The 114,180-nt window shown below is 73.0% G+C and carries 103 protein-coding genes and 1 pseudogene (1 of these 104 only partly in view); 46 read left to right on the top strand and 58 right to left on the bottom strand.

The window, feature by feature from the left end; all coding sequences use genetic code 11:
* Window positions 1-457: the 3' portion of an oxygenase MpaB family protein gene (locus tag RF640_RS12775; RefSeq protein WP_368828097.1), read on the top strand. It extends 434 nt beyond the left edge of the window; only the last 457 of its 891 coding nucleotides appear in the window; the start codon falls outside the window, past its left edge; its stop codon occupies window positions 455-457.
* 13 nt (window positions 458-470) lie between these two features.
* Here the strand turns inward: RF640_RS12775 and RF640_RS12770 are convergent, their stop codons facing one another.
* The 11 genes from RF640_RS12770 to RF640_RS12720 form a co-directional block, all read right to left on the bottom strand.
* Window positions 471-2,240: a glycosyltransferase family 4 protein gene (locus RF640_RS12770; RefSeq protein WP_368828063.1), complete on the bottom strand. Its 1,770-nt coding sequence runs from the start codon at window positions 2,238-2,240 to the stop codon at window positions 471-473.
* Between the two features lie 101 nt (window positions 2,241-2,341).
* Window positions 2,342-3,394, bottom strand: coding sequence for an LCP family protein (locus RF640_RS12765; RefSeq protein ID WP_017834339.1), 1,053 nt, complete (start codon window positions 3,392-3,394; stop codon window positions 2,342-2,344).
* Window positions 3,395-3,537: 143 nt separating this feature from the next.
* Complete coding sequence (locus tag RF640_RS12760) at window positions 3,538-4,602, bottom strand: biotin/lipoate A/B protein ligase family protein (RefSeq protein ID WP_368828061.1); 1,065 nt, start codon at window positions 4,600-4,602, stop codon at window positions 3,538-3,540.
* A gap of 133 nt (window positions 4,603-4,735) precedes the next feature.
* A complete protein-coding gene (locus tag RF640_RS12755) occupies window positions 4,736-4,996 on the bottom strand; it encodes a type B 50S ribosomal protein L31 (RefSeq protein WP_017834341.1) in 261 nt (86 codons plus the stop codon).
* Window positions 4,997-5,223: 227 nt separating this feature from the next.
* Window positions 5,224-5,778 (bottom strand): hypothetical protein, encoded by a 555-nt coding sequence (locus RF640_RS12750; RefSeq protein ID WP_167508885.1) that lies wholly within the window; start codon window positions 5,776-5,778, stop codon window positions 5,224-5,226.
* Between the two features lie 127 nt (window positions 5,779-5,905).
* On the bottom strand, window positions 5,906-6,709 hold the full coding sequence (locus RF640_RS12745; RefSeq protein ID WP_109268975.1) for an RNA methyltransferase: 804 nt from the start codon (window positions 6,707-6,709) through the stop codon (window positions 5,906-5,908).
* A gap of 119 nt (window positions 6,710-6,828) precedes the next feature.
* Complete coding sequence (locus tag RF640_RS12740) at window positions 6,829-7,698, bottom strand: sulfite exporter TauE/SafE family protein (RefSeq protein WP_051063812.1); 870 nt, start codon at window positions 7,696-7,698, stop codon at window positions 6,829-6,831.
* A 9-nt stretch (window positions 7,699-7,707) separates the two neighbouring features.
* Window positions 7,708-8,493: an ABC transporter ATP-binding protein gene (locus RF640_RS12735; protein ID WP_031283465.1), complete on the bottom strand. Its 786-nt coding sequence runs from the start codon at window positions 8,491-8,493 to the stop codon at window positions 7,708-7,710.
* Between the two features lie 60 nt (window positions 8,494-8,553).
* Window positions 8,554-9,477 carry an enoyl-CoA hydratase/isomerase family protein gene (locus tag RF640_RS12730; protein ID WP_052132714.1) on the bottom strand — a complete coding sequence of 308 codons (924 nt, stop codon included), beginning with the start codon at window positions 9,475-9,477 and terminating at the stop codon, window positions 8,554-8,556.
* Window positions 9,474-10,766, bottom strand: coding sequence for a CoA transferase (locus tag RF640_RS12725; RefSeq protein ID WP_229586553.1), 1,293 nt, complete (start codon window positions 10,764-10,766; stop codon window positions 9,474-9,476). The genes RF640_RS12730 and RF640_RS12725 overlap by 4 nt, the downstream gene beginning before the upstream one ends.
* A gap of 53 nt (window positions 10,767-10,819) precedes the next feature.
* Window positions 10,820-12,202 (bottom strand): SLC13 family permease, encoded by a 1,383-nt coding sequence (locus RF640_RS12720; protein ID WP_368828056.1) that lies wholly within the window; start codon window positions 12,200-12,202, stop codon window positions 10,820-10,822.
* 206 nt (window positions 12,203-12,408) lie between these two features.
* Between RF640_RS12720 and RF640_RS12715 the strand changes: the two genes are divergently transcribed.
* The 5 genes from RF640_RS12715 to RF640_RS12695 all read left to right on the top strand — a co-directional run bounded on the left by RF640_RS12715 (window position 12,409) and on the right by RF640_RS12695 (window position 16,973).
* A complete protein-coding gene (locus RF640_RS12715) occupies window positions 12,409-13,107 on the top strand; it encodes a FadR/GntR family transcriptional regulator (RefSeq protein WP_017834350.1) in 699 nt (232 codons plus the stop codon).
* A 46-nt stretch (window positions 13,108-13,153) separates the two neighbouring features.
* A complete protein-coding gene (serB, locus tag RF640_RS12710) occupies window positions 13,154-14,083 on the top strand; it encodes a phosphoserine phosphatase SerB (RefSeq protein ID WP_017834351.1) in 930 nt (309 codons plus the stop codon).
* Between the two features lie 111 nt (window positions 14,084-14,194).
* Complete coding sequence (locus tag RF640_RS12705; RefSeq protein ID WP_052132715.1) at window positions 14,195-15,994, top strand: sensor histidine kinase; 1,800 nt, start codon at window positions 14,195-14,197, stop codon at window positions 15,992-15,994.
* Entirely contained in the window at window positions 15,991-16,656 is a 666-nt protein-coding gene (locus tag RF640_RS12700) for a response regulator (protein WP_017834353.1), read from the top strand. Before RF640_RS12705 ends, RF640_RS12700 begins: the two co-directional genes overlap by 4 nt.
* 41 nt (window positions 16,657-16,697) lie before the next feature.
* Window positions 16,698-16,973, top strand: a complete 276-nt coding sequence (locus RF640_RS12695; protein ID WP_095651514.1) for a helix-turn-helix transcriptional regulator — start codon at window positions 16,698-16,700, stop codon at window positions 16,971-16,973.
* 54 nt (window positions 16,974-17,027) lie between these two features.
* On the opposite strand, the gene RF640_RS12690 is transcribed toward RF640_RS12695, so the two are convergent.
* Window positions 17,028-17,438 carry a hypothetical protein gene (locus RF640_RS12690; protein WP_368828053.1) on the bottom strand — a complete coding sequence of 137 codons (411 nt, stop codon included), beginning with the start codon at window positions 17,436-17,438 and terminating at the stop codon, window positions 17,028-17,030.
* A 111-nt stretch (window positions 17,439-17,549) separates the two neighbouring features.
* Here RF640_RS12690 and RF640_RS12685 point away from each other — a divergent pair, with 111 nt between their 5' ends.
* A complete protein-coding gene (locus tag RF640_RS12685) occupies window positions 17,550-18,350 on the top strand; it encodes an amidohydrolase (protein ID WP_368828051.1) in 801 nt (266 codons plus the stop codon).
* On the opposite strand, the gene RF640_RS12680 is transcribed toward RF640_RS12685, so the two are convergent.
* Window positions 18,308-18,862 carry a dihydrofolate reductase family protein gene (locus RF640_RS12680; RefSeq protein WP_176337718.1) on the bottom strand — a complete coding sequence of 185 codons (555 nt, stop codon included), beginning with the start codon at window positions 18,860-18,862 and terminating at the stop codon, window positions 18,308-18,310. The genes RF640_RS12685 and RF640_RS12680 overlap by 43 nt on opposite strands.
* Before the next feature lie 107 nt (window positions 18,863-18,969).
* On the opposite strand from RF640_RS12680, the gene RF640_RS12675 reads away from it, so the two are divergent.
* Together RF640_RS12675 and RF640_RS12670 are read left to right on the top strand one after the other, a co-directional pair.
* Window positions 18,970-19,386 carry a VOC family protein gene (locus tag RF640_RS12675; protein WP_035923955.1) on the top strand — a complete coding sequence of 139 codons (417 nt, stop codon included), beginning with the start codon at window positions 18,970-18,972 and terminating at the stop codon, window positions 19,384-19,386.
* A gap of 37 nt (window positions 19,387-19,423) precedes the next feature.
* A complete protein-coding gene (locus RF640_RS12670; RefSeq protein ID WP_017834359.1) occupies window positions 19,424-19,816 on the top strand; it encodes a VOC family protein in 393 nt (130 codons plus the stop codon).
* Between the two features lie 17 nt (window positions 19,817-19,833).
* On the opposite strand, the gene RF640_RS12665 is transcribed toward RF640_RS12670, so the two are convergent.
* The 3 genes from RF640_RS12665 to RF640_RS12655 form a co-directional block, all read right to left on the bottom strand.
* A complete protein-coding gene (locus RF640_RS12665) occupies window positions 19,834-20,343 on the bottom strand; it encodes an SRPBCC family protein (RefSeq protein ID WP_109244224.1) in 510 nt (169 codons plus the stop codon).
* Window positions 20,344-20,559: 216 nt separating this feature from the next.
* Window positions 20,560-21,318 carry an SDR family oxidoreductase gene (locus tag RF640_RS12660; RefSeq protein WP_035923957.1) on the bottom strand — a complete coding sequence of 253 codons (759 nt, stop codon included), beginning with the start codon at window positions 21,316-21,318 and terminating at the stop codon, window positions 20,560-20,562.
* A 45-nt stretch (window positions 21,319-21,363) separates the two neighbouring features.
* Entirely contained in the window at window positions 21,364-22,092 is a 729-nt protein-coding gene (locus RF640_RS12655) for a beta-ketoacyl-ACP reductase (protein WP_017834285.1), read from the bottom strand.
* A 176-nt stretch (window positions 22,093-22,268) separates the two neighbouring features.
* Here RF640_RS12655 and RF640_RS12650 point away from each other — a divergent pair, with 176 nt between their 5' ends.
* From RF640_RS12650 to RF640_RS12640, 3 genes are read left to right on the top strand one after another with little or no spacing between them, the layout of a single operon-like run.
* Complete coding sequence (locus tag RF640_RS12650; protein ID WP_052132716.1) at window positions 22,269-22,763, top strand: DUF3099 domain-containing protein; 495 nt, start codon at window positions 22,269-22,271, stop codon at window positions 22,761-22,763.
* 54 nt (window positions 22,764-22,817) lie between these two features.
* Entirely contained in the window at window positions 22,818-23,096 is a 279-nt protein-coding gene (locus RF640_RS12645; RefSeq protein ID WP_095651523.1) for a hypothetical protein, read from the top strand.
* Window positions 23,093-24,079, top strand: coding sequence for an SURF1 family protein (locus tag RF640_RS12640; RefSeq protein ID WP_035923958.1), 987 nt, complete (start codon window positions 23,093-23,095; stop codon window positions 24,077-24,079). Before RF640_RS12645 ends, RF640_RS12640 begins: the two co-directional genes overlap by 4 nt.
* 21 nt (window positions 24,080-24,100) lie before the next feature.
* On the opposite strand, the gene abc-f is transcribed toward RF640_RS12640, so the two are convergent.
* On the bottom strand, window positions 24,101-25,699 hold the full coding sequence (gene abc-f, locus RF640_RS12635) for a ribosomal protection-like ABC-F family protein (protein ID WP_368828045.1): 1,599 nt from the start codon (window positions 25,697-25,699) through the stop codon (window positions 24,101-24,103).
* 308 nt (window positions 25,700-26,007) lie between these two features.
* Between abc-f and RF640_RS12630 the strand changes: the two genes are divergently transcribed.
* From RF640_RS12630 to RF640_RS12590, 9 genes are all read left to right on the top strand, one after another.
* Window positions 26,008-26,976: a glucosyl-3-phosphoglycerate synthase gene (locus tag RF640_RS12630; protein WP_017834290.1), complete on the top strand. Its 969-nt coding sequence runs from the start codon at window positions 26,008-26,010 to the stop codon at window positions 26,974-26,976.
* Window positions 26,973-28,112, top strand: coding sequence for a glycosyltransferase (locus RF640_RS12625; RefSeq protein WP_368828043.1), 1,140 nt, complete (start codon window positions 26,973-26,975; stop codon window positions 28,110-28,112). The genes RF640_RS12630 and RF640_RS12625 overlap by 4 nt, the downstream gene beginning before the upstream one ends.
* A complete protein-coding gene (locus RF640_RS12620; protein WP_368828041.1) occupies window positions 28,109-29,140 on the top strand; it encodes a Gfo/Idh/MocA family protein in 1,032 nt (343 codons plus the stop codon). The genes RF640_RS12625 and RF640_RS12620 overlap by 4 nt, the downstream gene beginning before the upstream one ends.
* Window positions 29,137-30,231: a zinc-binding alcohol dehydrogenase gene (locus tag RF640_RS12615; protein ID WP_095651525.1), complete on the top strand. Its 1,095-nt coding sequence runs from the start codon at window positions 29,137-29,139 to the stop codon at window positions 30,229-30,231. The genes RF640_RS12620 and RF640_RS12615 overlap by 4 nt, the downstream gene beginning before the upstream one ends.
* Window positions 30,232-30,361: 130 nt before the next feature.
* Entirely contained in the window at window positions 30,362-31,810 is a 1,449-nt protein-coding gene (locus RF640_RS12610; protein WP_368828038.1) for an AI-2E family transporter, read from the top strand.
* Window positions 31,811-31,820: 10 nt separating this feature from the next.
* Window positions 31,821-32,444 (top strand): biotin transporter BioY, encoded by a 624-nt coding sequence (locus RF640_RS12605; protein ID WP_017834295.1) that lies wholly within the window; start codon window positions 31,821-31,823, stop codon window positions 32,442-32,444.
* Window positions 32,445-32,447: 3 nt separating this feature from the next.
* A complete protein-coding gene (locus tag RF640_RS12600) occupies window positions 32,448-33,185 on the top strand; it encodes an energy-coupling factor ABC transporter ATP-binding protein (protein WP_368828036.1) in 738 nt (245 codons plus the stop codon).
* Window positions 33,182-33,793, top strand: coding sequence for an energy-coupling factor transporter transmembrane protein EcfT (locus RF640_RS12595; protein WP_017834297.1), 612 nt, complete (start codon window positions 33,182-33,184; stop codon window positions 33,791-33,793). The genes RF640_RS12600 and RF640_RS12595 overlap by 4 nt, the downstream gene beginning before the upstream one ends.
* 43 nt (window positions 33,794-33,836) lie before the next feature.
* Entirely contained in the window at window positions 33,837-34,745 is a 909-nt protein-coding gene (locus RF640_RS12590; protein WP_031283431.1) for a neutral zinc metallopeptidase, read from the top strand.
* A gap of 312 nt (window positions 34,746-35,057) precedes the next feature.
* Here the strand turns inward: RF640_RS12590 and RF640_RS12585 are convergent, their stop codons facing one another.
* The 8 genes from RF640_RS12585 to RF640_RS12550 form a co-directional block, all read right to left on the bottom strand.
* Complete coding sequence (locus RF640_RS12585; RefSeq protein WP_368828033.1) at window positions 35,058-35,747, bottom strand: hypothetical protein; 690 nt, start codon at window positions 35,745-35,747, stop codon at window positions 35,058-35,060.
* A gap of 685 nt (window positions 35,748-36,432) precedes the next feature.
* Window positions 36,433-37,155 carry an NYN domain-containing protein gene (locus tag RF640_RS12580; RefSeq protein WP_017834300.1) on the bottom strand — a complete coding sequence of 241 codons (723 nt, stop codon included), beginning with the start codon at window positions 37,153-37,155 and terminating at the stop codon, window positions 36,433-36,435.
* Window positions 37,156-37,236: 81 nt separating this feature from the next.
* Complete coding sequence (locus tag RF640_RS12575) at window positions 37,237-38,028, bottom strand: ZIP family metal transporter (protein ID WP_368828031.1); 792 nt, start codon at window positions 38,026-38,028, stop codon at window positions 37,237-37,239.
* A gap of 136 nt (window positions 38,029-38,164) precedes the next feature.
* Entirely contained in the window at window positions 38,165-38,521 is a 357-nt protein-coding gene (locus RF640_RS12570) for a metal-sulfur cluster assembly factor (protein ID WP_035923963.1), read from the bottom strand.
* A 39-nt stretch (window positions 38,522-38,560) separates the two neighbouring features.
* Window positions 38,561-39,322, bottom strand: a complete 762-nt coding sequence (gene sufC, locus RF640_RS12565; protein ID WP_017834303.1) for a Fe-S cluster assembly ATPase SufC — start codon at window positions 39,320-39,322, stop codon at window positions 38,561-38,563.
* 61 nt (window positions 39,323-39,383) lie between these two features.
* A complete protein-coding gene (sufD, locus tag RF640_RS12560; RefSeq protein ID WP_368828094.1) occupies window positions 39,384-40,583 on the bottom strand; it encodes a Fe-S cluster assembly protein SufD in 1,200 nt (399 codons plus the stop codon).
* Window positions 40,584-40,749: 166 nt separating this feature from the next.
* Window positions 40,750-42,204 (bottom strand): Fe-S cluster assembly protein SufB, encoded by a 1,455-nt coding sequence (sufB, locus tag RF640_RS12555; protein WP_035923965.1) that lies wholly within the window; start codon window positions 42,202-42,204, stop codon window positions 40,750-40,752.
* A complete protein-coding gene (locus tag RF640_RS12550; protein WP_017832790.1) occupies window positions 42,197-42,994 on the bottom strand; it encodes a metalloregulator ArsR/SmtB family transcription factor in 798 nt (265 codons plus the stop codon). Before RF640_RS12550 ends, sufB begins: the two co-directional genes overlap by 8 nt.
* A 232-nt stretch (window positions 42,995-43,226) precedes the next feature.
* Between RF640_RS12550 and RF640_RS12545 the strand changes: the two genes are divergently transcribed.
* The 3 genes from RF640_RS12545 to RF640_RS12535 all read left to right on the top strand — a co-directional run bounded on the left by RF640_RS12545 (window position 43,227) and on the right by RF640_RS12535 (window position 46,164).
* Window positions 43,227-44,234, top strand: a complete 1,008-nt coding sequence (locus RF640_RS12545) for an ABC transporter ATP-binding protein (protein WP_031282652.1) — start codon at window positions 43,227-43,229, stop codon at window positions 44,232-44,234.
* Window positions 44,231-45,019: an ABC transporter permease gene (locus RF640_RS12540; RefSeq protein WP_035923967.1), complete on the top strand. Its 789-nt coding sequence runs from the start codon at window positions 44,231-44,233 to the stop codon at window positions 45,017-45,019. Before RF640_RS12545 ends, RF640_RS12540 begins: the two co-directional genes overlap by 4 nt.
* Before the next feature lie 119 nt (window positions 45,020-45,138).
* Window positions 45,139-46,164, top strand: coding sequence for a heme A synthase (locus RF640_RS12535; RefSeq protein WP_035923968.1), 1,026 nt, complete (start codon window positions 45,139-45,141; stop codon window positions 46,162-46,164).
* A gap of 5 nt (window positions 46,165-46,169) precedes the next feature.
* Here RF640_RS12535 and RF640_RS12530 read toward each other — a convergent pair whose 3' ends face one another.
* On the bottom strand, window positions 46,170-47,087 hold the full coding sequence (locus tag RF640_RS12530) for a dihydrodipicolinate synthase family protein (protein WP_176337710.1): 918 nt from the start codon (window positions 47,085-47,087) through the stop codon (window positions 46,170-46,172).
* Window positions 47,088-47,158: 71 nt separating this feature from the next.
* Entirely contained in the window at window positions 47,159-48,055 is an 897-nt protein-coding gene (locus tag RF640_RS12525; protein ID WP_017832795.1) for a heme o synthase, read from the bottom strand.
* A 408-nt stretch (window positions 48,056-48,463) separates the two neighbouring features.
* On the opposite strand from RF640_RS12525, the gene tkt reads away from it, so the two are divergent.
* The 8 genes from tkt to RF640_RS12485 all read left to right on the top strand — a co-directional run bounded on the left by tkt (window position 48,464) and on the right by RF640_RS12485 (window position 59,105).
* Complete coding sequence (tkt, locus tag RF640_RS12520) at window positions 48,464-50,599, top strand: transketolase (RefSeq protein ID WP_035923969.1); 2,136 nt, start codon at window positions 48,464-48,466, stop codon at window positions 50,597-50,599.
* 55 nt (window positions 50,600-50,654) lie between these two features.
* Window positions 50,655-51,761: a transaldolase gene (gene tal / locus RF640_RS12515; protein ID WP_035923970.1), complete on the top strand. Its 1,107-nt coding sequence runs from the start codon at window positions 50,655-50,657 to the stop codon at window positions 51,759-51,761.
* A gap of 56 nt (window positions 51,762-51,817) precedes the next feature.
* On the top strand, window positions 51,818-53,434 hold the full coding sequence (locus tag RF640_RS12510; protein WP_109268940.1) for a glucose-6-phosphate isomerase: 1,617 nt from the start codon (window positions 51,818-51,820) through the stop codon (window positions 53,432-53,434).
* A 160-nt stretch (window positions 53,435-53,594) separates the two neighbouring features.
* Window positions 53,595-55,106 carry a glucose-6-phosphate dehydrogenase gene (gene zwf, locus RF640_RS12505; RefSeq protein ID WP_368828092.1) on the top strand — a complete coding sequence of 504 codons (1,512 nt, stop codon included), beginning with the start codon at window positions 53,595-53,597 and terminating at the stop codon, window positions 55,104-55,106.
* Complete coding sequence (locus RF640_RS12500) at window positions 55,103-56,236, top strand: glucose-6-phosphate dehydrogenase assembly protein OpcA (RefSeq protein ID WP_368828025.1); 1,134 nt, start codon at window positions 55,103-55,105, stop codon at window positions 56,234-56,236. Before zwf ends, RF640_RS12500 begins: the two co-directional genes overlap by 4 nt.
* Window positions 56,233-56,982 carry a 6-phosphogluconolactonase gene (pgl, locus tag RF640_RS12495; protein ID WP_017832801.1) on the top strand — a complete coding sequence of 250 codons (750 nt, stop codon included), beginning with the start codon at window positions 56,233-56,235 and terminating at the stop codon, window positions 56,980-56,982. Before RF640_RS12500 ends, pgl begins: the two co-directional genes overlap by 4 nt.
* Window positions 56,983-57,172: 190 nt before the next feature.
* Entirely contained in the window at window positions 57,173-58,207 is a 1,035-nt protein-coding gene (locus tag RF640_RS12490) for a hypothetical protein (protein WP_368828023.1), read from the top strand.
* A gap of 34 nt (window positions 58,208-58,241) precedes the next feature.
* On the top strand, window positions 58,242-59,105 hold the full coding sequence (locus RF640_RS12485) for a hypothetical protein (RefSeq protein WP_368828021.1): 864 nt from the start codon (window positions 58,242-58,244) through the stop codon (window positions 59,103-59,105).
* 135 nt (window positions 59,106-59,240) lie between these two features.
* Here the strand turns inward: RF640_RS12485 and secG are convergent, their stop codons facing one another.
* From secG to RF640_RS12425, 12 genes are all read right to left on the bottom strand, one after another.
* Entirely contained in the window at window positions 59,241-59,495 is a 255-nt protein-coding gene (gene secG, locus RF640_RS12480; protein WP_035923973.1) for a preprotein translocase subunit SecG, read from the bottom strand.
* A gap of 70 nt (window positions 59,496-59,565) precedes the next feature.
* Window positions 59,566-60,381: a triose-phosphate isomerase gene (gene tpiA / locus RF640_RS12475; RefSeq protein ID WP_095651535.1), complete on the bottom strand. Its 816-nt coding sequence runs from the start codon at window positions 60,379-60,381 to the stop codon at window positions 59,566-59,568.
* A 127-nt stretch (window positions 60,382-60,508) separates the two neighbouring features.
* The gene (pgk, locus tag RF640_RS12470) at window positions 60,509-61,732 is read right to left on the bottom strand and encodes a phosphoglycerate kinase (RefSeq protein ID WP_017832805.1); all 1,224 of its coding nucleotides are present in this window, start codon (window positions 61,730-61,732) and stop codon (window positions 60,509-60,511) included.
* 40 nt (window positions 61,733-61,772) lie between these two features.
* Window positions 61,773-62,777, bottom strand: a complete 1,005-nt coding sequence (gap, locus tag RF640_RS12465; RefSeq protein WP_031282661.1) for a type I glyceraldehyde-3-phosphate dehydrogenase — start codon at window positions 62,775-62,777, stop codon at window positions 61,773-61,775.
* Window positions 62,778-63,007: 230 nt separating this feature from the next.
* Window positions 63,008-63,988 (bottom strand): DNA-binding protein WhiA, encoded by a 981-nt coding sequence (gene whiA, locus RF640_RS12460; RefSeq protein ID WP_031282663.1) that lies wholly within the window; start codon window positions 63,986-63,988, stop codon window positions 63,008-63,010.
* A gap of 50 nt (window positions 63,989-64,038) precedes the next feature.
* Window positions 64,039-65,118, bottom strand: a complete 1,080-nt coding sequence (gene yvcK, locus RF640_RS12455; protein ID WP_109222858.1) for a uridine diphosphate-N-acetylglucosamine-binding protein YvcK — start codon at window positions 65,116-65,118, stop codon at window positions 64,039-64,041.
* A 31-nt stretch (window positions 65,119-65,149) separates the two neighbouring features.
* Window positions 65,150-66,076 carry an RNase adapter RapZ gene (gene rapZ, locus RF640_RS12450; protein ID WP_368828017.1) on the bottom strand — a complete coding sequence of 309 codons (927 nt, stop codon included), beginning with the start codon at window positions 66,074-66,076 and terminating at the stop codon, window positions 65,150-65,152.
* 101 nt (window positions 66,077-66,177) lie between these two features.
* Window positions 66,178-68,226 carry an excinuclease ABC subunit UvrC gene (uvrC, locus tag RF640_RS12445; RefSeq protein ID WP_368828015.1) on the bottom strand — a complete coding sequence of 683 codons (2,049 nt, stop codon included), beginning with the start codon at window positions 68,224-68,226 and terminating at the stop codon, window positions 66,178-66,180.
* A gap of 13 nt (window positions 68,227-68,239) precedes the next feature.
* Window positions 68,240-68,935, bottom strand: a complete 696-nt coding sequence (locus RF640_RS12440; protein WP_258299889.1) for an HAD hydrolase-like protein — start codon at window positions 68,933-68,935, stop codon at window positions 68,240-68,242.
* Window positions 68,932-71,937, bottom strand: a complete 3,006-nt coding sequence (gene uvrA / locus RF640_RS12435) for an excinuclease ABC subunit UvrA (protein ID WP_368828089.1) — start codon at window positions 71,935-71,937, stop codon at window positions 68,932-68,934. Before uvrA ends, RF640_RS12440 begins: the two co-directional genes overlap by 4 nt.
* Window positions 71,938-71,981: 44 nt before the next feature.
* Window positions 71,982-73,718 (bottom strand): MDR family MFS transporter, encoded by a 1,737-nt coding sequence (locus RF640_RS12430; protein ID WP_368828013.1) that lies wholly within the window; start codon window positions 73,716-73,718, stop codon window positions 71,982-71,984.
* Entirely contained in the window at window positions 73,715-74,251 is a 537-nt protein-coding gene (locus RF640_RS12425; RefSeq protein ID WP_272026867.1) for a MarR family winged helix-turn-helix transcriptional regulator, read from the bottom strand. The genes RF640_RS12430 and RF640_RS12425 overlap by 4 nt, the downstream gene beginning before the upstream one ends.
* Window positions 74,252-74,517: 266 nt before the next feature.
* Here RF640_RS12425 and RF640_RS12420 point away from each other — a divergent pair, with 266 nt between their 5' ends.
* From RF640_RS12420 to RF640_RS12400, 5 genes are read left to right on the top strand one after another with little or no spacing between them, the layout of a single operon-like run.
* The gene (locus RF640_RS12420; RefSeq protein WP_109222855.1) at window positions 74,518-75,177 is read left to right on the top strand and encodes an MBL fold metallo-hydrolase; all 660 of its coding nucleotides are present in this window, start codon (window positions 74,518-74,520) and stop codon (window positions 75,175-75,177) included.
* Window positions 75,171-76,154 carry a bile acid:sodium symporter family protein gene (locus RF640_RS12415; RefSeq protein WP_249033835.1) on the top strand — a complete coding sequence of 328 codons (984 nt, stop codon included), beginning with the start codon at window positions 75,171-75,173 and terminating at the stop codon, window positions 76,152-76,154. Before RF640_RS12420 ends, RF640_RS12415 begins: the two co-directional genes overlap by 7 nt.
* Window positions 76,155-76,207: 53 nt before the next feature.
* Window positions 76,208-78,400, top strand: a complete 2,193-nt coding sequence (locus RF640_RS12410; protein WP_109222853.1) for a glycosyltransferase — start codon at window positions 76,208-76,210, stop codon at window positions 78,398-78,400.
* The gene (locus RF640_RS12405) at window positions 78,397-79,695 is read left to right on the top strand and encodes a glycosyltransferase (protein WP_109222852.1); all 1,299 of its coding nucleotides are present in this window, start codon (window positions 78,397-78,399) and stop codon (window positions 79,693-79,695) included. Before RF640_RS12410 ends, RF640_RS12405 begins: the two co-directional genes overlap by 4 nt.
* The gene (locus tag RF640_RS12400) at window positions 79,685-83,215 is read left to right on the top strand and encodes a DUF3376 domain-containing protein (protein WP_109222851.1); all 3,531 of its coding nucleotides are present in this window, start codon (window positions 79,685-79,687) and stop codon (window positions 83,213-83,215) included. The genes RF640_RS12405 and RF640_RS12400 overlap by 11 nt, the downstream gene beginning before the upstream one ends.
* Window positions 83,216-83,311: 96 nt before the next feature.
* Here the strand turns inward: RF640_RS12400 and RF640_RS12395 are convergent, their stop codons facing one another.
* Window positions 83,312-85,048 carry a formate--tetrahydrofolate ligase gene (locus tag RF640_RS12395; RefSeq protein ID WP_109222850.1) on the bottom strand — a complete coding sequence of 579 codons (1,737 nt, stop codon included), beginning with the start codon at window positions 85,046-85,048 and terminating at the stop codon, window positions 83,312-83,314.
* Window positions 85,049-85,165: 117 nt separating this feature from the next.
* Here RF640_RS12395 and RF640_RS12390 point away from each other — a divergent pair, with 117 nt between their 5' ends.
* Window positions 85,166-87,778 (top strand): RNA helicase, encoded by a 2,613-nt coding sequence (locus RF640_RS12390; RefSeq protein WP_109222849.1) that lies wholly within the window; start codon window positions 85,166-85,168, stop codon window positions 87,776-87,778.
* A 112-nt stretch (window positions 87,779-87,890) separates the two neighbouring features.
* Here RF640_RS12390 and RF640_RS12385 read toward each other — a convergent pair whose 3' ends face one another.
* The 3 genes and pseudogenes from RF640_RS12385 to uvrB all read right to left on the bottom strand — a co-directional run bounded on the left by RF640_RS12385 (window position 87,891) and on the right by uvrB (window position 93,124).
* Window positions 87,891-89,219, bottom strand: a complete 1,329-nt coding sequence (locus tag RF640_RS12385) for a TerC family protein (RefSeq protein WP_035923982.1) — start codon at window positions 89,217-89,219, stop codon at window positions 87,891-87,893.
* Window positions 89,220-89,759: 540 nt separating this feature from the next.
* Window positions 89,760-90,719 (bottom strand): annotated as a pseudogene (locus RF640_RS12380) (TerC family protein); the annotation flags it as partial.
* Window positions 90,720-91,003: 284 nt separating this feature from the next.
* On the bottom strand, window positions 91,004-93,124 hold the full coding sequence (uvrB, locus tag RF640_RS12375) for an excinuclease ABC subunit UvrB (RefSeq protein WP_035923984.1): 2,121 nt from the start codon (window positions 93,122-93,124) through the stop codon (window positions 91,004-91,006).
* Window positions 93,125-93,314: 190 nt separating this feature from the next.
* Here uvrB and RF640_RS12370 point away from each other — a divergent pair, with 190 nt between their 5' ends.
* The gene (locus tag RF640_RS12370; RefSeq protein WP_095651022.1) at window positions 93,315-94,169 is read left to right on the top strand and encodes an SDR family oxidoreductase; all 855 of its coding nucleotides are present in this window, start codon (window positions 93,315-93,317) and stop codon (window positions 94,167-94,169) included.
* Window positions 94,170-94,194: 25 nt separating this feature from the next.
* Here RF640_RS12370 and RF640_RS12365 read toward each other — a convergent pair whose 3' ends face one another.
* The 9 genes from RF640_RS12365 to RF640_RS12325 all read right to left on the bottom strand — a co-directional run bounded on the left by RF640_RS12365 (window position 94,195) and on the right by RF640_RS12325 (window position 103,570).
* Window positions 94,195-94,467 (bottom strand): hypothetical protein, encoded by a 273-nt coding sequence (locus RF640_RS12365; RefSeq protein ID WP_017832827.1) that lies wholly within the window; start codon window positions 94,465-94,467, stop codon window positions 94,195-94,197.
* 130 nt (window positions 94,468-94,597) lie between these two features.
* Entirely contained in the window at window positions 94,598-95,425 is an 828-nt protein-coding gene (locus RF640_RS12360; protein ID WP_368828005.1) for a DUF1206 domain-containing protein, read from the bottom strand.
* A gap of 122 nt (window positions 95,426-95,547) precedes the next feature.
* A complete protein-coding gene (locus RF640_RS12355) occupies window positions 95,548-96,549 on the bottom strand; it encodes a sugar phosphate isomerase/epimerase family protein (protein ID WP_368828003.1) in 1,002 nt (333 codons plus the stop codon).
* Between the two features lie 46 nt (window positions 96,550-96,595).
* Complete coding sequence (locus RF640_RS12350; RefSeq protein WP_368828001.1) at window positions 96,596-97,765, bottom strand: Gfo/Idh/MocA family protein; 1,170 nt, start codon at window positions 97,763-97,765, stop codon at window positions 96,596-96,598.
* The gene (locus RF640_RS12345; RefSeq protein ID WP_368827999.1) at window positions 97,762-98,631 is read right to left on the bottom strand and encodes a sugar phosphate isomerase/epimerase family protein; all 870 of its coding nucleotides are present in this window, start codon (window positions 98,629-98,631) and stop codon (window positions 97,762-97,764) included. Before RF640_RS12345 ends, RF640_RS12350 begins: the two co-directional genes overlap by 4 nt.
* A 100-nt stretch (window positions 98,632-98,731) precedes the next feature.
* On the bottom strand, window positions 98,732-99,964 hold the full coding sequence (locus tag RF640_RS12340; protein WP_035924109.1) for a substrate-binding domain-containing protein: 1,233 nt from the start codon (window positions 99,962-99,964) through the stop codon (window positions 98,732-98,734).
* Complete coding sequence (locus tag RF640_RS12335; RefSeq protein WP_017832833.1) at window positions 99,964-101,061, bottom strand: ABC transporter permease; 1,098 nt, start codon at window positions 101,059-101,061, stop codon at window positions 99,964-99,966. The genes RF640_RS12340 and RF640_RS12335 overlap by 1 nt, the downstream gene beginning before the upstream one ends.
* The gene (locus RF640_RS12330; protein ID WP_368827997.1) at window positions 101,058-102,065 is read right to left on the bottom strand and encodes an ABC transporter permease; all 1,008 of its coding nucleotides are present in this window, start codon (window positions 102,063-102,065) and stop codon (window positions 101,058-101,060) included. The genes RF640_RS12335 and RF640_RS12330 overlap by 4 nt, the downstream gene beginning before the upstream one ends.
* A complete protein-coding gene (locus RF640_RS12325; protein ID WP_368827995.1) occupies window positions 102,062-103,570 on the bottom strand; it encodes a sugar ABC transporter ATP-binding protein in 1,509 nt (502 codons plus the stop codon). Before RF640_RS12325 ends, RF640_RS12330 begins: the two co-directional genes overlap by 4 nt.
* A 115-nt stretch (window positions 103,571-103,685) precedes the next feature.
* On the opposite strand from RF640_RS12325, the gene RF640_RS12320 reads away from it, so the two are divergent.
* Window positions 103,686-104,906: an ROK family protein gene (locus RF640_RS12320; RefSeq protein WP_368827993.1), complete on the top strand. Its 1,221-nt coding sequence runs from the start codon at window positions 103,686-103,688 to the stop codon at window positions 104,904-104,906.
* A gap of 84 nt (window positions 104,907-104,990) precedes the next feature.
* Here the strand turns inward: RF640_RS12320 and RF640_RS12315 are convergent, their stop codons facing one another.
* The gene (locus RF640_RS12315; protein WP_368827991.1) at window positions 104,991-106,337 is read right to left on the bottom strand and encodes a VWA domain-containing protein; all 1,347 of its coding nucleotides are present in this window, start codon (window positions 106,335-106,337) and stop codon (window positions 104,991-104,993) included.
* Window positions 106,338-106,683: 346 nt separating this feature from the next.
* Window positions 106,684-107,178: a hypothetical protein gene (locus RF640_RS12310; RefSeq protein WP_141246804.1), complete on the bottom strand. Its 495-nt coding sequence runs from the start codon at window positions 107,176-107,178 to the stop codon at window positions 106,684-106,686.
* 212 nt (window positions 107,179-107,390) lie between these two features.
* On the opposite strand from RF640_RS12310, the gene RF640_RS12305 reads away from it, so the two are divergent.
* From RF640_RS12305 to RF640_RS12290, 4 genes are all read left to right on the top strand, one after another.
* Complete coding sequence (locus RF640_RS12305) at window positions 107,391-107,672, top strand: hypothetical protein (protein ID WP_017832839.1); 282 nt, start codon at window positions 107,391-107,393, stop codon at window positions 107,670-107,672.
* A gap of 49 nt (window positions 107,673-107,721) precedes the next feature.
* Window positions 107,722-107,928: a hypothetical protein gene (locus RF640_RS12300; protein ID WP_035923991.1), complete on the top strand. Its 207-nt coding sequence runs from the start codon at window positions 107,722-107,724 to the stop codon at window positions 107,926-107,928.
* Window positions 107,929-108,063: 135 nt separating this feature from the next.
* Entirely contained in the window at window positions 108,064-108,486 is a 423-nt protein-coding gene (locus RF640_RS12295) for a CBS domain-containing protein (RefSeq protein WP_368827988.1), read from the top strand.
* Window positions 108,487-108,608: 122 nt separating this feature from the next.
* Window positions 108,609-108,797 carry a CsbD family protein gene (locus RF640_RS12290; RefSeq protein WP_035923993.1) on the top strand — a complete coding sequence of 63 codons (189 nt, stop codon included), beginning with the start codon at window positions 108,609-108,611 and terminating at the stop codon, window positions 108,795-108,797.
* Between the two features lie 86 nt (window positions 108,798-108,883).
* Here RF640_RS12290 and RF640_RS12285 read toward each other — a convergent pair whose 3' ends face one another.
* Window positions 108,884-109,723, bottom strand: a complete 840-nt coding sequence (locus RF640_RS12285) for an SDR family oxidoreductase (RefSeq protein ID WP_368796270.1) — start codon at window positions 109,721-109,723, stop codon at window positions 108,884-108,886.
* Window positions 109,724-109,999: 276 nt separating this feature from the next.
* On the opposite strand from RF640_RS12285, the gene RF640_RS12280 reads away from it, so the two are divergent.
* Both RF640_RS12280 and RF640_RS12275 read left to right on the top strand, forming a co-directional pair.
* Window positions 110,000-110,365, top strand: a complete 366-nt coding sequence (locus tag RF640_RS12280; RefSeq protein WP_272026886.1) for a hypothetical protein — start codon at window positions 110,000-110,002, stop codon at window positions 110,363-110,365.
* A 130-nt stretch (window positions 110,366-110,495) separates the two neighbouring features.
* Window positions 110,496-111,377 (top strand): manganese catalase family protein, encoded by an 882-nt coding sequence (locus tag RF640_RS12275; RefSeq protein WP_031282674.1) that lies wholly within the window; start codon window positions 110,496-110,498, stop codon window positions 111,375-111,377.
* 151 nt (window positions 111,378-111,528) lie between these two features.
* Here RF640_RS12275 and RF640_RS12270 read toward each other — a convergent pair whose 3' ends face one another.
* From RF640_RS12270 to RF640_RS12260, 3 genes are all read right to left on the bottom strand, one after another.
* On the bottom strand, window positions 111,529-112,443 hold the full coding sequence (locus RF640_RS12270; protein WP_368827985.1) for an FRG domain-containing protein: 915 nt from the start codon (window positions 112,441-112,443) through the stop codon (window positions 111,529-111,531).
* A complete protein-coding gene (locus RF640_RS12265) occupies window positions 112,440-113,459 on the bottom strand; it encodes a glycosyltransferase family 2 protein (RefSeq protein WP_368827983.1) in 1,020 nt (339 codons plus the stop codon). The genes RF640_RS12270 and RF640_RS12265 overlap by 4 nt, the downstream gene beginning before the upstream one ends.
* A 469-nt stretch (window positions 113,460-113,928) precedes the next feature.
* A partial coding sequence (locus RF640_RS12260; RefSeq protein ID WP_368827981.1) for an MFS transporter occupies window positions 113,929-114,180 on the bottom strand: 252 nt, incomplete at its 5' end.

Below are 114,180 nucleotides of genomic sequence, written 5' to 3'. Positions count from 1 at the left end.
GTTCACGGACGCGTTCCTGCGCTCCCACCAGCGGTGGGGCGGGACGATCCCGGGCGGGCCGGACGCCTACGTGCGGGAGTGGGCCGTGGCGGGCCGGCTGATGGGCGTGGAGCGGCCGCCGCGCTCCGAGGCCGAGCTGGACGAGCGCCTCCGGTCCTTCGGCCCCCGCCTCGCCGGAGGCCCGCGGGTGGACGACGTCGTGGCGTTCCTGCGCCGCCCGCCCCTGGACCCCGTGCTGCTGCCGGGCTACCGGGCCCTGTTCGCCGCCGTCGTGGACTCGCTGCCCGGGGACCGGCTGGACCTGCTCGGTCTCGAGCGTCCGCGGCTGGGCCCCGTGCCGCTGCCCACGCGCAGCGCCGCCGGGCTCACCCTGGCGGTGGTCGGCCGCGCCCTCGGGGAGACGGGGCCGAGCGAGGCGGCCGCGCGCCGCCGCCTCGCTCGCCTCGGCCTGCTCTGAGGGCGCCCCGCGCTCAGGCCGAGGCCTCCTCGGTCCCGGCGCGCCCGGTGACGTGGTCGTAGGCCTCCGCGGCCGCCGCGGCCACGCCGTGCCACGTCCGTCCCGGCACGACCCGGCGCCGGCCCTCGCCGCCGAGGCAGCGGCGCACGGCGGGGCACTCGAGCATCATCCGCAGGACCGTGGCGAGGGTCTCGGGCTCCTCCGGCGGGGTGAGCATCCCGGTGATGCCGTCGGCCACGGTCTCGGCGAGCACCGGCAGCCGCGAGGCGACCACGGGGGTCCCGGTGGCCAGGGCCTCGACGGACTCGGTCGGGGCCGCGGCCCGGGTGACCGGGCGGTCCTTGCGGGCGACCACGAACACGTCGAACGCCTGGTGGTACTGCACGACCTGCTCGTCCGGGACCCGCCCCGTGAAGCGGACCCGGTCGCCCAGGCCGAGCTCCGCGGCCAGGCGCTCGAGCTCCCGCCGCGCCGGGCCCGCGCCCACGACCACCACGAGCAGCTCCGGCACGTCGGCGCGCACGAGGGCCGCGGCGCGCAGGAGGTCGTCGAGGCCCTCGTGCTCCACCAGGTCCGCGACCGCGCCCACCACCCGAGCCGTCTCCGGCAGACCGAGCACCCGGCGCGCCTCCCGCAGGGGGCGGGGATCCGCCAGGTAGGGGCCGTCCACGGCGGGAGGCGCCACGCGGACCGGGACCGGGCCGGCCGGCAGGGCCCGCGTCAGCGCCCGCACCCGCTCGCCCATCGCACGGCTCGTGGTCACCACGTCGGCCGCGGCGGCCAGGACCTCGGCCTCCCGGGCGCAGTCGAGCCGGTGGCGCTCGCTCGTGGCGGCCTCGGCGGGACGGGAGGCCGCCCACCGGTCGGCCGGCAGCTCGCGCACCTCGTAGACCCACGGGATGCCCAGGGCCTCGGCCACCGCGCGGGTCACGAGGCCGTTGCCGGGACGGCTCGTCGTGTGCAGCACGGCGGGCCGGGCGCGCAGGGCCAGATCGAGCAGGGCCTGCGCCTCCTGCTGCAGTCGTGCCGTGGGCAGCAGCGCGCGGCGGGCGGGCAGGATCCGGTGGTAGGAGACGCCGTCGAGCACCTCGGGCGCCGGCCCGTGCGACCGGCCGTCGGCGGGCACGGGACCGGGGCGGGTCACGGCGGTCACGGTCCAGCCCTGGGCCACGGTTGCGGACAGCAGGGAGTGGTGGCGCGGGGCGCGGCGGCCCCGGGCGCGCGGCGGGGCCTCGGCCAGCACGTGCAGCACGGAGGCGGCCTCAGGCCGGTAGCCGACCACCGGGGTGAGCGCGGGACGCCAGCCGGAGAGCAGCCGCAGGTCGTCCTCGTAGTGGAGCAGCCGGCGGCGCTCCCCCGGCGTGGCTCGCCCGGCGCCCACGGCGCGCCGGAGCTCGACCACGGCCTCCGAGATCCGGCCGACGTGGCGGTGGCGGCGGGCCCGCGTGCCGGCGAGGTCGCTGGTGCCGGGCGGCACCAGCGCGAGGAACCGGTCCGCCTCGGCCACGCGGCCCGCGGACAGGGCGGCCTCGGCGAGGCGCCGGGCCGCGCCCGGCGCGGGACGCCGGCGGCGGGCCCGGCCGAGCCGGTGCTCGAGCTGCCGCTCCGCGCGCGGGTCCGGGCCCAGGGCGCGGACCACGGCGGCCCCGGCCTCGGGCCAGGGACTGCGCAGCAGGGCGCGGGCGGCGGGTCGCGCCGCGGCGGCGGGGAGAAGCCGGGCCGCGGGCAGCCAGAAGGCCTCGGGCTCGTCGTCCGGACTGAAGGGGCGGGGAGTGTGCGGCATGGCCTTCTCGCGGGGGGTCAAGAGGGGCCGTCCCGGTCGATCACGGGGCGTGCTGCGGGCGGGGGAAGACGTTTCTCGCCGGGTCGGGGGCCGGTGGGGAACTACTGATCGTCAGGGTTCAGCGTAGCAAGATATGGGCCCAGATCGTCCGCCGCGACGGCCGTGCCGATGCCCGCCATCGCCTCGAGGTCGGGCAGGACCACGGACTGCCCGTCCGGGGACACGCCGAGGCCCTGATCGGGGGCCGTGGTCATCCGCAGGTCCCCGGCGGAGAGACCGGCCAGGTCGGGGGCGAGCCCGGCGATCCACGCCGCGTCGAGCCCCTCGCTCACCGTCAGGTAGGGCGAGAAGTCGCTGACCACGGTGTGCAGCCGGACCGGGTTGAGCAGCGTCTGCGGGCCGAGCAGCCGCTCGAGAGCGGACTGGACGTAGTTGCGCTGGTTCTCCACCCGCTGGAAGTCCCCGTCCTCGAAGGCCTTGCGCTCCCGGACGAACTCGAGCGCCCGTTCCCCGTCCATGTGCTCGGGGCCCTGCTCGAAGGTCATGCCCTCGTTGGACACGAAGTCCTGGGGCACGTCGACGGTCACGCCGCCGAGGGCGTCGGTGAGGGCCTGGAAGCCGGCGAAGTCCACCTCGGCGACCTGGTCGACCCGGGTGCCGAAGAGGTCCTCGACCGTCCCGACCATCAGCGGGACGCCGCCGAGGTCGAGGGCGGCGTTGATCTTCGCCTCCCCCACCCCGGGGATCGGCACCCACGTGTCCCGCAGCACGGAGATGACGTAGGCCTCGCCGCCGTCCTCGGGAAGGTGCACCAGCATGATGGTGTCCGCCCGCACCCCCTCGACGCCCACGTCCGCCCGCCCGCCGGGCTGGCTGTCGGCGCCGAGCAGCAGCACGGTGGTGCCCCGGTCCTGGGCGGAGCCCGCCGCGGGGCGCCCGCTCTCGGCGGGGAACGCGTCGTCCACGACCTGCTTGCGGGCGTCGAAGGTCCGTCCCAGGTTCCAGACGAACGCGGCGGCCACCAGGGCGAGGACCAGCACGAGACCCAGGAGCACCAGCAGCACGCGCCGCACCGGGCGGCGGCGCGGCGCGGCCGCCGCGCGCTCGGCACCACGGTCGGCGTCGCGGGCGGATTCGCGGTCGTGGACGGTCATTCAGAGGCTCCCCGTTCGGTGGGTCGGGCGGACGCCGGTCGCGGCACCTGTCCCGGCCGGTGCGCCCATGCTAGGCCGCCGCTGCTCGGAGGTCGCCCGGAGGTCGCTGGGAGAGCCGGGGGCGGAGAAGGGCCACGGGCGGGTCAGGGCACCCGGCCGATCCACTCCGGGGTGGCGAACTTGGTGCGCACGAGCTCGCGGGCGGCGGCGATCTCGGTGTCCCGGACGATGCCCTCCGCGGCGCCGTAGCGGCCCGCGAAGACCTCCACGAGCTTGCCCACGACGTCGGCGCGGGCCATGCCGGTCTGCCGGCGCAGCGGGTCCACGCGCTTCTTGGCCGAGCGGTGCCCCTTGTCGGAGAGCTTCTCCTTGCCGATCCGCAGGACCTCGGTCATCTTCTGCGCGTCGATGTCGTAGCTCATGGTCACGTGGTGGACCATCCCGCCGCCCGCGAAGCGCTTCTGCGCCGCTCCGCCGATCTTGCCGTGCTCGGTGGCGATGTCGTTGAGCGGGACGTAGAACGCCTCCAGGCCCATCTCCTGGAACGCCTGCATGACCCACTGGTCGAGGAACGGGTAGGACTCCGAGAAGCTGAGCCCGTCCACGAGCGTCTGCGGCAGGTACAGCGAGTAGGTGATGCAGTTGCCCGCCTCCATGAACATGGCCCCGCCCCCGGAGACGCGGCGCACCACGGAGACGCCGTGCCGCCGGGCGCCCTCGGCGTCCACCTCGTTGCGCAGGGACTGGAAGGACCCGATCACCACGGACGGCTCCTCCCAGTCCCACAGGCGCAGGGCGGGCGGGCGCCGGCCCGCGCCCACCTCGCGGGCGAGGACCTCGTCGAGCGCGAGGTTCTCCAGGGTGGGGCGGACGGTGGGCGGGATGACCTCCCACGCGTGGTCGTCCCACGTCGTGGCGTGGGCCAGGGCCCGGCGGACCGCGGTGGCGATCGCCTGCGGGGAGAAGCCGAACAGCACGACGTCGGGCGCGAGGGCCGCCTCGACCGCCGCGACGATCTCCTGCGGGGAGGCCTGCTCGCTGAGCCCGGTGAGCGCCGCGTTGATGTCCTCGAGGGCCTCGTCGGGCTCGAGGAAGAAGTCCCCGTTCACGGAGACGTCGGCCAGCCGCCCGTCGACCACGTCCAGGTCCGCGACCACGAGCTTGCCGCCCAGCACCTTGTACTCCCCGTGCCGTCGCTCCTGCGCCATCCGTGTCCTTCCCTCGTCCGTGCCGGTGGTCCCGGGTCAGCCTACGCCGGGGACCGCGGGCACGGCGCAGGCCCGGACCGGTGCGGTCCGGGCCTGCGGGCGATCGTGCGGGGCCCCGCGAGCGGGACGGAGATCAGCTGCTGGACTTGCCGAAGTTCTTGAAGCGGGCGTTGAAGCGCTCCACGCGGCCGGCGGAGTCCATGATGCGCTGCTTGCCGGTGTAGAACGGGTGGGACTCCGAGGAGATCTCGACCTCGATGATCGGGTATTCGTTGCCGTCCTCCCACGTCTCGGTCTTCTTCGAGGTGGCGGTGGAACGGGTCAGGATCGTCTTGCCGGAGGCCAGGTCGCGGAAGAGTACCGGGTGGTAGTCCGGGTGGATGTCAGTCTTCATGGGGTTCAAACCTTTGTCGTCGGTGCCTGGATTTTGCCAGCCACGGTTTCGCTCGGTGGGCGGTGCGCCGTCGTCGTCCGTCCGCGCGGTCCGGGAAGGGCGGGGGCATCGGGCACCAGCGGTCCAGCGTACCGGATCGCCGGTGGAAATTCACCCGCCGTCCCGCGGCGCGGGGGGGCCCGGTGCTTGCCGTTCCCCCCCCGCGCCGCTGCCCCGGCCGCGGCGCCTCACCACCGGTGGGCGACGTCCACGACGAGCCGCGACCCCCGGCCCGGCCCGTCGAGGACGAACACCCGGAACGGCAGCCGCGCGCGCACGCCGAGGCCGACCGATGTCCGGGCCTCGTAGCTGCCGCCCCACGCGACCTGGCGGAACGTGCGGTAGCCGGCGACGTCCACGAGCTCCCGCCGGTCGTCGAACTCGTAGGTGGGCCTGCCCCTGCCGTCGTAGGCGGGGGCGTTGGCCGTGATCACCAGATCGGTCCCCCGCAGGGGGATGGGGTCGCCGGAGCCGATGCCCGTGAACCGGGCGTAGCGCACGTCGTAGCCCCGCAGCCTGCCGTCGAGGTCGATCACCATCCGGTCGAAGCAGCGGTGCTGCCCCGCCCGGACGTCCGTGACGTGGGGGTAGCGGGGCGTGGTCGCCTCACCGCTGCGGGCCTTGGCCCCCGATCCCCACGTGATGCCGCAGTACGGGGCCGCGGCGTTCGCGCTGCCGGGGACGATGAGCCCCAGCCCCATGGCCAGCACGAGTGCCGCCAGCCATGAGATGACTTTCTTCATGATGCACCTTCTCCAAGACCCCTCGGGCCCCGGTGGGCTCGAGCGGGTGCTCCCATGATCCGCCTTTCCGAATGCTAAGTCTCCAGGTGAGGGTGAACTGGGTCAGCAATCGTTATGGGGCGGGGCGTCAGCGGCAGGGCCGGGTCTCCCAGAAGGCCACGGCCGAGGCGGCGGCGACGTTGAGGGAGTCCACGCCGTGGGACATCGGGATCCGCACGGTGAGGTCCGCGTGGTGGACGGCGGCGGCGCTCAGCCCGTCCCCCTCGGTGCCGAGGACCAGGGCCAGGCGCTCGTCGCGGCGCGCCGACAGCTCCTGGAGGGTGATCGAGTCGTCGCTCAGGGCGAGCGCCGCAGTGGTGAAGCCCGCGTCCTTGATCCGCTGCAGGTCGGCCGTCCAGTGCTGCAGCCGGGTCCACGGGACCTGGAACACGGTGCCCATGGAGACCCGGATGGAGCGCCGGTACAGGGGATCGGCGCAGCGCGGGGTGACGAGCACGGCGTCGACGTCCAACGCGGCGGCCGAACGGAAGATCGCCCCCACGTTGGTGTGGTCGACGATGTCCTCGAGGACCGCCACCCGGTGCGACGACGCCAGGAGCCGCTCCAGCTCCACCGGCTCCGGGCGCTGCATGGCCGCGATCGCCCCGCGGTGCAGGTGGAAGCCGGTGATCTGCTCGAGCACCTCGTCCGGGCCGACGTACAGGGGCACGTCCGGGTGCTCGGCGAGGACGTCCGCGAGGTCCTCCAGCCACTTCTCCGCCATGAAGAAGGACCGGGGGGTGTGCCCGGCCGCGAGCGCCCGGCGGAGCACCTTGGAGGACTCGGCGATGTACATGCCGCGCTCGGGCTCGAGCTTGCGCCGCAGCCGGACGTCGGTCAGGCGGGCGTAGTCGGCCACCCGGGGGTCGTCGGCGCTGTCGAGGCGGATCATCTGGGGGAGGTCGGTCACGGGGGTCTCTTCGGGGTCGGGGTTCGAGGCGGGCGGGGTCGGGGCCGCGGAGGGGGTCCGCCCCGAATGGTAGCCGGAGCCCGTCCGGGGCCCGGCCGGTCTCAGAGCAGCTGGGACACGAGGCTCACGAGGGCCACGACGCCGAGCACCACGATCACGGTGCGCAGCAGGACCGGGGAGAGCCGGCGGCCGATCTTGGCCCCCGCCCAGGCGCCCACCGTGGAGCTGAGGGCGATGAGCAGCACCACCCACCAGTTGATCCGGTCGAACGCGAAGAGGATGTAGGACACGGCGGCGACGATGTTCACCGCCGCCACCAGCACCACCTTGACGGCGTTGGCGGCCTGCAGCGAGGCGAGCAGGAAGACGCCCAGGATGCCGAGCAGCAGCACGCCCTGGGCGGCCACGAAGTACCCGCCGTAGATCCCGGCCAGGAACACCAGGACGTACAGGGACGCGGGCTGCGGGGCCCGGTCCGGGTCGAGGGTGCGGGGGGTCTCCCCCCGGGCCCGGGCCGCCGCGGCGGCGGCCTCGGCCTGCTCGTCCTTGCGCCGGCGCACCAGAGCCTGGAGCCGCGGCTGGAAGACCACGAACAGGAGGGCGACGACGATCAGCCCCGGCGCGGCGTAGCCGAAGACCTCCTCGGGCAGGTGCAGCAGCAGCCACGCGCCGATCACCCCGCCGAGCGCGGAGCAGGGGATGAGCTTGAGCAGGGTCCGTTCCACGCCCGCGAGCTCGTGGCGGTAGTTCCAGGCGCCGGTGAGGTTGCCGGCGATCAGGCCCATCGCGTTGGACATGGACGCGGTCACGGGCGGGACGCCCATGGTCACGAGCACGGGGAAGGTGACGAGGGTGCCCGAGCCGACGATGGTGTTGATCAGTCCGGCGGCGACGCCGGCGAGCAGGATGAGGGCGGCCTGCCACCACTCGAACGGGAAGTCCGCGGCGAGGGCTGCGAGCGTGTCGGGCACCACGTCGGGTCAGGACCGGCCGAACGCGGCGAAGCGGTTGCCGACCTTCACCAGCTTCAGCGGGAGGCCGAAGGTCTCGGAGAGGTTCTTCTGCGTCATGACGGTGCGGACGGGGCCCGCGGCCACCACCCGGCCCTCGCGCAGCAGCAGTGCGTGGGTGAAGGCGTCGGGCACCTCTTCGAGGTGGTGGGTGACCATGACGATCGCCGGGGACGCCCCGTCGCGGGCCAGCTCGTCCAGCCGGGCCACCAGGTCCTCCCGCCCGCCCACGTCCAGGCCGGCGGCGGGCTCGTCGAGCAGCAGCAGCTCGGGGTCGGTCATCAGGGCGCGGGCGATCAGGACGCGCTTTCGCTCCCCCTCCGAGAGCGAGCCGAAGCGGCGCTCCGCCAGGTGCTCGATCCCCCACGCGGCCATGAGCTCCTGCGCCTGGGCCTCGTCGGCGTCGTCGTAGCTCTCGATCCACCGCCCCGTCACCCCGTACGCGGCGGTGACCACGCAGTTGCGCACGGACTCGGCGTCGGGGATCTGGGTGGCGAGCACGGCGGAGGTCAGCCCGATGCGGGGGCGCAGCTCGAACACGTCCACCGCGCCGAGGATCTCGTCCAGGATGTCGACCATGCCCCGGGAGGGGTGCAGGCGGGCGGCCGCGATGGACAGCAGGGTGGTCTTGCCGGCGCCGTTGGGGCCGAGGATGACCCAGCGCTCGCCCTCGTTGACGACCCAGTCCACGGAATCCAGCAGGGTCTTCTGTCCGCGGACCACGCTGACGTCCACCATCTCCACCACAGCACTCATACCCGCCACTCTAGGACACGCGGAGCGCCGCACCGGCGTGCCGGTGCGGCACGCACCCCGTCAGGGACGGGCGGAGCGGCGCGGCCACCGCCCACGGATGATCGACGCGCGGTGCTCCCTGCCCCTCCCGGCGGCGCCGGAGCGGGCGGCCCAGAAGTCCTCCCCGGCCCAGCGGAAGCGGGGCGTCTCCTTGGCCAGGAACGCCCGCTGCCCGATGCGGGCGTCGGGTCCGTCGAGGACTTCCCGGAACAGGGCCTCGGAGATCTCGTCGGCGCCGAACCCGGCCGCCTCGCCCTCGTCCGGGGAGGCGAGCGCGATCAGGTGCTTGTGGGCCTGCACGGAGAGCTGGGACCGCCCCGCCAGGTCCGTGACCACCTGCTCCAGGGCCGACTCGAAGCCGGCGTCCTCCACCACGCGGGTGAGCATGCCCCACCGCTCGGCGTCGGCGGCGGTGACGGTGTCGCCGGTGAGCAGCAGGTAGGAGGCCGTGCCGGGGCCCACCAGGCGGACCAGACGCTGGATCCCGGAGGCCGGGAACACGATGCCGATCCGGGCCGGGGTCAGTCCGATGCGCAGGGAGGCCGTGGCGATGCGCAGGTCGCAGGCGCCGGCCAGCATCCAGGCCCCGCCCATGCAGTACCCCTCCAGGGCCGCCACGGTGGGCTTGTGCACCGCGGCCAGGGCCGCCTCGGCCTCGGTGAGCAGCCCGCCGCGGGGCAGCCCGGTGCCGGGCTCGCCCAGGCACTCGAACACCTCGGCGATGTCGGCCCCGGCGGAGAACACCCCGCCCGCCCCGCGCAGCCCGATCACCCGCACGCCGGGGTCGGCGTCCAGCTTCTCCAGCACGCCGGGCAGGGCCGCCCACATCGCCGGGGACAGCGCGTTGCGCCGGTCGGGGCGGTCGAGGACCACCCAGGCCACGGGTCCTTCCCGCCGGACCTCCAGGGCGCCGGTGGACATCTCGGGGAGGGGCTGAGCGGTCATCGGAGGGCCTCCGTCTTCGGGTCGGTGGTGTTCCCGGTGGGGCCGGCCCCGGTCGCGGTGCCCGCGAGCCAGTCGCGGACGGAGGCACCGTGCTGGTCGAGCACGGGCGGGGCGGCGTGGTCCCGCCGTGTCGTCTCGTCCGTGTCGCCGGGGGCGAAGAACCGCACCGCGGGTCCGGGCAGCTCGACGGGACCGAGGACCTCGTGGTCGACGCCCACGACCAGCCCCTGCGAGCGCACCTGTTCCCAGGCGTAGACCTCGTCCAGGGTCCGGACCTTCCCGGCCGGGATGCCGATCCCGGCCAGCAGCTCCAGCAGCTCCTCGGGACCGTGCGCGGCGAAGGCCTCCTCGACGGCGGCGATCACGGCCGGGCGGTTGCGGACGCGGTCGGCGTTGGTCGCGAACTCCGGCCGGTCGGGGTCGATCCCGAAGGCCCCGGCGAAGGTGCGCCACAGCTTCTCGCTGCCCACGCTGATCTGCACCTTCCCGCCGCGGCAGGCGAACAGGCCGTAGGGCGCGATGGAGGGGTGGTGGTTGCCCTGGGCCCGCGGCACCTCGTGGGCCACGGTGGCGCGGGTGCCCTGGAAGGCGTGCACCCCGACCACCGAGGACAGCAGGGAGGTGCGCACGACCTTCCCGGCCCCGGTGCGCTCGCGCTCGTAGAGGGCGGCCAGCACGCCGTAGGCGCCGTTCATCCCGGCCAGCAGGTCGGCGATGGGCACGCCCACCCGCTGGGGGTCGTCCGGGCCGGAACCGGTGAGCGACATGAGCCCGGCCTCGCCCTGGACGATCTGGTCGTAGCCGGAGCGCCGGGACTCCGGTCCGTCGTGGCCGAAGCCGGTGATGGAGAGCACCACCAGGCGGGGGTTCAGGCGGTGCAGCTCCTCGACGGAGAAGCCGAGCCGGTCCAGCACCCCGGGCCGGAAGTTCTCCACCAGGACGTCGGCGCGCTCCACGAGCGCCCGGAGCACCTGACCGCCGTCCTCGGACTTGAGGTCCAGGGCCACGGACTCCTTGTTGCGGTTGCAGGACAGGAAGTACGTGGCCTGCGGGTCGTCCTCGGGTCCCACGAAGGGCGGGCCCCACCCGCGGGTGTCGTCACCCGTGCCGGGGCTCTCGATCTTGACGACCCGCGCGCCCAGGTCGGCGAGCATCATGGCCGCGTGCGGGCCGGCGAGGGCACGGGACAGGTCCACGACGAGGGTGCCGGCCAGGGGGCCGCCGGACGGCGAGGGCTCCTGGGGGTCGGTGCGGGGCGGGGTGCCGGTGGCGGGCTGGATGTCGGTCATGGCGGGTTCCTCCGTGATCGGGTCGGTGGGCATCGGCGGGGCGGGGCTGCGGGCTACAGCCAGCCGGGGGCGACCATCACGGCCCAGACCAGCAGCGGGCCGATGACGACCACGCCGGTGGCGTAGACGAGGATCTTCTTGTAGAAGACGTCGCGGTCCACGTCGGCGGGGGCGTTGGCCAGCACGAGCGCGCCGTTGGTGGAGAACGGGGAGACGTCGACGATGGTCGAGGCCACGGCCAGGGCGCAGATCAGCCCGGTGGCCCCGACCTCGCCCGCGAGCAGGAAGGGCACGGCCAGGGGGATGAGCGCGGCGAGGATGGCGGTCGAAGAGGCGAAGGCGGAGACGACGGCGCCGATGTAGCAGATCAGCAGCGCCGCCAGCAGCGGCATCCCCAGGCCGGCCACGCCGTTGGAGACGTACTCGATGGTGCCCGCCTCCTGCAGCACGCCGACGAAGGTGAGCATGCCGCCGAGCAGGAGCACGGTGGACCAGTCGATCTTGTTGACCGCGCCCTTCTGAGCCTTCGGGGAGACCAGGGCCAGGACGACGGCGACGGTGACGGCCACAAAGCCCACGTCCACGCCGAAGCCCAGGGCGACGACGGCCAGTACGACCAGGCCCAGGATGGTGGCGGCCTGCGGGAGCAGTCCGTCCCTGCCCTCGCGCCGGACCGGGGGCTCGGAGGATCCGGCCGGGTCGCGGGGACCGTACATGCCCGAGCCGAAGCCCTTGAAGTCCACGTCCCGGTCCCCGGCGTGCCCGGCGGCGACCCGGCTGCGGGACAGGCGGGCCTCGGAGGCCCGCTCCACGAAGTCCTCCGCGCGGGCCGAGACGAGGCCGCGCCCGCCGAGGGTCACGAACAGGCCCACGGCGATCAGCAGGTTGAAGACCAGGCTGGAGAGGAACACCGCGGTGGGGCTGACGTCCAGGCCGGCCCCGGCGACGATGCCGTTGACGGTCACTCCGTAGACGGAGATCGGCGAGAAGCCGCCGCCCTGGGCGCCGTGGATGACCATCATGCCCATCATCAGGGGATTGATCTTGTACTTGGCGGCGAAGCTCAGCGCGATCGGGGCGATGATCGCCACGGCGGCCGGGGACAGGGCGCCCACGGCGGTGATCACGGCAGTGATGAAGAACATGATCCACGGGATCAGCGCGACCCGGCTGCCCACCAGTTTCACCGCCGCCTGCACGAGCAGGTCCACGGTGCCGTTCTTCTGGGCGATGGCGAACAGATAGGTCACCCCCACGATGGTGAGGAACAGCCCGCCGGGGAACGCCTCGAGGATCTGGTCGGTGTCCATCCCGAGGACGAACACCCCCAGCACGAACGCGCCCACGAAGGCCAGCGCCCCCATGTTGACGGGCAGGACGGTGGCCACGACGAACATCGCGGCCAGGATGATGATGGAGAGCACTTCTGGGCCCATGGGTCTTCCTTCGGACGAGGACGGTCCCGCCGGTGAGGGTGGAGCTCCTGCGGGAACAGTGGTGTGGATCACACCGCCAGTTTTGGACTAGCCAATAGGACACTAGGGGTCCTTGTCAATCGTTGGGCTAGCATAGGGGCCGGACGCCACTGGGTGGTGCCGCGCCGCCGGGACGCTCCGGCGCCGTGCGACCGGGGAGGACGGACATGGCAGGGCCCAACAGGATCGACCGGGTGGAACGCCCTCGGCTCTACGAGCAGGTGGTGGAGCGGCTGCTGGACCACGTCATCCAGGACCGGCTCGAGACCGGCGACCGGCTCCCCCCGGAGCGGGACCTCGCCGACAGCCTGGGCGTCTCCCGCGCCACCGTCGCCCAGGCCCTGGTGGCCCTGGAGGTGCTCGGGGTGATCGACGTGCAGCACGGCAGCGGGGCGGTGCTGCGCTACCGGCCCTCCAGCGCCGTGGTGCTGCGGGGACTGCGCGAGCACGCCGATCGGCTGCCGGACATCGTCGACGCCCGCAGCGCCGTGGAGACCAAGATCGCCGCCCTGGCCGCGGCCCGGCGCACCCCCGAGGACCTGTCCGCCATCGAGCACGCCCTGGCGCTCATGGCGCAGGACATCGCCGGCGGCGGCCGCGGACTGGAGGGCGACGAGCTGTTCCACGCCGCGGTCACCGCCGCCGCCCACTCCTCGGTCCTGGCCCGGATGATGACCGAGATCTCCGGACTCGTGCGGGAGACCCGCATCGAGTCCCTGAGCCAGCAGGGCCGCCCCGAACGGTCCCTGGAGTCCCACCGGACGATCGTGGACGCCATCCGCGACCGGGAGCCCGAGCGGGCGGCCCGCGCGATGGCCGAGCACATCGAACTCGTCTCCGACGTCGCGGTGCTCCGCCCCGAGTGAGGGCCCCGGTCGGCCGTTGCCCGCGCCTGCCGATAAGCTGGCGCACATGACCACCGACCTCGCCGTCATCGCGTTTGCCCAGAATCCGGACCCTGAGGCCCGTGAGCGCATCCTCACCCTCGTGCAGGACGCCGGCGCCGAGGTCGAGCGCTTCTCCACGGTGCGGGTCACCGGCCCCGGTTCGGCCGGGCCGGACTCGGAGGTCCCCGGCTACAACGCCTTCACCGCGCTCGTGCACGGCTCCGACGCGACCGCCCTGCTCGCCGCCCTGCGCCCCGACCCGCTGACCCAGATGCTGCCGGGCGTGGACGTCAACGTGGTGCCGACCACCCTCTTCGACCCCGGGCGCAAGAAGCTGCTCATCATGGACGTCGACTCCACGCTCATCCAGCAGGAGGTGGTGGACATGCTCGCCGCCCACGCGGGGCGCGAGGCCGAGGTCGCCGCCGTGACCCGGGCGGCCATGCTCGGGGAGCTGGACTTCGCCGAGTCCCTGCTCGCGCGCGTCGAGACCCTCGCCGGGCTGCCCGCGTCCGTGCTCGACGAGGTCCTGGCCGCGGTCCGGCTCTCCCCCGGCGCGGACGTGCTCGTCAAGGCCTTCCTGCGGGAGGGGCACGCCGTGGCGGCGGTCTCCGGCGGCTTCCTGGGCGTCCTCACCCCGCTCGCCGAGCAGCTGCGGCTCACCCGGCACGCGGCCAACACCCTCGAGGTCGTCGACGGCACGCTCACCGGCAGGGTGCTCGGCGAGGTCGTGGACCGCACCGTCAAGGAGCGGTGCCTGCGGACCTGGGCCGAGGAGCTCGACGTCGCCCCCGAGGACGTCATCGCCGTGGGCGACGGCGCCAACGACCTCGACATGCTCACGGCCGCCGGGCTCGGCGTGGCCTACAACGCCAAGCCCGCCCTGCGCGCGGCCGCCGACGCCCAGGTCAACCTGCCGAACCTCGACGCGGTCCGGTTCTTCGCCGACCTCTGATCCCCCGCCCCCGCCGGGACCCCGCTCCCGGCGGCCGACCCGGGTCGTAGAGTGGGATGCAGCACGCGCGGCCCTCGAGCACGAGACCGCGCCCGGCCCCGAGGAGAGACAGTGACGGCACCCGGTGCGCCCCGGCAGCGCCCCGGCTTCCTGGCCCGGATGATGCTGCTGCACCTCGCCGTGGTGACCCTCGTCGTCGCCCTGTGCGGGGGCGTCTACGCCTGGCTGACCTACGAGCGGCTGGGCCGCGACGCCGAGGGCCAGGCGCTGTCCATCGCCCGGTCGGTCGCCGCCGACGACGACGTCCGCGCGGGCGTGGCGGACCTGCTCGACGCCGGTCCCGCGGACCTCGACCCGGAGGTGCTGTCCGGGGGCGCCCTGCAGACCGCCGCGGAGGAGGTCCGCGACCGCACGGACTCCCTCTTCGTGGTGATCACCGACGACACCGGGCTGCGGCTCTCCCACCCCAATCCCGAGCAGCTGGGCCGGCCCGTCAGCACGGACCCCACCGAGGCCCTGGCCGGGCGGGAGGTCACGAGCCAGGAGCGCGGCACCCTGGGGCGCTCCGCCCGGGCCAAGGTCCCGGTGTACGCCCCGGGTACGGACGCCGCCGTGGTGGGCGCCGTCAGCGTGGGGATCTCCCGCACGGACATGCTCGCCACCCTGCGGGAGGACATCACCCCCGTGGCCGCCACCGCCGTGGGCGCCCTCGGCCTCGGCGCGGCCGCCTCCGCGGCGATCGCGCGCCGGCTCAAGCGCCTCACCCTCGGCCTGGAGCCCGAGGAGATCGCCACGCTCGCCCAGGACCAGGAGGCGGTGCTGCGCGGGGTCGACGAAGGCGTCATCGGCATCTCCCCCGAGCACCGCATCACCGTGGTCAACGCCGAGGCGGGACGGCTGCTGGGTGTGGCGGAGCCCGCCCGGCTCGTGGGGACCCCGCTGGCCGAGGCGGGCCTGCCGGCGTCCTTCGCGGCGCTGCTCGCCGCGGCGACCCCCGCGTCCCCGGCCGTGGAGCAGGTCGTCGGCCGGCACGTGCTGATCCTCTCCGCCCGCGCCGTCCGGCCCGACCGCCCGGGCCTGCCCCCGCTGGGCTGGGTGGTCCTGATCCGGGACCGCACCGAGCTGCAGTCCCTGACCCGCCAGCTCGACGCCGTCGGCGCCCTCAGCACCGCCCTGCGCGCCCAGCGCCACGAGTTCGCCAACCGCCTGCACACCATCGCGGGGCTGCTCGCGATCGGCGACGCCGAGGAGGCCCGCCGGTACGTGGCCGAGGTCACCGAGACCGGCCCCCTCAGCTACCCCGCCGAGGGGGCCCAGCTGCTGCGCGACCCCTACCTGCAGGCGTTCCTGGGGGCCAAGAGCGTCGAGGCCGCCGAGCGCGGCGTGAGCCTGCGCATCGGCGCCGACACCCTCGTCCGCGGCCGCATCACGGACCCGCAGGACGTCACCACCGTGATCGGCAGCCTCGTGGACAACGCCGTCCGCGCCGCCGTCCAGGGCGCGGCGGGAGACCGCTGGGTCGAGGTCGAGCTGCTCGACGACTGGACCGGCGGGGAGGGCACCCTGCACCTCGTCGTGGCCGACTCCGGCGACGGGCTCCCCGTGGCGGACCCCGAGCCGATCTTCGCCCAGGGCTGGTCCACCGCCGTTCCCGCCGGCGGATCCGGGGACGAGGGCGCAGCGCCGTTCGCCGTGCTGCCCGACGTCCACGGCCAGGGCTTCGGCCTGTCCCTGAGCCGGGAGCTGGCCCGCCGGCGCGGCGGAGAGGTGTGGGTGGCCGATCCCGGACGCCCCGGCGGGCCGGGAGCCGTCTTCTGCGCCCGCCTGCCCGGTACCGTGGTCCGCGACCCCGGGCCCGGGGCCGACGTCGGCGGCGAACGGTCCGCCGGCAGATCAGGAGGTGCAGGATGAGCGACGACCTGGTGGTCCTCGTGGTCGACGACGACTTCCACGTGGGACGGCTGCACGCCGGCTTCGTCAACGCCGTGCCGGGCTTCACGGCGCTGACCCCCGTGGGCACCGCCGAGCAGGCGATGCGCACCGTCCACGCCCACCAGCCCGACCTCGTGCTGCTGGACGTCTACCTGCCCGACGCGCTCGGCCTGGACCTGCTGCGGGCCCTCGACGTGGACGTCATCATGCTCACCGCGGCGGCCGACCCGGCCTCCGTGCGGACCGCCGTCCGCCGCGGCGCGCTCGCCTACCTCATCAAGCCGTTCCCGAACGAGCGGCTGGCGCGCACCCTGCGGGCCTACGCCCGGTACCGCCGGCTGCTCACCGACCGGGACGCGCTGACGCAGGAGACCGTGGACCGCGCCCTGCACGCCCTGCACCCGGGCGAGACCGCCTCCCCCGGCGAGCGCACCCGGTCCGCGACGGAGGGCTCGGTCCTGGCGGCCCTGGAGGCCGGGGTGCCCCTCTCGGCCGCGGAGATCGCCCGGAAGGTCGGCATCTCCCGGGCCACCGCCCAGCGCTACCTCTCCGCACTGGCCGAGGACGGGTCGGTCGAGATCCAGCTCCGCTACGGGAGCACGGGCCGCCCGGAGCACCGCTACGGGCCCGCGGCCTCCTGATCCCAGGTTCATGCTCAGGGCCGGTCCCTAGACTGCCCGCCATGGCGAGCAGGGTGCGACCGGAACCACAGGACCAGTGTCTCTCCTGGCCGGACGAGATCTGCGGCGACCCGGTGGCGGAGCGGGCGAGGCTGTTCGCGCTGAATTTACGGGCGGCCGCGGGGTCCCGGACGCTGCGGGAGCTCGGGGCGCTCACCGGTGTCGACCACACGGCGCTGTCCCGGATCCTGGACGGGCACGTCTGGCCGGACGGGTACACGATCGCCCGCCTCGAGGTGCGGCTGGGGGTCAGCCTGTGGCCCCCCTACGAGGAGTGATCCGCACCGCCCGGGCACGGTCGCCGCGCCCGGCCGGGACGGTCCCGGGGCCGGTCAGGGCGCGGTCAGGTCCAGCCAGTAGGTGTCGCTCTGCTCGTCGTGGTGCAGCAGCCGCTCCAGCGGTCCGGCGTAGGCGTCCAGGGCGCGGCCCACGAGCTCGCGCACGTCCCGCGCGGCGACCGTGACGGTGCCGCCGAGCTCGTCGTCGGCCGTCTCGCGCACCACCACGACCCAGCCCGGGTCGCCCCAGACGTAGTCGCCCGCGGCGTCGCGCAGGGCGTCGACGAAGAACTCCTGGTCACCGTCGTGACCGAGCACGTCCAGGCGCACCGCGTCGGGGTGGCGGCGCGCCAGCTCGGCGGCCACCAGGCGCAGCAGCTTCCGGGCGTAGCTGCGCCGGGCCCGGTCGAGGGCCTCCTCGGCGGCCTGGAGCACGTGGTCGGGGGTCAGGACAGTGGTGGTCACAGGCATGCAGTGTATGTGTGCGGAAGCAACGAGGGTGGGCGCCACCCCGGTCGCGCCGCCGGACCGGCCCGCCCCCGCGCACCGCCCCACGGTCTCGGGCAGAATGACCGCATGATCGACGCCCACCTGCACGTGGTCGACCCGCGGTTCCCGCTGGTACCCAACCAGGGGTACCTGCCGCCGACCTTCACGGTCGGGGACTACCGGCGCAGGGTCCGGGAACTGGGCGTGGCGGGCGGGGCCGTGGTCAGCGGCTCCTTCCAGGGCCACGCCCAGGAGTGGCTGCACTCGGCGCTGGCGGAGCTCGGCCCCGGATTCGTCGGCGTGACCCAGCTGCCGCCCGCCGTCCCGGACGAGCAGGTGCGCGAGCTCCACGGGGCCGGGGTGCGGGCGGTGCGCTTCACCCTCCGCCGCGGCGCCGACGCGGACCCTGCCGGCATCGAGCGGCTCGCCCGGCGGGTGCACGACCTCGCCGGGTGGCACGCCGAGTTCTACGCGGACGCCGCCGCGCTGGAGCACCTCGCCCCCGTGCTGCGGCGCCTGCCGCGGGCCGGCGTCGACCACCTCGGCATGAGCGCGGCGGGGCTGCCGCGGCTGCTCGAGCTCGTCGAGCGGGGCGTGAAGGTCAAGGCCACGGGGTTCGGGCGCGTCGACCTCGACGTGCCGGACGCGCTGCGCCGGATCCACGCCGTGGACCCGACCGCCCTGCTCTTCGGCACCGATCTGCCGAGCACCCGGGCGGAGCGCCCGTTCCGGGACGCGGACGTCGCGCTGGTCGCCGAGACCCTGGGCGCCGGCGCCGCGGCGGCCGTGCTGCACGACAACGCCGCGGCCTGGTACGGGCTGCCGCGCGCGGCGGCGGAGAGCGGCTACTCCGGCCACACCTGCCGGTCCGGGCCCTCCAGGACGTAGCGCAGCTCCACGGCGCCGCCCTCGAAGTGGGTGGTGCGCTGGAGCCGCAGGTCGCGCGCCGCTGCGGTCGGCAGGACGGGATGTCCTCCGCCCAGCACGATCGGCATGTAGGTCAGCCACAGCTCGTCGAGCAGACCGGCGTCCGCGAACTGGGCCGCGAGCTTCCCGCCGCCCACCACCCACAGGTTCCGCTCGCCCGCGGCGGCGACCAGGGCCTCGGCGTGCATCGTGACCGGTCCGCTGACGAAGGTCGGCTCCGCCCCCGCCGGCCGCGGCAGCTCGCGGTGGGTGAAGACCCAGACCGGCAGGTCCCCGTAGGCCCAGTCCCCCTGGTCGAGGACGAACTCGTACGTGCTCGCGCCCATCGCGAGCGCGCCGACGTCGCCCAGGAACGCGTCGTAGTGCTCCTGGTAGGCCTCGAAGCCGTACTGCAGCAGCCAGTCGAGGTGGTTCTCCCGGTCGGCGATGTACCCGTCGGCGCTGGCCGCCACGTAGTACTGCGTTCTGCTCATGCGCACCAGGTTACGCACCCCTCCGGCGGCTTCCCAGGGTTGCTTCCCCCGCGCCGCGGACGGCGTCATGATGGGAGCATCGACCGATCGACGCGGAAGGCCCGGCCATGCCCATGCTGCTCAATCCCTACTTCTCGTTCCGGGACACGGCAGAGGAGGCGATGACCTTCTACCGCTCGGTGTTCGGCGGGGAGCTGTCGGTCAGCCGGTTCAGCGAGTACGGGGCCAGCGACGACCCCGCGGAGCAGGACAAGGTGATGCACTCGATGCTCACCACCGGGACCGGCATGGTCCTGATGGCCGCCGACACCCCGAACAGCATGGACCTGGCCGTCGGCGAGAACGTCTCGGTCTCCGTGAGCGGGGACGACGAGTCCGTGATGCGCGGCTGGTGGGAGGCACTGGGCGCGGGCGGGACCGTCACGATGCCGCTCGAGGAGGCCCCCTGGGGCGGTCTGTTCGGAATGTGCACCGACCGGTTCGGCATCCACTGGATGTTCAGCGTGGGCGACGCCGGCTCCTGACGCGCCCCGCGCCGCCCGACCCGAGAAGGAGCGTCCCATGCGCATCACCCACACCAGCGTCTTCGTCGACGACCAGCAGCAGGCGCTGCTGTTCTACACCGGCAAGCTCGGCTTCATGGTCAAGCACGACGTCCCCGCCGGCGGCGCCCGCTGGCTCACCCTGGTCTCGCCCCAGGCGCCCGAGGGCGTCGAGCTGGTGCTCGAGCCCTCCGAGCACCCCGCCGTGGGGCCGTTCAAGGCCGCGCTCGTGGCCGACGGCATCCCTTTCACGAGCTTCGGGGTCAAGGACGTGCGGGCGGAGTACGAGCGGCTGCGCGAGCGCGGCGTGCACTTCGTCCAGGAGCCCACGGTCTCGGGCCCGTACACCACCGCGGTGCTCGACGACACCTGCGGCAACCTCATCCAGATCGCGAGCCCCCACCCCGGGTGAGACCCGTCCGGCGGGGATCAGTCCCGGGCCCGGAGCTGCTCGGCGAGCGGCCGGTAGTGCCCGGACATCGCGGGGTGGTAGTCCCGGGCGAAGTCGACGGCGTCCGGGTCCCCGCCGGTCTCGGCGGCCACGAGCCGGTCCAGGTAGTACTCCCAGCCGGGCCCGACCGACTCCACCTCGTCGGGGTCCGGGTACCGGTGGGTGAGCCGCAGGACGGTGGTGCCGTCCTCGTCCTGGAGGTCGAGGTCCACGCGCCAGGCGTCGGCCGCCGTGCCCAGGGTGAGCGCCAGGTGCCGGGGCGGGTCGCAGCGGCGGATCAGCAGGGGCTCGGGCTCGTCCAGGTCCTCGACCGTCAGCAGCACCTCGACGCGCCCGGTGGCCGGGTCACCGCTCCACGTCCCGTACCACCGGGCCAGCCGGGCGGGGTCCGTCACCGCGGCCCAGACCTCCTCGACGGGGGCGCGGAACGTGCGGGTGAGGACGAGGTGACCGCCGGGGTCGAGGCGTCCGGTGGGCTGTGGGGTCATGGTGGCTCCTCGCTCGGCTCCGCACCGCGCGGAGGTGCTCCTGGCCGAGGCGCGATCGGCCTCGTGCCGTGGAGTCCATGATTAGCACCCCCGGAGGGCGGACGGCGTCACATTGCGGACGGTTTCACGCCGCCGCGGGCTCCGGTGGCGGCAGGGACGGCGGCGGGGCGGTCACCCGGGAGGGCGCCCGCCCCGCCGTCGTCGGGGGCCGTGGGCCTAGCGGCGACCGGCCTTCGCCAGGAAGTCGTCGGCGCCGCCGACGAGCTCGACGTGCCCGGTGGGGACGTCCGCGGTGACCATGCGGGCGATCTCCTCGGCGAACTCCTGCACGGAGTAGAGCTTGCCGGCGGCCTCGCGGCGCTCCTCGAGCGCCCCCGGACGGGCCCGGTTGAGCAGGGTCGCGGTCACGGTGCCCTCGATCATGTCGCCGGAGACCACCACGAACGTGATGCCCTTCCCGGTCAGCTCCGGGATGCGGGCGGTGAGGGCGTCCTCACCCGCGCGCTTGGACTTGGCGACCTCCACGTACTCCGGCATGGTCTCGACGTCGTTGATGAAGTGCGCCTGGTGGCTGGTCACGAAGACCACGCGCCCGCCCTCGGGCAGGTGCTCCAGCGCGGCGCTGAGGGTGTCGTTCTGCGCGTCCCGGTTGAGCTTGAGCGCGTAGTCCTCACCGAGGTCCGTCTCCATGCCGCCGGAGGCGTTGAGCACGAGCACGTCCACCCCGCCGAAGGCCTCCACGGCGCGGGCGAACAGGTTGCGGACGTCCTCGGGCTCGGTCATGTCCGCCTGGACGGCGATGGCCTTCCCGCCGGCCGCCTCGATCTCCTTGACGACCTTGTTGGCGCGGGGCGCCTTCTGCCGGTAGTTGACGACCACGTTGGCGCCCTCCCCGGCCAGCAGCTTCGCGGTGTCGGCGCCGACGCCGCGCGAGGACCCGGTGACGACGGCGGTCTTGCCTGCAAGTGAACTCATGGTGCTCCTTCGGTGGAACGTGCGGGGATCAGGGGGCGGCGGGGCTCAGTGGCCCATGCCGAGGCCGCCGTCCACGGGGATGACGGCGCCGGAGATGTACTTCGCCTCGTCGGAGGCGATCCAGCGCACGACGGCGGCGACCTCCTCCGGCTCGGCGAACCGGCCGGCCGGGATCGAGGCGAGGTAGTTCTTCTGGGTGTCCTCCGGCAGCGCCGCCGTCATCTCCGTGTTGATGAACCCGGGGGCGACGACGTTGGCGGTCACGTTGCGCCCGCCCAGCTCCCGGGTGATCGACCGGGCGATGCCGACCAGACCGGCCTTGGACGCGGCGTAGTTGACCTGCCCGGGCGAGCCGTAGAGCCCGACCACGGAGGAGATGAGGACCACGCGCCCGCGCTTGAGGCGCATGAATCCCTTGGCGGCGCGCTGCACCACGCGGAACGCGCCGGTGAGGTTGGTGTCCACGACGTCCTGGAAGTCCTGCTCCTTCATCCGCAGCAGCAGGGTGTCCCGGGTGATCCCGGCGTTGGCCACGACGACCTCGACCGGGCCGAACTCGGCCTCGACGGCCTTGTACGCGGCGTCGATCGACGCGGAGTCGGTGACGTCGGCCTGCACCGCGAAGAAGCCCTCGGGCGCCTCGCCGGAGCGGTAGGTGACGGCCACGTTGTCCCCGGCGTCCTGGAACGCCTGGGCGATGGCCCGTCCGATCCCGCGGTTGCCGCCGGTCACGAGGACGGTGCGGGGGGCCGGGCTGCGCTGCTCGTCTGCCATGGGGAGGGGGCCTTTCGGTCGTGGGTCGCGGGTGCGCGGCACGCCGGTCGGCGCCGGCCCGCGGGGAAATCCCCCCAATCGTACCGGTCGCCGCGGGCGACCGGACGGCAGCCCCGGAGGACCGCCTTCTCGATGTCGGACCCCGGTGAGATACTCGATCGTCTGTTGGGAGGACCATGAGCAAGCGCTATCTCACGACCGGCGAGGCCGCCGGCCAGGACGACGTCCACTCGATCACCGCCACCGCGGAGCCGCACACGCAGGACATGGGCCACCGGATGAAGGTCTACAGCATCCAGATGGGCCTGCGCATCGTGTGCCTCATCGTGTTCGTCGCGGTCGACAACATCTGGGTGCGCGGCGTCGCGATCCTGGGCGTGGCCGTGCTGCCGTGGATGGCGGTGCTGCTGGCCAACAGCAACGACCGCTCCGCCCGGACGAGCCAGTACTACGAGCCGCCCGCCGCGCCGGCGCTGGCCGCCGCCCCCGAGCCGCGGCCGCCGGCCGCGCCCCTGGCGATCGACTTCGTGCTCGAGGGCGAGTTCGTCGCCGGGCACCGCGAGGACGACCCCGTCCCGGACGGCCGCGGGAGCACGACCGCTCCCAGCGGGGACCCGGCTTCCTCCGCTACTGTCGAGGACGACACCACCCGGCGCCGCGGAGCGGCCTGAGCCCGCCGCGGGCCGTACCGGGATCCGCCGAAGACCCTGAGGAGCACGACCGCCGTGGAGTTCGACCTGCTCGGATCGCTGTCCCCGCGAGGCGCCGACGCTCCCCCGGCCGGGCCCGACACCCCGCAGTGCTCCCGCAAGGGCTGCCGTGCGGACGCCGCGTGGCAGATCCGCTGGAACAACCCGCGCATCCACGCCCCGGAGCGCCGCAAGACGTGGCTGGCGTGCCCCGAGCACCGCGGCGACCTCGAGCAGTTCCTCGGCGCGCGCGGCTTCTGGAAGGACACCGTCCCCCTCGCCGACGCCGGCCCCGCGCAGGAGCGCCGGGGATGAACGACTACCGTTTCCTGCTCAGCGGCAAGTGGCTAGGCTTCTTCCTTCTCGCCTGCGCCGCCGCCGTGGTCTCGGTGTACCTGGGCGGCTGGCAGATGGACCGCAACGACCACCTGGTCGGCGAGAACGCCAAGATCACGCAGAACTACCGCGCCGAGCCTCTGACCGGTGCGGCCGCCGCCGAGCAGTTCGCCGTCCACGACGAGCGCCTCACCTGGCACCCCGTCGAGCTCACGGGCGAGTACCTGCCCGAGGACCAGGTGCTGGTCCGCAACAGGCCGCAGGACGGACGCGTCGGCTACGAGGTGCTCGTCCCGTTCCGCACGCAGGACGGGGACGTCGTGGTCCTCGACCGCGGCTGGATCCCCACGGGTGAGGCGGCCAACGGGATGCCGGACGAGGTGCCGGCCCCGCCCGCCGGCCGGGTGACGGTCACCGCCCGGCTCCAGCCCGGGGAGCCGTCCGTCAGCCGCGGCGCCCCCGCGGGCCAGATCGCCTCGATCGACCTCGAGGAGCTGCGCGAGCGCTGGGACCGGCCGATCGGGACGGCGGCCTACGGCGAGGTCCTCGCCGAGGACCCGGCCCCCGCGGCGGCCCCCGCGCCGGCTCCGGAGCCGGAGATCGACTCCGGGCCGCACCTGTCCTACTCGTTGCAGTGGTACGCGTTCGCGGCGCTGTTCTTCGTGGCCTGGGGCTACGCCGCCCGGCAGCAGGCCCGCAACGACGCCTGGGACCGCCAGTTCGCCCAGGAGATGGAGCGTCGGCTCGCACGGTTCTACGACGAGGACGGCAACTACATCGGCGAGGGCGACGAGGAGCTCGTCGTCCGCCAGCTCGAGATGGCCGACGACATGCCGGCCCACCTCAAGTCGCTCATGCGCCCCCGGCCGCAGCGCCGGCGCTCCGGCCCCACGTGGGAGGACGAGGAGGACGCGATGCTGGACGCTCTGGAGCGCGAGCGCACCTCCGCCGCCCGCGACTGACGTCGCGAGGGGCGCCCGCCGTCAGGCGAGGGAGATGAGGTCCTGGTACTCCTGGCTCCACAGGTCCTCGGTGCCGTCGGGCAGGATCACCACGCGCTCGGGGTCCAGCGCCTCGACCGCGCCCTCGTCGTGAGAGACGAGCACGACCGCGCCCTCGTAGGTGCGCAGCGCGTTGAGGATCTCCCGGCGGGAGGCAGGGTCCAGGTTGTTGGTCGGCTCGTCGAGCAGCAGCACGTTGGCGGAGGAGGCCACGAGGGTCGCCAGCGCCAGGCGGGTCTTCTCGCCGCCGGAGAGCACCCCGGCCGGCTTGGACACGTCGTCGCCCTGGAACAGGAACGAGCCCAGGACGTTGCGTACCTCCGTGTCGGCGAGGTCCGGGGCGGCGGAGCGCATGTTCTCCAGCACCGTCCGGTCCGGGTCCAGGGTGTCGTGCTCCTGGGCGAAGTAGCCGAGCTTGAGGCCGTGCCCCGGGACCACCTCACCGGTGTCCGGCCGGGCCTCCCCTGCCAGCATCCGCAGCAGCGTGGTCTTGCCGGCGCCGTTGAACCCGAGGATGACCACCCGGGAGCCCCGGTCGATGGCCAGGTCCACGTCGTTGAAGATCTCGAGCGAGCCGTAGGACTTGGACAGGTCCCGGGCGGTCAGCGGGGTCTTGCCGCAGTCGGCGGGCTTCGGGAAGCGGATGTTCGCGACCTTGTCCGCCTGGCGCTCGCCCTCGAGGCCGTTCATGAGCCGCTCGGCGCGCTTGATCATCTGCTGGGCGGCCACGGCCTTGCTGGCCTTGGCGCGCATCTTGTTGGCCTGGTCCATCAGCGCGGTGGCCTTCTTCTCCGCGTTGGCGTACTCGCGCTTGCGGCGGTGGGCGTCCTGCTCGCGCTGCAGCAGGTAGTTCTTCCAGCCCATGTTGTACAGGTCGATGACGCAGCGGTTGGCGTCCAGGTACAGGACCTTGTTGACCACCATCTCCATCAGCTCCACGTCGTGGCTGATCACCAGCAGCCCGCCCTGGAAGTTCTTCAGGAAGTCCCGCAGCCACACCACGGAGTCGGCGTCCAGGTGGTTGGTGGGCTCGTCGAGGAGCATGATGTCGGCGTCCGAGAACAGGATGCGGGCCAGCTCCACGCGACGGCGCTGCCCGCCGGAGAGGGTGCGCAGCGGCTGGTCGAGGATCCGCTCGGGCAGGTCCAGGTTGGACGTGATCGTCGCGGCCTCGGACTCCGCGGCGTAGCCGCCGCCGGCGAGGAACTCCGATTCGAGCCGGTCGTAGCCGCGCATGGCCTTGTTGCGCACGACGTCGTCCTCGGAGGCCATGTCCTGCTCGGCCTGGCGCAGGCGGGCGACGACGCCCGCGAGGTTGCGGGCGGAGAGGATGCGGTCCCGGGCCAGCTGCTCCATGTCCTCGACCTTGGGGTCCTGCGGGAGGTAGCCGATGGCCCCGGTGCGCGTGACCGTCCCGCCCGCGGGCAGGGTCTCCCCGGCGAGGACCTTGGTCATCGTGGTCTTGCCGGCGCCGTTGCGCCCGACCAGGCCGATCTTGTCCCCCTTGTCCACCCGGAAGTTGACCTCGTCCATGAGCAGCCGCGCACCGGCACGCAGTTCGAGGTTCTGGACAGTGATCACGGAGGAGACCTTTCGGGAGGCTGTGGTGGGGAGTGGGTGCCCTGACCGGGCAACCTGTCCATTCTACCGGTCCTCGTTCCGCGGCGGCACCCCGCCCAGCGGGCCGGGTCCGCGTTCTTGCTCACGTGCCGGACGGGCGCCTTCTCCGGGGCATCTTCTGCGCGGCCCGGGCCCGGAGGCTGACACATTCGCCCGACACAATCGCCCGACTCCGGGCGGACTCTTCTCGGCGGGGCCGTCGCTGGGTAGTGTCCGACGTCAACTGGTCAGTCTCCTTCCAGTATTTCTCATCGTCGGAAGCGGGCAGCATGCGACAGGACGTCCAGCAGTGGTTCACCACCCGCAGCTACCACGGCAGCCAGTGGTCCGCCGAGCAGCTCTGCCGCCGGAAGCGCGGCAGCACGGTCAGCGTGGTGCTCCCGGCCCGCAACGAGGCCGAGACCGTGGGCGCGATCGTCACCGCGCTGCGGCGCACGCTCATGGAGGACGTGGCGCTGATCGACGAGCTCGTCGTCATCGACTCCGACTCGACGGACGGCACGGGGGCGGTCGCCGCGGCGGCCGGGGCCCGAGTCCACCGGCAGGCCGACATCCTGCCCGCCCACGGCAACGTCCCCGGCAAGGGCGAGGCGCTGTGGAAGTCCCTGGCCGTGACCACCGGGGACGTGCTCGCGTTCGTGGACTCGGACCTGCGGGAGTTCGACCCGCAGTTCGCCGTGGGGCTGCTGGGGCCGCTGCTGACCGAGCCGGGGGTGCAGTTCGTCAAGAGCTGCTACGACCGCCCGCTGCACGACGGCGCCACGGTGATGCCGGCGGGCGGTGGGCGCGTCACCGAGCTCGTGGCCCGCCCGCTGCTGAACCTGTTCTGGCCGCAGCTGGCGGGGCTGGTCCAGCCGCTGGCCGGGGAGTACGCGGGACGCCGGAGCCTGCTCGAACGGGTGCCGTTCGTCTCCGGGTACGGGGTGGAGATCGCGATGCTCATCGACGTGCTGGAGGCCGTGGGCCTGGACGCGATGGCGCAGGTGGACCTGGGTGTCCGGTCCCACCGGAACTCCTCCGACGCCGCCCTGGCCCGCATGGCCGCCCAGATCCAGCTGACGGTCCAGGCGCGGCTGCGCTGCGACTCCCCCGTCGCCGACGAGAGCGGGCGCCTCACGCAGTTCCTGCGCCAGGGGGAGCGCTTCCTCGCCGAGGTCCACGACGTCAGCGTCCGCGAGCGCCCGCCCATGGTGCAGGTGCCCGAGTACCGGGCGCAGCCGGCCGGCCGCGTCGCATGAGCGCGCTGCGGGTGCTCGTCAACGCGGGCCCCTGGCTGCCCGTGCCCCCGTCCGGCTACGGCGGGATCGAGACGGTGGTCGCCACCCTGGTGCCGGAGCTCCGGCGCGCCGGCGTGCACGTCACGCTCGCCACAGTGGGCCCCAGCACGCTCGAGGCCGACGACCACCTGCGCCCCCTGCCCGAGCCCGCGTTCCGCTCCATCGCGATGCCCTACAACCGGGTCTCGGGCATCGCCCACGCGCACATGCAGGGCCTCGTGGACGCGCTGCGGGGACCGCGGCGGTGGGACCTCGTGCACGACCACCTGGAGGTCGTGGGACCGTCCGTGCTGGGCGCGATGGGCACGGCGGCCCCACCGGTGCTGCAGACCCTGCACTGGGACCTGCGCAAGCACCCCGAGTTCTACTCGGCGTTCGACGGACGGGGCCGGGTCCGGTTCGCGGCGGTCTCCGCGTCCCAGCTCGAGCGGGCGCCGGCCAACCTGCGGCGGCAGACGCTGGGGGTGGTGCCGCTGGCCGCGCCCCCGGGGCTGCCCGTGGACGCGCCCCGGGGCGAGCACGCGCTGGTGCTGGCCCGGATCACCGCCGACAAGGGCCAGGACACCGCAGCCCGCGTCTGCCGGCGGGCGGGGATCCCGCTGGTGCTGGCCGGGCCCGTGGCCGGCATCGACGACCCCGAGGAGCTGGAGCGGCGCCTCGCCGACGGCGACGAGGCGCTGCGCTCCCACCCCGACGTCCGGTACTGGCTCGAGGCGGTCCGGCCCCTGGTCGACGGGACGTCGGTGGCCTGGGTGGGCGGGGTGGCGGGCGAGCGCAAGGAGCGCCTGCTGCGCTCGGCCCGCGCCCTGCTGACGCCCAACCGCTGGGCCGAACCCGGGGCCACCGGTGTCGTCGAGGCGCTGTCCCGGGGGGTGCCCGTCGTGGGGACCCCCCTGGGGGTGCTGCCCTCCCTGGTGGAGCACGGCCGCACCGGGTTCCTGGCCGCGGCGGAGGACGAACTGGTCGAGCACCTGCGGGACCTGGACAGCATCGACCCGCAGACCTGCCGGGACGCCGCCGAGCAGTGGACGCCGGCGGGCATGGCCCGGCGCTACCTGGACCTGTACCACCGGCTCCTGGAGGAGAACCCGACATGACGCTGCGCATCACCCTGGTCGGGGCGGGATCCGTGGCCCGCCGCCACGTCGACGTGCTGCACGGACTCGGCGGGGCGCGCGTGGTCGGGGTGACGGACGCGCACCTGCCCGCCGCCACCGCCCTGGCCGCTGAGCTCGACGTCCCCGCGTTCACCGACCCCGCGCAGGCCCTCGACGCCGTGGCGGCCGACGCCGTCTACGTCTGCGTGCCGCCGTTCGCCCACGGGCCCGCCGAGCTCGCCGCGCTGGAGCGCGGCAAGGCGCTGTTCGTGGAGAAGCCCGTGGGACTGGGCCTGGACGTCGCCGAGCAGATCGGCGCCCGGGTCGAGGAGAGCGGGGTGGTCACGGGCACCGGCTACCACTGGCGCTGCCTCGACACCGCCGTGCTGGCCCGGGAGCTCCTCGCCGAGGCGCCCCCGCTGCTGGCCAACGGCTACTGGCTGGACAAGCGACCGCCCGTGCCGTGGTGGGGGCGGACGGACCGCTCGGGCGGCCAGGTCGTGGAGCAGCTCACCCACGTGCTGGACACCGCCCGCTTCCTGCTGGGCGAGGCCGTCGAGGTGTACGCCGCAGGGATCCGCAGGGCCCCGGACGGGGCCCCGCAGGACTACGGCGACGTCGACGACGCCACCGCCGCGACCGTGCGCTTCCGCTCCGGGGCCGTCGCCACGCTCGCCGCGACGTCGGCGCTCGCGGTCAAGCACCGCGCCGCCCTGCACACCGTGAGCCGCGGGCTCTACCTGGAGCTCTCGGAGCAGGGCCTCACCGCCTACGGCGCGCGGGACCGCTCCGAGCACACCCCCGCCGAGGACCCGAGGGTGACCGTCGACCGGGAGTTCCTCGAGGCGGTGCGCGGCGAGCGCGAGTCCACCCGCGCACCCTACGGCGAGGCGCTGCGCACCCACCGGCTCGCGTGCGCGATCGCCGACTCGGCGCGCACCGGGCGGCCCGTCGCCCTGGCGGACCCGGACCGCGTGGGACCGGACCGCGTGGGACCGGACCGCGCAGGACCGGCGGGTGAGCCGTGAGAGCGCGCCGCAACCTCGTCGTCCCCGCCCGGCACCGGATCGAGATCGTGGAGGAGGAGCTGCCCGCGGTCCCGGACGGCGGCGTGCTGCTGGAGACCCTCGCCACAGGGCTGTCCGCGGGCACGGAGCTGGCCTTCGTCAAGGGAGACCACCCGGGGCTGCACTCCCGGCACGACACCGAGCTCGGGCTGTTCCGGCCCGGTGCCGCGGAGCAGGGCTACCCGGTGCGCCGCCTGGGCTACATGGAGGTCGCCCGGGTGGCGAGCTCCCGCACGCCGGCGTTCCGGGCCGGCGACGTGCTCGCCACGGCCTACGGCCACGCCACCGCCCACGTCGCCGACCCGCTCACCGAGCACCTGGTGCCGCTGCCGGAGACGCTGGACCCCCTGCTCGGCGTGTTCGTCGCCCACTTCGGCCCCATCTGCGCCAACGGGTTGCTGCACGCCGCGGCGGACGCGGGACCGGTCCGCGGGCTCGGCGACGGGGTCGCCGGGCGGCTCGTGCTGGTCACGGGCGCGGGCCCGGTGGGTCTCATGACGGCCCTGTTCGCCCGCGCCCTCGGCGCGCGCGAGGTCGCCGTCGCCGACGCCGACCCTCGACGGCGGGCGCTCGCCGAGCGGCTGGGCTTCTTCCCCCTGGACCTCGCCGACGACCCCGGCCGGGTGCTCAAGACCCGCTGGCGGCACGGGCCCGGCGACCACGGCGCGGACCTCGTGTTCCAGTGCCGCGGCAAGCCCGAGGCCCTGCACGCGGCGCTGCGCGCGGTCCGGCCGCAGGGCAGCGTCATCGACCTGGCGTTCTACACCGCGGGCGCGGACGCGGTGCGGCTGGGCGAGGAGTTCCACCACAACGGGCTGAGCCTGCGCTGCGCACAGATCGGCCGGGTCCCCCGCGGTCTCGCCCACACCTGGGACCGGCAGCGGCTGTCCGCGGAGACCATCCGCCTGCTGGCCGCCCACGGCGGCGAGATCCGCGAGCACCTGATCAGCGACGTCGTGCCCTTCGACGAGGCTCCCGCGCTGATGCAGGACGTGGTCGTGCGGCGCCGGCACGTGCTCACCGCGGTCTTCGTCGTCGACGACCCCCGCTGAGCCCTCCGGCCCACGCGCGCGGGCACCGTTGGACAGCCCTCCACAGTCGCCTTAGTGTTGGCTCGATCGCCGTCGTCCCGTCCGCGGTGCCCGTCTTCCCTTCGCCACCCACGCCCCGAGGAGCGCCCGCATGGGAAATCCCCCACGCCCCGAGCAGCACAGCACGTCGTCCGGAGGCTCGAGTGCGGCGCCGCTGCACGCCGAGCGCGTCCTCGGCGGTCAGGCCGACCCCGGCACCAGCGCGGCCCCCGCCACGGGCCCCGGGGTCGAGCCCGCCGGCTTCGAGGAGGCCACCCAGGCCCTCGCCCCCGCCGTCAGCCCCTGGGCGGACTCCCTCGGCCGGGCCGGTTCCCGCGCCGCCCAGACCCTGCTCGTCGCCGCCGTGGTGGTCGGGCTGATCTGGATCCTGCTGCAGGTCAAGGTCGTGCTCATCGCCGTGCTCGTCGCGCTCATCCTGGCCTCCGCCGTGGGACCGGTCGTGAAGTGGCTCGAGCGCAAGGGCTGGTCCAACCTGCTGGCTACCCTCGCCGCCTTCCTCGGGATCCTGGCACTCGTCGGCGGGGTGCTCACCGGCATCGTGCTCGCCGTGCGCAGCGAGTGGGACACGCTCACCGCCTCGGCGGTGGAGGGCTGGGAGGAGCTGCAGCGCCTCGTGCAGTCCGGACCGATCCCCGTCGACACGGCCGCCATCGACTCCGCCGTCCAGCAGGCCGGGGACTTCGTCACCAGCGGCTCCTTCGCGGGCGGCGCCCTCAGCGGCCTGGGCGCCGCCACCGAGTTCGTGACCGGCCTGGTGCTGATGATCGTGGTGCTCTTCTTCTGCCTCAAGGACGGCGAGAAGATGTGGAACTTCACGCTGCGCTGGTTCCGCGGCGAGCGCCGGGCCAAGCTCGCGGAGTCCGTGGACCGCAGCGCGCAGGTGCTCGGCGGCTACGTCCGCGGAACGGCGTTCGTGGCGGCGGTGGACGCCGTGCTCATCGGGGGCGCGCTGCTCGTCCTGGGCGTCCCCCTGGCGATCCCCCTCGCGGTCCTCGTGTTCGTCACCGCGTTCATCCCGGTGGTCGGCGCCACCATCGCGGGCATCATCGCCGCCCTGGTCGCCCTGGTCACCAACGGGCCGGTCATCGCCCTCGCGGTGGTCGTGGTGATCGTCGCGGTGAACCAGATCGAGGGCAACATCCTGCAGCCCATCATCATGGGCCGCACCCTCAGCCTGCACGCCCTCATGGTGCTGCTCGCCCTGACCGTCGGCACGCTGGTCGGCGGCATCTTCGGCGCCATCCTGGCCGTGCCGTACACCGCCGTGGCGTGGGCCGTCATCCAGGTCTGGTCCAACCGCTACCAGGTCGGCGACGACCCGGTGCTCGGCCCGGACCCGGTGAACCCGAAGGACCGCGTCGAGGCCAAGGCCACCATGGCCGAGCGCTGGAAGTACCAGCGGATGCGCTACCAGCAGGCCCTGGGCGGACGCTTCGGGGCCACGGAGCGCGACGCCGTCCGGCAGCGCGACGACGCCGACGGCGCGGGGACCGCGCAGGACGAGGACACCGGTTCCGCCCCGGGGGCCCGCAAGCCCTAGTCTGGGTGCCATGACCAACGTCGAGCGCCGCCGCACCATCACCGCCGAGGACCTCGCGAACATCGCCGTGTTCGCCGCCCTCACGGCCGCCCTGTCCGTGCTCCCCGGGATCCCCCTGGGCGCGGCGGGGGTGCCGCTGACCCTGCAGACCCTCGCCGTGTTCCTGACCGGCCTGGTCCTGGGCGGCACCCGCGGGCTCCTGGCCGTGGCGCTGTACGTCCTGGTGGGCCTGATCGGCGTGCCGGTGTTCGCGGGCTTCCGCGGCGGCTTCGGCGTGCTCGCCGGGCCCTCTGCGGGCTACATCCTGGCCTTCCCGTTCGCCGCGGCCGCGGCCGGCTACGTGGCCCAGTGGCTGATCCCGGCCCGCCGGGCCAACGACGGCGGCGCCACCAACGCCCGCTACGAGCGCACCGGCACCTACACCCTGCGGCTGGTGGCCGCGGCCCTGGCCGGTTTCGTGGTGATCCGGATCGGCGGCATCCTCGGCCTGGTGGTCAACGCGCGCCTGCCCTTCCAGGACGCGTTCCTCGCCGACCTCGTGTTCTGGCCCGGCGACCTGCTCAAGGTGGTGCTCGCGGCGGTCATCGCCGTGGGCGTGCACAAGGCGTTCCCCCGGATCGCGGGCACGCGCTGAGCCGTGCCCGGATCCCCCGGGGCCGCGGCCCTCGTGTGCTCCCGCGTGACCGTCACGGTGCCCACCGCCTCGGGTGAGCTGACCCTGCTGCGCGACCTCGACGTGAGCCTGGGCGAGCGGCGGGTGGCCGTGCTCGGGCTCAACGGATCCGGGAAGTCCACGCTCCTGCGGCTGTTCAACGGCCTCATCCGCCCGTCCTCGGGCACGGTCACGGTGCACGGCACCGACGTGACCCGGGACGTGCGCGCGGCCCGGCGTCGGGTGGGCTTCGTGTTCACCGACCCCCTCTCCCAGCTGGTGATGCCGACCCCGGTCGAGGACGTCGAGCTGTCCCTGCGCGGGGCCGGCGTGCCCCGGGCCCGACGACGGACCGCCGCCCTCGAGCTGCTCGAGCGCGCGGGCATCGGCCACCGGGCCGAGCACAGCATCTACGACCTCTCCGGCGGGGAGCGCCAGTTGGCGGCGTTCGCCGCGGTGCTCGCCGTGGAGCCCGAGGTGCTCGTCCTCGACGAGCCCACCACCCTCCTCGACCTGCGCAACCGGGGGCGGCTCATGGGGCTGCTCGACGGGCTCCCGCACCAGCTGCTGATCTCCACGCACGACCTCGGCCTGGCCGCGACCGCCCCGCGCGTCCTGGTCCTGCACGAGGGCGCCCTGGTCGCGGACGGTCCGCCCGAGGAGGTCGTCCCCGCCTACGAACGGTGGTGCGCGCACGGCTTCCCCGGGGAGGCGCGCCCGTGAGCCGGGGCCCGGACCTCTTCGGCAGCTACTCCCCCGGCACCGGCCCCCTGCACCGCGCCCCGCTCCGGGTCAAGGGGCTCGGCATCGTCGCCGTGACCCTGGCCGTGGTGCTCTCGCCCTCGTGGCCGGTCCCCGCCGCGCTCACTCTGCTCCTGCTCGTCGCGGGCTCCGCCGCGGGCATCGGCGCTTGCGAATGGTGGCGGGGACTCGCCCCCGCCCTGCCCGTGCTGGTCCTGCTGGCCGTCTACCACGTCCTGACCTCGGGACCGGCCATGGCCGCCGACGTGGTGCTGACGATCGTCGTCCTCCTCGTGCTCACCCGGGTCCTGATGCACACCACGCCCCTGCCGGAGCTCCTCGACGGCGTCGTGTGGCTGTGCTCGCCGGTGCGGCTGGTCGGGGCGGACCCCGAGCGCATCGGCCTGGCGATCTCCCTGATGCTGCGCTCGATCCCCTTCATCGTGGGCGCCGTGGGCGAGCTCCGGGACGCCGTGCGAGCCCGTGGGCTGCGCCCGAACCCCGTGCGACTGGTGACCCCGGCGGTGATCTCCGCCGTCGCCTACGCCCAGCGGACCGGTGAGGCCCTCGCCGCCCGCGGCTTCGACTGAGCGCCGGCACCCGCGCCACCATCAGACGGCTTACACTTCAGCCATGAGTTTCGACAACAGCTCCCAGCTGGACGCCTCCCGCGTCGGCAGCGGCGGCGGGCGAGGACGCGGGATCGCCGTGGGCGGTGGACTGGGCGGCGGACTGCTGCTGCTCGTCGTGGGGCTGCTCTTCGGCCAGGACGGCATCGACGCGATCACCGGCGGGGGCGGCCAGGACACCGGGTCGCAGACCTCCGTGGAGCAGGAGCGGGCGGAGCGGTGCCGGACCGGTGAGGACGCCAACCGGTACACCGACTGCCGGATGATCGCCACCGCGCAGAGCCTCGACCAGTTCTGGGAGGACTACCTGCCGCAGGCCACGGGCGAGCAGTACGTGATGCCCGGCGTGGAGCTGTTCGAGGGCCAGACCAACACCGGGTGCGGCGCGGCGTCGTCGGCCGTGGGCCCGTTCTACTGCCCTGCGGACGAGACCGCCTACCTCGACATCGCGTTCTTCGACGAGCTGCAGACCCAGTTCGGCGCCGAGGGCGGCCCGCTGGCCGAGGAGTACGTGCTCGCCCACGAGTTCGGCCACCACATCCAGAACCAGATCGGCACCCTCGGCTACGCCCAGCAGGACCCGCAGGGCCCGGAGTCCGGCGCCGTGCGCGTGGAGCTGCAGGCCGACTGCCTCGCCGGTCTGTGGGCCGGCGGCGCCGCCGGGGACACGTCCGGGGCCGTGGACCTGGGCGACATCTCCCAGGAAGAGCTCGACCAGGCCCTCGACGCCGCCTCCGCGATCGGCGACGACCGGATCCAGGAGACCACCCAGGGCCGGGTCAGCCCCGAGAACTTCACCCACGGCGCCTCCGCCCAGCGGCAGCTGTGGTTCTACGCGGGCTACCGGACCGGCGACATCAACGCCTGCGACACCTTCAGCGCCCGCGACCTGAACGCCCCGCCGGCCCTCTGACACCCGGCCGTCACGCCACCTAGGACACCGAGTCCCCACTCCGGCGCCGCCCGGGGCGCCGACTCCCCACAGTGATCGCAAACCCCCAATCCGATGGTGGGGACATGCGAGCTCTGTGGGGACTCGGCACTGGTCGAACCGCGGATGGCGGTACACCTGACTCGGCTTGCCGAGCTGGTCGCGCGCCATCGACTCTTTCCATGTTGGCCTGGCTTGCCCAAATGCTACGACTTCAAATTGCAGGGCTTCGGCGGCGAGAGGGGCTCGTTCCGCCGCAGGGACCGGACCGCTCGGTGTTCACGTGTTGCGCCTCTAGGGTTGTGCGTCGATCCTGCGGTTACGGGAGGTGATGAAATCGTTGCTGAGCCGCAGATAATTGAGGTATTCGTCAGCGTTTTTCGGTACGGCCGGGGTGCGGAAGTCCTCGAACCGGTGGAAGAACCGGATAGGCTCGCCGTCCTCCTCGACGAGGTCCTGAAGCAGGAAGAATTCGACGTACCCGGAGAAGTCCTCGAACAGGGCGAAGAAATCTGCATACCTGTGCAGGACATCTGCGAGGGGGCTCGGCTCACGGAGGTAGTGACGCCGAATGCACTCCAAGGTCAGGTCGAAGCGGTCGGCGATCTTGCCATTGAATCCACGCGCACCATTGATGTTCTGCTTTCCACCGATTCTGATACCCGGGAACACCAGGGTGCTTCCGGCTGTGTAGCCGCGCCACTCAGGCAGCTCGTTGTCCGGGATGTCGCGCAGGACGCGGGACGCCCGTTTCCGCAGCCGGGTGGTGATGGCGTCGCTGGAAAGACGAAAGACCCCCAAAGGGGATCGGTGCGCGAGGTAAGAGCGGGGTTCAGGTGCCAGGTCGAAGCGTGCGCCGGAGGGCAGCTCCTTGCTCCACAGCAGTTGGTGATGCTTGCGAAGGGTGGAGCTGAAGGAGTCAGGATCCTTGCCGGCCGGAGTGTCTGAGTGGTAGTCGAAGGACGTATCGACGCCTGCGGTCATGTGGTACCCCCATTCGATGCAAATGCACGGTTAAGGGTCACAGTAGTGGCATGGGGCCTACATCAATAGCAACCTGCGCGGCCACGCGGACCCGTCCTCAACACGGAAATCCGAAGCCTTGTCGACGCCGGACGAATACTGAGCAGATGCGACAGCGTCTGTCTCGCTTGGTCGCAACACCATCGGCTTGGTTTTGGGGCGCTTACGGTGGGTAGACGACTAGCGGGGTTCCTAAAGCTGGTGGCACGGACGTGCCGCGTTCAGCGACGGACTTTTGGCCTCTCCCATGGCGGAGTCTGCATCCCCGGCTTGGATGTCAGATGCCAGCACCGGCACGAACTGCAGAAGTACGCCCCTTTGGGGCCATCGAGGCCGCGATTTGCGTAACCGCGGGCTATTGCCTTCATCGCAACCACAGCAGTCCGACGGCTGGCGTAATGGATCTTCGAGCATTCCGACATGACGATTCCTCGACTTGTCGCACTCGGCGGGCTCATATCCTGCCCGGTACGCGGTTCACGCTTAACAGCGATCGGCCACAAAGGAACCTGAAGGCTCCACTTGTCAATCACAATAGCAAAATAAGCGCGCCTGTGCCGCCGACCACACGCCGCATATGGATTTCATCTGGTGGACGGTGTCTTAAGGAGTAGCGAGATTGCCGAGGTGGGTGCACCGTCGTCGGTCAGCGGCGGCGGCTGTCCCGCACCTGGACGCCCGGGTTCTGCCGGCGGACGTCGAAGAGGCCGGTGGCCTCGATGAGGTCGCTGAGCTTGCGGTACCCGTAGTTGCGGGAGTCGAAGGACGCCTGGTTGCCGATCTGCTGGCCGACGGCGCCGAGGTGCGCCCACCCGTCGTCGCCGCTGGCGGCGTCCACCGCGCTCCGCAGCATCCTGACCAGCCGGGCGTCCCCGCGCAGCGCCTGCTGCGGCGCGGCCGCCGGCGCCTCCCCGGGCTTCTCCTCGGCGGGCTCCCCCAGGCTCTCCACGTAGGTGAACTGCGAGCAGGCGTTGATGAACGGCTCCGGCGTCTGCCGCTGGCCGAAGCCGTAGACCTTGTGCCCGTCGGTGAGGATCCGCATCACCAGCGGGGTGAAGTCGGCGTCGCTGGAGACGATCGCGAAGCCGTCGACCGATCCGGCGTAGAGGAGGTCCATGGCGTCGATCACCATGGCCATGTCCGAGGCGTTCTTGCCGGTGCTGTAGGCGAACTGCTGGATCGGCCGGATCGCGTACGCGTGCAGCACCGCCTCCCACTGCTGCAGGTGCGGGCTCTTCCAGTTGCCGTAGGCGCGCCGGACGTTCGCGGCGCCGTGGCGGGCCACCTCGGCGAGGACCACGTCGATCTTGGCCGCCGGTGCGTTGTCGGCGTCGATGAGCAGGGCGATGCGCTTTTCGTCGGTGTTCACGCGTCGACTCTGCCACGGACCGGGCCCGAGCGCTCCACGGGGCGCGCGGCGTGACGCCCCCCGGGGAGCGCCGAGCGGTGCTCAGGCCAGGGACAGGGCGAAGGACAGCGCGAAGCCCGCCGCCGTGCTCAGGGCCACCGCCGGCCCGCCGTGCTCGTAGGCCTCCGGCATCAGGGTGTCGGCCAGGGACGCGATCACCGCGCCGGCGGCGAAGGCGAGCGGCAGGGAGATCGTCTCGGGGTCGCTGCCGGCCAGCGGACCGGCGCCGACCAGCACGGCCACCACCAGGAGCACGGCGCAGACCGACCAGAGCAGGACGGCCTTGCCGCGGGGCATGCCCTGCTCGCGCATGGACGCCGCGCCGACCAGGGACTCGGGCAGGTTGGACACGAAGATCGCCGCGAGCAGGGCCAGCCCGCCCGTGCCCTCGGTGAGCGAGACGCCCAGCGCCACGTTCTCCGGCACGCCGTCCAGGGTGACGGCGGCCAGCAGCGCCAGCCCCGCGGCGCCGCCGGTGGAGGCGGCCGTCGGCGCCTTCTCGTCCGCGGCGGCGTCGGTGTCCAGCTTGACGCTGCCCTGCTGCTGCTCCGCGTCCGCGGAGGCCGGTCCCGGCTGCGCCCAGCGGTCCAGGAGGGCGCTGAGCGCCGTGAAGACCACGGCGCCGGCGAAGAGACCGATGACGGCGAGCCAGATTCCGCCCCGCTCGTAGGCATCCTCGAACAGCTCGAAGGCCAGCGCGGTGATCAGCGCGCCCGCGGCGAAGGACAGCAGGATGGCGAGCAGGCGCTTGGGGAGCTCGAAGCGCACGCCGACCAGCGCCCCGATGACGAGCGCGCTCGAGGCGACGATCCCGAAGAGCAAGGTCTGGCCCATGACGGCAGTGTACGAGCGCGCGGTAGCGGCGCACCCACAATTCGCAAGGTTACTTATCGAGCGGGGCGCGGCACGACGACGCCGCCCCGCCCACCTCCTGCGAGGTGGGCGGGGCAGCGTCGGTGCGGAGGAGGACTCAGATGTTGAAGCCCAGGGCCCGCATCTGGTCGCGGCCGTCCTCGGTGATCCGGTCGGGACCCCACGGCGGCATCCAGACCCAGTTGACGCGCCACTCGTCCACCATGGGGTCGAGGTTCTGCGCGCACTGCTCCTCGATGACGTCCTGCAGCGGGCACGCGGCCGTGGTCAGGGTCATGTCGAGGACCAGGGCGCCGTCCTCGGCCCACTTGGAGCCGTAGAGCAGGCCCAGGTCCACGATGTTGACGCCGAGCTCGGGGTCGATGACGTTCTTGAGCGCCTCCTCGACCTCCTCGGCGGAGGGCCGGCCCGCGGTCGCGGGGTCGGCGGTGGTCTCAGCAGGGGTGTCGGCCATCGCTGGCCTCCTTTCGAAAGCTGGTGGGGTCGGAGCCGCTTACTTGGCGGGGGCCAGGTAGCGGTCGTAGCCCTCGTTCTCGAGCCGCTCGGCGAGCTCGGGACCGCCCTCGTCCACCACGCGGCCGTCGTGGAACACGTGCACGAACTGCGGCTTGATGTAGCGCAGGATGCGGGTGTAGTGGGTGATGAGCATGACGCCCATGTCGTTGGTCTCCAGGGCGCGGTTGACGCCCTCGGAGACGACCTTGAGCGCGTCCACGTCGAGCCCGGAGTCGGTCTCGTCCAGCAGGGCGATCTTCGGCTTGAGCAGCTCGAGCTGGAGGATCTCGTGGCGCTTCTTCTCGCCGCCGGAGAAGCCCTCGTTGACGTTGCGCTGGATCATGTCGGGGCTGATCTTCAGCTGCTCCATGGCGGCCTTGACGTCCTTGGTCCACGTGCGCAGCGAGGGGGCCTCGCCGTCGATCGCGGTCTTGGCCGTGCGCAGGAAGTTGGAGGTCGTCACGCCGGGGATCTCCACCGGGTACTGCATGGCCAGGAAGAGCCCGGCGCGGGCGCGCTCGTCCACGGACATCTCCAGGACGTTCTGGCCGTCGAGGAGGACCTCGCCGGAGTCGACGACGTACTTGGGGTGCCCGGCGATGGTGGAGGCCAACGTGGACTTGCCGGAGCCGTTGGGGCCCATGATCGCGTGGACCTCACCGGAGGTGATGGTCAGGTTCACGCCCTTGAGGATCGGCTTGGTGGTCTCGTCGTCGAGCACGACGGACGCGTGCAGGTCCTTGATCTCGAGAGTTGCCATGGATGGTTCTCCTGTGGTCGAAAAAGTCTGGGGTCGGAAGGGTGCGTGCGGGCGCGGCGGATCAGTAGTTCGCGGAGGCGAGCTCGTCCTGGACGGACCCGCGCAGCCGCTCCTCGATGTCCGGGACACCGATCTGCTGGATGATCTCGAAGAGGAACCCGCGGACCACGAGCCGGCGCGCCTCGTCCTCGGGGATGCCCCGGGACATGAGGTAGTACAGGTGCTCGTCGTCCAGCTGGCCCGTGGTAGAGGCGTGGCCCGCACCGGTGATGAGGCCGGTCTCGATCTCCAGGTTCGGCACGGAGTCCATCCGCGGGCCGTCGTTGAGGATCAGGTTCCGGTTGAGCTCGTAGGTGTCGGTGGCCTCCGCGGTGGCGCGGATGAGGACGTCGCCGATCCACACGCCGTGCGCGTTCTCGCCCTGCAGCGCGGACTTGTAGGTCACCCGCGAGGTGCAGTGCGGCTGGGAGTGGTCCACGAACAGCCGGGACTCCAGGTGCTGGCCGGCGTCCACGAAAGTCAGCCCGTACATCTCCACGGAGCCGCCCGGGGCGTCGAAGCGGGTGGACGGGGTGACCCGCACGAGGTCGCCGCCGAGGCTGACGAGCACGTGCTTGAAGGTCGCGGACCGGCCGAGGCGCGCCTGCTGGGAGGAGGCGTGCACGGCGTCGTCGTCCCACTCCTGGAGGGTCACCACGGTGAGGTTCGCGGAGTCGGCGACCCGGAACTCGACGTTCTGCGAGAGCACGGCGCTGCCGTGGTGGCGCAGGACCACGAGGGCCTTGGAGAAGGGCTGGGCGTCGATCACGAGGTGCTGGGCCGCCGGGGTGGCGTCCGAGCCGTGGATGTCCACGAGCACGGGCGCGGCGACCTCGGTCTCCTGCGGCACGGTGAGCACCGTGGCCTCGGTGACGCTGCTCCACGCGTTGGCGGAGACGCGGTCCTCGGGGATCCCGGCGCTGCCGATGCGGGCGTCGTCCCGGCCCACGGTCTCGACGCGCACGGCGTCCGAGTCCACGGTCACCGCGGGCGAGGGGCCGGTCAGGGCGTCGGCGTGCAGCCCCTTGAGGCGCTTGAGCGGGGTGAACCGGAAGTCCTCCTCCCGGCCGGTGAGCTTCGGGAAGTCGGCGACGTCGTAGGACGTGCGCCGCCCGGCCCGCGAGGAGTCGGGCACGCCGGAGATGTCGCCGTGGGCGGTGTGCCGCACCAGGGTGTCGTTCTCGACCTTGTCGCGGGCCAGCCGCTCCCCCTCCAGGTCCATGCCCGGGATGGCGACGCGCCCCTCCCCGGTGCGGACCCCGTCGACCTTCTCGCCCAGGTTGCCGTAGGCGTCCTTGGCCGCGCCGACGGCCTTGTCGGCCACCGCGGTGGCCGCGGAGGCGGCGGCCTCCGTGGCGTTGCGAATCGTTTCGTTCAGCTTGGACATGTCAGCCAACGGATCCTTCCATCTGCAGTTCGATGAGGCGGTTGAGTTCGAGCGCGTACTCCATGGGCAGCTCGCGGGCGATCGGCTCCACGAACCCGCGCACGATCATCGCCATGGCCTCGTCCTCGGCCATCCCGCGCTGCATGAGGTAGAACAGCTGCTCCTCGGAGACGCGCGAGACGGTCGCCTCGTGGCCCATGGTGACGTCGTCCTCGCGGATGTCGACGTACGGGTACGTGTCGGAGCGGGAGATCGTGTCCACCAGCAGGGCGTCGCAGACCACGTTGGACCTCGAGCCGTGGGCGCCCTCGCGCACCTGCACGAGACCGCGGTAGGCGGCGCGGCCGCCGTTGCGGGCCACGGACTTCGAGACGATCGACGACGACGTGTTCGGGGCGATGTGCACCATCTTGGACCCGGTGTCCTGGTGCTGCCCCTCGCCGGCGAACGCGATCGAGAGGGTCTCGCCGCGGGCGTGCTCGCCGGTCATGTAGACCGCCGGGTACTTCTGGGTGACCTTCGAGCCGATGTTGCCGTCGATCCACTCCATGGTGGCGCCCTCGTGGGCGATCGCGCGCTTGGTCACGAGGTTGTACACGTTGTTCGACCAGTTCTGGATGGTCGTGTAGCGCACGCGGGCGTTCTTCTTGACGATGATCTCCACGACGGCGGAGTGCAGCGAGTCGGTCTTGTAGATCGGCGCGGTGCAGCCCTCGATGTAGTGGACGTAGGAGTCCTCGTCCGCGATGATGAGCGTCCGCTCGAACTGGCCCATGTTCTCCGTGTTGATGCGGAAGTAGGCCTGCAGCGGGATCTCGACGTGCACGCCCTTGGGGACGTAGACGAAGGAGCCGCCGGACCACACGGCCGTGTTCAGGGAGGCGAACTTGTTGTCGCCCACGGGGATGACCGTGCCGAAGTACTCCGCGAAGAGCTCCGGGTGCTCCTTGAGCGCGGTGTCGGTGTCGAGGAAGATGACGCCCTGCTCCTCCAGGTCCTCGCGGATCTGGTGGTAGACGACCTCGGACTCGTACTGGGCGGCCACGCCGGAGACGAGCCGTCCGCGCTCGGCCTCGGGGATGCCGAGCTTCTCGTAGGTGTTGCGGATGTCCTCGGGCAGGTCCTCCCAGGTGGCGGCCTGCTTCTCCGTGGAGCGCACGAAGTACTTGATGTTGTCGAAGTCGATCCCGGACAGGTCCGCACCCCACGTGGGCATGGGCTTGCGGTCGAAGAACTTCAGGCCCTTCAGCCGCAGGTCGGTCATCCACTGCGGTTCACTCTTCTTCGCGGAGATGTCCCGGACGACGTCCTCGTCGACACCGCGGCGCGCGGAGGCGCCGGCCACGTCCGAGTCGGCCCAGCCGTACTCGTAGGTGCCGATGCCCTCGAGCTCGGGGTTCTTCTCCAGGATGTCGGCGATGACAGTGTCGTTGCCGCTGGCGATCTGGTCAGTCATGACGGCCTTCCTCTGTTGTCTGGTCTGTGGCGCGGGCCGCGGTGCGGTCCACGGAAGTCGGTGCCGCGGCGGGTCCCGGCCGCGTGAGGGGCACGTGCGTGGTGCACACGTGCGCGCCGGCGGCCTGGGTCGAGAGCCGGCGGACGTCGGTGCCGAGCAGCCGGGCGATGAGCTCGGTCTCCAGCTCGCAGAACTGCGGGTAGCGGGCGGCCAGCTCGCGCACGGGGCAGTGCCCCTGGCACAGCTGCGCCGAGACGATGGTGCGGGACTCGCCGCGGCCGACGGCCACCTCGTTGGTGGAGGCGGCGAACCCGTCGCGGCTGAGCAGCCGCACCAGGACGGGCAGACGGTCGGCGACGTCGTCCCCGGCGGCCTCGACCTCGGGGCGGTAGGAGGCCTCCAGGCGGTCCACGCGCTCCTGGATGAAGGCGTGCACGGCGTCCGGGCCGGCGATGCGGCGGATGGACTCCAGCGCGTCGGTCGCGATCTCGAGGTAGTCGTCGCCGAGTTTGGCGTGGCCCTCGGGGGCGACGACGTAGCGCCGCGCGGGGCGGCCGGCACCCCCGCTGCGGCGGCGGACCATGGTGACCTCGATGAAGTGCTGCTGCTCGAGGGCGTCCAGGTGCCGGCGCACGGCGGCCGGGGTCAGCTCGAGCATCTCGCCGAGGTCCGCGGCGGAGACGGGACCGTGCTCCAGGACGGCGCCGAGCACGCGCGAGCGGGTGTTCTCCTCCTGCTCCGCCCGCGGGCCGGAGCGGGACCTGCTCCGGGCGTCCGTGGTCTGAGTCATGGGTGAACCGTTCGCTTCCTGCTCGGGGGTGGAGGCTCTCGTGCTGCAGCGCGCGACCCGCAAGGGACGCTTCTAATACACAACCGGAGTATGTCGTAATTCATTCCGGTCTGACCAGTAAGTGGAGCCTTACCGGGCTCCGTCCAAGAATCACGACTTACTCATAATAACCCCGGGGCGCGGTGGGGCCAAGGGGGCCGGGCCGCGGGCGCGCCCGCACTACACTGGTCCGGTGCCCGCCCAGAGTCCCCCCGCGTCCTCGCCCGCGCTCTCGATCGAGCGCCTCGTGAAGGAGTTCCCGGTCCGCCGGCGCCGCTCCCGGCGCCCGGCCGGACCGGGCGCGGCGCGCGCCGACGTGGTGCACGCCGTCGACGGCCTGTCCCTCACCGCGCGGCACGGCGAGATCACGGCGCTGCTGGGCCCCAACGGCGCGGGCAAGACGACCACCCTGGAGTGCGCCCAGGGGCTGCAGCGGCCCACGGGCGGCACTGTCCGGCTGCTGGGGCAGGACCCGTGGCGGGCCAGCCCGGCGCTGCGCGCCCGCGTGGGCGTGATGCTCCAGGACGGCGGGCTCCCCCAGGCGGTGCGCCCGCTGGAGCTGCTCCGGCACGTGGCGTCCCTCTACCGCAGCCCCCGGGACATGGACGAGCTCGTGGAGCGGCTCGGCATCAGCAGCTTCGACCGCACCGTGGTCCGCCGGCTCTCCGGCGGCCAGCGCCAGCGCGTGGCCCTGGCGGCGGCCCTCGCGGGCAACCCGGAGGTGCTCTTCCTCGACGAGCCCTCGGCCGGGATGGACCCGCAGTCCCGCAACATCGTCTTCGACCTCGTCCAGCAGCTGCGCCGGGAGGGGGTGTGCATCATCCTCACCACGCACCTGCTCGACGACGCCCAGCGTCTCGCCGACCAGGTCTACATCGTGGACCACGGCCGGGTCATGGCCCAGGGGTCCGTGGCGGAGCTGGTGGCCCCCGGCGCCGACGCCCCCGCCGTGCTCGTGCTGACGCTGGCCCCGGAGCAGCTGCGCGCGGGGCCGTTCCCGTGGGACGGCCCCGGGTTCGAGGGTGTCCGGGCGGACCGCGCCGACCGCACCGTGACCCTCACCGGCGTCCTCACGCCCCCGATGCTCGAGACCGTGACCCGGTGGTTCACCGCGACCGGCACGCTGCCCGAGTCCCTGTCCCTCCAGCCGCGCACCCTCGAGGACGTCTTCCTCGACATCTCCGGACGGGAGATCCGATGACCGCCCCCGCCCTGCCCACCGCCACCGCCCCCCGCCCGGAGCCCGCCACCCTGGCCCGCCGGGTGGCCGCCCAGGCCCGCTACGAGACGCGGGCCGTGCTGCGCAACGGCGAGCAGCTGCTGCTGCTGGTCATCCTGCCGCTCATGGCCCTCGTGGCCCTGACCCTCACCGACCTGCTGGACGCCGCCGTCCCGGCCGGCGCCTCCCGGGTGGACGTCGCCGTGCCGGGCGTGCTGGCGCTGTGCGTGCTCTCCAACGCCTTCTCGGGCCAGGGCATCCAGACCGGCTTCGACCGCCGCTACGGGGTCCTGCGCTTCCTCTCCACCACTCCCCTGGGCCGCGGCGGGCTGATCGCCGGCAAGCTGCTCGCGATCGTCGCGGTGCTCGTGGTGCAGTACGTGCTGGTGGCCGCGCTCGGCGCGGCCCTCGGCTGGCGCCCGGACGCGGCCACCGTGCTCGTCTCCGTGCCGGTGCTGCTGCTCGGCGCCGCGGCGTTCACCGGGCTGGGGCTGCTCCTCGCCGGCACGGTGCGCGCCGAGGCGACCCTCGCCGTCACCAACCTCGTGTGGGTGCTGCTCGCCGCCGTGGGCGGCACCCTGTTCCCCTCGAGCACGCTGCCGGCGGGGCTTACCTGGGTGGTGGAGGTGCTCCCCTCCGGCGCGCTGGGCACCGCCCTGCGCGAGACGTTCCTCACCGGGGCGCCCACGCCGCTGCCGGTGCTGGTGCTCCTCGTCTGGGCCGCCGCCGCCTGGGCCGGAGCCGTGCGCTGGTTCCGCTGGAGCTGAGCCGCCGGTCCGGACCCGGCCCCGAGGGCCCGTCCCGGCCGGCGGGACCCGGGGGCCGCGGAGGCGGATAAACTGGGCGCGGAGACCCCGCCGCACCGACCCCGTCCGGAAGTGAACTCATGAACCGCGCCAGCGACCCCAGCGACGTCGACGTCCGCGAGCACGGCGGCGGCCTGCTGCCGAGCCGGATCACCCCGTGGGTGCGGTGGCTCGCCGTCGCGTCGCTGGTGGCGAACTCCGTGCTCATCCTCACCGGCGGGCTCGTCCGGCTGACCGGCTCGGGCCTGGGCTGCCCCACCTGGCCCCGGTGCACGGACGAGTCCTGGACCAACACCCCCGAGATGGGCATGCACGGCCTCATCGAGTTCGGCAACCGGCTGCTGACCTTCCTGCTGGCCGCCGTGGCGGTGCTGACGTTCCTGGCCGTGCTCCGGCTGCGCCACGAGCACCGCGACCTCTTCCGGATCGCCCTGCTGCTGGGTCTCGGCATCCCGCTGCAGGCCGTGGTCGGCGGGATCACCGTGCTCACCGGGCTCAACCCGTGGATCGTGGGCATCCACTACCTCATCTCCGGGGCGATGATCGCGCTGGCCACGGTGCTGGTCAACCGCACCCGGCGGCGCTCCCTGCCTGCCGTGCGGGACGCCGAGCGCCCCGGCCAGGCCTACGGGCAGCGGCGGACCGTCCGCGGGCTCATGGTGAGCCTGGGGGTGCTCACCGCGCTGATCCTCTACCTGGGCACCCTGGTCACGGGCACCGGCCCGCACGCCGGGGACGACACCACCGCCCGGCACGCGTTCGACGCCTACCTCGTCACCCGCGCCCACGCGGTCCCCGTGTACCTGATCGTCGCGGCCGTGGTCCTCGGGCTCGTGCTCGCCCGCCGGCACCGGTGGCCCGTGCCGCTGGCCTCGGGCCTCAACGTGCTCCTGGCCGCGCTGGTCCTGCAGGCGCTCATCGGCTACTACCAGTACTTCAACGGCGTGCCGATCGTCGCCGTGGCCCTGCACCTGGTGGGCTCCGCGGTGTTGATCTGGGCCACGGCCCGCACCGTGGAGAAGGGCTTCGCGGTCACCCGCACCCCGGCCCCGGTGCTGCGCAGCACCGACCGGGCGCAGCCGGCCGAGGCCCCGTCCCGCGGCTGAGGCCCTCAGGCCCGCTCGTCGGGCGCCTCGTCGAGCAGCTCCTCGACGGCCTGGGCCAGGCGCTGCCGGCTGGCCGAGGGGATCGGCAGCAGCGGCCGCCGCGGCGGGGCCGTGCTGACGCCGCACACCTCGGCCAGGGCGTACAGGGAGCTCAGGGGCCGCTCCTGGCGCAGGATCTCCATCAGCGGGGTCAGCGCCGCCTGCCAGGTGCGCACCGCGCGGTCGTCGCCCGAGACCACCGCGGCCCGGAAGGCGGCGTACTGGCGCGGGAGCACCGCGGCGATCCCGGAGTGCCAGGCCGCGGCGTCCGGTGCCGCCTCGTGGAGCAGCCGCTCCCCGCTGACCCCGTGGGCCGTCCCCGGCTCCGCCAGCTCGGCGAACCGGTGCCGCCGTGCGGCGAGGTCCGCCGGGGAGTCCGCGGTGTCCTTGAACGCGCTGACGTTCTCCAGCCAGGACAGCTCGGCGGCGAGCTCCACCGGGTACGTGAAGCCCGTCGTCGTCGGGTTGTTGTAGATGCACAGCGGCAGGGACACGGCCCCCGAGACCGTCTCCACCTGGTCGGCGATCTCCTGGGAGACGAGCGGGATGTAGGACAGCGGGTTGAGCACGAGCCCGTCCGCCCCGCCGTTCTCCGCCGCGTAGGCCATCTCGAGGACCTCGCGGGTGGTCATCGCGGAGATCCCCGCCCCCACCGGCACCCCGGAGCCGCGGGCGGCCTCCACGGCGACGCCCACGACCTCGGCCCGCTCCTCCCCGGAGAGGTACGCGAAGCTGCCCGAGCTGCCCAGGACCACCAGGGCGTCCACGCCCGATCGGGACAGCCGGCCGACGTAGCGCCCGAAGGACTCCAGGTCCAGGCGGCCACCCTGCTGGAAGGGTGTGATCGGGTAGGCGACGAGCCCGGTGAAGGTCATGCTGAGCATGCGACCATCCTAGGTCCGGCCGGTCCCCCGGCCGGACGCGGGCGCCGCGGGGCCCGCCGGCCCCGTCGGGCTCAGAGGACGGGGCCGCCCACGAACGGGTCGACGGCCAGGGCGAGGAACACGAAGGTGATGTAGGCGATCGAGCCGTGGAAGACGTGCATCGCCTGCTTGTCCGTGGGCCGGCCGGCCACCGCGAGGGCGTGCAGCTTGTGGCTGTGGCCCACGAACCAGGCGCCCGAGGCCAGGGCGGTCACGGCGTAGACCCAGCCGGCGCCGCCGACGGGGACGAGCAGCAGCGAGCACACCACCGTGGCCCACGCGTAGAGGACCACCTGGCTGCCCACGGTGCGGGCCCCGGCCACGGCGCCCAGCATGGGGACCCCGGCGCGGGAGTAGTCGTCGGCGTACTTCATGGACAGCGGCCAGTAGTGCGGCGGGGTCCACAGGAAGATGAACAGGAACAGCACGAGCGCGGGCCAGTCGAGGCCGCCCGTCACGGCGGCCCATCCGATCAGCACCGGCATGCACCCGGCGACCCCGCCCCAGACGATGTTCTGGGCGGTGCGGCGCTTGAGCACGATCGAGTAGAAGACGGCGTAGAGGAAGATGGCCGCCGCACCCAGGGCGCCGGCGAGCACGTTGACCCCGATCGTGAGCCAGGCGACCGACACGGCCGTGAGGACCCACGCGAAGACGAGGGCCTCGCGGTCGGTGACCTCTCCGGTGACCAGCGGGCGCTTGGCCGTGCGCTTCATCACCCGGTCCTCGTCCCGGTCGATGTAGCAGTTGAAGGCGCCGGCCGCACCCGCCGCGAGCGTGCCGCCCACGAGGGTGTTGAGAATGAGCCAGAGGTTCGGCATGCCCTGCTGGGCGAAGATCATGGTCGGCACGGTCGCCACGAGCAGCAGCTCGATGATCCGCGGCTTCATGAGGGCCACGTAGGCCCGCACCTTCCGGGAGGCCGTCATCCGTCCCTCGCTGCGGGGGGCCGCCGCATCACCCGTGTGCCCGTTGCCGAGGACGGCTCGTCCTGCGGGTCCCGACGTCTCGAGTGAGTTCACAGAATCATTGCTCCCGGTTGCGGTGGTGTTCCCCCGGCTCCGTGCGCGAGGTCGGCCCGGAGACGGTGCGTCGCCGGCACGCAGGAGCGGTCGGCGCGGTGGTCGCGGGCGCGGAAGAAGGTCCTATACAGCATAGCGCGTGGCGGCGTCCGTTCCCGCTCCGGACATGACGGGAAAGACGTCCGGGGCCCCGGGAACCGGTGCCGTCGGTCACACGCCCGAAATGCGCGTGACCTAAGCTGGACCCAAACCGCCGGTCCACGACCGGCACCCGCTGCGCACGGCAGCGGACCCCAATGGAAAGGGCACCGAATCTTGGCGACCGAACTCGATCAGAAGCTGACCTGGACCGAGCAGGACCGGCGTGCCGTGGACACGGTGCGGGTGCTGGCCGCGGACGCGGTGGAGAAGGTGGGCAACGGCCACCCCGGCACGGCGATGTCCCTGGCGCCGGCGGCGTATCTGCTGTTCCAGAAGGTGATGCGTCACGACCCCACCGACGACCGGTGGACGGGCCGTGACCGGTTCATCCTCTCCCCCGGGCACACCTCGCTGACCCTGTACCTGCAGCTGTTCCTGTCCGGCTACGGCATGGAGCTCGAGGACATCGAGTCCCTGCGGACCTGGGGCTCGAAGACCCCGGGGCACCCGGAGTACCGGCACACCACCGGGGTGGAGATCACCACCGGCCCGCTGGGCCAGGGCCTGGCCTCGGCCGTGGGCTTCGCCTACGCCCAGCGCTACACCCGCGGCCTGTTCGACCCCGAGGCCCCCGCCGGGACCTCCCCGTTCGACCACACCGTGTACGTGATCGCCTCCGACGGCGACCTCCAGGAGGGCGTGACCTCCGAGGCGTCCTCGCTGGCCGGGGTGCAGGAGCTGGGCAACCTCGTGGTGATCTACGACCAGAACCACATCTCGATCGAGGACGACACCGACGTGGCGTTCACCGAGGACGTCCTCGCCCGCTACGAGGCCTACGGCTGGGACGTGGCCCGGGTGGACTGGACGAGGACCGGGGACTACGTCGAGGACGTCGAGGAGCTCTACGCCGCGATCCGCGCGGCCAAGGCCGAGACCGCCAAGCCCTCGCTGATCGCCCTGCGCACGATCATCGGCTGGCCCGCGCCGGGAAAGCAGAACACCGGCGGCATCCACGGCTCCAAGCTCGGGGCCGACGAGGTCGCGGCGACCAAGGAGATCCTCGGCTTCGACCCCGAGAAGTCCTTCGTGGTGGAGGACGAGGTCATCGCCCACACCCGCGGCATCCAGGACCGCATGAAGCAGGTCCGCGACGAGTGGGAGCGGCAGTTCCAGGCCTGGCGGGAGGCCAACCCGGAGCGGGCGAAGCTCTACGACCGGATCCGCGCCGAGGAGCTGCCCGAGAACTACGCCGACGCGTTCCCCGTCTTCGAGGCCGGCAAGGACGTGGCCACCCGCTCGGCCTCCGGCAAGGTGATCAACGCGATCGCCGACACGTTCCCCGAGCTGTGGGGCGGCTCGGCCGACCTGGCCGGCTCCAACAACACCACCATCGAGTCCGCGCCCTCCTTCATCCCCGAGGCCCGCTCCACCGCGAAGTGGACCGGCAACCCCTACGGGCGGGTGCTGCACTTCGGCATCCGCGAGCACGCCGCGGCGGCGATCGTCAACGGCATCACCATGTCCTCCCAGACCCGGGCGTTCTCCGGGACGTTCCTGATCTTCTCCGACTACCAGCGCCCCGCCGTGCGCCTGGGCGCGCTGATGAAGGTCCCCTCGATCTACGTGTGGACCCACGACTCCATCGGCCTCGGCGAGGACGGACCCACCCACCAGCCCGTGGAGCAGCTCTCGGCGCTGCGCGCGATCCCGGGCCTGGACGTGGTGCGCCCGGCCGACGCCAACGAGACCGCGATCGCGTGGCGGACGATGCTGGAGAACCGGCACGGCCCGGCCGGCATCGCCCTGACCCGTCAGAACGTGCCCACCTTCGCCCGGGCGGACCTGCACCCCGAGGCCGACGGGGAGAAGTTCGCCTCCGCCGAGGGCGTGGCCCGGGGCGGCTACGTCCTGGCCGACACCGAGGGCACCCCGGACGTGATCCTCATCGGCACCGGCTCCGAGGTCTCCCTGGCCGTGGCGGCCCGCGAGCAGCTCAAGGCGCAGGGGGTGGCCGCCCGGGTGGTGTCCATGCCGTGCCGGGAGTGGTTCGACGCCCAGGACGCCGAGTACCGCGAGTCCGTGCTCCCGGCGGCCGTGAAGGCCCGCGTATCGGTGGAGGCCGGGATCGCCATGTCCTGGCGGGACCTGCTCGGCGATCACGGGCGGGCCGTGTCCCTGGAGCACTTCGGGGAGTCCGCCGACTACGAGACCCTCTACCGCGAGTTCGGCATCACCGCCGAGGCCGTCACCGCCGCCGCCCAGGAGTCCCTCACCGCCGCGCAGGCCACCGCCTCCGTGGGCCGCTGAGCCGCGGCGCGCACCGACCGACCATCTTCCCCCGAGCACGAGGAGTGACAGACACATGACCACCCCCACCCAGAAGCTCTCCGACGCCGGCGTCTCGATCTGGCTCGACGACCTCTCCCGCGAACGCCTTGCCTCCGGCGGGCTGCAGCGGCTGATCGACGAGAAGGACGTCGTGGGCGTGACCACGAACCCGACGATCTTCGCCGCCGCGCTGGCCAAGCACGACGCCTATGAGGACCAGGTCAAGCAGCTCGCCGCCGCCGGCACGGACGTGGACGAGGCCGTGCTGGCCATCACCACCGACGACGTGCGCGACGCCTGCGACCTCTTCGCCCCCATCGCCGAGGCCACCCGGGGCGAGGACGGGCGGGTGTCCATCGAGGTGGACCCGCGCCTGGCCCAGGACGCCGAGGCGACCGCCGCCATGGCCCAGCGCCTGTCCCAGACCATCGACCGCCCCAACGCGCTGATCAAGATCCCCGCCACCGAGGCGGGCCTGCCCTCGATCACCGCGACCATCGCCGAGGGGATCTCCGTCAACGTGACGCTGATCTTCTCCCTCGAGCGCTACCGCGCGGTCATCAACGCCTACCAGCTGGGCCTGGAGCAGGCGCTCGAGAACGGCAAGGACCTCTCCACCATCCACTCCGTGGCGTCATTCTTCGTCTCCCGGGTGGACTCCGAGGTCGACAAGCGCCTGGACGCGATCGGCACCGACGAGGCCGCCGCGCTCAAGAGCAAGGCCGGTCTGGCCAACGCCCGGCTCGCCTACCAGATCTACGAGGACGCCCTGGCCACCGAGCGCTGGGAGCGGCTGGCCTCGGCCGGGGCGAACCCGCAGCGCCCGCTGTGGGCCTCCACCGGGGTCAAGGACCCGTCCCTGCCGGACACCCTGTACGTGACCGGGCTGGTGGCCCCGAACACCGTGAACACCATGCCGGAGAAGACCCTGGAGGCCACGTTCGACCACGCCGAGGTCACCGGGGACACCGTCACCGGCACCTACGCGGAGTCCAACGAGCTCCTGGACCGGATCGCCGGCGTGGGGATCTCCTACGACGAGGTCGTCGCCCAGCTCGAGGCGGAGGGTCTCACCAAGTTCGAGGACTCCTGGGCGGAGCTGCTCGACACCGTGCGCGCCGCCCTCGACAACGCCCGCTGAGCCCGTCCCGTCCTGACCCGAGCACCGTCCGTGCCGCCCCACCCGAAGGAGAACCCATGAGCTCCCTGTCCGTCCAGACCTCAGGTGCCGCCCGCGAGGCCGTCGACCGGCACGTGCCCGCGCTGGTGGGCGACAGGTTCGCCTCGAAGCTCTTCGCCCAGGACCCCACCCTGTGGGGCGCTGCGGCCGAGGACGAGTCCGCCAAGCGACTGGGCTGGGTGGAGGCCGCCGAGGTCTCCCGCCCGCTCGTCGCCGAGATCACCGCGCTCCGCGAGGAGTTCGCGGCGGAGGGCGTGGACCGGTTCGTGCTGGCGGGCATGGGCGGGTCCTCCCTGGCCCCCGAGGTGATCACCCGGACCGCCGGGGTCGAGCTGTTCGTGCTCGACTCCACGGACCCGGAGATGGTGGGCGCGGCCCTCGCCGACCGCCTCGAGCGCACCGCGATCGTGGTCTCCTCCAAGTCCGGCTCCACCGTGGAGACCGACTCGGCGCGCCGGGTCTTCGCCCGGGCGTTCGAGGACGCGGGCATCGACGCCGCCTCGCGCATCGTGGTGGTCACCGACCCCGGCTCGCCCATGGAGGCCTCCGCACGGGAGGCCGGCTACCGCCGGGTCTTCACCGCCGACCCGACCGTGGGCGGGCGGTTCTCGGCGCTCACCGCCTTCGGCCTGGTCCCCTCCGGTCTCGCCGGCGTGGACGTCGGGGCTCTGCTCGACGACGCCGACGAGGCCGGTGAGGTGCTGCGCGAGGACGCCGAGGACAACCCCGGCCTGCACCTGGGCGCGGCGCTCGGCGGCACGCAGCCGCTGCGCAACAAGCTCGTGTTCCGGGACCTGGGCTCCGGGATCGCCGGGTTCGCCGACTGGGCGGAGCAGCTGATCGCCGAGTCCACGGGCAAGGAGGGCAAGGGCGTGCTGCCCGTCGTCGTCGGCGCCGGCGACGCCCCGGAGGCCTCCTCGGGGGCCTCCGACGTCCTCGTCGTGGAGCTCGTCGGCGTGGACGAGGAGCAGGCCCCCGAGGGCGACGTCGTGCGGGTCTCCGGCTCCCTCGGCGCCCAGCTCATGCTGTGGGAGGTCGCCACCGCGGCGGCCGGGCGGCTGCTCGGCATCAACCCGTACGACCAGCCCGACGTGGAGTCCGCCAAGAACGCCACCCGCGCCCTGCTCGAGGACAAGCCGCAGCCCACGGCCGCGGACGTCGTGGACGGGCCCGTGGAGATCCGCGGGGCGCAGGAGCTGCTCGACGGGGCGCAGACGGTCGAGGACGCGCTCGCCAAGCTGCTCGCGCAGCTGCCGGAGACCGGCTACCTGTCCGTGCAGGCGTACTTCGACCGGCTCTCGTGGGCCGAGCTGGAGAGCGTCCGCCCCGTCCTCGCCCGGGCCACCGGCCGGCCCGTGACGTTCGGCTGGGGCCCCCGGTTCCTGCACTCCACCGGCCAGTACCACAAGGGCGGACCGGCGGAGGGCGTGTACCTGCAGATCACCGCCGCCTCGGAGACGGACCTCGAGATCCCGGACAGCCCGTTCAGCTTCGGCGAGCTGATCTCGGCCCAGGCCGACGGGGACGCCCAGGTCCTCGCCGACCACGGGCGGCCCGTGCTGCGGCTGCGGCTCGCGGACCGCGCCGCCGGCGTGGACCGGCTGCGCCAGGCCGTCGACGCCCTCGGCGGCTGACCCGGCCGGCACGACCGGACCGCTGACCTAGAATGGGAGCACGCCACGGTCGGCGCGGGAGTTCCCGCGCCGACCGTTGCGCGTGCAGGCCCCCGTGGGTGCCACGGCCCCGCAGAGACGTGAAGGAGTACCGTTGCCAGACAACAACGCCCGCAATCCCTTGCGGGACCCGAGGGACAGGCGGCTCGTCCGGGTCGCCGCCCCGTCGGCGCTCGTGCTCTTCGGCGTGACGGGAGACCTCGCGAAGAAGAAGCTGCTGCCGGCGATGTACGACCTCGTCAACCGGGGTCTGCTGCCGCCGTCCTTCGCGCTCGTCGGCTTCGGCCGCCGCGACTGGTCCCACGAGCAGTTCCGCGAGGTGGTGCGCGAGTCCGTCGAAACGCACGCCCGCACCCCCTTCCAGGAGGACGTGTGGCGCCAGTTCGCCTCCGGCGTCCGGTTCGTGCGCGGGGAGTTCGACGAGGACAAGGCCTACGAGGCGCTCAAGTCGACCCTCAAGGAGCTCGACGTGCACTCGGGGACGCGCGGCAACCACGCGTTCTACCTCTCGATCCCGCCGAAGGCGTTCGAGACGGTCTGCCAGCAGCTCGCCGACCACGGCCTGGCCCAGCACGAGAACGCCTCCGGGTGGCGCCGCGTGGTCATCGAGAAGCCCTTCGGCCACGACCTCGAGTCCGCGCAGGAGCTCAACGCCATCGTGGAGCGGGTGTTCCCGGCGGACTCGGTGTTCCGCATCGACCACTACCTGGGCAAGGAGACGGTGCAGAACATCCTGGCGCTGCGCTTCGCGAACCAGATGTTCGAGCCCCTGTGGAACGCGCAGTTCGTGGACCACGTGCAGATCACCATGGCCGAGGACATCGGCATCGGCTCCCGCGCCGGCTACTACGACGGCGTGGGCGCGGCCCGCGACGTCATCCAGAACCACCTGCTGCAGCTGCTGGCCCTCACGGCCATGGAGGAGCCGCTGTCCTTCCAGGCCCACCACATGCGCGCCGAGAAGGCGAAGGTCCTGGCCTCCGTCGTCGTCCCCGAGGACCGGGCGGCGCACTCGGCGCTCGGCCAGTACGAGGCCGGTCTGCAGGGCGGTGAGCGCGTGCGGGGCTTCCTCGAGGAGCAGGACATCCCCGCCGACTCCCGCACCGAGACCTACGCGGCGCTGCGCGTGGACATCAACAACCGCCGGTGGGCGGGCGTGCCGTTCTACCTGCGCGCCGGCAAGCGCCTGGGCCGGCGGGTGACCGAGATCGCGGTGCAGTTCAAGAACTCCCCCAACCTGCTGTTCGGGGACAACGGCCACGAGGACCTGGGACAGAACGTCATCGTGGTCCGGATCCAGCCCGACGAGGGCGTGACCATCCGGCTGGGCTCCAAGGTGCCCGGGACCCAGTCGGAGATCCGGGACGTCACGATGGACTTCGGCTACGGCCACTCGTTCACCGAGTCCAGCCCGGAGGCCTACGAGCGCCTGATCCTCGACCTGCTGCTCGGGGAACCACCGCTGTTCCCCGACCACGAGGAGGTCGAGCTGTCCTGGCGGATCCTCGACCCCTTCGAGCAGTGCTGGTCGGAGCAGGAGATCATGCCGGAGCCGTACGCGCCCGGGTCCTGGGGACCCGCCGCCGCCGACGAGCTGCTGGCCCGCGACGGACGCGTCTGGAGGCGACCGTGATCGTTTCGATGGAGAACACCACCACCTCGGCCATCGACAAGAAGCTGAGCCAGCTGCGGGACCAGCACGGCGTCGTCACGCTCGGCCGGGTCCTCACGCTCGTGATCCTCGCCCAGGCCGGGCACTCCGAGGCCGCCCTGGAGGCCGCGAACTTCGCGAGCCACGAGCACCCGTGCCGGATCCTCGTGCACGTGGCGCACTCCCAGGCGGAGAGCACCCGGCTCGACGCCCAGCTGCGCATGGGCGGTGACGCCGGCGCCTCCGAGGTCATCGTGCTGCACGGCTACGGCGAGCTCGCCGAGCCCACCGAGACCCTGTTCTCGGCGCTGCTGCTGCCGGACGCCCCGATCGTCGCCTGGTGGGCGCACACGGTGCCGCCGCCCTCGCCGCACACCTCGTCCATCGCCGGGATCGCCCACCGGCGGATCACGGACTCCGCGCGCAGCGACGACGCCTACGAGGCGCTCGCCGAGCTGAGCACCCGGTACGTCCCCGGCGACACGGATCTGGCCTGGACCCGGGTGACCAACTGGCGGATCCAGCTGGCCGCGGTCCTGGACCAGGCGGAGCCCGCGCCCGTGCGCGAGGTCGTCGTGGAGGGATGCGGACGCTCCCCCAGCGTGGTGCTGCTCGGCACGTGGCTGGGCACCCGGCTCGACGCCGACGTGACGCTGGTCAACAGCCCCGGGCCCCGCCGCCTCGACCGGGTGACCCTGGTCCGGGACGACGGCGAGATCGTGCTCGAGCGCCCGGGCCGGTCCGTGGCGATGCTGCGGCAGCCCGGTCAGCCCGACCAGCAGATCGCCATGCCCGTGCGGGACCTCAACGCCTGCATCGCCGAGGAGCTCCGGCGCCTGGACCCCGACGAGGTCTACGGCGAGGTGATCACGACCGGCCTGCGGGACGTGCGGATCGCCCAGATCGTGGACACCGCCGGCGAGCTCACCCCCGGCGCCGCACGGTTCCTCGCCGAGCACGGCGGCCGCCTCCCCGACCGGGACCGGACGACGCCCGGCGACGCCCCGGCCGACGAGCCGGCGGAACCGGACTCCGGTGCGGTCCCGGCCGCCGAGGCATCCGTCCCGGCACCCGAGACGTCCGTCCTGGCCCCCGGGGAGGACCGCGCATGAGCGCCGAGCTGGAGACCGTCGCCCACCCGGACAAGCAGTCGCTCGCCGCGGACACCGCGGACCGGGTCCTCGACGTGGTCGTGGCGGCGCAGGAGGAGCGCGGGGAGGCGAGCCTCGTGCTCACCGGCGGGAGCATGGGCACCGCGGTGCTCGCGGCCCTCGCCGCCTCCGCCCGCCGGGACGAGGTCGACTGGACCCGCGTCGACGTGTGGTGGTCGGACGAGCGCTTCGTGGCCGGCGACAGCGCCGATCGCAACTGCGTCCAGGCCGTCGAGGCCGTGGGCGGGGCCCTGGACCTGAACCCGGACCGGGTGCACTACATGGGCAGCGCCGACGACTTCGCCACCGCCGAGGACGCCGCCTTCGACTACCGGCGCGAGCTGGCGGCGGCGGCCGACGCGGAGCAGCGGACGGAGGCCTTCCCCCGGTTCGACCTCTCGCTGCTGGGCCTGGGCCCCGACGGCCACGTGGCCTCCCTGTTCCCGGGGCTGCCGCACGTGCACGAGCAGGACGCCACCGTGCTGGGGGTGCGGGACTCCCCCAAGCCCCCGCCGGAGCGGGTGACCATGACGCTGCCGATGATCAACAGCGCGGAGCGGGTCTGGTTCCTCGTGGCCGGGGCGGACAAGGCAGGGGCGGTCGCGGCCGTCCGCGGCGGCGCCCCGATCGAACGCACGCCCGGGGCCGGGGTGCGCGGGACCGAGGAGACGCTGCTGCTGGTCACGCAGGACGCCCTCGACGGCTGACGCGTCGGGCCGCCGGGGCGAAGCACCCCGAGTGACCGGACGGTAGTCACGCCGTAGTGACGCCTGTGCCGTCATGCTCACCGATGAGAGTCGGCACCCGAGCGCCTGGCGAAGAGAACGGGATCCATGACCATGGAGATCCTGCGTACCTGTGGCGACATCCGGACGAGCGCGGACGGCCGGTGAGGTCGTGTTCCCGGCACGTCCCGTCCGCGTCGGCACCGTCCTGGCCGCCGGCGTCCTCGTGGTGCTCACGGCGTGCGGCCGGGGCGGACCCGACGACGGCGCCGAGCCGGCGAACGGATCCCCTGCGGCCGAGCAGACCACCGAGCCGGAATCGGACCTTTCCGCGCGGACCTCGGACGGCTCCACGGACTTTCCGAGTGCCGAGCCCGGCTCCGAGGACGCCGCCGGGCCCGGGCGTGACGGCTCCGACCGCGACCGATCCGGCGGTGCCGCTCCCGACGGTGCCGCTCCCGGCGGTGGGAGCAACGGCGGTGGGGGTCCCGGCGGCGGGAACGGCGGCGAGGGCAGCACCCCGGCCCCTCCTCGCGTCGCTCCCGTGATCGGCGGTCTGCCGATCGGACCCGTCGGTCCCGGAGAACCGGGATGGTACGTGGCCCTGCGCGCCGGCACGTGCGACCACGACAGCCTGGCCGGCGCGAGCGCGCAGGACGCCGCCTCCCTGTTGTGCCGGGCGGCCGTGACCAACGACGAGGCGCTCTGGTCCCAGGGGGCGGCGGCATTGGCTGCCGCGCCGCTGCCGCAGAGCTGTCACGACGTTGCGGCGGTCGCCATGCTGCAGCGTCTGGTGCAGTTCCACCGGGACCACCCCGAGGACGTGCCCGTGCTCGTCGACACGCCGGGCACCGCCTGCCCCCTGTCCATCACGGGGCTCGCGACCGCGCCGGACGAGGCCGGCGAGTCCGCCGTGCCCGTGCCGCCGTGCGGAGGCGTTCCTGTCCACCTGCGCGGAAACGTGCAGGACCGGGCCCTGCCCGTGGGCAGCGTGCGGTTCGTCACCGTGGGCCCGACTCCCGTGCCGATCCAGTGGGCATCGACCGGACCGTTCTTCGTGGCGCCCCCGGCACCGGTCCCGGAGGCGGGTGGTTCGCTGCCGGTGGCCCTCTCGGGCTCCGGCTACGTGCTCGAGGACCCGGCCCTCAGCACGGTCGCCCTGGACTACGCCCCCGGCACGACGGCATGTCCGGCCCCCGGCTCCTGACGGGCCGCTGCGGCTGCGGTACCGGGCGGCAACGATGACGGAGACCGCTGCCCCGACCGGCTCCGTGTGGTCGCACGTCCTGGGCTACGTGTCGGTCATCGGGCCGCCGGCCACCGTGGTCACGGCCCTGGTGTTCTACTTCGGCTGGGCTCGCGCGAAGGCGCAGGCCGAGTGGATGGGACTGCACGTCAACCTGTTCGGCTACACCACGCGGGACTTCGCGCTGCTGAGCATCAGCGCGCTGTACCTGCCGCTGCTGCTGCTGGTCGCGCTGGCGATGCTGTGGGTCTGGCTGGACCGGCTGCTGCGGAGACGCATCGACCGGGGAGCGGCCGGCAGGTGGGCGACCGCACTGCCGCGGGCGGCTCTGCTCGGTGCAGGGGCCCTGATCGGCCTCATGGTCGTCCTGCTGTTCGCCGAACGCGTCTACAGCCCCCTGTACGCCCCGTACCTCGTCACCGCCGGCGTGCTCGTGGCCGCGTGGGCCGTCCGCATCCGCCGCTGTGCCGCTGCCGTCGAGGGCCCTCGACGGCCCGCCGAGCAGCAGGCCGTCGAGGCGACGCTGCTCCTGGTCCTCGTGGCGCTGCTGCTCTTCTGGGGAACCTCGAACTTCGCGGAGGCCCGTGGACGGGGGCTCGCGGAGGATCTCGAGGTGAATCTGCCGTGGCTGCCCCGGGCGCAGGTCTACAGCCAGGAACCACTGGGCCTCGACGTCCCGGGGGTCACGACGCGCGAGCTGGGCACGGCCGAGGCCCCGCTGTACCGCTACGACGGGCTGCGCCTGCTCACCGTCAGCGGGGAACGGTACTTCTTCCTCCACGAGGGGTGGTCCGTCGAGGAGGGCACAGTGGTGGTGCTGCCCGACGATGCCTCGTTGCGGGTCCAGTACGGGCGCTGATCCGGGGCGCGGGGACCGCACGTCGCCGGGCGCATGCGGCGGCCCCTCAGCGCGGACGACCCCCGGCTTCCCCGGCCGAGCACGGACTTCCGTGGCCGGCCGGGGAGGCCGGGGGTCGTTCGACCAGCCGTCGGCTCAGACGGCCACCTCGGCGAAGCGCATGGTCAGCGCGTAGGCCGCGATGGACAGGGCCCAGACCACGGCCGTGGTGGTGGTGAGGCGGACCAGGTTCTTCTGCGCCACGCCCGAGGTGTTGAGGGACTGGGTCATGCCGCCGCCGAACATGTCGGAGAGGCCCCCGCCCTTGCCCTTGTTGAGCAGGACGAGGAGAACGGCCAGGAGGCTCGTGAGCACGATGATCGCCAGGAGCACGTTCTGCAGAATTTCCACTGGGGCCTTCCCTCGGGGGTGTCCGTCGAGCAGCCGCGCCCGGCGGGCGCGGACGGTCAGGGGGTCGTGATCAGTCGGTCACGAGGTGCTGCTCGAACCTGGCAATGCTAGCAAACTCCTCGGCGTCGAGGCTGGCGCCGCCGACGAGGACGCCGTCCACGTCCTTGCCCTTGAGGATCGAGCCGGCGTTGGCGGCCTTCGCGGAACCGCCGTAGAGGATGCGGGTCTTCGCGGCGGTCCCGTCGTCGTAGAGCCCGGCCAGCTCGGCGCGGATGGCGGCGGCCATCTCCTGGGCGTCCTCGGGACCGGCGACCTCGCCGGTGCCGATCGCCCAGACGGGCTCGTAGGCCACCACGAGCTCGGCCACCCGGTCCGCCTCGAGGCCGGCGATGGAGCCGCGCAGCTGCTCGAGCGTGAAGGCGACGTGCTCGCCGGCCTGCCGGACCTCGAGGCCCTCGCCGACGCACAGCACCGGGACCAGGCCGTGGCGGTGGGCGGCGGCGATCTTGGCGTTGCACAGCTCGTCGGACTCGCCGTGGACCGTGCGGCGCTCGGAGTGGCCCACGAGCACGTAGGTGCAGCCGAGCTTGGCCAGGAACTGGCCGGAGATGTCGCCGGTGTAGGCGCCGGAGTCCTGGTCGGAGAGGTCCTGGGCGCCGTAGACGACGCGCAGGTCGTCACCGTCCACGAGGCTCTGGACGGAGCGGAGGTCGGTGAACGGCGGGAAGACGGCCACCTCGGCGCGGGAGTAGTCGTGCTTGGCGTCGTCCAGGGTCCACGCCAGCTTCTGCAGCAGGGTGATCGCCTGGGCGTGGTCCATGTTCATCTTCCAGTTGCCGGCGATCAGCGGCGTGCGGTCGAACTGACCGTTGGTCTGCGAGGTCATGGGGACTCCTGTCCGCGGCGGGTGCGCCGCTCGTCGTGCGGTTCGGCAGTGGTGCGCTGGGCGGCAGGGGCGCCCCGGGCCGTGCGGCCCCGGGGCGCCCCCGGCGCCGTGGCGGGGAGCGTGCGGGTCAGGCGCCCAGGGCCACGACCCCGGGGAGCTCCTTGCCCTCGATGAACTCGAGGGAGGCGCCGCCACCGGTGGAGATGTGCCCGAACTGGTCGTCGGAGAACCCGAGGTTGCGCACGGCCGAGGCGGAGTCGCCGCCGCCGATGACGCTCATCGCGTCCGAGGCCACCACGGCCTCGGCGACCGCCCGGGTGCCCCCGGCGAAGGCCTCCATCTCGAACACGCCCGCGGGGCCGTTCCAGAACACGGTCTTCGCGCCGCGGATCCGTTCGGCGAACAGCTTCGCGGACTCGGGGCCGATGTCCAGGCCGAGACCGGTGGAGCCGATCTCGCCGTCCTCGATGGCGTCGACCGGGCGCACCTCGTGCGCGGCGTCCGCGGCGAACTCCGCCGCGTAGACGATGTCCACGGGGAGGACGATCTCGGTGCCGGCCGCGGAGGCCTTCTCGAGGTAGTCCTTGACCGTCCCGATCTGGTCCTGCTCCAGGAGGGAGCCGCCCACTGAGTGCCCCTGGGCGGCGAGGAACGTGAAGACCATGCCGCCGCCGATGAGCAGCGAGTCGGCCTTGCCGATGAGGTTCTCGATCACGGCGAGCTTGTCGGAGACCTTGGACCCGCCCATGACCACCACGAAGGGGCGCTCGGGGGCGGAGACCACCTTGGTGAGCACGTCCAGCTCCCGCTTGACGAGATCGCCCAGGTAGGCCGGGAGCCGGTGGGCGATGTCGAACACGGAGGCGTGCTTGCGGTGCACCGCGCCGAAGGCGTCGTCCACGTAGGCCCCGTTCTCGCCCGTCAGGGCGGCGAGCTCGTCCGCGAAGGCGCCGCGCTCGGCGTCGTCCTTCGAGGTCTCGCGGGGGTCGAAGCGGACGTTCTCGATCACGAGCACCTCGCCGTCGGCGAGGGCCTCGGCCTTGGCCCGGGCGTCCTCCCCGACGACGTCGGAGGCGACCGCCACGGGGAAGTCGGCCAGCTCGGCCAGCTTCCGCGCGGCGGGCGCGATCGAGTACTTCGGGTCGACCTGCCCCTTGGGCCGGCCCAGGTGCGCCATCACGATGACGCGGGCCCCGGCGTCGGCCAGCTTCTTCAGGACCGGCAGGGACGCGCGGACGCGCCCGTCGTCGGTCACGGTGGAGCCGTCCAGGGGGACGTTGAGGTCGGAGCGGACCAGGACGCGGCGCCCGGCGACGCCGTCGGCGATCAGTTCGTCAAGTGCATGAGCCATGCCACTCACCCTACCCCGGCGGCGTCGCGCGGCGACGGGCTCAGAGCTGCGCGCCGACGTGGGAGACGACGTTGACGAGGCGGGAGGTGTAGCCCCACTCGTTGTCGTACCAGGCGATGACCTTGACCTGGTTGCCGATGACCTTCGTCAGCGGGGCGTCGAAGATCGTGGAGATGCTGTCGCCCTGGATGTCCGAGGAGACGATGGGGTCCTCGGTGTACTTGACGATGCCCTTCATGGGGCCCTCGGCGGCCTCCTTCATGGCGGCGTTGACCGACTCGACGGTGACCTCCTTCTGGGCGTCGAAGGTGAGGTCCACGACGGAGCCGGTGGGCACGGGCACGCGCACGGCGAAACCGTCCAGCTTGCCCTTGAGCTCGGGCAGCACGAGGCCCACGGCGGCGGCCGCGCCGGTGGTGGTGGGCACCATGTTGAGGGCGGCGGCGCGGGCGCGGCGCAGGTCGCTGTGCGGGCCGTCCTGCAGGTTCTGGTCCGCGGTGTAGGCGTGGATGGTGGTCATCAGACCCCGCTCGATGCCGAACGCGTCGTTGAGGACCTTCGCCATGGGCGCGAGGCAGTTCGTGGTGCAGGAGGCCGCGGAGACGATGTTCATCGACGCGGCGTCGTAGGTGTCGAGGTTGACGCCGGGCACGAACGTGCCGTCGATCTCCTTGCCCGGGGCGGACAGGACGACCTTCTTGGCGCCGCCGTCCAGGTGGGCCTTGGCCTTGGAGCCGTTGGTGAAGCGGCCGGTCGACTCGACGACGACGTCCACGCCGAGCTCGCCCCATGGCAGCTTGGCGGGGTCGGGCTCGGCGAGGAACTTGACCTCGTGGCCGTCGACGCTCATGGTGTCGCCGTTGAGCGTCACCTCGCCGGGGAACCGGCCCATGATGGAGTCGTACTTGAAGAGGTGGACCAGGGCCTCCGGGTCCGTGAGGTCGTTCACGGCCACGACCTCGATGTTCTCGCCCTGCTCGCGCGCCGCGCGGAGGAAGTTGCGTCCGATGCGTCCGAAACCGTTGATGCCCACTCGAATGGTCACTGGGTACTCCTGTGTTGGTCGGGGTCTGGATCGTTGAACCAGGTCCCATTCTACGTGGTTATCCCTGGGATGTCTTGGGGTCGTGAAAGATTCACCCGGTATTCATCGCCAAACCCATACAATCCCACATCGAGGGATGCGGACCCTCGGAAACCCACGCGGGACCAAAGCCCTCTCCCGGCGCGGCCCCGGAGTGACCGCGCCGGCGCAGCGGCGCCGGCGCGCCCCGCTCAGGAGGGCAGGGCCTCCGCGGCGACACCGGCGTCGGTGCCCGGGAGGTTCAGCTCCTCCGCCCGGCGGTCCGCCATGGCCAGCAGCCGGCGGATCCGGCCCGCCACGGCGTCCTTGGTGAGCGGGGGGTCGGCGAGCCGGCCCAGCTCGTCGAGGCTGGCCTGCTTGTTGGACAGCCGCAGCTCCCCCGCCTGCCGCAGGTGCTCCGGGACCTCGTCGCCGAGGATCTCCAGGGCGCGCTCCACCCGGGCGCCGGCGGCCACGGCGGCCTGCGCGGAGCGGCGAAGGTTGGCGTCGTCGAAGTTGGCGAGGCGGTTGGCGGTGGCGCGCACCTCCTTGCGCATCCGCCGGTCCTCCCACTGGAGGAGCGTCTGGTGGGCACCCATCCGGGTGAGCAGCGCGGCGATCGCGTCCCCGTCCCGCACGACCACCCGGTCCACGCCGCGCACCTCGCGGGCCTTCGCGAGGACGCCGAGCCGGCGGGCCGCGCCCACGAGCGCGAGGGCGGCCTCCGGGCCGGGGCAGGTGAACTCCATCGCGGCGGAGCGGCCGGGCTCCGTGAGGGAGCCGTGGGCCAGGAAGGCCCCGCGCAGCACCGCTTCGGCGTCGGCCACGGCCCCGTTGACCACGGCGGGCGGGAGCCCGCGCACGGGGCGCCCGCGCGAGTCGAGCAGTCCCGTCTGGCGGGCGAGGGCCTCGCCGTCCTCGACGACGCGCACCACGTAGGAGCTCCCGCGCCGCAGTCCCCCGCCGGAGACGACCACGATCTCGCTGTCGTGGCCGAAGACCTCGTGGACGGCGCGGCGCACCCTGCGCGCGGTGGCGCCGAGGTCCACCTCCGCCTCGACGACGATGCGTCCCGAGACGATGTGGAGCCCACCCGCGAAGCGCAGCAGGGCGGAGAGCTCGGCGCGGCGCTCCGAGGACCTCTTGATCTCGAGGCGGGACAGTTCTTCCTTCACCGATGACGTCAGGGCCACGCGGTTCCTTTCCTGGGGATGCTGGGGTGTGTGGGGGTGGGGCGGCAGGCTCAGCGGTGGCGCTCGAAGATCTCCTGGTAGGCGGCCGCGAGCCGGAGCGTGTTGTGCACGGCGGTGCCGGGGTGCGCCCGGACGTCGGCGTAGAAGACCTCGGCGCCCAGGCCGCGGGCGACCTCCTCGAGGTCGGCGCCGTCCTCGGTGGCCGAGGGGTCGGCGAGGACCACGTCCAGGGTCAGCTCGGGGCAGTAGTCGTGCAGGACCCGCAGGTGGTCGGCGGCGGTCTTGCCGCGCGTCTCGGTGTCCGGCGAGAGGTTCAGGGTGACGCAGCGGCGCGCCGGCGAGCCGCAGATCGCCTGCCGCAGCTCGGGCAGCAGCAGGTGCGGCAGCACGGAGGTGTGCCACGAGCCCGGCCCCATGATCACCCAGTCGGCGAGCCCGACCGCCTCGACCGCCTGCGGGCAGGCCGGGGCGTCCGGGGGCACGAGCCGCACGTTGCAGACGTCGGCCTGCTTCGCCAGGACCGCCTGCCCGGTGATCGTGCGGACCGTGCCGGCCTCGCTCGCGCAGCCGCTCGCGCTCCCGCCGGACAGGGCGCCGGGGACGTCGCCGGCGATGACCAGCGGCTGCGTGGACATCGGCAGCACCCGGCCGCGGGCGCCCAGCAGGGCGCCCGCCCACTCGAGCCCCGCCACCGGGTCCCCCAGCAGCTCCCACAGCGTGACGATGAGCAGGTTGCCCAGCGCGTGGTTGTCGAGGGTCGTGGTACGCCCCTCCGAGGAGCTGAACCGGTGCTGCATGACGTCGCGCCACGTCCGGCCCCACTCGGAGTCGTCGCACAGCGCGGCGAGCGCCATCCGCAGGTCCCCCGGGGGCAGGACGCCGAGCTCGTCGCGCAGCCGGCCGGAGGAGCCGCCGTCGTCGGCCACCGTCACGACCGCCGTGAGCACCGGGGTGATCCGGCGCAGCGCGGCGAGGTTCGCCGAGAGCCCGTGCCCGCCGCCGAGGGCGACCACGGAGGGGCTGGCGCCGCCGGGCCGCCGGGCGGAGGGGTCGGGCGAGTGGTGGGGGTCGGCATCGGCGCCGCTGCTGAGGGGCAGCCGGGGGAACGCGCCGGTGGGAGGAAGGGTCATCGGGGGTCCCATCGCGGTGAGGGCGAGCCGGTCACTCCCGGCCCATGTCCCGGTGCTGGATGTTGACCGTCACGAGCGGCAGCTTGGCGAGCCTGCGGGCCACCTCCTCGCTCACGGCCACGGAGCGGTGCTTCCCGCCCGTGCAGCCGATCGCGATGGTGGCGTAGTGTTTGTTCTCCGTACGGTATCCCGCGAAGACGGGTTCGAGCATGGCGACGAACCGGTCCACGAACTGCCGGGGGCCCTCGTCCTGGAAGACGTAGTCCCGGACCTCGTCGTCCTTGCCGGTGCGGGGGCGCAGCGACGGGACCCAGTGCGGGTTGGGGATGAAGCGGACGTCGGCCACGTAGTTCGCGTCCGCGGGGACCCCGTACTTGAAGCCGAAGCTGAGCACGGTCAGGCGCAGGACCACCGGCCCGTTCGTGGAGAACAGGTCGGCCACGGCCCGGGACAGGGCGTGCACGTTGAACCCGGAGGTGTCCAGGACCACGTCGGCCGACTCCCGCAGGTCCGTCAGCAGGGCGCGCTCGGCGCGGATCCCGTCGAGGATCCGCCCGCCGGCCTGCAGCGGGTGGGGTCGGCGCTGGTGCTCGTAGCGGGAGACCAGGACCTCGTCGGCGGCGTCCAGGAAGAGCACCGAGAAGTCGACGTCGGACGCCTCGAGGGCGGCCAGCGTCTCCTTCATGTCGCTGAACAGGGCCTTGCCGCGCACGTCGATGACGACCGCCAGCTTGGGCAGGGCCTGGGGGGTCCGGGAGACGAGGTCAGCGAGGGTGTGCAGCATCTGCGGCGGCAGGTTGTCGACCACGTACCAGCCGAGGTCCTCGAGAGCGTTCGCGGCCGTGCTGCGCCCGGCCCCGGACATGCCCGTCACGACGAGCAGCTCCGAGCTGGTCGGTCTCGCGTGGTCGGTCCCGTCCGCCGTCCCGACGTCCGCTCCGGCGGTGTGCTCGCTCATGTCCGCTCCGTCTCCCGTCGTGGTGGCCTGCGCCTGCTGGTCCCGCCCCAGCCTAACGAAGTCGGCGGGGCCCCGCCGCGACCCCGGCGGCGCGCCCGGGCTCAGGACAGCACCTCCCCGGTGGTCATGTTGACCGCCGGGGCGGTCGTGTCGTCGGAGGCCTGCAGCGCGGCGGCCACCTTCTCGGCGAGGGTCCGCCCGAAGCCGGGGACCTGCTCCAGCTCCTCGACCCGGGCCGCCCGGAGCTTCTTGACGGAGCCGAAGTGCTTGAGCAGGGCCTTCTGCTTGGCGGGGCCCACCCCGGGCAGCTCGTCGAGCACGGAGACCGTCATGGCGGAGGAGCGCTTCTTGCGGTGGAAGGTGATGGCGAAGCGGTGGGCCTCGTCGCGGATCCGCTGGAGGAGGTAGAGGCCCTGGCTCGCGCGCGGCAGGATCACGGGGAACTCGTCGTCCGGCACCCACACCTCCTCGAGCCGCTTGGCCAGGCCGACCACGTGGACGTCGTCGATCCCGAGCTCGCGCAGCGCCCGGGCGGCGGCGGCGACCTGCGGGGGCCCGCCGTCGACCACCACGAGGCTGGGCGGGTACGCGAACCGCGCCCGCTCGGGGGCCTCGGCCCCCGCCTCCACCTGCCCGGTGCGCGGCCCGGCGGCCTCCCGCTCGGCCTGCTCCTCGAGGTGGCGGCGGAAGCGCCGGGAGATGACGTCGTGCATGGACGCGGTGTCGTCCCGGGCGGCCTCGCCGGTGACCGAGAACTTCCGGTAGTCCGACTTCTTGGGCAGCCCGTCCTCGAAGACGACCATGGAGGCGACGACGTTGGTCCCCTGCACGTGCGAGATGTCGTAGCACTCGATCCGCATCAGCGGCACGGGGATGTCGAGGGCCTCCTGCAGCTCCTGCAGGGACGCGGAGCGGGTGGTGATGTCGCCGGCCCGCCGGGACTTGTGCAGCTTCAGTGCCTGCCGGGCGTTCTCCTGCACCGTCTCCATCAGGTGCGCCTTCTCCCCGCGCTGCGGCACGGCGATCGTCACGCGCGATCCGCGCAGCCCCGAGAGCCACTCCTCGAGCCGGTCGGTGCTGTCGGCGGGCTCGGAGAGCAGCACGGTGCGCGGGATGGCGTCCTCCCGGTAGGCGAGCTCCGCGGAGGGCCGGTGCTTCGATCCGCCCGGGGACGGGGGCGCGGCGGCGTGGGCGCTCTCGGCGGCGTCCGCGGCGGTGTCGCCGTAGACCTGCTCGAGCAGCTGCTCCAGCAGGCGTCCGCCGTCGGCCTCCTCGACCTTCTCGGTGACCCAGCCGCGCTGGCCGCGGATCCGGCCGCCCCGGACGTGGAAGACCTGGACGGCGGCCTCCAGCTCGTCCTCGGCGAGCGCGAAGAAGTCGGCATCGGTGCTGTCGGAGAGCACCACGGCGTTGCGCTCGAAGGCCTTCTCCAGGGCGGCGATGTCGTCCCGGCGCGCGGCCGCGGTCTCGAAGTCCATGGCCGCGGCGGCCTCCTGCATCTGCCGCTGCAGCTCCTTGATGAACGGGGTCGCGTGCCCGGCCATGAACCGGCACAGGTCCTCCGCGAGGGCGTAGTGGTCCTCCTCGGAGATCCGCCCCACGCACGGGGCGGAGCACTTGTCGATGTAGCCCAGCAGGCACGGGCGCCCGGACTGCTCGGCGCGCCGGTAGACGCCCTTGGAGCAGGTGCGCACGGGGAACACCCGCAGCAGGGCGTCGAGGGTCTCGCGGATCGCCCAGGCCTGGGAGTAGGGGCCGAAGTAGCGGTTGCCCTTCTTCTTCTCCCCCCGGACCACCTGGGCCCGCGGCACGGACTCGGCCATCGTGACGGCGAGGTAGGGGTAGGACTTGTCGTCCCGGTAGGCGATGTTGAACCGGGGCTTGAACTCCTTGATCCACGTGTACTCGAGCTGCAGGGACTCCAGCTCGCTGCCCACCACGGTCCACTCGACCCCGGCCGCGGTGGTGACCATGGCGCGGGTCTTGGGGCTCAGGGCGTGCGGGGGCGCGAAGTAGGAGCTCAGCCGGTTGCGCAGGTTCTTGGCCTTGCCCACGTAGACCACGCGCCCGTACTCGTCGCGGAAGCGGTAGACCCCCGGGGCGGTCGGGATGTCCTGGCGGGCGGGGCGGTAGCTCTCCGGATCGGCCACGGTCCGGTCCCCCTCAGCGGCCGGTCGGGGCCGGGGCGGTGTACCGGGCCAGGAGCTCCCCGAGCTCGGCGGCGTCCCGGGCCACGGCGGCGAAGCCGGTCCCCAGCTCGTCCTCGTCGGCGAAGCCCCAGGCGACGCCCAGGCAGTCGATCCCGTGGGCGAGCGCGCCCTCGGCGTCGTAGCGTCGGTCCCCGATCATCACCGTGCGCGCGGGGTCCGGGGCGGCCACGCCGAGCCGGCGCAGTGCCTCGGCGATGATCGCGGGCTTGTCGTGGGCCAGTCCGTCGCGCGGGGCTGCCGCGGCGTCGTCGGCGGCCCCCGAGACGGTCTCGAACCACCGGGTGAGGCCGAACCGCTCGACGGCGAGCTCGGCGGTGGGCTCGGGCTTCTGGGTGGCCACGGCCATCCGCACGCCGGCGCCGTGCAGGCGCTCCAGGAGCTCCTCCACCCCCGGGTAGATCCGCGTCTGCGCGAGCCCCTCGGTGCGATAGCGGGCCCGGTAGGTGGCGACCACCGCCGGGATGTCCTCCTCCGGGACGTCGGTGAAGGTCCGCAGGGAGAAGCCCACGGGCGGGCCCACGAACCGGCGCAGGTCCTCCGGCACGGCGTGGCCGTGCTCGGCCAGGGCCCGGGCGATGCCGCCGGTGATCGCCCCGGCGGGGTCCAGGAGGGTGCCGTCGAGGTCCCAGAGCACCACGGGGGCGGTCATCGGGCGGCCCCCGCCGGGACGGGGCGCTCGGCGAGCACCTCGGCCAGGAACCGGCCGGTGTGGCTGTTCGTGTTCCGGGCCACCTGCTCGGGGGTGCCCTCGGCCACGACCTGCCCGCCGCCGGAGCCGCCGTCCGGGCCGAGGTCCACGATCCAGTCGGCGGACTTGATGACGTCCAGGTTGTGCTCGATGGTCATCACGGTGTTGCCCTTGTCCACGAGCCCCTGCAGCACGAGCAGCAGCTTGCGGATGTCCTCGAAGTGCAGGCCCGTGGTGGGCTCGTCCAGCACGTAGATGGACCGGCCGTTGGAGCGCTTCTGCAGCTCCGCGCCGAGCTTCACGCGCTGGGCCTCACCGCCGGACAGGGTCGTGGCGGGCTGGCCCAGCCGGACGTAGCCGAGGCCGACGTCCACGAGGGTGTTGAGGTGCCGGGCGATCGGGCCGAACGCCTTGAAGAACTCGGCGGCCTCCTCGATGGGCATCTCCAGGACCTCGGCGATGGTCTTGCCCTTGTAGTGCACTTCGAGGGTCTCCCGGTTGTACCGGGCGCCCTTGCACACCTCGCACGGGACGTAGACGTCCGGCAGGAAGTTCATTTCGATCTTGATCGTGCCGTCGCCCGAGCACGCCTCGCAGCGCCCGCCCTTGACGTTGAAGGAGAACCGGCCGGCCTGGTAGCCGCGCACCTTCGCCTCCGGGGTCTCGGCGAAGAGCTTGCGGATGTGGTCGAACACGCCCGTGTACGTGGCGGGGTTGGAGCGCGGGGTCCGCCCGATCGGGCTCTGGTCCACGTGGACCACCTTGTCGAGCTGGTCCACGCCGTCGATCCGCTTGTGCCGGCCGGGGACCTGCTTGGCCCCGTTGAGCTTGTTGGCCAGCGCCGTGTAGAGGATGTCGTTGACCAGGGTGGACTTCCCGGACCCGGACACCCCGGTCACCGCGGTCAGCACCCCGAGCGGGAAGGAGACGTCGATGCCGCGCAGGTTGTTCTCCCGCGCACCCACGACCTTGAGCATCCGCTTGCGGTCGACCGCCCGGCGCTGCGCGGGCACCCGGATGGCCCGGCGGCCGGAGAGGTAGTCGGCCGTGATGGACTCCTCGTTGGCGAGGAGCTCCGCGTAGGTCCCGGAGTGCACCACGCGCCCGCCGCGCTCGCCGGCGCCGGGGCCGACGTCCACGATCCAGTCGGCCTCGCGGATGGTGTCCTCGTCGTGCTCGACGACGATCAGGGTGTTGCCCATGTCCCGCAGCTTGGTGAGGGTCCCGATGAGCCGGCGGTTGTCCCGCTGGTGCAGGCCGATCGAGGGCTCGTCCAGGACGTAGAGCACGCCCACGAGCCCGGCCCCGATCTGGGTGGCCAGGCGGATGCGCTGGGCCTCGCCGCCGGACAGCGTCGCGGCGGCGCGCTCCAGGTTGAGGTAGTCCAGGCCCACGTCCACGAGGAACGTCAGGCGCGCCTGGATCTCCTTGAGCACCTGCTCGCCGATCTTCGTCTCGCGGGTGCTGAGCTCCAGGTCCCGGAAGAACGCGTGGGCGTCCCGCATGGGCATGCGGGTGGTCTCGGCGATGTTCTTCCCGCCCACGGTCACGGCGAGCATGGTCGGGTTCAGCCGGGCGCCGTCGCAGGCCGGGCACGCCACCTGGCGCATGTACTGCTCGTAGCGGTCCTTGGCGTTGTCCGACTCCGTCTCCGCGTGCTTGCGCTTGATGTAGCCGATCACGCCCTCGAAGCCCTGGGTGTAGCGGCGCTCCCGGCCGAACCGGTTCCGGTAGGCCACGGTGACCTGGTAGTCCTTGCCCTCGAGGATCGCCTTGCGCGCCTTGGCGGGCAGCTTCCCCCACGGGGTGACCAGGTCGAAGCCGAGCTCCTGGCCCAGGCCGGCGAGCAGGCGGTTCCAGTACTCGCTCGTGGCCTTGCCGAGCGACCACGGGGCGATCGCGCCCTCCACGAGGGAGAGGTCCGGGTTGGGGACCACGAGCTCCTCGTCGACCTCGAGCCGCGAGCCGATGCCGTCGCACTCCGGGCACGCGCCGAACGGGGCGTTGAAGGAGAAGGAGCGGGGCTCGATCTCGTCGGCCTGCAGGGGGTGCTCGTTGGGGCAGGCGAGGTTCTCGGAGAACGGGCGGCGCAGCTCCAGCGGGTGGGCGATCTCCTCGTCCGAGCGGGGCACGAGCTCGACGACGACGCGCCCCTCGGCGAGGCCCAGCGCCGTCTCGACGGAGTCGGTCAGGCGCTGGCGGATGCCCTCCTTGACCACGAGCCGGTCCACGACCACCTCGATCGTGTGCTTGTACTGCTTCTTGAGCTTGGGCGGGTCCGAGAGCTGGACCGTCTCGCCGTCCACGGTGGCGCGGGAGAAGCCCTTCGCGGAGAGCTCCTGGAAGAGGTCCACGAACTCGCCCTTGCGCTCGCGCACCACGGGCGCGAGCACCTGGAAGCGGGTCGTCTCCGGCATCTCGAGGAGCTGGTCCACGATCTGCTGCGGGGTCTGCTTCTTGATCGCCTCGCCGCACTCGGGGCAGTGCGGGTGGCCGACACGCGCCCACAGCAGGCGCATGTAGTCGTAGATCTCGGTGATCGTGCCCACGGTGGAGCGCGGGTTGCGGGAGGTGGACTTCTGGTCGATGGACACCGCCGGGGACAGGCCCTCGATGAAGTCGACGTCCGGCTTGTCCACCCGGCCCAGGAACATCCGGGCGTAGGAGGACAGGGACTCGACGTAGCGGCGCTGGCCCTCGGCGAAGATCGTGTCGAAGGCCAGCGACGACTTCCCGGAGCCGGAGAGCCCCGTGAACACGACCATGGCGTCCCGCGGCACGGTCAGCGAGACGTTGTCGAGGTTGTGCTCGCGCGCGCCCTGCACCACGATCTCGGTGAGGTCGGACCGGCGGGCGGTCCGGGCGCCGGTGGCGGTCACCGGCCCGTCGAGGGCTTCGGAGGAATCGGTCGACGGGTTCAGGACCAGGGTGGACGTGGGGATCGGCTCAGACACGCCCTCCACTCTAGTACCGGGCCCGGACATCGGGGCCGGGTCCGTGGGCGGGTTCACACCCGGTCCACGGGGCCGGTGGAGGTGTCCTCGCGGACCCGGTCCCGGGCCGCTCCGCCGGCGGCGCCGTCCGAGTCCGGACCGGTCTCCTCGGCGTGCGCGCCGGCCGCGGCCTCCTGCTGCCGGCGGCGGACCTCGCGGGCGTCGAGGGTGCGGGTGACGACCTTGAGCCGGCCCGTGGAGGGGTCCACCTCCACGATGTCCACGGTGCGCCGCAGCGGCACCTCCTTGATGAGGAGCACCGCGAGCAGCGTCACGAGGGACGCGACGGCGGCGACCAGGAAGACGAGACCGGTGCCCGTGCCGTAGGCCTCGCGCACCACGCCCTCGACGGAGGCGGGCAGCGACTCCAGGTCCATCGTGGAGCTGTCCACCGCGGCGGGGTCCCCGCCGCGGGCGCGGGTACTCTCTGCGAGCTGCCGGGCCAGGTGGGAGCTCATGAGGGCGCCGAACACGGCGACCGCCACGGCGCCGCCCATGGTGCGGAAGAAGGCCACCGAGGAGGACGCCGCGCCCATGTCCTTGAGCCCCACGGTGTTCTGGACGGCCAGGACCAGGTTCTGGTTCAGCGCGCCGATGCCGAGGCCCACGAGGAAGATGAAGACGCTCACGGCCCACAGCGCGGTGTCGTGCGTGAGCGTGGCGGCGAGGAACAGTCCGGTGGACATGAGCACGGCGGCGACCACCAGGATGATCTTCCACCGCCCGTAGCGGGTGATCAGCTGCCCGGCGACCGTGGCGCCCACGAGGGAGCCGAAGACCTGCGGGAGCATGAGCATCCCGGCCATCGTGGGGCTGAAGCCCTGGCCCAGCTGGAAGTACTGGCCGAGGTAGGTGGTCGAGGCGAACATGGCCGCGCCGGTGGCGATGGCCGCGAGGATGGCCAGCGCGGTGGTGCGCTCGGTGACCACGCGGATGGGCAGGACCGGCTCGGCGGCGCGCTGCTCCACGAGCACGAACAGCACGGAGCCCACGAGCGCGGTGGCCACGAGGGCCGCGGAGGTCGCCGAGACCCACTCGAACATGCCCGGCTGCCCGGCCAGGGACACCCACAGCAGCAGCGCGGAGGCGGAGACGATCAACAGCGCGATGCCGAGCCAGTCGATGCTCACCTTCCGGGGCGCCTGCGGCGGGATGTGCAGGGTGCGGTGGACGAGCACGGCCGCCAGGACCGCCAGCGGGGCGGGGATGAGGAACACCCAGCGCCAGCCGAAGAGGTCCACGATGAGCCCGCCGAGCAGCGGGCCGGCGGAGGTGGCCACGGCCATGACGGCGCCCATGTAGCCGGCGTAGCGGCCGCGCTCCCGGGGCGGGATGATCGTGCCCATGATGGTCATGGCCAGGGCCATGATCCCGCCCATGGCCACGCCCTGGACCACGCGGGCCAGGATGAGGAACTCGATGGTCGGGGCCAGCCCGGCCATGGCCGAGCCGAGCACGAAGATCACGATGGACAGCTGCAGCAACTTCTTCTTGTCGAAGAGGTCGGCGAGCTTGCCCCAGACGGGCGTGGTCGCGGCGTTGGCGAGGAGGGTGCCGGTGACCGTCCAGGACAGCGAGGTCTGGTCCCCGCCGAGGTCGGCCATGATCACGGGCAGGGCCGTGCCGATGATCGTGAGGGTGACCATCGCCATGAAGAAGACCGAGAGGATCCCCGTGAGCGCCCGCATGACCTCCTTGTGGGAGGCGCCGGTCCCCCCGCCCGGTGCGGTGGTCGGTTGCTGTGACGTCATGGTGCGGTCTGCTCCTCGTGCTCTCGGTCTGCGTGCTCTCGGTCGGTGTGGTCCCGGGCCGGCTGGTCCCGGCAGGACGTGGTGCGCTCCACGCCGAGGGAGTCCAGGAAGACGGTGGTGATCTCGTTGATGGCCCCGCGGCTGGTGCGGGCCTGCTCCTCGTCCCAGCCCTCGAGCCGCGCGGCGAGGCGCTGGGCGTCCTGCTCGAGCACGGCCCGGACGTGCTCCCGGCCCCGATCCGTGATGGCGACCAGCGCGGCGCGCCCGTCGTCGGGGTCGGGGGTGCGCTCCACGTGGCCCTCCTCCTCGAGGACGGCCAGCTGGCGGCTCAGCCCGGAGGGCCCGAGACCTGTCTCGGCGGCCATCACGGTGGCCCGGCGGGGCCCGTTGCCGTCGAGGTAGTAGAGCAGGGCGATCGCCGTGGGGTTGAGCCGGCGCGGGCCGGCGTCGGTCTTGGTCACGCGCTTCATGACGCGCTGCAGCTCGAGCAGGTCGCGCACCAGCTCCACGGCGGTGTCGTGGGAGACGGGCAACGGAGGCTCCTCCGGGATCGGGGATGTTCGGGGCGACAACGACGAAGGGGCACCCGGTCCGCACTCCCCGCTCCTCGCGGGGTCCCGCGTCGACGACGACGCGGGCGTGGTGCCACCGGATGCCTTGATGTTTTGTTGCCTCACGCAACTTTATCCGGACGGTGTGGGGAAGCCAACCCCGGCGCCCGTGCCGTCGGACACACCGCCCGGCGCCCCGGCGCGCTCGCGATTGGCCAGTGTCAGGAGTCGGGAGTACCTTCGTCCTCATGATCGCAACGAAGACGGAGGTCACCGACCTCTCCGAGGTCACGATTCGCCGGATCTCCGTGAGCGAGATGGACAACAACGTCTACCTCCTCACGTCCAAGGACGAGGGCACACAGGTCCTCATCGACGCGGCCGACGACGCCCGGGCCATCGCCGGCCTCGTGGGCGCCGGCAACGGCGACTGCTCGCAGGCCTACGGCAATCTCCAGCTCATCATCACCACCCACTCGCACTGGGACCACGTCCGCGCCCTGGAGGAGGTCCGCTCCCGCTCCGAGGCCATGACGGCGTGCGGCGCCGACGACGAGTCCGACATCGCCGTGCCCATGGACCTGACCTTCGAGGACGGGGACACGGCCGAGTTCGACGGCTTCGACCTGGAGGTCATCGGCCTGCGCGGGCACACCCCCGGCTCGATCGCCCTGGTCTACCGCGACCCGCAGGGCCCGGCGCACATCTTCTCCGGCGACTCCCTCTTCCCCGGCGGCGTGGGCAAGACGAACAGCCCCGAGGACTTCCGGCAGCTGATGGACGACGTCACCGAGCGCGTCTTCGAGCGCTTCGACGACGACACCGTGGTCCACCCCGGCCACGGGAAGCCGACCACGCTGGGGGCGGAGCGCCCCCACCTCGAGGAGTGGCGGGCCCGCGGGTGGTAGGTCCCGGGCCCGCGGCGGCCGTCACCGCCGCGCCCGACCGCGGCGCCTACACCGCCGTCCTGCTGTTCCCCGTGCTCGTCCTCGCGGGCGGGCTCGTGGGCTTCCTCGCCCCCGGCGCCGTGAGCGGCCTGTCCGGGTGGATCAACCCCCTGCTGGGCGTGGTCATGTTCGGCATGGGCCTGACCCTGCGGCCCGTGGACTTCGCGCTCGTGGCGAAGCGGCCGCTGCCGGTGCTGCTCGGCGTCGCGGCCCAGTACGTGATCATGCCCCTCGTGGCGCTGCTCGTGGTGTTCCTGCTGCGGCTGCCGCCGGAGCTCGCCGCGGGTGTGATCCTGGTGGGCTGCGCGCCCGGCGGGACGGCCTCCAACGTGGTCGCCTACCTCGCCCGCGGCGACGTGGCCCTGTCCGTCGCCATGACCTCGATCTCCACGCTGCTCGCACCGCTGCTGACCCCGCTGCTCACCCTGTGGCTGGCCGGGCAGTACCTGCCGGTGGACGGCGGGGCGATGGCCTGGTCGATCACCAAGATCGTCCTCCTGCCCGTCGTCGCGGGCCTCGCCGTGCGACTGCTCGCGCCCCGTCTGGTCGAGCGCGCCCTGCCCGCCCTGCCGTGGGTGTCGGTGGCGGCCATCGCCGTGATCGTGGCCATCGTCGTCTCGGGCAGCGCCGACCGGATCGTGGAGGCGGGCCTGCTCGTGCTCGCGGCCGTGGCCCTGCACAACGTCCTGGGCCTGATCCTCGGCCACCTCGTGGGGGCGGTGACGCGGCAGCCGATCGCCGTGCGCCGCACCACCGCCGTGGAGGTGGGCATGCAGAACTCCGGTCTGGCCGCCGGGCTCGCCGCCCAGTACATGAACCCCCTCGCGGCCCTGCCCGCCGCGGTGTTCTCGGTCTGGCACAACCTCTCGGGCGCCCTGTTCGCGCTGCTCTGCCGCCGTGCCGACGCGCGGGCGGCGCGCCGGCTCCCAGGAGCCTGAGAATCCCAGCGACCCGCTGTGCGCGGGACCGGGCCTCGGCTACGGTGAGGCCCATGACCTTCGCCGCGCCCCGCGCCCCGTCAACGAGCGCAGAGCGCACCGGCGCGGCGACGCACGAGGCCCTCGAGGCCGTCCGCCGCGCCCCCTCGATCCTCGACGGCATCCGCCGCGCCGACGACCTGCTGCAGGCGGCCCGGGAGGATCCAGCCGGGGCGCTGCCCGTGCTCGCGGAGGAGATCCGCCGCCGCGACGACCACGTCGCGGCGATCGCCGCCGTCCATGCCCTCGCTGCCGTGCCCGGGTCCCGGGCGGACACGCTCCTCACCGCGCTCCTGGACGACGAGCAGTGGCTGCGGGAGCACACCGCATGGGTGCTCGCCGACCGCGCGCCCCTCCCCCGCGCCGCAGCGCACCTCGCCGACCTCGTGGCCGGCGGCGGCTTCCCCGGCATGCTGGCCCAGCGCACCCTGCAGGCCTGGGCCCCGGCGGCACCGGAGGCGGTCGGGACCGCCCTCGAGCACGCCCTGGCGGGAGCCGTCGCCGCAGGACCCCGCGCACGGCTCGCCGAGACCCTGGGGCTCGTCCCCGGGGCCGGGCCCGCCGCACGGCTCCGCGCCCTGGCCGGCAGTTCCGGCGAGGACCAGGACGTCCGCGGGGCCGCCCTCGAGGCCCTGGTGGACCGCCGGCAGACCGGCGCCGAGTCCGTGGCCGACCTGGCGGACGTGGCCGGGGCGTGCGCCCACGCTGACGGTCCGCTCGCCGCCGTGGCCCGGCTCGCCCTCGCCGACCTCCACGCCGCCGTGGAGCCCGACCCGGCGACCGGCTGGGACGGGCTCACGGTCCTGCAGCCGTTCCTGCACGCGGAGATCGACCGGGACCTCACCTTCTCCGGGCGGGGGGACAACGGCGGGATCGCCACGCTGCTCGCCCAGCTGGGCGACGCCCTCAGCGCCCCGGACGGCCCCGGCGGCGTCGCCCAGGTGCTCACGGTGTCCCGCGGCACCCACGACGAGGCGCGGGCGGCGACGGCCCGTCCGGCGGGGGCGGGGCACGTCTTCGGCGTCGTCCCCTTCGCCGGACCCCCGGTGCACATGGCGGACGCCTGGCCGCGGCGGGTGGCCGCGGAACGGGGGCTGCGGCGCGTGCTGCGCCGGGCCGGCCCCGTGGACGTGCTGCACCTGCGCATGGCCGACGTCGGCTCGATGGCGGCCGCGGCGGTGGCCGCGGAGCTCGGCATCCCGTGGGTGCTCACGATGGCCCCCGATCCGCACGCGCTCGTCGCCGCCCGCGAGCGCGCCGGCACCCTGACCCGGGCCGGCTTCGGCGCGGCCGACCGCGTGGAGCACCTGTGGTTCCGCGTGCGCCTGCTCGCCGACCTCGCGGCGCGGGCGGAGCACCTGGTGCTCTTCCCCCGCCCGGACCTGGCCCGGGACGCCCGCGAGCTGCTCGACGTGGACCTGGACAAGCCCGGGCGGTGCACGGTGGTCCCGGAGGGCATCGACCTGGGTGCCGTGGACCGTGCCGCCCAGCAGGTGCGCACCGGTGCCGGAGCGCACCTCGCGGAGCTCGACACCGTGCTCGCGGCCCTGCCCGCCGCCCGGCGCGGACTGCCGCTCGTGGTCACGGTGGGCCGCCTGCACCGGGTGAAGGGCACGGCCACTCTCGTCGAGGCCTGGGCCCGGGACGCCGGGCTGCGGGACCGCTGCAATCTCCTCGTCGTGGGCGGGGACCTCGTCTCCCCCTCCGCCGACGAGCGGGAGCAGCTCACCCGGATCGACGCCGCCCTCCCCCGGGCCGAGGCCGCTACCGCCGGCCTGCTTCTGGCCGGCCACCGTCCCCACGCCACCGTGGCCGCCTGGCTCGCCGCGGTGCGCCGGGGCCGGCCAGGCCTGTCCTCCCCCGCCGGCGTCTACGTCTGCGCGAGCCTCAAGGAGGAGTTCGGCGTGGCGCTGGTCGAGGCCCTCGCCACCGGGCTGCCGGTTGTGGCGCCCGACGCCGGCGGGCCAGCCACCTTCGTGGCCGACGGCGTCACCGGCGTCCTCGTCGACACCGGCGACCCCGCCGCGCTGGCCCGGGCCGTGGCCCGGGCCCTCGACCTGGCGGCGCGCCCCGACGCGGAGCGCACCGCCGACGCGGCCCGCGCCATGGTCCGCGACCGCTTCAGCATCGAGGGGATGGCGACCGCCCTCACCTCCGTCTACGACGACGCCGTGGCGCACACGGCCGACAGGAGCCCCACCCCGTGACCCTGCTCGTGATCAGCCCGGACTACGCCTCCCACCTGTTCCCCCTCGCGACCCTGGCCACCGCGTGGCGGGACGCCGGGGAGCGGGTGGTCGTGGCCACCGGTCCCGCGACCGCCGCCATCGCCCGGGGCTTCGGCTTCGAGGTCGAGATCCTCCCGCTGGGCCGCGGCTCCAACCCCGGGGTCATCCGGGCCGAGGAGCAGCCGCCCGGGGAGGACGACGCCCTGCGCGGGTTCTTCGCCGCCACCCGCCGCGGCCCCGCGGAGACCCTGGCCTTCCAGGCCCGGGCACGGCGCGACGACCTGCTCTGGGACCCGCTGGGCACCGCCCGGCGGGTGCAGGACGTGGTGGACCGCGTCCGGCCGGACCAGGTGGTCGTGGACCACCTGGCCTTCGCGGCGCGCCTGGCCCTGACCGGCTCCGGGATCCGGCACGCCGACGTGGTCCTGGGCCACCCCTCGGCCCTGACGGTGGCCGACGAGGTCTACGGGCACCCGCCCGCCTGGCCCGGCCGGCTGCGCCCGTCCCCGGCCGAGCTGGAGGCGCTGCACCGGCTGTGCTCCTCCGTGCGGGACGAGTTCACGGAGCAGTGGAACGAGGCCCTGCAGCAGATCGCCCCCGGGACCCCGGCGAGCGCCGACGCCTTCGCGGAGACCGGCGACGACCTCCTGCTCAACTACCCGGGCGAGCTCCACGACGAGCACCGGACCCGGGCGCTGCCCGAGCACACGTTCCTGGGCTCGGCCGTCCGGGAGGAGGCCGAGGACCCGGAGGTGGCCGCGTGGCTGGCCGGCTCGGACCGCCCGATCGTCTACATCAGCCTCGGCAGCTTCCTGTCCGTGCGCGGGGACGTGCTCGCCCGGGTCGCGGAGGCCCTCCGCGGCCTGGACGTGCGGGTCGCCCTCGCGGCCGGGGCGACCCGGCCCGCCGAGCTGGGCCCGGTCCCGGAGTCCTGGCTCGTGCGCGGCACCCTGCCGCAGGTCACCCTGCTGCGCCGCGCGAGCGTCGCGGTCTCCCACGGCGGGAACAACAGCGTGACCGAGGCGCTCACCGCCGGGGTGCCGCTGCTGCTGCTGCCGATGTCCACGGACCAGTTCGCCGGGGCGGCGGCCCTCGAGGCGGCGGGGCTCGGGACGGTGCTCGACCCCAACGCCCTGTCGACCGCCGAGGTGCGGGACGCCGTGGCCGGGCTGCTCGACGACGGCCACGAGCGGCGGGGGGCGCTCGAGGACCTCCGGCACGACCTGACCCGCCGGCCCGGGCCGGGGCGGGCGTTCGCGGCCCTTGTCGAGTGAGCCCTCGGGCCTGCCGCTGATCGTCCTGCCGCCGTCCCGGGGGCTGGCCGGGGCGACGGCCGGGCAGGCGCCGGCGTTCGGCCGCACCCTCCGCCTCGCCCTCGCCATGCGCGGCGGCGTGAGCCTCGCCGTGTGGATCGGCGGCGCGGTGGCCGAGCTGGACCTGCTGCGCCGGATCCGGATCCACCGGGACCGCCGCGGGGCGCTGCACGCCTACCTCCTGCACCCCGCCGAGACCCCGGACCCGGTGCTCGAGGAGCGGGCGGCGGTGTACGCGCGGCTGCTCGCGGACGCCGGCTACGACAGGGTGGACATCGACCTCCTCGCCGGGGCCAGCGCCGGCGGGCTCAACGGCGTGGTGCACGCCGTGGCCCAGCGCGCGGGCTCCGACCTGGACGCCCTCGGCCGGATCTGGGCGGAGCACGGCGCCCTCGGCCGGCTGCTGCGCCCGCTCGGACGGCACCCCGTGGACTCCCTGCTGCGCGGCGACGACTACCTGTGGCCACGGCTGCTGGAGGCGCTCCTGGCGCTCCGGGGCAGCCCGGAGCACCACCCGGACCTGGTGGCCGAGCACGTCACGGTCGAGCTCTCCGCGACGGTCCTGGACAGCGACCCCTCGCCCTACAGCGCGTCGGCGGAGGGGCGCAGCGACTTCCACTTCTCCTCCCCGGAGCCGGGCTCCCCCGGTCCGTCCCTGGACAACGACATCCCGGGGCGGGACACGGCCCCCGCGCAGGCCGCGGCCGCGCTGTCCCGGCTGGCCTACGCCGCCCGGGCGACGTCCTCCTTCCCCGGCGCCTTCGAGCCGGCCTCGGTGTGGTCCGCCCCGACCCCGGGCCCGCGGGGCGCCCCGGGCCCGGCGGCCGGGCGCCCGGATCTGAGCCACGCGTTCGGCGCCCACCGCGACCCCGCGGAACTGCCCTACCACGTGGTCGACGGCGGGGTGTTCGACAACATCCCCATCGACCGGGCCCTCGAGGCCGCGCGCACCAGGACGTCCCTGCGGCACGCCGACCGGGCCCTGCTGTACCTCGACCCGGACCCGCCCCACCGCGAGCGTGCCGTGCCCTTCGTGCGCGACCTGCCGCGGCTCGTGGGCACGCTCGCCGCCACGGTCTCCCGGCTGCCGCGGCGGGAGTCGGACGACGACGAGGTCCTGGCCCTGTCCGACTACCTGGACGCCCAGCTCGTGGCCGGCGGCCGCCTGCACCCGCTCGCGGCGCTGATCGGGGGCTGGGACGAGGCCTCCCTCGAGGAGCGGCGCCGGGCCTACCTGCGCTACCGGGCCCGGACCGACGCCGACCTGCTGTCCCGCCTCCTGACCCGACCGGCGCAGTGGCAGCTCACCTCGACCCTGGCCCGGCGCGACGCCCTGCGGGCCCGGCCGCCCCGTGCGCTCGACCCGCTGCGGGCGGAGCTGCTCCGGCGCTACGACGCCCTCTCCCGGGGCCCGCTGGAGGACCCCGCCGCCGCCGCGGTGCTGCGCGGGGCACAGGCCCTGTTCGACGCCGCGTCCTGCGTGCTGTCCTGGGTGCGCGTGCTGGAGGAGCTGGGCCTCGACGGGCCGGCCGGACCGGCCGGGCAGTTCGACCGGTCCCTCGCCCGCGAGCGCGCCTACCGGGTGCTGGCGCGCGCCCGCCACGAGCGCGACCGGCGCTTCCACGCCGTGCTGGCCGCCCTCGCGGACCCGGCGGCCGATCTCACCGGGGCCGTCGACCCCTGGCTCGGCGCGGCCGGCACGGGGCACCGGCCGGCGGACGCCTCCTGGGCCGAGCTCGACGCGGTCGTGGACGGGCTCCGGGGCCTGCGCGCCGCGGTGGACGAGCACCTCGACGCCGACGTCCCCGGCCGGGCGGCCCGCCGCGCGGTCTGGGAGGCGTCACCGTGGTCGAGGATCCCCGCCGGGGAGAGGGCGCCGGCCGCGGCCGATCTGCCCCCGCTCCTGGCCGCCGCCGGGATCCCCGCCGCGGTGTCCCCCGTCGCCTACGGGGAGATCCGCGGCGACCAGGCCCCCGCGGCGCCGGACGCGTTCCCCGCGCTCCGGGCGGCGCTGGTCCGTGACCGCCTCCAGCAGGCCCTCGACACGCCGGGGGCCGATCGTCGGGAGCTCGCCCGCCTGCTCACGGACGCCGAGGAGCGGATGCCGGCGGGCGCCAAGCTGGCCGGTGCGGGACTGCTGAACTTCCGGGGGTTCCTGGCCGCGGACTGGCGGGCCCACGACTGGTGGTGGGGACGCCTCGACGCGGCGGCCGGGGTCGCCGGATTCCTGCGCGGGCTGCCGGCGGCCGCTCCGGCGTCTCCCCCGACACCCTCGACGCCCCCGATGACCCCGATGACCCCAACGGCCCCGCCCGGCGCGCCGAGCGGTTCCCCGGCCGGGGACAGCCCGACGGCCGACCCCGTCGTCGCCGGCCTGCAGGACGCCCTGCTGCGCGACGCCGGGCACGGCTGCCCCGCCCGCGGCCGGGCGGTGGTCGGCGCGAGCGCCGACGGGCTGGACCGGCTGGCCCCGGGGCACCGCCTCTCGCTGGCCTCGCGCGGGGTGCGCGTGCTGGGGCGGGCCCTGGCGGGCACCCCGGACCTGCCCCGCCCCGTCTGGGAGGTCGTGCTGCTGGTGCTCCAGCCCCTGCTCGTGCTCGTGCCCGCGGTGGTGACCCCGGTGCGCGCCGCCCTGGCCGCCGTGGCGCTGACGGCCGGGCTGTGGCCGGCCGCGGGCCCGGTCGCCGCGGAGGCACGGGCGTGGTCCTGGCCCGGTGCCGCCCTGCTCGCGGCGGTCGCCGCGGCGCTCGTGCTGTCCCTCCTGCGGACGGGGCGGCGCGCGCTGCGACGGTGGTCGGCCGTCCGGGACGCCGCCGGGGAGCGGCCGCCTCCTCGCACCGGGGCCGCCTCCGGGGAGCCTGCGGGATCGGCCGTCCCGGCGGTCACTGCCGCGGAGGTCGGCGCCGCCCGCGGCGGCGCGCTGCGGCGGTCCGCCCTCGCGGGTGCGGCCGCCCTGTCCCTGCTGCTCCCGCTCGGGGCGGCCGTGCCGTCCGGGCGCGCGGCCGCGGTCCTGCTGCTGGTGCTCGGCGTGCTCGCACTGGAGCGCCTGAGCGCGGTGCTCGCGCTGCGCGTGCCGAGCCGCGAGGGCCTGGACGAGATGGGGCGGGCGGTCCTCGTGGTGCCGGCCGCGGTGGCGGTCTGGGCCGTGGCGGCCCTGACCGGGCTCCCGGGGCTCGTGCCGGACGGCGCCGGAGCGCGGGCCGCCGTGCTGGCCGTGGCGCTGCTGGCGGTCGGTGCCCTGCTCCTGGCGGGGTGGGTGCAGCCCGCCTGGGCCCTCGCCGTCGTCCCGGCCGCGGCGGCCGTCGGCGGCGCCGCGTCCTGGGTGCTGTGGTCCTGGGCCGGCGGCCCCGGGTCGCTGTGGACCGACCTGGCGGCCGTGGCCGGGGCCGCCTACGCCTGGGCGGCCGTCCTGTGGTGGGCGCCCGCCGAGGGCATGCTGCGGCGGCACGGCCCCGGTGAGGAGCTGCTGCCCCGCCGGTGAGCCGTCCACTCCGGGTCGGGAACGGGGCGGGTCCCGGACCGGGCAGGTCCGCGACGAGGCCGGTCCCGGACGAGGCCGGTCCCGGAGGGGCAGGCCTCAGAAGAGACCGGTGACGCGCCCGTCGTCGTCGATCCCGATCCGCTCGGCCGCCGGGGAGGTGCCCAGTCCCGGCATGGTGCGCATCGTCCCGCAGATCGCGTAGAGGTACCCGGCGCCCACGGCGGCGCGCAGCTCCCGGACGGGCAGGGACCACCCGGTGGGCGCTCCCTTGCGGGCCGGGTCCGCCGTGGTGGACAGGTGGGTCTTGGCGATGACGACCGGCAGCCCCCCGTAGCCGAGCTCCTCGTAGCGGGCCAGCTGGTGCTCCGCGGCCGGGGTGATCTCGAGGCCGTCCGCGCCGTAGACCCGGGTGGCGACCGCGGTGAGCTTGTCCTCGAGGGACTCGGTGAGCCCGTAGGTCGGGGTGTACCCGGCCGGGTGCTCGCACGCCGCGGCCACGGCGTCGGCGAGCTCGGCCGCCCCGGCGCCGCCCTCGGACACCGCCGTGCACACGGCCACCTCCGCCCCGGTCGCCCGGGCGATCCGGCGGATCGCCTCGTGCTCCGAGGGGTGGTCCCCGGGGAACGCGTTGATCGCCACGACCGGGGAGATCCCGAAGGACCGGGCGATCGCCAGGTGGTGGAGCAGGTTCGCCGCCCCCGCCTCCACGTCCCCGGGGTTCTCCTGGAGCATCTCCGCCGGCAGCGCCCTGCCCGGGCGCACGCTGTAGCGGCCGGAGTGGGTCTTCAGCGCCCGCACCGTGGTCACGAGCACCGCCGCGTCCGGGGTCAGGCCGGAGGCCCTGGCCTTGACGTTGACCAGGCGCTCGAGGCCCATGTCCGCGCCGAACCCGGCCTCGGTGATGACGTAGTCGGCGTAGGCCATGGCCACGTAGTCGGCGACCACGGAGGAGTTGCCGGTCGCGATGTTGCCGAACGGCCCGGCGTGGACCAGCGCCGGGGTCGCCTCGAGGGTCTGCAGCAGGTTCGGCTGGAAGGCGTCCTGCAGCAGCACCGCCATGGACCCGGCGGCCTTGAGGTCCTCGGCGGAGACCGGCTCGCCGTCGTACGTGGCGCCCACCACGATCCGGCCCAGGCGCCGGCGCAGGTCGGCGAAGGACGTGGCGAGCGAGAGGATCACCATCACCTCGGACGCGGCCGTGATGTCGAAGCCCGTCTGGCGGGGCACACCGTCCTGGTGGTCGCCGAGGCCCACCACCACGGTGCGCAGCGCCCGGTCGTTGACGTCGAGGACCCGCCGCCACGTGATCGAGCGGGCGTCCAGGCCCAGGGCGTTGCCGTGGTGCAGGTGGTTGTCGATCATCGCCGCCAGCAGGTTGTGGGCGGCCGTCACGGCGTGGAAGTCCCCGGTCAGGTGCAGGTTCAGCTTGTCCATCGGCAGCAGCTGGGCGTACCCCGCCCCCGCCGCCCCGCCCTTGATCCCGAACGTCGGCCCCATGGACGGCTGGCGCAGGGTCAGGGCGGCGGAGCGGCCGGTGGCAGCCATGCCCTGGGCCAGGCCCACCGCCGTGGCCGTCTTCCCCTCGCCGAGCGGCGTGGGGGTCAGCGACGTGACCACCACGTACCGCACGCCGCGGGCGTGCTTGCGCGCGGCGGCCTCCTCGGGGGTGGACACCTCGTCCGGGCGCGGGTCGACCTTCGCCACGAAGCGCCCGTAGGGCTCCAGGCGGTCGGCGGCGATCCCGGCGGCCGCCGCGATCTCGCTCACGGGGCGGGGCCGGGCGGCCTGGGCGATCTCCAGGTCCGAGGGCATCGGGTCGGTGACGTGCGTCATGGGGCCAGTCTGCTGGACCCGGGGCGTCCCGGCCAGTGCCCCGCCGTCCTCGCGCGGGCCCCGGCGGCGCGGAACCGGCACGGGCCGGGGCGCGCCGTCCCGATACAGTGGAGGACGATGAAACTCCTCGAAGCCCTCTCCCCCGAGCTCGGCACCCCGGGCCACCCGTACTACCGCGGCGACTTCGCCACCAACGCCCTGTCCGGGGACGAGGTCTACGAGGGGTTCCTCGGCTGGATCGCCTCCCGGGACATGGAGCTCTACCCCGCCCAGGACGAGGCCGTGCTCGAGTTCGCGAGCGGGTCCAACGTGATCCTCGCGACCCCGACCGGGTCCGGGAAGTCCACGGTGGCCGTCGCGGCGCACTACGCGGGTCTCGCCGCCGGGCAGCGCTCGTACTACACCGCCCCCATCAAGGCGCTCGTGTCCGAGAAGTTCTTCTCGCTCGTGGAGATCTTCGGCGCGGAGAACGTCGGCATGGTCACCGGGGACTCCGCGGTCAACGCCGCGGCCCCCATCATCTGCTGCACCGCGGAGATCCTCGCCAACGTCGCCCTGCGCGAGGGCCGGGACGCGGACGTGGGGCCCGTGGTGATGGACGAGTTCCACTTCTACTCCGACCCGCAGCGCGGCTGGGCGTGGCAGGTGCCGCTGCTGGAGCTGCCCCAGGCGCAGTTCCTGGTCATGAGCGCCACGCTCGGAGACGTCTCCCGCTTCGAGGAGGGGATCACGGAGCTCACGGGCCGCCCGACCACGACGGTGTCCTCCGCGGAGCGGCCCATCCCGCTGCACCACTACTGGTCCGAGGATCCCATCCACGAGGCCCTCGAGGAGCTGCTGAGCACCAACCAGGCCCCGGTCTACGTGGTGCACTTCTCCCAGCTGCAGGCCATGGACCAGGCCCAGAACCTGATGTCCGTCAACGTGCTGACCAAGGAGGAGAAGGAGCGCATCGGCGAGCTCATCGCCGGGTTCCGCTTCTCGGCCGGCTTCGGCAAGACCCTCAACCGGCTGGTCCGCCACGGCATCGGGGTCCACCACGCCGGGATGCTGCCCAAGTACCGCCGCCTCGTGGAGCAGCTCGCCCAGACGGGGCTGCTCAAGGTCATCTGCGGCACCGACACCCTGGGGGTGGGCATCAACGTGCCCATCCGCACCGTGGTCATCACGGCGCTGTCCAAGTTCGACGGCGAGCGCACCCGCCGGCTCAACGCCCGCGAGTTCCACCAGATCGCCGGCCGGGCCGGGCGCGCCGGCTACGACACGGCGGGCACCGTGGTGGTCCAGGCGCCCGAGCACGTCATCGAGAACAACAAGGCCATGAAGAAGGCCCACGCCAAGTTCGGCGACGACCAGAAGAAGCTGCGGCAGGTGGTGCGGAAGAAGCCGCCGCAGGGCTTCGTGTCCTGGGGGAAGCCGACGTTCGAGACCCTGGTCGCCTCCGATCCGGAACCGCTGACCTCGTCCTTCACGGTGACCCACTCGATGCTGCTCAACCTCCTGCAGCGCCCCGGGGACCCGGTGCTCGCGGCGTGGCACCTGCTGACCCACAACCACGAGACGCGGCCGCGGCAGCGCGCCCTGCTGAAGCAGGCCATCGGCATCCTCAAGGAGCTGCGCGCCGCCGGCGTCGTCGAGAAGCTCCCGGAGCCCGACGAGGAGGGCCGCACCTGGCGGCTGACCGTGGAGCTGCAGGAGAACTTCGCCCTCAACCAGCCGCTGTCCCCCTTCGCCCTCGCCGCCCTCACCCTGCTGGACCGGGAGGACCCGGGCTACGCCCTGGACGTCGTCTCCGTGATCGAGGCGACCCTGGAGAAGCCCCGCCAGGTCCTGAACATGCAGGAGAAGAAGGCCCGCGGGGAGGCCGTGGCGTCGATGAAGGCCGAGGGCCTCGACTACGACGAGCGGATGAAGGAGCTCGAGGACGTCAGCTACGCCAAGCCGCTCGAGGAGCTGCTGACCCAGGCGTTCGAGACGTACCGCACCGGCGCCCCGTGGGTGGCGCAGTTCGAGCTGACGCCCAAGTCCGTGGTGCGGGACATGTACGAGCGCGCCATGACGTTCGGCGACTACGTGCAGTTCTACGGCCTGGCCCGCTCCGAGGGCATCCTGCTGCGCTACCTCTCCGACGCCTACAAGGCGCTGCGCCAGACCGTGCCCCTGGACCTGCTCCGGGAGGACCTCGAGGACCTCGTGGAGTGGCTGGGCGAGCTCATCCGGCAGACCGACAACTCGCTGCTCGACGAGTGGGAGAAGCTGGCCGCCGGGGAGGAGTCCCCCATGGGCACCTCCGCGGACTCCCTCGAGGAGCTCATCGACGAGCAGCCCCCCTTGATCACGTCCAACCCGCGGGCGTTCCGGGTCATGGTGCGCAACGCCCTGTTCCAGCGCGTCGAGCTGTTCGCGGACGAGAAGGACAAGGTCCTGGGCGCCCTCGACGGCGAGCACGGCTGGGACCGGGACCGGTGGGCGGACGCCATGGACGCGTACTTCGGCGAGCACGAGGACATCTACACGGACCCCCAGTCGAGGGGGCCGGGGCTGATCCGGATCGACGAGCAGCCCGAGGGCCTGCCGGGGTTCTGGACCGTGGTGCAGGTCTTCGACGACCCGGACGGCCACCACGACTGGGGCATCAACGCCCGCATCGACCTGCGGGCCTCGGACGAGGACGGCTTCCCCGCGGTGGTCGTGGACAACGTCGGGCCCATCACCGAGACGGGCCGCTGAGCCGGGGCCGCCCGGCGGTCCCTCCCACGACGACGGAGCCCCCGGTGCGCACCTGCTCGGTGCGCGCCGGGGGCTCCTGCTCCCGGTGCGCGGGGCACCGGGAGGGGGTGGCTCAGACGGCGGAGCTGCCGCCGCCGCGGGGGGCGTCCGGGGTCGTGGTGCCGGCCGACTCCTGGGTCTCGGCCCGGGCGCCCGAGAGGGCCTCGGCCTCCGGGGCCGGCACGGCGTCCGGCTCCGGGCCCACCCCGGTGCGCTCGAACTCGCGGTGCTTGCCGCGGGCGCGGTCCAGGAGCTCGTGGAACTGCTTCTCGGACTCGAGCAGCTCCTGGCGGTGCTTGTCGGAGATCTTCGGCATCTGCCGCTGGTACTTCGCGGCCTTCTCCGCCAGCTTCTGGCGCTCCCCGGCGGGGGCGTCCTGCGGCAGGGTCACGTACTTCTCGGCGACGGTCTGCAGGCCGTTGAGCACGCGCAGGGCCCGGCCCTTGGGGCTGTAGAGGGAGGCCAGGACGGTGATGATCAGCACCCCCACGATGACGGTCAGCGAGAGGCTGATGCCGACCTCGACGACCTCCACGTGCTCACCGTTGTTGATGAAGCCCAGGTTGTTCTCGTGCAGGGCGTGCAGGATGAGCTTGACGCCGATGAAGCCGAGGATGATCGCCAGGCCCCAGGAGAGGTAGATGAGGCGGTCCAGGAGACCGTCGATGAGGAAGTAGAGCTGGCGCAGGCCCATGAGGGAGAACGCCACGGCGGTGAACACCAGGTAGGTCTGCTGGGTCAGGCCGAAGATCGCGGGGATGGAGTCCAGCGCGAAGAGCACGTCGGTGCCGCCGATGGCCACCATCACGAGCAGCATCGGCGTCATGACCTTCTTGCCGTTCTCCATGGTGAACAGCTTGTCGCCGTCGTACTCGTCGGAGGTGTGCATGAAGCGCTTGGCGGTGCGGATGATGAAGTTGTCCGCCTCGTCGTGGGCGGACTCGGACAGCTCGCCCTTGATCAGGGAGCCGGCCGTCAGCAGCAGGATGAGGCCGAACAGGTAGAAGATCCAGGCGAACTGGTTGATGAGCCCGGCGCCCACGAAGATCAGGGCGGTGCGGGCGATCAGGGCGAACGTGATGCCGAAGAGCAGGACCTTCTGCTGGTCCTCGCGCGGGACCTTGAAGGAGGCGATGATGATGAGGAAGACGAAGAGGTTGTCGACCGACAGCGCCTTCTCGGTGATGTACCCGGCGTAGTACTCGCCGGCGTACCGCCCGCCCCACTCGACGAGGACGAACAGGCCGAAGAGGAGGGCGATGCCCACGTAGATCGCGGACCAGATCGCGGCTTCCTTGAGCTGCGGTTCGTGGGCCTTGCGCACGTGGAACACGTAGTCGAAGAGCAGCAGGCCGACGATGGCCGCGATGGTGACGATCCAGACGGTGAGTGAGACTTCCATGGTTCTGCTTTCGGGGTCGAGAACGGGACAGCCGTAAGTCTCTCCGCCGCTCCCGCGGGACCGTTCCGGTCCGGTGCTGGGCTCGACCGCTGCGTCCGGCCGGGTTGTGGCACCCGACGTGCTGACGTCCACAGCGCTGAGGGATACTCCCCTAGGCTCGGCCCAGTCTATACGGACGGCCCGGCCGGCACGGGCAGGGGCCCGGTCCGCCGTGCGGCGGACCGGGCCCCTGGTCTCGCGGGCCGTCGACGACGGCCCCGGGCGCTCAGCCCGCGGGGGTGCTCAGTGCCGGGCCTCCCGGTGCTCCGCGTGCTCCGGGGGCCTGCTCTCGGCGCGGTGCTCCTCCGCGGTCTTGCCCGTGCGCTCGTGGAGGTCGGGCAGCTCCACGGCGGAGCGCTCCGCGGCGCCGCGGGCCGCACGGTGCTTCTGCACGAGCTCGGCCTGCACGATGCGGATCTCCCGGGTGGGGGTGCCCTCCGGGATGCCCCGGTAGACCTCGATGGCCCGGTGCAGCTCGGCGACGGCGTGGGCGGACCGGCCCTTCGGGCTGACCATCGACGCGACCGTGGCGACCACGATGATGGCCACGATCACGCCCAGGGACACGAAGGTGGGGATCTCGGGGGCCCATCCGATGTGCTCGCCGCCGTTGACGAAGGGCACTTCGTTCTCGTGCATGGCGTGCAGGATGAGCTTGACGCCGATGAACGCCAGGATCAGCGACAGTCCGTGCTTGAGGTAGATGAGCCGCTCCATGAGCCCGCCGAGCAGGAAGTAGAGCTGGCGCAGGCCCATGAGGGCGAAGATGTTGGCCGTGAAGACGATGAACGGGCTCTGGGTCAGTCCGAAGATCGCCGGGATGGAGTCGAAGGCGAACATCAGGTCGGTCACGCCGATGGTCACGAAGACGACGAGCATCGGGGTGAAGAGCTTCTTGCCGTCCACGGTGGTGCGCAGCCTGTTGCCGTCGTACTGGTCCGTCATGGGGACCACGGTGCGCAGCCTGCGGATGAGGCCGTTCTCCTCCGACTCGTCCTCGCCGTCGTCCTTGGCCTGGTGGTACGCCGTCCAGAGCAGGAAGACGCCGAAGAGGTAGAAGACCCAGGAGAAGTTCGCGATGATCGTGGCGCCCAGCAGGATGAAGATCCCGCGCAGGACCAGCGCGATGATGATGCCCACCATCAGCACCTCCTGCTGGTACTTCCGCGGCACCGCGAAGCGGGTCATGATCACGATGAACACGAACAGGTTGTCGATGCTGAGGCTGTACTCCGTGATCCAGCCCGCCACGAACTGGGTGCCCTGCTCGGCGCCCGCGAAGACGAACATCAGGGCGCCGAAGACGAGGGCGAGGGCCACGTAGACGCCCACCCAGATGCCGGCCTCCTTCATGGAGGGCTCGTGGGGGCGCTTGGCGACCATGATCAGGTCGAAGAGAAGGATGCAGCCGAGAACGACGAAGGAGCCGATCTCGAACCACGCGGGTAGCTGTGTGTGCACGCGAGTTCTTTCGCTTGGAGATGGGTGAGCCCGCCGGCCGGCGTCGTCCGGGGAACGGGGCGGACCGGGGCGTCACGATGAGCCGCAAGTCTCTCCACCGCGCGGCGGCCCCGTAGGCCCGGGTGCCGGGGCGCGGTCGCTGCGACCGGCCCGGCTCCGTTGCCCGGCGTGCTGACGACCGCAGCGCTGAGGGATACTCCCCTACGCGGAGAGCACTCTACCCGAACCTGGGAGAACGCCGGGAACGGACGCGGCCCCGGGTCCCGGCCCCGCCGGAACGGGGCTCAGGCGTGTCCCGCCTGCTGCATCTGCCGCAGCTCCTTCTTGAGGTCCGCGAGCTCGTCGCGGATCCGCCCGGCGAGCTCGAACTGCAGCTCGGCGGCCGCGGCCTGCATCTGCTCCGTCATCTGCGCGATGAGGTCCGTGAGGTCCTCCGCCGGCGCGGCCGCGAACCCGTCCCGGCGCAGCTTGTCCTCCGCGGCCGCCACGGCGTCCCGCCCGCCCTTCGCCCCGGTCGGCGCGGTCTTCTTCCCGGCGGCGGCACGGCGGGCGAGCAGCTCCCGGGTGTCCTCCTCCTCGCGCTGGAGCTGGTCGGTGATGTCCGCGATCTTCTTCCGCAGCGGCTGGGGGTCGATCCCGTGCTCCGTGTTGTAGGCGACCTGGATCTCCCGGCGCCGGTTCGTCTCCTCGATCGCCGTGGCCATCGAGTCGGTGATCCGGTCCGCGTACATGTGCACCTGGCCGGAGACGTTGCGGGCGGCACGGCCGATCGTCTGGATGAGGGACGTCGTGGAGCGCAGGAAGCCCTCCTTGTCGGCGTCGAGGATCGCCACCAGGGAGACCTCGGGCAGGTCCAGGCCCTCGCGCAGCAGATTGATGCCCACGAGGACGTCGAACGTGCCCATCCGCAGCTCGCGCAGCAGCTCCACGCGGCGGAGGGTGTCCACGTCCGAGTGCAGGTACTGGACCTTGACCCCGTGCTCCATGAGGTACTCGGTGAGGTCCTCGGCCATGCGCTTGGTGAGGGTCGTGACGAGCACGCGCTCGTCCCGCTCGACCCGCGCGTTGATCTCGTCGAGGAGGTCGTCGATCTGCCCCTTGGTCGGCTTGACGACCACCTCGGGGTCGATCAGCCCGGTGGGCCGGATGATCTGCTCCACGTAGCCGTCCGCCTGGGACAGCTCGTACTTGCCCGGCGTGGCCGAGAGGTAGACGGTCTGGCCGATGCGCCCCAGGAACTCGTCCCACTTCAGCGGGCGGTTGTCCATCGCCGAGGGCAGCCGGAAGCCGTGCTCCACGAGGGTGCGCTTGCGGGACATGTCGCCCTCGTACATGCCGCCGATCTGCGGGATCGTCACGTGGGACTCGTCGACCACCAGCAGGAAGTCGTCCGGGAAGTAGTCGATGAGGCAGTGCGGGGCGGACCCGCGGGGGCGGCCGTCGATGTGCAGCGAGTAGTTCTCGATGCCGTTGCAGTAGCCCATCTGCTCCATCATCTCGAGGTCGTACGTGGTGCGCATCCGCAGCCGCTGGGCCTCGACGAGCTTGTTCTGGGACTCCAGCTCCTTTAGCCGCGCGGCGAGCTCGTCCTCGATGGACTTCACGGCCGTGGCCATCCGGTCCGCGCCGGCCACGTAGTGGGAGGCGGGGAAGACGTACATCTCCGTCTCCTCCCGGATGATCTCCCCGGTGAGCGGGTGCAGGGTGTAGATCGACTCGATCTCGTCGCCGAAGAACTCGACCCGGACCGCGTGCTCCTCGTACATGGGGATGATCTCCACGGTGTCCCCGCGCACGCGGAACGTGCCGCGGTGGAAGTCGACGTCGTTGCGCGCGTACTGCATGTTCACGAACCGGCGCAGCAGCTCGTCGCGGTCCATCTCCTCCCCCCGGCGCAGCGTGACCATCTGCGCCACGTACTCCTCCGGGGTGCCCAGGCCGTAGATGCAGGACACGGTGGCGACCACGACGACGTCCCGGCGGGTCAGCAGCGCGTTGGTCGCGGAGTGCCGCAGCCGCTCGACCTCCTCGTTGATGGAGGAGTCCTTCTCGATGAAGGTGTCCGTCTGCGGCACGTAGGCCTCGGGCTGGTAGTAGTCGTAGTAGGACACGAAGTACTCGACGGCGTTGTTGGGCAGCAGCTCCCGCAGCTCGTTGGCGAGCTGCGCGGCGAGCGTCTTGTTCTGCACCATGACGAGGGTGGGCCGCTGGACGCGCTCGATGAGCCACGCGGCGGTCGCGGACTTGCCGGTGCCGGTGGCTCCGAGCAGCACGACGTCCTTCTCCCCCGCCTCGATCCTCGCGGCGAGCTCCTCGATGGCCCGGGGCTGGTCGCCGGCGGGCACGTAGTCGGAGATGACCTCGAAGGGGGCGACGACACGGTTGATCTTCTGGGCGAGGCTCATGGCACCAGGCTACGCGCCGCCCCGGACACGGAGGCCGGGTTCCTCCGGAGGCGATCGGCCCCGCGGCCGCCGGGGCCGCACGCCGGAAATACGCCGCGGGCGCCGCCCGTTGCACAGGGCACACCGCCGCGCCGGGCGGGTGCCGGCGGGCCCCGCCGGCAGCGGCCGGGCCACCACCGGGAGGAACACCGTGTCCATCGTCATCACCGGCGCGACCGGCCGGCTGGGCCGTCACGTCATCAGCTCCCTGCTGCGCCTGGACGTGCAGCTGCCGGACCTCGTGGCCGCCGGCCGCGACGAGGAGAAGCTCGGCGCCCTCCGGGAGCTGGGCCTGGCCACCGTCCGGGCCGACTACACCGAGCCCGCGACCCTCGACGAGGCGTTCGCGGGGGCGGACACGGTCCTGCTGATCTCCAGCAGCGAGGTGGGGATCCGCGTTCCCCAGCACCGGAACGCGGTCGACGCCGCCGTCCGGGCCGGGGTCTCCCGCCTCGTCTACACCAGCGCCCTCGGCGCCGACCGCGGGAAGCTGCTGCTCGCCGACGAGCACCTGGCCACGGAGGAGGCGATCGCCGCGTCCGGGCTCCCGTTCACGATCCTGCGCAACGGCTGGTACACCGAGAACTTCGAGCCGGCCCTGCGGCACGCGGAGACCACCGGCGTGGTCCTGGCCAGTGCCGGGGACGGCCGGGTGGCCAGCGCCACCCGCGAGGACTACGCGGAGGCGATCGCCTCGGTCCTCGCCCAGGACGGCCACGCGGGGCAGACCTACGAGCTCTCGGGGGACGTGGCGTGGAGCTTCGACGAGCTGGCCGCCGCGCTGACCGAGGTCCTGGACCGGGAGGTGACCTACCGGCGGCTCACGCCCGAGCAGCACCTGGCGGAGCTGGAGCGGACCGGCGTGGACGAGAGCACCGCGCGGTTCCTGGTCGCACTGGACGCCAACATCGAGGACGGCGCCCTGGACCTCGTCACCGGGGACCTGTCGCGGCTGCTCGGCCGGCGCACCACGGGGCTCGTGGACGCGCTGCGCATGATGCGCTGACGCGCGGGGCCGCGGGCGGGAGTCGTCAGTTGCGGGACGTCCCGGCCCGGGGGCCGCCGCGGGAGTCGTCGCGGTGGTAGAGGTACTCGTTGCCGTGCTCGTCCCGCTCGATCACGAAGTGCTTCTGGCACTCCTCGTACCAGGCGTGGGCCCGTTCGCTCTCCCCGGCGCCGTGGGTCTCCGGCGCCACGCGATCGGCCGCGCCGTAGATCTTGAGCGCGATCTGGTTCAACCGGTCCAGGAGGCGGTAGCCCGACGACGGCGCGTCCTCGTTGACGGTGTGCTGCTCTTCAGACATGACGTCCCCCAGGTGACCGCGGTGCGGATGGGACCATTCTATTCCTCGTGCCGCGCCCCGCGAAGGCCGGTCGGCCGGCAGCTCCGGACGCCCGGGCGGCGCGCCAGGAGGGCCCGCCGGGAGCGCGCGGTCACATCCGCTGGTACCTGGCCCGGACCACCATGAAGACCCCGTAGCAGATGAGGCCCAGGGCCACGGCCCCGAGGATCCACGCCCCGAAGGGCTGCTCCTGGAGGGCCTTGAGCGCACCGTCCAGCCCCGAGGACTGCTCCGGGTCGCTGCGCACCGTGGCGACGACGACGAGCACCCCGAGCACCGCCAGGGCCACGCCCTTGGCCGCGTAGCCGGCCGTGCCCAGCCACAGGACCGCCCTGCCGGCCGTGCCCGGCGGCAGGCTCTTCAGGTTCTCCCGGAAGGACCTCGTCACGCCCCGGTGGACGAAGAAGGCGCCGGCGACGACGAGGCCCAGCCCCACGGCGATCAGCAGCACCGTGCCGGCCGGGTGCGCCATGAGCCGGGCGCTGAGCGACTGGGTGGACCCGCTGCTGTCGCTCGTGCCGCCGAGGGCGTAGGTCCCGAACACGGCGCCGATGGCGCCGTAGACGACCGCCTGGCCGCCCATCTTGACGCGGTGCTTGAGCCGGTCCCGGTCCGAGCGCTGCGTCGCGCCGAAGAAGATCTCGCTGAACAGGAAGACGGCGAGCGCCGCGCAGCCGAGGAAGCACGCCCACAGCAGGACGGTGCCGCCCGGGCTGCCGGCGAGCGCGGCGACCGCCCCCGACTGGTCCGCCGAGCCCGAGCCGCCGGTGGCCACGCGCAGCGCGATGACCCCGATCATGACGTGCAGCAGGCCCGCCGCCACGTACCCGGCGCGGGCCGCGAGGACGAACCCGCGGGAGTCCGTCGCGTCGTCCGCGGCGTCGGCCGCCCTCGTGGCCTGCCGGCCGACCTCGCCCATGGTTCCTCCTGCGGTGTGGGTCTCCATCGTGCGCCTGCGGACCGCCGGTGTCCACGACGCCGTTCGGCTGACACCGGGGTCCGCCCGGGGCCGGGGACCGCCCGGGTGCCGCCCCGGGCCGGCTACTGCCGGAAGGCGGCGTCGAACGAGGCGCCGGAGGGGGCGAAGTCGAAGCGCTTCAGGAAGGCCAGGGCCTCGGGGGCGCCCCGGAGGCGGTCCATGCCGGCGTCCTCCCACTCCACGGAGATCGGTCCGCCGTAGCCGATGGCGGTGAGGGCGCGGAAGCTGTCCTCCCACGGCACGTCGCCCCGCCCGGTCGAGACGAAGTCCCAGCCGCGGCGGGGGTCGCCCCAGGGCAGGTGCGAGGACAGGACGCCGTTGCGCCCACCGCCGGTCCGCATCTTCGTGTCCTTGCAGTCCACGTGGTAGATCCGGTCCGCGAAGTCGGAGATGAACGCCACCGGGTCGATCTGCTGCCACAGGAAGTGGCTGGGGTCCCAGTTCAGCCCGAAGGCCGGGCGGTGGCCGATGGCCTCCAGCGCCCGGTGCGTGGACCAGTAGTCGTAGGCGATCTCGGAGGGGTGGACCTCGTGGGCGAAGCGCACCCCGCACTCGTCGAAGACGTCCAGGATGGGGTTCCACCGGTCCGCGAAGTCCTGGTACCCGGCGTCGATCACCTCCTGGGAGACGGGCGGGAACATCGCCACGTACTGCCAGACGGAGGACCCGGTGAAGCCGACCACGGTGTCCACGCCCAGTCTCCGCGCGAGCCGAGCGGTGTGCTGCAGCTCCTCGGCGGCGCGGGTGCGCACTCCCTCGGGCGTGCCGTCGCCCCAGACCCGGGGTCCCACGATGGACTCGTGCCGGAAGTCGATCGGGTCGTCGCAGACGGCCTGGCCCTTGAGGTGGTTGGAGATGGCCCACACCCCGAGGCCGTGGCGCTCGAGGATGTCGAGCCGGTCCCGGACGTAGGCGTCGTCGTCCCACCGCCAGGCGTCGAGGTGCTCGCCGGAGACGGCGATCTCCAGGCCGTCGTAGCCCCAGCCGGCCGCCAGCTCGGCGACCTCCTCGAGCGGGAGGTCGGCCCACTGGCCGGTGAACAGCGTGTAGGGGTGGTGTCCCATCGTCGGTCCTTCGGGTCGGGGAGAGCGGTGCTCCGCTCGTCCGGGGTCAGAGGTGGACGGTGGCGCCGGAGCGCGCCGCGCTGTCCGTCACGGCGGCGAGCACCCGCTGGACCTCCAGGCCGTCCTCGAACCCGGGGGTGGCCGGGGCCCCCGTGTCGATGGCCCGCAGGAGCTCGGCGGCCTGGCTGGTGAACGTGTGGTCCCAGCCCAGGACGTGCCCGGCCGGCCACCACGCCCCAACGTAGGGGTGGGTGGCCTCGGTGACGAGGATCCGGCTGCTGCCCTGGGTGTCCGGCGGCGCGGTGGCGTCGAACAGGTGCAGCTCGTTGAGCCGCTCGAGGTCGAAGCGCAGCCCGCCCAGCGATCCGTAGACCTCGATCCCGAGGGCGTTCTTGCGGCCGGTGGCGCAGCGGGAGACCTCCAGGCCGACCACCGCCCCGGAGGCGGTGCGCAGGGTGGCCCAGGCGGCGTCGTCGACGGTCACCGGCTCGGGGCCGTCCTCCCCCGTCCGGGTGGGGACGAACGTGGTGAGCGTCCCGGAGACGGACGTGACCGGCGAGTCCAGGAGGAAGCGCACCTGGTCGACGGCGTGGGAGGCGAGGTCGCCCAGCGCCCCGGACCCGGCGGTCTCCCGGCGCAGGCGCCAGGTCATGGGCGCGTGCTCGTCGGCGAGCCAGTCCTGCAGGTAGCTGACCCGGACCTGGCGGACCCGGCCCACGCGGCCGTCCGCGATGAGCTGCCGGGCCAGCGCCAGGGCCGGCACCCGGCGGTAGTTGAAGCCCACCATGGAGTGGACGCCGCGGGTCCGGGCGGCCGCCGCGGCGGCCGCCATCCGCTCGGCCTCGGCCACCGTGTTGGCCAGCGGCTTCTCCACGAGCACGTGCTTGCCGGCCTCGAGGGCGGCCACGGCCATGTCGGCGTGCAGGTGGCCGGGCGTGCAGATGTCGACGACGTGGACGTCGTCCCGTTCCAGCACCGACCGCCAGTCGGTGCCGCTCTCCTCCCAGCCGTACCGCCGGGCGGCCTCGGCCACGTGCCCGGCGTCCCGGCCCACCAGCACCTTCTGCGCCACGCGGGGCGTGGGGTAGAAGGCGTTGACGTTGCGCCAGGCGTTGGAGTGGGCCTTGCCCATGAAGGAGTGGCCGAGCACGGCGACGCCCAGGGCGGCGCTCCCGTGGGCGGGGGGAACGGCGGGGTCGGGCACGGTGGTGGTCATGGGTGTCCTCCTGGGGACCGGGCGGCGCACGAGCGCAGGAACGCCAGTCCGTCCTCGGCGAGCTGGTCCTGGCTCTCGGCCAGGGGCCGCCAGATCGAGGCGGCGGTGGCGATGCTGGCGTTGCGGGCGGTGAAGCTCTCGATGCTGAGGGTGCCGGTGTAGCCGACGGCGTCCAGGGCGTCGAAGATGCCCGTCCAGTCCGTCTGGTCCCCGCCGGGGGCTCCCCGGTCGTTGCCGCAGACCTGGACGTGGACGAGGTGCCGGCCGGCCGCCCGGACGGCGTCGGCGGAGGAGCGCTCCTCGATGTTCAGGTGGTAGGTGTCCAGGGCCAGTCCCACGCCGTGGCCGAGCAGCGGCCCGAGGGCCTCGAGCGCCTGGGCGGTGGTGTTGAGCAGGGACGTCTCGTAGCGGTTGAGCGGTTCGATGCCGAGGACCACCCCGGCGGCCTCGGCCTCGGCGGCCAACGGGGCGAGACGGCGCCGCAGCTGCGCGTAGGCGTCCGCGCGCTCCGCCGCGTCCATCCGCCACACCCGGCCCGTGCGGGCGTAGAAGGGCCCGCACACGGCCGGCGCGCCGATGTCGTGGGCCAGCCGGATGCAGGCGCTGAGATAGTGCTGGGTGCGGGTGATCACGGCGTCGTCCGCCAGGACGAGCTCGCGCCCGGGCGCCATGGCGCCGACGAGCAGCGGGCTGAGCCCGCCGAGGGCGTCCCGCACCACCGCGGCCGAGAGGTCGCCGACGTTCTCCAGCGGGAGCTCGACGGCGTCGAAGCCCATGTCCGCGATCCTCGCCAGGAGCGGGGGCAGGTTCGCGTCGGTGAGGGGGGACTCCCACACCCAGGTGTTGACGGCGATCGGGCGCTGCACGGGTCTGCCTCCTCTCGGTGCGGTGGGCTGGATGGCGCCCCGCCCGCCGCCGGGGTCTCCCGGGGCCGGGCCGGTGGCGGGCAGGGCGCGGTCGGGCGGGTCAGGGGATGACGCGGTCCCGCCAGACGTCGGGGTAGCCCGGCAGGTCCTCGCCGCCGAACTTGGCGTAGTGGCCGTCGGGCATCCCCTCGTTGTCGGCGAGGAAGTCCGCCCGCTGCTCCTCGGTGATCGGCTCCTGCGGCAGGACCCACTCGGCGGGGACGTCCTCGCCGGCGAAGATCTGCTCGAGCGCCAGCAGCGGGGTGCGCCACTGGAAGTTCGAGTACACCGGGGCGAGGCCGGTCAGGCCGGTGTCCTCCCACTTGCGCAGGTAGCTCATCTCGTCCTCGCCGGTCATCACCGGGTAGTCCGCGCCGGCGTCCTCGAACGCCTCGATGGCGGCGACGGCGCCGTCGCCGGCGTCCATCCACACGCCCTGCACGTCCCCGGTGGCGAGCTCGTCGGAGATGATCTTCTTGATCTCGGTGGGGTCGGCGCCGGTGAAGTAGTCGGTCGCCTCGATCCCGTTCTCCTCGAAGATCCGCTCGGCCGCGGCCCAGCGCTGCTCCAGGACGTCGACGCCCGGGAGGATGCGCAGGGCCACCACCTTGTCGCCCTCCTGCAGGTTGTCCACCAGGAAGTTCGCCGAGTCGATGCCCCAGGCGAAGCCGCCGATGGGGTGGATGAACGTCGTCGCGCAGTCGGTCTCCACCCCGCGGTCGAAGACCACCACCGGTTTGCCGGTCTCGCACGCGCGCTCCACGGCGGGCGTCAGGGCGGCGGTCGAGTTCGGCGAGATGATGAACCCGTCGCACTCGCCCTCGGCGATGAAGTAGTCGATGTCGGCGATCTGCGTGTTGTCGTCGTCCTGGGCGTCGCGGGTCTCCATCTCGGAGATCACCCCGGAGTCCTGGAGCACCTTCAGCTGCTCGTTCATGGTGATCCACCCGGTCTGGCGCCAGGGGTTGGAGATGGAGGCGTTGGAGAAGCACACCTTCTGCGGGCCGTCGGCGGCGAACTCCCCGGTGGCGGTCGTCTCCCCGTCGATGTACTGCGTCCAGGGCTGCTCCGGGTCCCCCTCGAAGGAGGCGGAGCGCTGGTCGAGCTGCCGGTCGTACTCCGCCTGGTCGAACCACTCGTCACCGCCCTCCGGGGCCGGCGTGGCGGCGGCCTCCGCGCCCCCCGTCTCGGCGGGCGGCGGCTCCTCCATCGACTGGTCGGTGGTGCAGGCGGTCAGTCCCAGCAGCGCTGCCGCTGCCACCACGGTGATCCTTGACTGGATGCTTCGGCGCATCATGTTCCTTCCTCGTCGGTGCCCGGGGTGGGCGGTGCTGCGATGGCACGTCTCGGCTCCTGCGCCGCCGCGGTCCGGCCGCGCCGGCGGCGCTTCCAGGTCTGGGTGCCGGCGGCGACGGCGAGGATGATGATCGCGCCCTGGACGGTGTCCCGCCAGGTCGACTGGACCCCCAGGAAGTTCAGGAGCGCGAAGAGGGTCTCGAGGGCGAAGGCGCCGGCGGCCGCGGAGAGCACCCAGCCGCGCCCGCCGCCCAGCACGACCCCGCCGAGGACCACGGCGGTGATGGCCGTGAACTCGTAGCCGCGCCCCACGGACGGGTGCACGCCGGCGTAGCCGACGAGGATGATCCCCGCCACGGTGGCGGCCAGGGAGGAGAGCATGAACGCCCGGGTGCGCACCCACCAGACCCGGGCCCCGGTCAGCGCGGCGGCCCGGGGGTTGTCGCCCACGGCGACGAGCGTGCGGCCGTAGGGCCGGCGCATGAGCCAGAGGGCGGCGAGCGCGACGACCGTCACCAGGACCACCGGGTAGGGCAGGATCCCCAGGACCGGGACGTCCTGGATGCCGCCGCGGCCGATCTGCCGGAAGCTGTCCGCGGGGTTCCCCGTCGCGGCGCCGCCCGTCCAGTAGAGCACCAGCCCGAGCAGGGCGAGCATGGTGCCGAGGGTGACGATGAAGCTCGGCACCTTCAGGAGCGTGGTGACCAGTCCGTTGACCAGGCCCACGAGCGCGCCGAGGACGAGCATCAGGACCAGGACGGGCACCGTCCGGCTGTCGTCCTGGCCGATGAGGTTGCCGGCCACGAACACCTGGGCGGTGACCACCGAACCCATGGACAGGTCGAACTCCCCGGAGACGATCACGAAGTACTGCCCGATGGCCGCGATGGCGATCGGCGCCGTGCGGCCGACGAACCGGATCAGCGAGCCCGGTTCGCCGAAGGACGGGTTGACGGCGACGGCCGCGACCAGCAGCACCAGGAGGAGCACGAAGACGGCCCCGCCGGGCGTCCGCAGCCCGCGCAGCACGCGCTCGTGCCACGGTGACCGGTTCTGCTGCAGGACCGCGGTGCGGTCCGTGACGGTGGCGCTCATGCCGTGACCTCCTGCGCGGTCCGTCCGCTCCGGTCGTCGAAGCGCGCGGGCCGGCTGACCACCCGGCGCCGGGCGTAGACGGCCACGGCGACGACGATGACGATGCCGCGGACCACGTCCTTGAGGAACGGGTTGATCTGCATCACGCTCATGATGTTGTCGATCATCGCGAAGATGAGGACCCCGCCCAGCGTCCCCACCAGCGATCCCTTGCCGCCCGCCAGGAGCGTCCCGCCCAGGACCACGGCGGCGATGGAGAGCAGGTCGTACCCGCCCTGGGACCCGATCGTGGGGCTGCCCACCCCGAGCCGCGCCGCGAGCAGCAGCCCCGCGAGACCGGCCATGACGGAGCAGATGACGTGGGCGGCCACGATCGGGGTGGCGGTCCGGATCCCGGACATCCGGGCCACCCGGATGTCCCCGCCGACCGCGTACATGTGGTGGCCCAGGCGGCTGCGGGTCAGCATGAGCAGCACCGCGCCCGCGCAGACCAGCATGATCAGCGTGGAGATGGGGACCGGGCCGATGCCCGTGGCCCCGATGAGGCGGAAGGCCACGGGGGTCTGCCCCGAGCTGCCCTTGTAGTTGGTGGCGAGGTAGCCGCTGACGACGAGGCCGGTGCCCAGCGTGGCGATGAACCCGTGGACCTTCAGCCCGGACACCACCAGGCCGTTGACCAGGCCGATGCCCGCGGAGACGACCAGGGCCAGCGCCACGCCGGGCAGGATGTTCCCGGGCTGGTTCGCCATGAGGCCGGCCGAGAGCAGGCTCGCGAGGCTGATGACGTACGGCACGGACAGGTCGAGGCTCCCCACCAGGATCACGAGCGTCTGGCCGATCGCGATGAAGCCGAGGACGCTGGTCCCGGTGAGGATCGCGGAGATGTTGCCGGCGCTGACGAAGCTGCGCCCGGTGGCGCCCACGAGCACCGTGCCGACCACGACGGTGAGCAGCACCACGAGGTAGACGATGTGGGTGGACGTGAGCCTCGAGAACGCGTTCACGGTCTCGCCCCTTCCGTGCGGGCGCCGGTGGCCAGCCGCAGCACCTGCTCCTCGGTGCTGTCCGGCGGGAGCTCACCGGCGATCCGGCCGTCGCGCAGGACCACGATCCGGCTGGACATGCCGAGGACCTCCGGCAGTTCGCTGGAGACCATGAGGATGGCCCTGCCCTCCGCGGCGAGCATGCGCATGAGGTTGTAGACGGCGATCTTGGCGCCCACGTCGATCCCCCGGGTGGGCTCGTCGAGCAGCACGACCCGCGGGTCCACGGCCAGCCACTTGGCGAGGACGACCTTCTGCTGGTTCCCGCCCGAGAGGTACTGGACCTCCTGGTCCAGGTCCCGGGCCACCACCTCCAGCGAGGAGAGGACCCCGGGGACGTCCTTGCGGGCCGCGGCGGTCCGCCGCGGGAAGACGGAGCGGATCACGCCCAGGGCGTTGTCCAGGATGGACTGGTCGAGGCTCAGCCCCTGGGACTTGCGGTCCTCCGTGATCAGGGCCACGCCCTGCCGGACGGCCTGCCGGGGCGAGGTGGCCGTGTACGGCCTGCCGTCCAGCGCCATGGACCCGCGGGTGAAGGGGTGGACGCCGAAGACGGCCTCCACCAGCTCCGTCCGCCCCGAGCCCTGCAGCCCGGCGACCCCCACGAGCTCCCCGGCACGCAGCGTCAGGTCGATGCCGTCGAGCTGGTCGTTGCCGCCGCCGTCGATCCTCAGGAGCTCCCGCCCCACCCCGGTGCCGGGCACCGCCTCCGGGAAGTAGGCGGAGATCGGGCGGCCCACCATCATCCGCACCAGGGCGGCGTCGTCCATGGCGGAGGCGGGCTCGGTGCCCACCACGCGGCCGTCCTTGAGGACGGTGATGGTGTCGCACAGGTCGAAGATCTCCTTCAGCCGGTGGGACACGTACAGGATGGCGGTGCCGCGCGCCCGGAGCCGGCGGACGATCGCGTACAGCAGGTCCACCTCGGGGCCCGCGAGGGCCGCGGTCGGCTCGTCCATGGAGATGATGCGGGCGTCGTAGCTGATGGCCTTGGCGATCTCCACGATCTGCTGCTGGGCCACGGACAGCGAGCTCACGGTCGTGGTCGGCCGGATGCTGGTGATGCCCAGGTCCTCGAGCAGCTCGCTCGTCCTCGCGTTCATGGCCCGCCGGTCCACGAGCAGGCCCCGGCGCGGCTCGCGGCCGAGGAACACGTTCTCGGCCACGGTGCGGTCGGGCAGCAGGTTGAACTCCTGGAACACCGTCGACAGCCCGGCCACGTGCGCCTGGGTGGGGTGGTGGAACTCGACGGGGGTGCCGCCGATCTGCACGGTGCCCGCGTCCCGCTCGTGCACCCCGGCGAGCACCTTCATCAGGGTGGACTTGCCGGCGCCGTTCTCGCCGACGAGCCCGTGCACCTCGCCGGCGTGCAGCCGCAGGTCCACGTCCTCGAGCACCGGCACCCCGAAGAAGGACTTCGACAGGCCGGTGACGTCCAGCACCGGGGAGCTCGTGCGCTCGTTCATCCGGTCACTGTGACACGCACCACAGACTTCTGTCGACAGTCCTGCAAAAGTTGTTCCATCACTGTGCGTTTGTGACGTGCTTGACCCCCCTAAGGGGGCGTGCTCTACTGAAAAAGTGCTGCAGAGTCCTCCGTCGGCGCCGTCGCCGCGCTCCTCGGACTCGCCCGCCCCGGGGGCGAGCGAAGTCTTCCAGCTGCTGCGCGACGGCCGCCCGAGGACCCGGGCGGAGCTCGCCCAGCTGACCGGGCTGGCCCGCTCCACCGTGGCGTCCCGCGTGGACACGCTCATGACCCTGGGACTCGTCGCACCCTACGGCGGGGCCGCCTCCACCGGGGGGCGTCCGCCCTCGCTCTTCGCCCTGAACCCGGGCGCCCGGGTGGTGGTCGGCGCGGACGTCGGGGCGACGCACGCCCGGGCCATCCTGGCGGACCTCTCCGGCCGGGAGCTCGCCGAGGAGCGCCAGGCGCTCGCGATCGGCGAGGGCCCCGAGGCGGTCCTGGGCTGGCTCGTGCGCACGGTCGCCGCGCTGCTCGAGCGCGCGGACCGCCCCGCCGCGGACCTCGCCGCCATCGGCATCGGGCTGCCCGGTCCCGTGGAGCACGAGACGGGCCGGCCGATCAACCCGCCCATCATGCCGGGGTGGGACCGCGTCGACGTCCCCGCCCTCGTGCAGGTCCACTACGACGTGCCCGTGCTGGTGGACAACGACGTCAACATCATGGCCCTGGGCGAGCGCAGCCTCTTCTGGCCCGGGACCACCGAGCTGATGTTCGTCAAGGTGGCCACGGGCATCGGCGCGGGGATCATCTCCGGCGGCGCGCTCCAGCGCGGCGCCCAGGGCACAGCGGGGGACCTCGGCCACGTCCGGGTGCCGCGCGGCGACGAGCTGCTCTGCCGCTGCGGCAACACCGGATGCCTCGAGGCGCTCGCCGGCGCTCCCGCCCTCGTGCGGACGCTCAACGAGCAGACCGCCGGCACGCTGTCCACCAGCCAGGACGTGATCGACCTCGTCCGCTCCGGGGACCCGCTGGCCGTGCAGGCGATCCGCCAGGCGGGGCGGGACATCGGGGACGTCCTGGCCACCTGCGTGAACCTCATCAACCCGTCCGTGATCGTGATCGGCGGCAGCCTCGCCCAGGCCGGGGAGCACCTGCTGGCCGGCATCCGGGAGGTCGTCTACCGGCGGTCCCTGCCCCTGGCCACGGAGCACCTGAGTGTGGCGCCCTCGGTCGCCGGCGAGCGCGCCGGCGTCATGGGGGCGGCGGTGCTGGCCATCGACCACGTCCTGTCCCCGGAGTCCATCGAGGCCGCGTGCGCGGCCCTCGGCGCAAGCTGAGCCCGTCGCCGCTCCGGGCCGCCTCCGGCGCTCTCGCCCCACGCCGTCGCGGCCGGCTCCGGCCGGACCCGTCCGCGCGGCGGGTCAGTCCTTCTGCAGGCGCTCGTAGTACTCGCTCCACTTGGCCTCACCGCGGTCGTAGACGGCCCGCCAGTCCTGCTGGTGCCGGTCGTCGGCGGCGCCCCAGTTGGCCTGGTGGGTCCGGTCGCCCCAGTCCCAGACCGTCGCGCCCCGCTCGTCGAAGAAGTCCCAGACCTCGCGGCGCACCTGTTCGTCCACGTCGGCGCCGAGCAGGTTGGCCACGCGCTTGCCCTGGTTGGCCTCCTCGTTGGCGGTCCGCTTGATGCGGTTGCCGACCTCATTGGCGAGCCGCTTGTTGGCGTTGCCCGCCTCGTTGATCTCCCGCAGCTCGGTGTTGCGCCACTCGTTCCAGGCCCGGGCCATCGCCGTGTTCTGCTCCCGCCAGTAGGTCTCGAGCTCCGCCCGGGAGCCGGCGCGGGTATACTCGCCGCCCCCGGCGGCGGCGATGTCGGCCAGTGCCCGCTGGTCGGTGTCACCGGCCTGGAAGCCGATGACGTTGATCACCGGCTCGACACCGGACCCGCTCAGCCGCTCGGCAGCCGCCACGGGGTCGCCGCCGCAGGTCTCCACGCCGTCGGTCACCACGTAGACGATGCCGTCGGTCGCGTCGTCGGGAAAGTCGGCGGCGGCCTCCTCGATGGCCCGGGCCAGTGGGGTGTAGCCGGTGGGCCGCACTCCGGCGAGGACGTCCGCGAGCTCCGCGGCGTCGGCGTCACCTGAGTAGGCGACCTCGGTGGTCGTGCACGACTCCTTCTTCCCCGGCGCAGAAGTATCCCCCGCGTTCCCGTAGAGCCGCAGGCTCACCGTGCTGCCCTCCGGCAGCTCCTCGACGAACCCGGTCAGCGCCGTGCGCGCCGCGTCCATCCGCGAGCCGTCGCCGGAGTCCCCGGCCATCGAGTCACTGGCGTCCAGGACGAGCGCGAAGTGGTTCGTGCCCACGCTCCGGTCGCCCACCGGTCCGGTCACGGCGTCGGTGGGCTCCGCGCCGCGCTCCCCGGTGCCCGGGTCGAAGCGCACCACCGTCTTGACGTCCTCGGCGTAGTCGCCGTGGATCTGCGCGAGGATCGCCGCGCTCCACTCCCCGGCGGTGCGCGGATCACGCTCGCGGGCGGCGGCCAGCACCTCATCGCCGGTCCCGTCCTCGGCGTGCGGTCCGGGTTCGACGAGCAGGGACCGCTCCAGGGCGGTGAGTTCCCGCGGGGCGTCCTCGAAGGACACCGCGGCCAGCCCGTGCTCCACAGACCCCGACCCGGTCTCCGCCCTGCCGGCCGAGGACGCGGTGGTGGACGGCGTGGCGGTCTCCCCCGGTTTCCCCGCGTCCCCGACGGCGCACCCTGCCAGAAGCACCACGACGCAGACGGCTGTCAGGGATGAGCACACACTGTTCCGCACGGGGACCCTTCCACGGTCATCCAAAGTTTTCCATTGCACACTATAGGCCTCACCGGTCGGGATGCCGCGGACGAGGGACACCGTCGAACGGACGCACCCGCAGAACCGTCGAGGACGGTGGTGTCCCGCTGCGGGAGCGGGTGACCGACGGGCCGCTGCCTTCGCGTGCGGCCCCGGCATGGCCGATGGACGACGAACGCGCCGCGGGCCGGGACGGGAATCGGGGCGCTGTCCGTGCACCCGCTGCGGCGGCGGACCGGCTGCGCCCTGGCCGCATCGGAGCGGCTCGGGGTCGGTGAGCCGGTCAGCGGGTGAACTCACCGCAGGCGTGCAGCAGTGCCAGGGCTGAGGCGGTGGTGGTGTCCGTGATCCGCCCGGAGCACAGGTGCTGGAGCAGCTGCTGATCATCGGCCCACTCCACCCCGGGGATGCCGGCCGGCTCCAGTGCCTCGCCGTACTCGGCATCGGTCCGGCGCGCCACTGCGAGCAGCACGTCGATCCGCTCCTCCTTGCGCGGATCGGCGTAGAGGATCCCCAGCGGAGCGATCACCGCCGCGGACATGCCCTGCCCGAACTCCTCCTCCAGCAGCACCGCCGCCCCGGCGCGCAGTTCGTCGGGGTCGACCACCGGGCCCTGCGGGAAGATCAGCATCTGCCCGCCCGGGTCCAGTTCGGCCTGCACCAGCCCGTAGCGGGTCCGGGCGCCGGAGCCGTCGTGCACCCTCGGAATCACGACGATCGAACGCTGGGCTGGTACGGGGTGCAGCATCGCCGGTCGGTCCGGAGCGACGTCAGTCATCAAGCAGTCCTCATGTCGGGGAACGCATCGGCGCCTGCGGCCTCGGAACACGCAGGCGATGCGCACGAACAGCCTACGATCGACTGCTCAACGCAGCCCGGGAGGAGCACGTGCGGGACCTCCACAGGCTCCTCTCCCAGGTCCCAGGGTGGTTCCGCTCCGTGAGTCAGGTCACTAGGGTGGGAGGCACGGCTCGGCACAGGAGGTTCTCCATGACCACCCCGCACAACGACGACGCCCCGGACCTCGACGACGTCATCGAGCCCGAGGGCGACGCCCTGCCCGACCCCATTCACCAGGGCCACGCCGGGATGCCCGAGCATCTCGACGACGAGGCACTGGCCGCAGCCACCGAACAGGAGCGGGTGGCCGCCGGGCTGACCGACTACGCGCCCGGGCAGGTCCCACCGGCCACCGACCCGCTGCCGGAAGACGCCTCCGAAGCGGCCGACCGCGCCCAGCGGGGTCTGCTCGAGGAGGACGGGAACGCCTGACGGGCCGTCCCACCGAAGTACGCCGTCCCATCCCTGCAAGGAGATCGACATGGCCGAGCGAGGCAACACCAAGCACAGCGCGGAACTGGACGACCAGATGAAGCACGAGGTCGCCGGCGAGGTGGCCGGCATCCAACCCGACCACGTGGAGGAGCACCGCCAGACCGAGCCCTGGGTCGACGACACCGACGACCCGGAGGTGCGCTCCGCGGTGGAGGAGCGGGAACGCGCCCCTCGCCCGGACACCCAGCAGTAGCGCCCCGGGGAACGGGGCGGGAGACCCGCAACGAACACCGACCCGTCACCGCCCGGGCGCACGGGTCGTCACAAGCACACGCAACCTGAGCACACCGGTGCTCGAGTCACTTTCCACCTCGGAGGAGGATCAGCTATGACCACGGCACGCGAGATCATGACCGGCGGCGCCGAGTGCATCGGGGAGAACGAGACCCTGGAGGAAGCCGCCCGGAAGATGAAAGACCTCGGCGTCGGCGCGCTGCCGATCTGCGGGGAGCACAACCGGCTCATGGGCATGGTCACGGACCGCGACATCGTCATCAAGTGCCTGGCGATCGGCACCGACCCCAGGGCCGTGAAGGCCGGTCAGCTGGCCGAGGGCAAACCGGTCACGATCGGCGCCGACGACAGCGTGGAGGAGGCGATCAAGACGATGAGCGAGCACCAGGTGCGGCGGCTGCCGGTGATCGACGGCCACGACCTCGTCGGGATGCTCAGCCAGGCGGACATCGCCCGGTCCATGCCCGAGGACCGCGTCGGAGAACTCGCGGAACTCATCTCCTTCGACCAGTACTGAGGACCGGTTCCGGAAGATGCCCGACTGGGCCCGGACACTTGGACGGCCCCGAAGCGTCAGCGACGTCCGCCGACCAGGCGTCCGGGCCGAGGAGGCCCCCTGACCGGGAGAAGGGAGCACCTGTGGGACTCAGGGACAAGGCCGGTGCCGCCGCGGACAAGGCTGCCGGTGCCGCCAAGGACAAGATCGGCGCCGCCACCGACAAACCAGACCTGCAGGCCGAAGGCCAGGCACAGAACGCCGTGGGCCACGCCCGACAGAGCGGACACGACATCGAGGACACCGCCCGCGAGATCGTGGACGACGAGTGATCAGCCCCGCCCCCGCCCCGGGCGGAAACCCTGTCCTTCCGCCGGGGTGAAGCGCCTCGCCGGTCTCGCGAGCGGAGGATCCGGGCTCAGAGGATGGGCTTGCCACCAGTGACGGCGACCCGCGAGCCGGAGATGTAGCTGCCGTCGTCCGAGGCCAGCAGCACGTAGACGGGCGCGAGCTCGGCGGGCTGGCCGGCGCGGCCCAGAGGGACGTCGTCGCCGAAGGCCCCCACCTTCTCCGCGGGCATGGTCGCCGGGATCAGCGGCGTCCAGATCGGGCCCGGGGCCACGCTGTTCACCCGGATGCCCTTCTCGCCCAGCATCTGCGCGAGCCCGGCGGAGAAGTTCGCGATCGCCGCCTTGGTGGCCGCGTAGGGCGCAAGCTGCGGGGACGGCTGGTCGGACTGCACCGAGGAGCTGCCGATGATCGCCGACCCCGGAGGCATGTGGGGCACGGCGGCCTTGGTGAGGTGAAACATGGCGCCGACATTGAGCCGGAACGTGTAGTCCCACTCCTCGTCGCTGATCTCGTCGAGGCTGTCGCGGCTCATCTGGTAGGCGGCATTGGAGACCAGCACGTCGATCCGGCCGAACTCCTGCACGGCCCTGTCGACGACAGCCCGGCAGTGGGCCGGGTCCGAGAGGTCTCCGCGGACCAGGACGGCGCGGCGCCCGGCCTCCTCGACCCAGCGGGCGGTGTCCTGGGCGTCATCGTCCTCCTCGAGGTAGGCGATCAGGACGTCGGCGCCCTCGCGGGCGTAGGCGATCGCGGCGGCACGGCCGATGCCGCTGTCCCCGCCGGTGATGATGGCCGCCTTGCCCGCGAGCTTGCCGGAGCCGCGGTAGCTGTGCTCGCCGCAGTCCGGGACGGGGGTCATCGCGGCCTGGACGCCGGGGACCTCCTGCTGCTGCTCTGGCTGGCTCATGGCGTGGTCCTTCCGTGGTCGAGTGGTCCGGACGGTGCACGCGCTGCTCACCGAACTCCCCCGATGATCAGCACACTGTCCACTTTAGATGCTCGCGGCCGGGTTGTCGTGCCCCGGCCCGCGGGAGCGGACGGGGAACTGCTCCAGCACGAGGGGCGCACGAGCTGACGGTACGAATTCAGCAGATCCCTGGCCCACGTGCAACGAGGCGAGTACCGTGGGGAGTGGTCCAGAAGGTGGCCATGAGACAGATTGCATGCGACGAAGGATGCTCTCATGGACCACAAGCTCTCCGTCCTCGTCCAGATCGACCTGGACGGCGCCTATGTGCGACTGATCGTCACCGGGTGTTTGACCGAGGCCAACCAGCACGTCCTGTATCCGCTGGTGCGCCGTGCCCGGACGCTGATCCCCCCGGTGACCGTCAGCGTTGATCTCGCCGCCGCCGGCCACGTGGAGCCGAACGCCCTGGACCTGTTGCGCTGGGCGATCGACCACGACGACACCCTGCAGGGGGTCAGCCCGGTCGAACTGCTGATCCCCAACGGCCTGCCGACCCACGGGCCCACACCGCTCCCACCCCGCACCGCCCGCAGACCCCGGGGCGGGACGTCCCCGAGCGCCCGGCCTCAGCTCATCTGATGCCCCGTTCATTCAGTAAGCACGCTTCCCTTTTCGGGGCCGGATCACTAGCGTGGAGATCAGAGCCGGGAATCACGGGCGCGGAGTGCCGCGCCACCGCCGGCCGCAGCAGCCGATGACGGAGGTCAGCATGTTCTTGCACCAGCAGAAGCTCCAGTACAAGTCCACCCCCGAGGCCCCGGACGCGGTCTACGCGCGCAAGCTCCAGGAGGTGATCGGCGGGCAGTACGGGGAGATCACCGTGGCCATGCAGTACAGCTTCCAGGCCTGGAACGCCCACATCCCGGGCAAGTACCGGGACCTGCTCTTCGGCACCGCCGCCGAGGAGTTCGGTCACATCGAGATGCTCGCCACGATGGTCGCCCAGCTGCTCGAGAAGGCCCCGCTGGGCATCACCGAGGACGCCGTGCAGGGCGACCCGGCGGTCGCGGCGGTGATCGGCGGCACCGACCTGCAGCACGCGATCGTGGCCGGGGCCGGGGCGCGGCCGGTGGACTCGATGGGCAACCCGTGGTCCGGGTCCTACGTGACCGCCTCGGGGAACCTGCTGGCGGACATGACCGCCAACGTCAACGCCGAGATGCAGGGCCGTACCCAGGTCGCCCGGCTCTACCACATGACCGAGGACAAGGGGATCCGGGACATGCTCTCGTTCCTGCTGGCGCGGGACACCATGCACCAGAACCAGTGGATGGCCGCGGTCAAGGAGCTGCAGGCCGACGGGCTGGAGCAGATGCCGGTGCCCTCGAACTTCCCGCAGGCCAAGGAGGCCACCGAGTTCTCCTACGACTACTACAACTTCTCCGACGGCGCGGCCGCCGCGGAGGGGTCCTGGGCCTCCGGGCCGACGCCGGACGGCAACGGGCAGTTCGGCTACCAGGACCAGCCCATGGCGGGGGTGCCGATGCCGCCTCCCACCCACCCGGACGCCCGGTTCTACGGCACCACCGAACAGCCCAACATCATGGAGAAGGCCGCCGGCAGCATCCAGGACAAGCTCAAGAAGGAATAGCCGCCGACAGGGCCCGCACCTGAGGCCCACCGACGGACACCGTTCGCTCCCACGGAACAACGAGAAGCGGCTCCCCACCACGGGCGGGGAGCCGCTTCTCACCGGTCCGGCGACGGGACCCCACCCCAGGGCCCGGTCGAGAAGTCCACCCTCAGCCGGCCGGGGCTGAGCCCGGGAGCGGCTCCGGCACGTCGCCCATCGCCGGCGAGGCCGGCTCCGCCCAGGCGCCCTGCTCCGGGCGCGGCCCGTAGTAGCGGGTCAGCCAGCGGGACAGTCCGTCGAGGCCGGGGAAGAGGACGCGCTCGGTCATGTTCGCCTGGTCGAGGTGGTCGCGGATCCGCCACTTCAGACCCGCCGGGATGACGACCTTCCGGCAGAGGTCGGGGTGCTCGCCCAGCCATTCGTGCAAGGACGCCGTGGCCGCGGACATGGCGGAGAACACCGCGGCCTGGTTCACGATCCGCTCGTCCAGCGACGGGGGTTCGAAGAACAGCGGCACCGCCCGCCCGTGCTGGTCCCGGAACCGGTCGAAGTCGGCCATGCTGTACGCGACCCGCCCCAGTATGTCGGTGGTGAACAGGCCCGCCGCGTGCGCGGTGATCTCCTCGCGCAGCGGTGCCGGCAGCAGATCGTGCACCGCCGAGTAGGCCACGCACCACACCGCTCCGGGGAGGTCGTAGCAGCGCGGGTCCGCGGTGGCGAAGTGCAGGGCCACGTAGGGCGAGTTCGACCGGTCCAGCAGTCTCGTGGGCAGCCCGTGGTGCTGGGCGACGGACAGCCAGTTCCAGTCGGAGTCCCCCGGGGAGGTGTCCCGGGCGGCGTACTTGCGGAAGTTCCGCAGGATGCGGGGCTCGATCTGCTCGCTCGAGGTGCCCCGGAGCCGGAAGAGACTGGTGTCCAGGTCCCGGTCGGCCACCGCGTGGCCGCGGTAGACCACGTTGATCCGCAGGCTCCCGCCCGAGGGCTGCCAGTCGTTGTGGGTCAGGGTCGCGATCAGCCCGTACAGGTCGTCCTCGGCGATCTCGACGACCGGACCCGCACCCGCCGGCCCCGTCCCCACGCTCACCGCCGCCCCCTCACCCGTCCGGTGCCGGCGTCGACCAGCAGCCAGTCCTTGCTCGGGCCGCGCAGGCGCCGGCGCAGGGCGGCTCGGGAGTGCCCGGCGGTGCGCAGCCGGGACCCCGCGTAGGACACCCCGCCGCGCGCCCGGACGACCACGGCCGCCCACACGCACACCGACCGCTCCAGCACCCCCAGCGGAACCCACAGCACCGTGCCCCCCGGGTAGACCGCTGCTCCCCCGTGCCGGCGTCGGCCGAACTCGGCCACCCCGCACACGGCCAGGGCTCCGGCCGCGCACCGCCCCGGTCGCCGCACCGCCCAGCCCAGCAGGGGCAGCAGCGACAGCTCGGCGAGCAGACGGGCGGGTTGGGCGAAATCGTCGTAGGCCTGACGGACGCGCTGGCCGAGGAAGTGGGACACGGTGGGCGGCATCCTCCCCACCAGCACGTCCAGGGCCACGATCTCTCTCCCACCGGCCGCCCGCACGGTGCGCACGAGCTCGAGGTTCTCGAACAGGACGTAGCCGTCGTAGCCTCCCGCGTCCAGCAGGGCCGACCGGCGCACGCCCAGGGTGCCGGGCCAGTCCCCGCCCAGAGCCCGGTTGAGCAGGGTCCGTCCGGTGTCCCAGCGGGCCTGCCAGGGAAGTTGCAGATAGTAGTCCTGCGGGCGGACCACCTCGGCCTCCCCCAGCAGCCCCACGATGCGCTCCAGGGTGCCCCGGGTGTGGCGCACGTCGTCGTCGGCCACCACGATCCGTTCCTCGGCCGCCCGGCGGACACCGGTCATCACCCCCGCCACCTTGCCGTTGGCCCCATGCCACCGATCGGGGCGCACGTGCTCGACCGTCTCCGGCAGCGCCGTGCGATGAGCTGCGAAGAGCTTCTCGGCGGAACCGTCGACGACGGTGACGGGCATCCACGTGACGACCTCGGCCAGGTAGTGGGCGAGTTCGTCCAGGCCGGTGTCGTCGGACCACTTCAGCGGCAGGACATACCGGGCATCGGCCAAGAGGCCGGACATGGGAGCGGTCCTGCGGAGGCGGCCCGGAGTCGCCTCGGCAGAGGGTTCATCGCGGCGGGCGGCCTCGGCCGGCACGAGCACGGTGTGGTCCACAGGAGCTTCCTCCATCGACAGCAGCGCACTGCGGGCCGGCTGCTCGACCACACCTCACCCTAACCACAAGCATCTCCGGCAGACCAGGCGTCATGCGGAAAATGGCTCCCGATCCCTGTGGCACCTCGCGAAGATGCCGCACGGCAGCGCCCCGTCCACGAGGTCGCGGGCCCGGTCGAGCACCGACGGCGGAACGGCTGCCCCCAGCGCGGGACCGCTGGACCGATCATCGACGGTGCGGACCCCGCCTGGAGATCGCCGGCATGCACCGCACCGGCACCAGGACCCCGCTGGTGTTCCTGCACGGGGAGCAGAACGGCGACCTGTCCTGTCTCGGACACCTGTCCCCGGCGTGCGAGGGGTCACGCTGTGGGGCTCAGGACTGGTGGGCGTCGGCGGGCTTGGCGACCTGGTAGATCGCCCCGGTGGAGACGTCTTCCTCGAGGTCTTCGAGGGAGCGGTTGCGGGTCTCTGGGACCTGGGTGGCCACGAAGATCAGGGCGAGGACGCCGATGCCGGCGAAGAGGAAGAACGTGCCCGAGATCCCGACCGCGGCCACGAGGGAGGGGAAGAACAGGGCCAGGAAACCGTTCATGGTCCAGCCGAAGAACACCGAGATGCCGATGCC

It is taken from the genome of Kocuria sp. CPCC 205231, from assembly GCF_040980965.1.
Taxonomy (GTDB): Bacteria; Actinomycetota; Actinomycetes; order Actinomycetales; family Micrococcaceae; genus Kocuria; species Kocuria rosea.
This window is presented reverse-complemented; position numbering and strand designations above follow the sequence as displayed.

Bases quoted from the DNA above. Each gene is read 5' to 3' on its own strand.
- RF640_RS12770 (WP_368828063.1), bottom strand. From the start codon at position 2,240: ATGCCGCACACTCCCCGCCCCTTCAGTCCGGACGACGAGCCCGAGGCC.
- RF640_RS12765 (WP_017834339.1), bottom strand. From the start codon at position 3,394: ATGACCGTCCACGACCGCGAATCCGCCCGCGACGCCGACCGTGGTGCC.
- RF640_RS12760 (WP_368828061.1), bottom strand. From the start codon at position 4,602: ATGGCGCAGGAGCGACGGCACGGGGAGTACAAGGTGCTGGGCGGCAAG.
- RF640_RS12755 (WP_017834341.1), bottom strand. From the start codon at position 4,996: ATGAAGACTGACATCCACCCGGACTACCACCCGGTACTCTTCCGCGAC.
- RF640_RS12750 (WP_167508885.1), bottom strand. From the start codon at position 5,778: ATGAAGAAAGTCATCTCATGGCTGGCGGCACTCGTGCTGGCCATGGGG.
- RF640_RS12745 (WP_109268975.1), bottom strand. From the start codon at position 6,709: ATGATCCGCCTCGACAGCGCCGACGACCCCCGGGTGGCCGACTACGCC.
- RF640_RS12735 (WP_031283465.1), bottom strand. From the start codon at position 8,493: ATGAGTGCTGTGGTGGAGATGGTGGACGTCAGCGTGGTCCGCGGACAG.
- RF640_RS12730 (WP_052132714.1), bottom strand. From the start codon at position 9,477: ATGACCGCTCAGCCCCTCCCCGAGATGTCCACCGGCGCCCTGGAGGTC.
- RF640_RS12725 (WP_229586553.1), bottom strand. From the start codon at position 10,766: ATGACCGACATCCAGCCCGCCACCGGCACCCCGCCCCGCACCGACCCC.
- RF640_RS12720 (WP_368828056.1), bottom strand. From the start codon at position 12,202: ATGGGCCCAGAAGTGCTCTCCATCATCATCCTGGCCGCGATGTTCGTC.
- RF640_RS12715 (WP_017834350.1), top strand. From the start codon at position 12,409: ATGGCAGGGCCCAACAGGATCGACCGGGTGGAACGCCCTCGGCTCTAC.
- serB (WP_017834351.1), top strand. From the start codon at position 13,154: ATGACCACCGACCTCGCCGTCATCGCGTTTGCCCAGAATCCGGACCCT.
- RF640_RS12700 (WP_017834353.1), top strand. From the start codon at position 15,991: ATGAGCGACGACCTGGTGGTCCTCGTGGTCGACGACGACTTCCACGTG.
- RF640_RS12695 (WP_095651514.1), top strand. From the start codon at position 16,698: ATGGCGAGCAGGGTGCGACCGGAACCACAGGACCAGTGTCTCTCCTGG.
- RF640_RS12685 (WP_368828051.1), top strand. From the start codon at position 17,550: ATGATCGACGCCCACCTGCACGTGGTCGACCCGCGGTTCCCGCTGGTA.
- RF640_RS12680 (WP_176337718.1), bottom strand. From the start codon at position 18,862: ATGAGCAGAACGCAGTACTACGTGGCGGCCAGCGCCGACGGGTACATC.
- RF640_RS12675 (WP_035923955.1), top strand. From the start codon at position 18,970: ATGCCCATGCTGCTCAATCCCTACTTCTCGTTCCGGGACACGGCAGAG.
- RF640_RS12670 (WP_017834359.1), top strand. From the start codon at position 19,424: ATGCGCATCACCCACACCAGCGTCTTCGTCGACGACCAGCAGCAGGCG.
- RF640_RS12665 (WP_109244224.1), bottom strand. From the start codon at position 20,343: ATGACCCCACAGCCCACCGGACGCCTCGACCCCGGCGGTCACCTCGTC.
- RF640_RS12660 (WP_035923957.1), bottom strand. From the start codon at position 21,318: ATGAGTTCACTTGCAGGCAAGACCGCCGTCGTCACCGGGTCCTCGCGC.
- RF640_RS12655 (WP_017834285.1), bottom strand. From the start codon at position 22,092: ATGGCAGACGAGCAGCGCAGCCCGGCCCCCCGCACCGTCCTCGTGACC.
- RF640_RS12650 (WP_052132716.1), top strand. From the start codon at position 22,269: ATGAGCAAGCGCTATCTCACGACCGGCGAGGCCGCCGGCCAGGACGAC.
- RF640_RS12640 (WP_035923958.1), top strand. From the start codon at position 23,093: ATGAACGACTACCGTTTCCTGCTCAGCGGCAAGTGGCTAGGCTTCTTC.
- RF640_RS12630 (WP_017834290.1), top strand. From the start codon at position 26,008: ATGCGACAGGACGTCCAGCAGTGGTTCACCACCCGCAGCTACCACGGC.
- RF640_RS12625 (WP_368828043.1), top strand. From the start codon at position 26,973: ATGAGCGCGCTGCGGGTGCTCGTCAACGCGGGCCCCTGGCTGCCCGTG.
- RF640_RS12620 (WP_368828041.1), top strand. From the start codon at position 28,109: ATGACGCTGCGCATCACCCTGGTCGGGGCGGGATCCGTGGCCCGCCGC.
- RF640_RS12610 (WP_368828038.1), top strand. From the start codon at position 30,362: ATGGGAAATCCCCCACGCCCCGAGCAGCACAGCACGTCGTCCGGAGGC.
- RF640_RS12605 (WP_017834295.1), top strand. From the start codon at position 31,821: ATGACCAACGTCGAGCGCCGCCGCACCATCACCGCCGAGGACCTCGCG.
- RF640_RS12590 (WP_031283431.1), top strand. From the start codon at position 33,837: ATGAGTTTCGACAACAGCTCCCAGCTGGACGCCTCCCGCGTCGGCAGC.
- RF640_RS12585 (WP_368828033.1), bottom strand. From the start codon at position 35,747: ATGACCGCAGGCGTCGATACGTCCTTCGACTACCACTCAGACACTCCG.
- RF640_RS12575 (WP_368828031.1), bottom strand. From the start codon at position 38,028: ATGGGCCAGACCTTGCTCTTCGGGATCGTCGCCTCGAGCGCGCTCGTC.
- RF640_RS12570 (WP_035923963.1), bottom strand. From the start codon at position 38,521: ATGGCCGACACCCCTGCTGAGACCACCGCCGACCCCGCGACCGCGGGC.
- sufC (WP_017834303.1), bottom strand. From the start codon at position 39,322: ATGGCAACTCTCGAGATCAAGGACCTGCACGCGTCCGTCGTGCTCGAC.
- sufD (WP_368828094.1), bottom strand. From the start codon at position 40,583: ATGGACCTGGAGGGGGAGCGGCTGGCCCGCGACAAGGTCGAGAACGAC.
- sufB (WP_035923965.1), bottom strand. From the start codon at position 42,204: ATGACTGACCAGATCGCCAGCGGCAACGACACTGTCATCGCCGACATC.
- RF640_RS12550 (WP_017832790.1), bottom strand. From the start codon at position 42,994: ATGACTCAGACCACGGACGCCCGGAGCAGGTCCCGCTCCGGCCCGCGG.
- RF640_RS12540 (WP_035923967.1), top strand. From the start codon at position 44,231: ATGACCGCCCCCGCCCTGCCCACCGCCACCGCCCCCCGCCCGGAGCCC.
- RF640_RS12535 (WP_035923968.1), top strand. From the start codon at position 45,139: ATGAACCGCGCCAGCGACCCCAGCGACGTCGACGTCCGCGAGCACGGC.
- RF640_RS12530 (WP_176337710.1), bottom strand. From the start codon at position 47,087: ATGCTCAGCATGACCTTCACCGGGCTCGTCGCCTACCCGATCACACCC.
- RF640_RS12525 (WP_017832795.1), bottom strand. From the start codon at position 48,055: ATGACGGCCTCCCGGAAGGTGCGGGCCTACGTGGCCCTCATGAAGCCG.
- tal (WP_035923970.1), top strand. From the start codon at position 50,655: ATGACCACCCCCACCCAGAAGCTCTCCGACGCCGGCGTCTCGATCTGG.
- RF640_RS12510 (WP_109268940.1), top strand. From the start codon at position 51,818: ATGAGCTCCCTGTCCGTCCAGACCTCAGGTGCCGCCCGCGAGGCCGTC.
- pgl (WP_017832801.1), top strand. From the start codon at position 56,233: ATGAGCGCCGAGCTGGAGACCGTCGCCCACCCGGACAAGCAGTCGCTC.
- RF640_RS12485 (WP_368828021.1), top strand. From the start codon at position 58,242: ATGACGGAGACCGCTGCCCCGACCGGCTCCGTGTGGTCGCACGTCCTG.
- tpiA (WP_095651535.1), bottom strand. From the start codon at position 60,381: ATGACCTCGCAGACCAACGGTCAGTTCGACCGCACGCCGCTGATCGCC.
- pgk (WP_017832805.1), bottom strand. From the start codon at position 61,732: ATGGCTCATGCACTTGACGAACTGATCGCCGACGGCGTCGCCGGGCGC.
- yvcK (WP_109222858.1), bottom strand. From the start codon at position 65,118: ATGACCCTTCCTCCCACCGGCGCGTTCCCCCGGCTGCCCCTCAGCAGC.
- rapZ (WP_368828017.1), bottom strand. From the start codon at position 66,076: ATGAGCGAGCACACCGCCGGAGCGGACGTCGGGACGGCGGACGGGACC.
- RF640_RS12440 (WP_258299889.1), bottom strand. From the start codon at position 68,935: ATGACCGCCCCCGTGGTGCTCTGGGACCTCGACGGCACCCTCCTGGAC.
- RF640_RS12430 (WP_368828013.1), bottom strand. From the start codon at position 73,718: ATGACGTCACAGCAACCGACCACCGCACCGGGCGGGGGGACCGGCGCC.
- RF640_RS12420 (WP_109222855.1), top strand. From the start codon at position 74,518: ATGATCGCAACGAAGACGGAGGTCACCGACCTCTCCGAGGTCACGATT.
- RF640_RS12410 (WP_109222853.1), top strand. From the start codon at position 76,208: ATGACCTTCGCCGCGCCCCGCGCCCCGTCAACGAGCGCAGAGCGCACC.
- RF640_RS12395 (WP_109222850.1), bottom strand. From the start codon at position 85,048: ATGACGCACGTCACCGACCCGATGCCCTCGGACCTGGAGATCGCCCAG.
- RF640_RS12390 (WP_109222849.1), top strand. From the start codon at position 85,166: ATGAAACTCCTCGAAGCCCTCTCCCCCGAGCTCGGCACCCCGGGCCAC.
- RF640_RS12385 (WP_035923982.1), bottom strand. From the start codon at position 89,219: ATGGAAGTCTCACTCACCGTCTGGATCGTCACCATCGCGGCCATCGTC.
- uvrB (WP_035923984.1), bottom strand. From the start codon at position 93,124: ATGAGCCTCGCCCAGAAGATCAACCGTGTCGTCGCCCCCTTCGAGGTC.
- RF640_RS12365 (WP_017832827.1), bottom strand. From the start codon at position 94,467: ATGTCTGAAGAGCAGCACACCGTCAACGAGGACGCGCCGTCGTCGGGC.
- RF640_RS12360 (WP_368828005.1), bottom strand. From the start codon at position 95,425: ATGGGCGAGGTCGGCCGGCAGGCCACGAGGGCGGCCGACGCCGCGGAC.
- RF640_RS12355 (WP_368828003.1), bottom strand. From the start codon at position 96,549: ATGGGACACCACCCCTACACGCTGTTCACCGGCCAGTGGGCCGACCTC.
- RF640_RS12350 (WP_368828001.1), bottom strand. From the start codon at position 97,765: ATGACCACCACCGTGCCCGACCCCGCCGTTCCCCCCGCCCACGGGAGC.
- RF640_RS12340 (WP_035924109.1), bottom strand. From the start codon at position 99,964: ATGCGCCGAAGCATCCAGTCAAGGATCACCGTGGTGGCAGCGGCAGCG.
- RF640_RS12335 (WP_017832833.1), bottom strand. From the start codon at position 101,061: ATGAGCGCCACCGTCACGGACCGCACCGCGGTCCTGCAGCAGAACCGG.
- RF640_RS12325 (WP_368827995.1), bottom strand. From the start codon at position 103,570: ATGAACGAGCGCACGAGCTCCCCGGTGCTGGACGTCACCGGCCTGTCG.
- RF640_RS12310 (WP_141246804.1), bottom strand. From the start codon at position 107,178: ATGACTGACGTCGCTCCGGACCGACCGGCGATGCTGCACCCCGTACCA.
- RF640_RS12305 (WP_017832839.1), top strand. From the start codon at position 107,391: ATGACCACCCCGCACAACGACGACGCCCCGGACCTCGACGACGTCATC.
- RF640_RS12300 (WP_035923991.1), top strand. From the start codon at position 107,722: ATGGCCGAGCGAGGCAACACCAAGCACAGCGCGGAACTGGACGACCAG.
- RF640_RS12295 (WP_368827988.1), top strand. From the start codon at position 108,064: ATGACCACGGCACGCGAGATCATGACCGGCGGCGCCGAGTGCATCGGG.
- RF640_RS12285 (WP_368796270.1), bottom strand. From the start codon at position 109,723: ATGAGCCAGCCAGAGCAGCAGCAGGAGGTCCCCGGCGTCCAGGCCGCG.
- RF640_RS12280 (WP_272026886.1), top strand. From the start codon at position 110,000: ATGGACCACAAGCTCTCCGTCCTCGTCCAGATCGACCTGGACGGCGCC.
- RF640_RS12275 (WP_031282674.1), top strand. From the start codon at position 110,496: ATGTTCTTGCACCAGCAGAAGCTCCAGTACAAGTCCACCCCCGAGGCC.
- RF640_RS12265 (WP_368827983.1), bottom strand. From the start codon at position 113,459: ATGTCCGGCCTCTTGGCCGATGCCCGGTATGTCCTGCCGCTGAAGTGG.